Origin of the sequence: Halovenus aranensis (assembly GCF_900100385.1) — an archaeon.
GTDB lineage: Archaea > Halobacteriota > Halobacteria > Halobacteriales > Haloarculaceae > Halovenus > Halovenus aranensis.
The window spans coordinates 57,539-167,805 of record NZ_FNFC01000001.1; the positions used below are offsets into that span (position 1 = coordinate 57,539).

The following is a 110,267-nucleotide window of genomic DNA, read 5'->3' on the forward strand; positions in this document are numbered from 1 at the left end:
GAGTTTTTGATACGCTTACAGACGCTGGCACACAGGAAGCTGTCCCAGCGACCGTCTGTGAGCATCCGACAGTCGCACCCGACACGCTCGACCCGAAATCATGGTGTGCGCTGCTGGGTCTCTCACCCGAGAGCGGCCCAGGTAGTCTGGTCTGGCAGGCAGCACAGGGCGCGGACAGCATAGCGGCCATGAAAGCGGCAGTTCGCGAAACGGACGCCCGAGACAGTGACAGCCGAAGTGCACACAACCACCTCGAACTCGCCGACTCATGGGGCGTCTTCGACACTGACGGGCTCGATGAAGCGACCCTCTCCTCCGGTGCGGTGACCGTACTCGACGTGTCGGGTCTCGACGCTGAGCCGATGAACGCGGTCTGTCGGGGCGTCGCCGATATTCTCTATCACGCCCGACTCACCGACAACATCGACAGGCTCCCGTGGCTGCTCGTCGACGAGGCACACGCGTTTTTTAACGGTGTCGCCGGGAGCGCACTACGGCTGTTACTCACGCGGGGCCGCGCGCCCGGCGTGAGTCTGGTAGCGGCGACACAGCGCCCGAGCGCGATTCCGACCGTCGGCATCTCGCAGGCGGATATTCTCGTCTCACACCGTCTCACGGCCACAGACGACCTCGCAGCGCTCGAAGCCGCGCGACCGACCTACCTCGACGGAGACTTCGCCGATAGGCTCCCGGCGCAACCGGGCGAGGTCCTCATCGTCGACGACGCCACCGAGACGGTCCACGCGGCTCGTATCCGAACCAGGGAGACGCCACACGGCGGCGAAAGCCCACGCGCAAGCGAGCTGGCTACCGATGCGCAACTGATAGAAGAGTAGAGCCCAACCTCCGGATATGCAAGCGTACGCTCGTGAGCACGTTGGCGGGCTGACCGCAGTGTTGTCGGCTGTGTCGCTGGCGCTCGTCTTTGGGGCCGTACTCGGCTACGTCCCCAAGGCGATGCTCCCGCGACTCGACCCGCTCGTCGAACTCGTTCCACATCTCAACGCCGTCATCAGCGCGTTCGCCATCGTGACAATTCTGCGTGGTGTCCGGGCGATTCGACGCCGCGATATCGAGACACACCGGGCGTCGATGCTCGCTAGTGCCGGCCTGTTCGCGCTGTTTCTCGTCTTGTACCTCTACCGCATCTCGCTCGAAGGGCCGAGCGAGTTTGGCGGCCCAGACGTTGTGTATCAGTATCTCTATCTGCCAATGCTAGCAATTCACATTCTCTTTGCTATCGTCGCTGTCCCCGTCGTTTACTACGTCCTGTTACTTGCCACGACGCGACCGACTTCTGCACTCCCCGAGACACGGCATGCCCGGGTCGGCCGCGTAGCCGCGACGCTCTGGCTCGTCTCGTTTGCACTCGGTATCTGTATCTGGCTCATGCTCCACGTGCTGTTCTAGCTATCTCGCCTGTCGCCACCTCGTGAGACCGAACGCACACAACCCACCGATACCGCCGAACACCACCGGGTAGGCAACACCGGCAATTGCCAGCGGTCGGATGAATCCGGGGTCGACCTCGACCAGTGTGCTTCCGAAGACGGTCACCTCGAACGATGAGACAACAGCGACGACCGCGAGACACGGCAGATATCCGACTGCGGCCGTTGCACCCGCCAAGACGGCGTCGAGTGGACTGGTACGTGTACCATACAGTGCCACGAACAAGCCGGCCCCCGCGAGCGATAGCGGCGGGAGAACTTGGAGCGTCGAAGCCGTCGGAAGCAGCGTGTCGACGTATTCGCTTGCGAGTCCACCGCCGAACAGGTCGCCGCCGGCAGCGGAGACGGCGACCTGATGATTTTCGAGAAACTCCCAGCTCAACACGTGATACCACTCCGGGAGGAGTTCAGACAGGGAAACCCCGGGCGGTCCGCCGTCACCGAGCAAGCGCTCGACCGCCTCGCGACTTTCCTGTGCGTCCGAGCGAATCGCCGTTGCGACGAACCCACACACGAATGCCGCCACACCTGCGGCGAAGCCGACAGTCACCTCTCTCACGCGCAGTCGCCTTGCGGTCGCAACTGCCTGGCCACAGTTGGGGCACTGTTTTGCGTCTGTCGTGACGTCCGTGCCACAGGCCGGGCAGTCAGGCATACCTTGCTCTACAGCGGCCACCGTGAAGAGAACACCGTCCGGCAGCGTTTCTCCCGCCGCTTGACTCACATCAAACGTAGCGATGTGGCGAGGGAAAAGAGGAGTCTTAAGTACCTCCACCAAGTATCACCTCGCACTATGGCAAACGGCAAGTACGCCGCGCGCAAGCTGAAGAAGGACCGCCAGAAACACCGGTGGTCCGACTCGGACTACGCGCGACGCGAGCGGGGTCTTCGCGAGAAGGCCGACCCTCTCGAGGGTGCACCGCAGGCACGAGGTATTGTACTCGAAAAGATTGGTATCGAGGCAAAACAGCCAAACTCGGCAATCCGGAAATGCGTTGGCGTCCAGCTCATCAAAAACGGGAAGCAGGTCACTGCCTTCTGTCCTGGAGATGGCGCTATCTCATTTATCGACGAACACGACGAAGTCACCATTGCCGGTATCGGCGGCGCGAAGGGTGGTGCAATGGGTGACATCGGCGGCGTCCGGTACAAAGTCGAGAAGGTAAACGGCGTGTCGCTCATCGAACTCGTTCGTGGCAACGCGGAGAAACCTGTTCGCTAACTATGTCGACAGAACAACCAGACCCCGACGCCCCGGCTGACTCGGAGGACGCGACTGCGAAGCTGTTCGGCCAGTGGGACACCGAGGAAATCGAGTTCCGCGACGTCTCCACGGAACGGTACATCACGGTCACGCCCATCGCGCACACGATGGGCCGTCACGCCGACAAGCAGTTCAAAAAGAGCCAGATTTCCATCGTCGAACGGCTCATCAATCGGCTGATGCAGACCGACGAAAACACCGGCAAGAAACAGCTCGCCACGCAACTCACGCGTGACGCGTTCGAGACCATCCACGACCGGACCGACGAGAACCCCGTTCAGATTCTCGTCCGCGCCGTCGAGAACGCGGCTCCCCGCGAGGAGACGGTTCGCCTGAAATACGGCGGTATCTCAGTCCCGAAGGCGGTCGACGTCGCTCCCCAGCGTCGTGTCGACCAGGCGCTGAAGTTCCTCGCCGAGGGCGTCCAAAACGACTCGTTCAAGACCGAGACCGACGCGGCCGACGCCCTCGCACGCCAGCTGATGGGTGCGGCCAACGACGACGTGGACACGTACGCCGTCTCACAGAAAGAAGAAAAAGAACGCGTCGCGGCGGCTGCCAGATAACTCGTTTCTGCGTCTCTCCCGTCGGTTTTTCTCCCGAGCCGTCCAGTGCTGTCTCTTTGCAATGTCTGTAAACCACAGAGACTATCTTGGTTGACGAGACACAGAGGAGTATGACTGAACAGTACGAGTCCGTCGAACTCGTGGGGGACAACACAGTACAGTACTTTGCGATGGCGGTCGTCGTCGCGGCGCTGACTGCGGCACTCGCCCAGTTCACGGTGCCGTACCCGTTCTCGCCGGCACCGTTTACGCTCCAGACTGTCGGGGTGTATCTGGCAGGATTGTTGCTCGGGCCGCTCTGGGGCGCGCTTTCACTCTTGTTGTACGCGATGGTTGGGGCTGCAGGAGCGCCGGTGTTTGCCGGCTTCGGTGCTGGCTTTGGAGTCATCACGGGACCTACTGGCGGATATATCCTCAGCTTCCCAATTGCGGCCGGGATTATCGGCGCTCTCGTTCACCGGCGGGTCGACCCGCGTGCGCTCGATTCTGTCTCTGTTCCGATACAGGTCGTCGGCATGCTCGTCGGTCTCGCGGTCATCTACGCTATCGGCTCAGTTTGGCTCGCTGCTTCGACCGACCAGTCACTGGTCACCGGTCTCATCGAGGGTGGCGTCGTCTTCGTTCCGGGTGACCTGCTCAAGGCGGTCGCTGTCATCTCGCTTGTCACCGGTGGTCACCTCGCGCGCATCTCCTTTGTCGAGTAATCGATGATTCACATCGAGGGGGTAACCGCGACCTACGAGGACGTGACTGCAGTCGACGACGTGTCCGTGGACATCGACGACGGTCAGTTCGTTCTCATCGTCGGTGCGAACGGCAGCGGCAAGACGACGTTCGTGCGTCATCTCAACGCCTTGCTCGAACCTGATTCGGGTACCGTCGAGGTCGACGGCGTCGACGTAACCGACGACCCAATTGCCGCCCGGGCGAACATCGGAATGGTGTTCCAACAGCCACGCGACCAGTTCGTCGCCGCGACAATCGGCGCTGATGTGGCCTTCGGCCCGGAGAACCTCGGCTTCGACCGTGACGAGGTCGACCGCCGCGTCGAGTCGGCGTTGGAGGCGGTCAATCTCGACGGGCGAGAGAACGACCGCATCGACGAACTCTCCGGGGGCGAACAGGCCCGTGTCGCAATCGCCGGTGCGCTCGCCATGGAGCCGTCGTATCTCGTTCTCGACGAACCGTTTACCGGTCTCGACCAGCCCGCACGGGAGTCCGTCCTCGCCCAGCTCGACGCGCTCACGGCAGACGGCACCGGCATACTCGTGGTCACACACGACCTTCGTGACCTCCACAGCCGGGCCGACCGTCTGCTCGGGATGCACGACGGCCGTATCGTCGTCGACGGACCGCCGCGAGACGTAGCTGACGAACTGCCGGGTATCGACGTTCGCGTCGTTGAGCGCCTCAACAGCCGAGTCTCATGATAGCGTACGAACACGGAACGACACTGTTTCACCGGCTCGACCCACGCTCGAAACTCGTCGCACAGTTTGGCTTCGCGTTTGCCGCTGTGACGACGACGGAGCCATCTGTGGTGGCTGTGCTCTCGCTTGTGGCGCTTGGCACGCTCGCGGTCGCTCGACTCTCGGTGTTCCGTGTCCTCTGGACGTACCGGTTCGTTCTGGTACTTCTGGCCCTTGGCCCGCTGTTTGCGAGTCTCAGGTTCGGTCCGCCGTGGCTCGCTCTCGAACACGCGCCACCTTCCCTCCTTGCGGGCTATCAGGTCGTGCTCGTGTTGTTCGTCTCGGCGGCATACGTCAGGACGACGCCGGTCCGGGAGACGCGTGCCGCTATCCAGCGACACGTCCCTGGCAGAGCCGGCCAGTTGCTCGGCACCGGTGTCGGGCTCGTGTTCCGCTTTTTCCCCGTCGTCCTTCGTGACGTTCGCCGGGCGCGGCTGGCGCTCCGTGCCCGTGGCGGAGACGAACTGTCGACCCGCGAGCGGATACAGCGCCTGTCGCTACTCACCGTCGAGCAGGCGTTTTCGCGGGGAGAACGGCTGGCGCTCGCGCTCCGAGCGCGGTGTTTCTCGTGGAATCCGACCCTGCCACGGCTGGCCTTCGGACGGGCCGATTATCCGCTCGTGGCCGCCGGACTCCTCCTCACTGGATTGGGATTCGTTCAGGTTCTCGGTCTCCCTGCTGCCGGCTCGCTTCCGGTCTGAAAGCAGGCCAGCAAGTCACAGTGACGGCTTCTTCTCGCCGGCCGGCACGACCACGTCGAGCCAGTTCTCCTCGGGCGGAAGCGGGCAGGCGAAGGTCTCGCTGTAGGCACAGAACGGCGAGTACGCCAGATTGAAGTCGAGTTCGACGGTGTCGCCGTCGGCAATGTCGCCCTCGGGTTCGAGTTCGAGATAGCGACCGTCCTTGTAGGTCTGTTGCCCGGTCGTCTTGTCGCGGAATGGGACGAAAATCGCGTCGTCGGGCTGCTGACGATAGCCCGCCAGTGTCTGCGCTTCGCCGCGCATCTCGACGGCGAACTCGAAGACACGCTTGTACGTGACCGTCCGGCCGTCCGAGGTGTCGAGTTCGACCGTCTCGGGGTCGTCGAACCGTGTCACGTTGGCCTCGACCCGATAGGCCGTGTCTGGCTCGAAATACGCCAGACCGTCGAAGTCGTCGCGCTTCTCGGGCGGAATCGGTGACTGTCTGTGTGTGGCAAAGAAGTCGTCTTTCTCTGCGCGTTTCTCTCCCAACGTCCGGGCGTACTCGCTGTCTGCGGTCGAATCGTCCATACGTGACCGTCGGCTGCGAGCCGTATCAGGGTGACGTTGCCACCCCAGTCTACCGGTGCTCGTCGATGGCCGCGTAGATTTCGTCGAGTTCCGGGCGGTCCCAGGTCGAGGACCCCTCGTGTGTGTAGACGATTGTGGGGTCGCCGTCCCGGCAGTCGAGTAGGACCGCCTTCGGCATCCGACCGAGCAGGTCGCTGAACCGGCCCAGCGGCCCGAACCGGACGGGCTGGTCGTACTCCGAGCCGGCGGTCGTCTCGGGGTCGGCACAGAGCGGATAGGGCAGGTCGTACTCCTCTTGCCAGGTCTGAACGCGCTCGCGTGGCTCGGGGACGATGGAGACAACTTCGGTGTTGCGCGCGCGAAACTCGTCGTACCAGTCGGCGAACACCTGCACCTGCTTGCGACAGTTCCCGCAGTGGTGGTCGCGCTGGAGCAACAACAGCACGAACTCGTTGTCTGTGACAAGTCGTGACAGCGACAGCGGGTCCGGTCCGGGGCCGACGTTCGGAAGCTCGAACGGTGGAGCAACTGACATAGCTATCCTTGGTGGCCGAGACTGAAAAACTGTACCGGGGCGACGTGGCACAGTGCGGGTAACACCCAAGTGCTGTCGGTCCAACGTCCCGATGTGACACGCGAGGCAGTTGTCGAGGGGTTCGAGTACTTCCTCGACGAGGCAATCGACGCGACAATGGCTGAGTTCAGCGTCTCGCGGGCGCTCAGAAACGGCTCCCGGGGACCGACCGGACTGGCCGTCGACCGGCTGTTGGGAAACGCCGGGGCACTCCAGCGCCGCGTCGTCGAACCAGAACTCGAAGCCTACCGCCAACAGACACTCGCCCAGTTCGGGGTCGTGCTCGATTACGTCGAAGCAGACGCGAGTTTCGAGACGTACCGAGACGAGATTCTCGAAGCCGGTGCGCTCGCCGACTCGATTCGTCCAGACCTCTCGTCTGAACGCCGTCGTGCAGTCGAGAGCAGTCTCCTCACACATCACCGCGAGCTCGGCGAGGCCGTCGAGCCGCTCGTTCACTCCTCGAGGCGCGACTTCTGGACGGCCGCAGCGACCGAACTAGAGCGGGCGGAGGCAGAGCGGCTCGTAAACGAGCATTTCCCGTTCACCGGACCGTTGCGCGAGCACCGCGACGCCTTCGAGATGGTTGCCGGCTTCGACGCGGCGACGGTCCTCGGGAGCGTGCCGCGCTTTCTCCCGGCCCCCTCCTTCGAGGTGGAGTACACCGACGAGGCAATACGCGCGATGTACCGGGCAGAACAGTCGGTCGTCCGGGCCGCAGAGCGCGATATACAGGAGCGTTTCGACTGACGGCTGTGTCTGAGCGGCGCATTTCGGAAAACCCTGATGTAAGTAGCGGACCTACTGACGCCTGTGACCACAGAGCCAGTCGAGCTCTCCGCACAGTTTTTGCGGGCGATTCGATACGACGAGCTGACCGACGAGTTCGAACGGCGACTCGCGGACTGGGACAGTGACGACCTCGCGGCTCGGCTCGACACCGACGGCGCTCGACTTGCGTTCTGGTGTAACCTCTACAACGGAGCGACACAGCAACTCCTCGACACCCACCGTGAGAAATACGAGAACCGCCGGACGTTCTTCTCGCTACCCGCACTAACGGTCGCGGGCGAGACGCTGAGCCTCGACGACATCGAACACAGCATCCTCCGGCGGTCCTACAGCAAGCTCACCTTCGGATACATCCGCAGTCCGTTCCGCGACGGCTTCGCCGAGGAACACGAACTTAGCGAGCGCGACCCGCGGGTTCACTTCGCGCTCAACTGCGGGGCAGCGAGCTGTCCGCCAATCGCTGCCTACACCCGCGAAGAGATTCACGACCAGCTCGATTTGACTGCTACTGGCTATCTGGACCAGACTGTCGAGTACGACCCCGAGGAGAACACAGTGGCGGTCCCGCGGGTGATGCGCTGGTTCCGTGGCGACTTCAGCGCTGTGGGCGGTCGTATCCCGTTTTTGCGCCGGTTCGACCAGCTTCCAGACGACGTGGAGCCTGGCATTGCCTACCACGACTGGGACTGGTCGCTCGCGCCCGGCAAGTTCAGTGACGACCCGACCTGACCTACGACAGCGTCCAGAGCCAGCCCAAAAGCTGTAATGCCGCGAGTGAGACCATCGCGGCGACTGTCGGCAAGGGAACGTGTCGCCGCGTGTATCCCCATCCACCCCAGACGACCAGCGGAACAACAGGCAGGCTTGCGAGAACGACCGGCCGTGGCAACACGGCAGGCGAGGGAACCGTATGCAGTGCTACCAGCGCAACCCCAGCGGCGACCGCGATACCCACGTAGGAAATACGAAGGATACGCGGCTGCCACCTGACCGCAAGGGTTTGCTTTCCGACGGCGGCGTCGGCGTCTCTGTCGGGCCACTGGGTCGCAAAGAGGTTCAACAACACGACGAGCGCGAACGGAACCGAGGCCAGTATGACCCGCCCGAGCGGACCGCCGACGACTGCAGCCCCATAGGCAGGCAGGGCCACGCCGCCGAGTGCCGCGTTCGTCACTTCGCCGAACCCACGCCAAGCGAGTTTCAGCGGACGAACCGAATACTGCCAGCCAGCAACGACGATGATACCGAGGAGGCTGACCGCCGAGGTCGGTATCCAACCGGTTACCCAGAGACCGACCGCACTCGCCAGCCCAGCCACGAGTGAGACCAGACCAGCGGTCAGCGGGATAGTGCGGCCGAGTCCAGTCTCTGCGAGCGCCCCACTTCCGCCCGAGAACGGCGTCCGGTCGGTCTGTGCGTCAGTGTCGACGTCGGCAAACTCGTTGGCGTAGTGAACACTCGCCGCACAGAACACGAGCGGGGGCAGGCCAGCGACGACTGCCGACTCGTCCGGCGTCACGCCGTTGGCGGCCGCAATTACCACTCCGAGAACGTAGATTCCCACAATCAGGAGCAACTGAGAGGGCCGACTGGTCTGAACGAGGACGTAAGCCACCGCTTTGCCGTCCATTGTTTCATCGTTGTCGCGGACAGGCTTAGGTCCCTTGTGTCCGTGCGCCGCGGGGTCACAGCGGTAACAGCGCGAAAGCCCACGGCTTCAGCCGTCCTCAGAACGCTCCGCGTTCTGACGACGTGGGAGAAAGCGCGTAAGCTCCGCGAAACAATCCACAACTCTCCGGTCAGTCGTCGTCTGCGTGGACGCGGTCGCCGAGGTCGATGTACTCGGACTGGTCGGGGACGTCGGCTTCCTCGTGTGTTCCTACCGGTGGTACATTCGTCTCCGCGGCGGGCGAGGCATCGAGGTCGGTCTCGTCGTCGAGTTCGTCCATGTCACCGGCGTCTCTGGCGTCCTGGTCGATGCGCATCGAGCAGAACTCGACACCGCACATCGAACAGAAGCGAGCATCCTTGTAGTTGTCTCCCGGAAGTGTCTGGTCGTGGTACGCCTGTGCGCGCTCGGGGTCGAGCGCGAGGTCGAACTGGCGACGCCAGTCGAAGTTGTAGCGTGCCTCCGAGAGGGCGTCGTCCCAGTCACGCGCGCCGGGTTGCCCCTGGCCGACATCCGCGGCGTGGGCCGCGATGCGATAGGAGGCCAGTCCGTCACGGACGTCCTCGCGCTCTGGCAGGCCGAGGTGTTCTTTCGGCGTCACATAACAGAGCATCGCCGCACCGGCCTGTGCCGCTATCGCCGCGCCGATTGCCGAGGTGATATGGTCGTAGCCGGGCGCGATATCCGTGACAAGCGGCCCGAGCACGTAGAACGGGGCGCCGTCACAGACCCTCTGCTGACGCTCAACCTGCTCGGCGACCATGTCCATCGGGACGTGACCCGGCCCTTCGACCATCACCTGAACGCCGTAGTCCCAGGCCACCTGTGTCAACTCGCCCAGCGTGTCGAGTTCGGCGTACTGGGCCTCGTCGCCGGCGTCGGCCAGACTCCCCGGGCGGAGGCTGTCGCCGAGGCTGAACGTTACGTCGTGCTCGGCGAAGATGTCACAGATTTCCTCGAATTTCGCGTACAGGGGGTTTTGCATCCCGCGTTCTTCCATCCACTGGGCCATAATCGACCCGCCACGGGAGACGATACCCGTCTTCCGACCGTCGGTTTTGGGGAGGTGTTCCATCAGGATTCCCGCGTGGATAGTCATGTAGTCGACACCCTGCTCGGCCTGCTTCTCGATAACATCGAGGAGGAGTTCGTGGCTCAGGTCGGCCACGTCGTCGACCTGCCTGCGGGCCTCGTAGAGGGGAACTGTCCCGACCGGGACCGGCGAGTGGTCGATGTTAGCCTGTCGAATCCTGTCGAGGTCGCCGCCACCAGTCGAGAGGTCCATCACCGTGTCTGCGCCGTAGTGAACCGCCGTGTGGAGCTTCTCTAGCTCCTCTTCGAGGTCGCTGGTCGTCTCACTGGCCCCGATGTTCGCGTTTACCTTCGTCGAGAACTCGCGGCCGATAATCATCGCGTCGAGGGCGTCGTGGTGGTGGTTGGCCGGAATGACGGCCTGCCCCTCGGCGACCTGCTCGCGGACGAACTCGGGGTCGACGTTCTCGCGCTCGGCGACACGTTCCATCGCCGACGTTACCGTTCCTTCGCGTGCGTGCTGAAGTTGTGTCTCTGCCATAAACACTAGGTTGTATAACCAGGTAATAAAATTTGTGTGCCGCCCGTGCAGTCGGTCTGCCGGCGCGGCGGTGCAAGCGCCAGACATAATTTGAATCGAAACGAATAAACACACTACAGTGATACCAACGGGTAAGCCGAGGTAGCCTAGCCCGGCCAAGGCGCCTGCTTCGAGAGCAGGTCTCCGTAAGGACTCGTGAGTTCAAATCTCACCCTCGGCGCTTCTCCGTTCGAACGGACGTGAGAACGGTGAGCAACGCGTGAGATCTGAATGAGAGCAGACGCGCGAAACGAAGTGAGCACGTCTTCGCGTAGTTCAAATCTCACCCTCGGCGTTTTCGTCTGAACTAACCCTGCAGTGACAACGGCGTGGTCCGCCGGTCACCCGAGCGCGGCGAGCATACTTCGGACGCTCTCGGGGCCGTGTTCGAGCAACGCCGTCGGAAACGAGGAGGGGCCAGCATCGAGTGCCGTCTCCAGTGCTGGGGCCGGTTCTTGAGTGACGGGCTCGCCGTGGCCGACGAGTATGCGCGCTGGCTCCAGACCCCGGAGTTGCGTGGGCGGCCGAAGACGACAGAGCGTCACCAAGCCGAGGCGTTCCCCGCGGATACAGTTTTGTTCGGTCGTCCCGAGTGAGTCGGGCGTGACAAGCGTCTCTGTGGGGTCGTGGTAGAGAAAGACCTCCTGCCAGCCCGGAAAGGGCCGACAAGAGACAGCGTGAAAGCCCGCATTCGTTCCCGGGGCAAGCGTGTACCGCTCTATCGGTGCGTCGACTCTCTTTTCTATGCGGTCCATCCACTCGGGGATGTGGACGGCAACGTCGTGACGACGGGCCAGCGCGCCGGCATCGCGGGCGTGATAACACGAGAGGACGGCGACGCCAGCAACCTCGCCGAGGTCCGCAAGGCGGTCGTCGATGTTCTGTGCGTCGATGGGGTCGAGTACCCAGACTCCGTCGTCGGTGGTGATGGCGTGACTCGCGCGTCTGCCGTCTTCGCCTGGGTGCGCAATCCAGGAGAAACCGTGGTCGTACTCTCCGACGATGTCGGCCGTCTCAGCGGCGGTACGGTCGTAGATTGGCATGTTCTGCTCTCTCCTAGCAACCCAAATATAACCGGTGGCCGTGTTTCTACGCGTGTCATGGGTCGAGACTCGGGGCGAAAGACTGGTCGCGGGCCACTACCGTCTCGGGAGTGAACTCGATGAACGACCAGCGGTCACCGTCGAGGTCGGCAAACCTCGGGTCCCACTCGTCGGTCTCCTCGCCCAGGTATCGCCGGAGCAACCGGAACAGCCGGTCGTCGGTCAGTGGCGTGACCGCTGCGTGTCCGCGCATACCGACGTGTTCGACCCGTCCAGTCTCCACATCGAAATCTACGACCGCGACGGTAGTTTCGGGGTTGTTCACAACGCGTTCCATGTACGACTTACCGACCGTATCCCCGATACACCAGAGACGCTCGTCTTCCCAGAGGTACCACAGCGGGGAGATGCGGGGTTTTCGGTCTGTGACCTGACCGAGAAAGCAAAACAGCGGTCGGTCGAGAAAACACTCCACCGGGACCGAAAGGCTGTCTTCGACTATCTCCATGCTGTCTGTGTAACTGGCCCGACGAGACGTATGTTTCTATCCCCCGACACCGACCTAATACAAATATATTTGTGTTACATCAACCTAATTGGGAAATGCTTAAGTGGGTGTCTCCGCCACCATATGTTGCGGCTCAGAGAGACAGGCCCTATATATAGGGTTATACAGCTGGAGGGTCAACCAGTGACAACTATGGACTGCCCCGACTGCGGAGACGACCGCACACGCGTCGTCGATACCGAGACCAGCGCCGACGGCACTGCCGTCCGACGGCGTCGTGAGTGTCAGCGCTGTTCGTTTCGCTTTACGACGTACGAGCGTCCCGGATGGGACTCACTCCAGGTTAAAAAGCGCGACGGCACTATCGAACCGTTCGACCGCTCGAAGCTCCGCGCAGGCGTCGAACGCGCCGTCGAGAAACGCGATGTGTCCGACCAGCGGGTGACGCGTCTCGTCGACGACATCGAGAGCACACTGCAGGACCGAGAGACGCGTATCGTCGCCTCAAGTCTCATCGGCGAGTACGTCTCTGACCGGCTACGCGACGTGGATAAGGTCGCATACATTCGGTTTGTCTCGGTGTATAAGGCCTTCTCTGAGCCAGCCGAGTTCCTTCGCGAACTCGATGCGGTCCTCGATGCCGAACTCGAGGACTTCGAGCCAGCAACAGACGATTCTCAGACACATGAGCCACCAAGCCACGACAACACCTGACATCCGGTCGGTTATCGACCGAGCACGGACCGACACAGAGACAACGCTTTCACAGGCAGAGTGGGACGACCTCGTTACCGAAATCGACCGCAACCTGTACGACGATGCGTCCACCGACGAGGTGTACCAGGCAGTCATCCAAGCACTGACCGCACGCATCGAGCGTGACCCGACGCTCAAACGCGTTGCTGCCGCAGTTTTCCGACAGCGGTACTACCGGGAGCTACTCGGCGAGGACCTGACCGGGTTCGAACTCGACCGCGCGTACCGCGAGACCTTCGTCACGAACCTCCGGTGTGCCGTCGACCTGGACCTCCTCGATGAGCGCCTCGTCGACAGATTCGACCTGGAGGACCTCGCCGACTACCTCGACCCCGACCGGGACGAGGCATTCGAGTACATGGCGATGGAGACTCTGTACCAGCGGTACTTCCTCAAAACCGAGCAAAACGGGGAGCATCTCGAACTCCCGCAGGCGTTTTGGATGCGGGTCGCGATGGGGCTCGCAATCGAGGAAGACGACCCGCAGTCCCGGGCCAAGGAGTTCTACGACGTACTCTCGAAGCTAGAGTTTACGCCGTCGACGCCGACCCTGTTTCACAGCGGCTCGACACACCCTCAGCTCTCCTCGTGTTATCTCACGACCGTCCAGGACGACCTGGAAGATATTTTCGACGCGTACAAACATCACGCACAACTCTCGAAGTGGAGCGGCGGCCTCGGCAACGACTGGACGGACCTTCGCTCGGCCGGCGCGCTCATCGAGAGTACGGGCGTCGAGTCGACTGGTGTGGTTCCGTTCCTCCGCATCAGCAACGACGTTACCTCCGCCATCAACCGCTCGGGCAAGCGACGCGGTGCGGCGTGTGCTTATCTGGAGTGTTGGCACATGGATTTCCCCGACTTCATCGACCTGAAGCGAAACACCGGCGACGAACGGCGGCGCACGCCGGATATGAACACTGCCGCGTGGATTCCGGACCTGTTCATGAAGCGCGTCAAAGACGGCGGGGAGTGGACGCTGTTCAGCCCAGATGAGGTGCCTGACCTACACGGGCTAACCGGAGCGGACTTCGAGGAACGCTACCAGGAATACGAGACACGGGCTCAACAGGGAGAGCTGCGGCAGTACAAGCGCGTCGACGCCGAAGAACTCTGGCGGACGATGCTCACGCGCCTGTTCGAGACGGGGCACCCGTGGCTTACGTTCAAAGACCCCTGTAACATCCGCTCGCCACAGGACCACGTCGGCACAGTTCACTCCTCGAACCTCTGTACGGAGATTACGCTCAACACGAGCGCAGACGAACACGCCGTCTGTAATCTGGGAAGCGTCAACTTCGCAACCCACGTCTCGGACGGCGAACTCGACCGGGAGTACCTCGCAGACACCATCGAGACGGCGATGCGGATGCTCGACAACGTCGTCGACCTCTGTTTCTACCCGACCGACGAGGCTGAGCGCTCGAACATGCAACACCGGCCGATTGGACTCGGAACCATGGGCTTTCACGACGCACTCATGCAATTAGAGGTTCCGATGGACTCCGACGCGGCCGTCGAGAAGGCGAACCGCTGGCAGGAGTTCGTCTCCTACCAGGCGATTCTCAACTCGTCGAAACTCGCGGCCGAACGCGGCACGTACTCCTCCTACGAGGGGTCGAAGTGGGACCGCGGACTCCTCCCGCAGGATACCGTCGAGCACCTCGAAGAACAGCGGGGCCACGAGATTCCGACCGACCGTGAGGAGACACTCGACTGGTATGTCGTCCGCGAACACATCGACAACCACGGAATGCGCAACTCGAACACGATGGCAATTGCGCCGACGGCGACCATCTCGACTATCAACGGGACGACACCCTCCATCGAGCCGCTCTATTCGAATCTCTACGTCAAGTCGAATATGTCGGGTGATTTCACAATCATCAACGACCACCTCGTCGACGACCTGCAGCAAGCTGACCTCTGGGACGAGGAACTGGTCGACCGCATCAAGTACCACGACGGGTCGATTCAGGAAATCGACGCCATTCCGGATGACCTGAAGCGACTGTACCGGGGTGCCTTCGAGATTGACCCACGCCACCAGCTTCGCCTGACTGCACACCGACAGACGTGGATTGACCAGTCCGTCTCACACAACGTCTTCTTCCCGTCGACCGACGGGTCGCTGCTCACCGATGTCTACGAGACTGCCTGGGAACTGGGACTGAAAACGACCTACTACCTTCGCACGCTCGGCGCGTCACAGATAGAGAAATCCACGCTGGACATGTCCGAGTACGGCAAGACACAGCATCGCGCAGACGACTCCACGGAGACCGTCGAATCCGACGGCGGCCGTCCCGTCGACGAGGACGACCTCTGTACCGTCGAAGACCCGACCTGCGACGCCTGTCAGTAACAATGCCAGTCATCAACAACGACACCGCACACGACCCGAACAAGATACTACCGATCGACTACGACTGGGCCCGCGAGTACTACGAGGCCGGCGTGAACAACAACTGGGTTCCCGAAGAAATTCCGATGCAAGACGACGTGACCCAGTGGAACGGCGACGCCCTGTCAGACGCCGAACGTCAGCTCGTCGAGTGGAACCTCGGCTTTTTCTCGACGGCCGAGTCCCTGACTGCGAACAACATTGTTCTCGCGGTCTATGACTACGTCACCGCGCCCGAATGCCGCCAGTACCTGCTCAGACAGGCCTACGAGGAGGCGATTCATACAGATACGTTTATTTACTGCTGTGACTCGCTCGGATTCGACCCCGAGTACCTCTATGGAATGTACGACCGCGTCCCGTCGATACAGGAAAAAGACGAGTTCGTGGTCGACCTGACACGGGTACTGGATAAAGACGAGTTCACCATCGAGACAGACGCCGACCTGCGTGATTTCCTCCGTGACCTCGTTGGCTTCTATGTCATCATGGAGGGCGTGTTCTTCTATGCCGGATTCGCCATGATGCTCGGCCTGAAACGACAGAACAAGATGGTCGGCGTCGGCCAGCAGTTCGAGTACATCATGCGCGACGAGTCGCTCCACGTTGGGTTCGGGGTCGACCTCATCAACCAGATTCGGTCCGAAAACCCCGGCGTGTGGACCGACGAGTTCGCCGAAGAGGTAACTCACCTGATAACAGAGGCCGTCGAGTTGGAGAAGATATACGCCTACGAGGCCTGTCCAGACGACATTCTCGGGATGAGTGCCGAACAGTTCGCCGAATACGTCGAACACATCGCCGACCGCCGGCTCGGACAACTCGACTTGTCTGAACAGTACGGGACCGACAACCCGTTCCCGTGGATGTCAGAGCAGGTCGACCTGAACAAAGAGAAGAACTTCTTCGAGACGCAGGTGACAGAGTATCAAAGCGGCGGCAGTCTCGACTGGTAACCGACTCGGGAGACCAGACACCTCGGCCGTCGGTCACTCACAGCGTGCGAGGAAGTTTTCGAAGACCTCCTCACCACGTTCTGTGTGAGCGACCTCGGGGTGCCACTGGACGCCATAGAGGTCACGGTCAGTGTCACTCATCGCTTCGACGCCACAGACGTCGCTTTTTGCCGTCCGCTCGAATCCTTCAGGGACTTCTTTGACCTCGTCTGCGTGACTCGCCCAGACCCGTGTCTCGGGCGCGAGCGAGCCGACGAGCGGGTCGTCGTCGTCGGTGATTTCGACGGTCACGTCGGCGTAGCCGCCGTAGTCACCAGAGCCGACGGTGCCGTCGAGTTCGTCGGCGATAATCTGCATGCCGAGACAGATGCCGAACACGGGGATATCCAGGTCGAGGTAGTCGGGACAGTTGCCGATGCGGTCGATGTCCGGCCCGCCCGAGAGGACGAGCCCGTCTGCGTCGATGTCCGCTGGCGGCGTCTCGTTGTCCACGAGGTCAACGTCGACGCCCATGTCACGGAGCGCACGCTGTTCGAGGTGCGTGAACTGCCCGTGGTTGTCGATAACGTCGATGCGTGTCATTGAGTCGGGATAGACCGCCGGGGATTAAATGTTGTCCGTTCCGGACTCGTTAGGTCTACAGAGAAAGCAGGCAGAGTGCCTCGGAGCAGTTCACGGTGACAGTCGAATAACTCCGATGGGCTTAAGCAATCCAGCAAAAAAGATACGACTGCGCCAGGGTGGCAGAGTCTGGCCCAACGCATCCGCCTGCAGAGCGGAACCCCCGCCGGTTCAAATCCGGCCCCTGGCTCTTTTGTCCGAACAAACGTGAGGGCAAAGAGCCGATAGGCCGGATTCGAAGTAGACCACGAGCGACGTGGGCGTAGTTCAAATCCGGCCCCTGGCTTTTTCTATTCGGCCCCGTTTCGGTTGCCCAGACGCTGGCCCCTCCGTGTGACCGTTGAGACTGCGTTCGACTGATACGATGCTTCGCGTCGTCGACCGGACCGAATTATTTATGTTAGAGTGACAATTACGTCTGAATCGCCGCTGTCGCCGTGAGTCTGCCAGCAGTGCTGTGTCAGCCGGAACTACGCCCCGTCTGTCGGTTCCGAGTGCTATATATCGGTATAGCTAGCAACAGATACGTCAGTGACCTCTTATTAATAAATACAAAAAATATAAAACAAAATACCCTCCCTGCCGTTGGTTTCTCCCGTGACATCCGACAATAATCGTGTGTTCGAGCACGTGTCCCGACGGCGTGTGCTCGCTGGCACAACCTCACTCGGCGCACTGGCACTGGCTGGCTGTACAAGTGACAGCAGTGACGGAGACGACGGCAGCGACGGCGATGGAAGCGATGGCAGCGACGGTAGCGACGGTAGCGACAGTGATGGAAGCGATGGCAGTGACGGTAGCGACAGTGATGGAAGCGATAGCAGCGACGGTGGCGACGGGTCCCCGGACCACACCGACCCATCGACGTATCCGGAGTTCGACCCGGCCGACCCGCAGTTCCCACAGCTCGCGAGTACGCTGCTCGAAGCTGGGTTCGAGACTGGAACCATGGCCGACCTCGAACGCATGCGGAAGAATCAGCGAGACGAGCCGCGGTACGGGAACCCGGTGGCTGAGACGCCCGACGACGAGGGTAAGCTGCTTAACCCGGACACCCTCGAGTTCTCGCTGACGCCGACCGAGGACCCGACGGTGTACGAGGACACGCTGCGACCGCTGCTCGACAACATCGAAAAAGAAACCGGCAAGAAAGTGAATTACGCCTCGCTCGATTCCTATGCCGCACAGGTCGAGGCGATGCGCTCGGAGCGGCTCCACCTCGCCGGCTTCTCGACGGGGTCGGTCCCGTACGCGGTCAACATCGCTAACGCGGTTCCGTTCAGCGTCCAGATCGACGGCGAAGGTGGGTCCTTTGGTTACCGCCTTTGGCTAATTACACAGGTCGACAACGAGGAAATCGGCAAGCTGCAGGACCTCTCTGGCAAGCCAAAACAAAACGTCGCACACGCGGACCCCTCCTCGAACTCCGGCAATCTCGCCCCCCGTGCGCTGTTTGCCAATCAGGGAGTCACGCCCGAGGAAGATTACAAGGTGAGTTACTCCGGCGGACACCAGCAGAGTTCCCTCGGCGTCGCAAACGACGACTACGAGGCTGCGCCGGTCTGTTCGACCTGTATCGCTCGCGTCATCCGTGACGGCCAAATTGACCCGGACAAAATCAAGTGCATCTGGGCCTCCGAGCCGTTCCCGACAACCGCCTTCTCGTATGTCAACACGCTGCACCCAGACATTCAGGAGGGCGTACGAGCCGCGTTCCTCGATTACGACTATCAAGACACCGCCATCGCGGAGGAGTTCGAAGGGCGCGGGACCTGGGTCGAAATCGACTACGCGACGGTCTGGGACATCATCCTCCAGATTCAGGAGAGCCTCGATGTCACATACGAGACCGGCAACCTCTCGGAGTAATGTGAGTGTCAGGTTCGTTAGGTGATTTGTAAACAACATATCAGGATTCCATCGTTCATGCTTTCTGTAACAGACCTACGGAAGACCTATTCGTCAGGCGAGGAGGCGTTGACCGGCGTCTCGCTGGATGTGACCGGTAGCGAGACTGTCGCGATGATCGGACCAAGCGGGGCCGGCAAGAGTACGTTCATCCGCTGTGTGAATCGACTGACTGAACCCAGTGAGGGGAGTGTCGTCCTCGACGGCGTCGAGATAACGGACCTCTCGGGCGAGAGCCTCCGGGAGGCACGCCGGGATATCGGTATGATATTCCAGGAGTACAATCTCGTCGAGCGGTTGACCGTCATGGAGAACGTTCTCTCCGGGCGGCTGGGATATACGAGTACCTGGAACGCGTTCCGGCGAAACTTCGCCGACGAGGACATCGAACGGGCCTACGAGGTGCTCGACCGCGTCGGTCTCGGCGGCCACGAGAACAACCGAGCCGACGAGCTATCCGGCGGGCAACGCCAGCGGGTCGGTATCGCACGCGCAATTCTCCAGCGACCGAAGATTCTGCTCGTCGACGAGCCGACCAGCAGTCTCGACCCCGAGACCTCTCGGGCGGTGATGGACTTGCTCACCGAAATCGCCGCCGAAGACGACATCCCGCTGCTCATAAACATCCACGAGGTCGATTTGGCAGAGAAGTACGCCAACCGCATCGCCGGTCTCCGGGAGGGGAGCTTAGTCTTCGAGGGGACACCTGCTGAACTCGACGAGACGGCCAAAGGCCAGATTTACCGCGGCGAGGAAATTCCCGCAGGTGCTGGCCCCGCCGGAAAGGTTGAATCAGACGAACCGCCTGAAACGCCGTCGCAGGCGAGCGAAATCAGGAGAGGCTAATATGGCAACGACAGAACCGGAGCGACGCGAATGGCGGCGGCCGACCGCCTTTTACAACCACTACGTGAAGTGGGCGGTCTATCTCGCCATCGTCGGCTTTCTCCTATGGAGTGCCTGGAGTATGCGCATCTCGTTCGACCGGATGGTCGAGGGGTGGGACGCCGCTGCCGGACTGGTCACGAGTATGGTCCCACCGGAGGTCACGCCGTTTAAACGAGACCTGCTGGTCGAAGGGATGGTCGAGTCGATGGCGATGGCCGTCGTCGCGACGATAGTGGGGGTTTTCATCTCGATTCCCGTCGCCTTCATGGCCGCGGAGAATATCGCACCCAGGCCGGTCTACTGGCTCGGTCGCGGCCTGATTACCGTCTCGCGTGCCTTCCACGAACTCATTGTCGCCATCGTCGCCGTCAAGGCGGTCGGAATCGGCGCGCTCGCGGGTGTCATCGCCCTGTCGTACAAGACGGTCGGCTTCTGGTCGAAACTGCTGGCCGAAGAAATCGAAGACATCGACACCGGCCAGAAGGAAGCAATCGAGGCGACCGGCGCGAACCGGACACAGACGCTGCTGTTTGGCGTCGTTCCGCAGGTACTGCCCCGCGCGATCGGACTGACAATCTATCGCTGGGACATCAACATCCGACACAGCACCATCGTCGGTATCGTCGGCGCCGGCGGCATCGGTTCGACACTACTGAACGCTTTCGACAAGTACGACTACGACTTCTTCCTGACGATTGTTCTCGCAATCGTGGCCGTGGTCGTACTCGGCGAACTCGTCAGTACATACATCAGGAGCAGGATACAATGACCGAAGAGTACGCTTCATGGGAGCGACGAACGCCACGACAGCGACTTGGCAGGTACGTGCTCGTCCTGATAACCCTCGTTGTGGCAGCAGCGTCCTGGCGGGTGCTCGATGTCAACTACAACTACATCGAGTCAGCGCCGACGGAGTTCATGGACCTCGTCACCCGGATGTATCCGCCAGACACGTCCTATACCGGTGACATAATCGGGCCGCTCATCGAGACGGTCCATATCGCGGTCCTTGGGACGGCACTCGCGGTCGTTCTTTCGATTCCGGTGGCGCTGTTGGGAGCCTCGAACACGACGCCGAACAAACTGGGCTTTGCCCTCGGGAAGTTCATCATCTCATTTACCCGGTCGGTGAACGTGATTATCTGGGCCCTGCTCTTTGTCATCATCTTCGGGTCGGGGGTTCTCGCCGGCGTCCTGGCGATTGCTGTCCGCTCGATTGGCTTCTGTTCGAAGCTGATTGCCGAAGCAATCGAGGAAATCGACCCCGGACAGGTGGAGGCGATGAAAGCGACCGGCGCGAACCCGATAGAGGTGGCCATCTACGGCATCGCGCCACAGATTAAGCCCGCGTTTATCGGCGTCTCTACCTACCGGTGGGACATCAACGTCCGCTCCTCGACGATTATCGGCTTCGTCGGTGCCGGCGGTGTCGGCGTCGAACTCAACACGGCAATCAACTTCTTCCAGTGGCAGCGCGTGCTGACGATACTGCTGGCTATTCTCGCAATCGTCATCATCAGCGAGGTCGTCTCGGCATCGCTCCGTCGGAAGGTCCGCTAGCAGGGGGTTCTGGCTCTTTGCTCGGCTCAATCGCTCGTCCCGTGTACGTCGGTGTCTGTCGGATTGGGGCCGCCGTATCTGTCGACGAAGGCATCGAGGCGCTCGGGGTCGTCTGCGCCGCGTAACTGCTTTTCTCCCGTCGTACACGGCTCGTCGACGCCGAGGTACTCGCACACGCGGTCACTCGTCACTGCCGCCATCTTCCGGTAGGTGGTCAGTTTTCCGCCGACGACGCTGTAGAAATTCGAGACACCGTCTTCACCGTGGTCGAGAACCGTGAACCCGCGTGAGATGCCGCGCCGGTCTGTCCCCGTCTCGTCTGGAGCGTACAGTGGACGGACACCCCACCATCGCCGGCGTTCTGTCGCCTCAGCAACCGCAGGCACCATCGCAGCACACTCCTCGATGGTCTGCTCGACTTCCCACTCGGCGGTTTCGTAGTCATCCGGGGTAGAAACCGGTACGCTCGTCGTTCCGGCGACGACCGCTCCGTTGTGGGGGACGAGGATGTCGCCGTCACTTGGTTCTCGACAGCGGTTCAATACGGGGTCGAGCCTGTCGTATTCCAGCGAGACCATCACGCCACGGCTCGGAGCCATCCCGACAGTGACGCCTGCCATCCCCGCAATCTCGCCGGCCCACGCGCCTGCCGCGTTGATAACACAGTCTGGTGTCACACTTTTCTCGGCCGCGCCGCCGAGATGGACCGTTTCGACGCCGCCAGCGCCCACGTCGATTTCGGCAACCGGGGTTTGCGGGCAGATTGTCCCACCGTGTGCCGCGGCGTCGGCCGCGTTTGCCGCGACGAGCCGTGACGGGAAGATGACTCCGTCGGGAACACGGAATGCCTCGGCGACCGAGTCGGCGAGACCCGGGATACGCTCGCGTGCTGTATCGCCGTCGAGGCGGTCGGTCTGGATTCCGATTTTCTCGCACGCGCGTCGTTTCGCGTCGAAGTACTCCGGGTCGTCGCTGTCGAGGCGAACGAACAGACCACCGGTCTCGCGGATGCACTCGCCGGCAATCCCGCGAAGCGTCTGACTCTCGGCGAGACAGTCACTCGCTCCCTGCGCGTCGGAGTCGGCGTAGCGCGCGCCGCTGTGTAACAAGCCGTGTGAGCGCCCTGTCGTTCCGCTTCCCAGGCCGCCACGCTCGACGAGCATCACGTCGACATCGCGCAGTGCGAGGTCGCGTGCGATTCCAGTTCCCGTCGCCCCACCCCCGATTACGAGGACCGTCGGCTCGACACTCATCTGCCCTCACCCAGGTCGCTGTCAGCGTCGGCAATCGGGCTGTGATGCGAAAGCGAGACTGCGTGGCGTGAGCGCTGTCTCTCACTTACGCCGACACACCGACGATTGGCTTGCGCGCCCATACGGCCACTTCCGAACGGAGGTAGTTTGCTGTTCGGATATGACTACGACACCGAGTGTGCCGTGCGATAGAATAAAATCGAGCCGCACACAACTGCTGACAAACGCGATGACAGAGCCAGCAATCTACGAGCACTACCGGCCGGCTGAAGGCACCCTCCCGGCTGGTATTTATCGCGTCGTTGGGACCACAGAAGACGACGTAAAATTGCTTCACGTCGGCGACGCTGACGGGCACCGAATCAACACCGGTAAGCTACACACCGTCTCAGACGAGGCGTTCGATTGCTTCGAGCGCGCCGAGAATCCAGATGGGAACCGCCCACTCGGCGAGACACTCGCTGCGCCAGTCGTCGCGAGCTACTGGGGGCTCCGGGCGTTTCTCGGCCAACTGGTCGCCAACCCCGTTCCATCCGTGGTCGCCCTCTTCCTCATTGGGGCCGGTGTCTTCGGCGAGGGCAGACTATCTGTGCCGGCGCTTCTCATCGACGTGTCGAGCATACTCGGGATACTCTTGCTCGTCTACGCCGGTAGCGGCCGGCTATCGGCACACCCCGACAGCGGTTAGCGCAACCCGTCGAGGAGTCGTGCGATGTGGTCGTCCCCGTCTGCGACGAGCCCACCGTGATAACACAGGACCTGGTCGATATCACGGTCGGCAAGCGCCTGGGCCGAGTCGAGTGCCTCGTCCATCTCCAGGCTGTACCGCTCGCTCGGTCCCCGGAGTCTGCCGTCTGTTGCAGTGAGTGCATCGCCGGCGAGGAGGAACGATTCAGCGGGGAAATACAGCGAGATGTGCCCGGGTGTGTGCCCGGGCGTGAACAGCACCTCCATCGGGCCCGCAACCGTCCGAAACGTCACGCCGTCGACGAGCTCGACGGCTACCTCCGCCGGTGGGTATCGCTCGCAGTCCGGTGATTTGATTTGGTCTTTCCGACCGTCGACGTAGGGGACACAGCGCTCGTGTGCGTAGACGGTTGCGTCGGTCTTCTCGACGACTGTTGCCAGTGAGCCGGCGTGGTCGCCGTCCTGGTGTGTGAGGATGACTCCGGTGACCGCCTCCCAGTCGAACCCGGCGTCGGCCAGCGCCGATTCGAGCTGGCCGGACTGGCCGGGGAAGCCGGTGTCGACCAAGAGGACGCCGTCTCCCGTCTCGACTGCGGCCGGATGGACTGCCGTCGACTGCTCCCCCTGTTCGACCGTCTGCGGAAGGGCGTGTATGCCTGCTGGAAGCGCCATACTCCGAGATAGGACGACGACAAAATAAACCCAAGCTAGAGCGACGCCGGCTCGCCGCGCTCGACACTCTCGTAGAGCGCGTCGACGACGCGCAGCGTCTCGATTGCGTCTTCGCCGTCGGTCCGGGGCGGGTCACCGGATTCGACTGCCTCGATAAACGCCTCGACTTCGAGCTGGTACTGGTCGACCGGGTCGAAGGTCTCCTCGACGGTACGGCCGTCGACGGTGTACCGGAGTGTCGTCTCGCCGTCGGGAACGAACGCCCGGTCAACGTCGAGACGCCCGTCGGTACCGAGGACCGTGTACCGATGGACGGATTCGTCGAACCCGGCGGAGATAGTCGCGGTTCGACCGCCAGCGAACTGGAGGAGTCCAGTCATACTCGTCTCGACGCCACAGTCACGGCGGTCGACGGCCGTCGCGTAGGCCGACTCCGGCTCGCCGAGAAAGAGCCGGGCCGCTGTGACGGCATAACAGCCAACGTCCATCAGACTCCCGCCCGCGAGGTCGGGGTCGAGGCGGACGTTGTACCTGTCTGGAAGCGGGAAGTGAAACTGCGCGTCGACGCGCCGAATCTCTCCCAGATAGGTGTCTGCAATCTCGACGGCTCGTTCGGTTCGGGGATGGTACCGGTACATGAACGCCTCCATGAGCGTCACGCCGCGCCCGGCACAGTACTCGACCATCTCGCGGGCCTGGTCGGCATCGACAGCGAGAGGCTTCTCACAGAGTACGTCCAGGCCGGCATCGGCCGCCCGTTTCGTCCACTCGGCGTGAAGGCTGTTGGGGAGTGGGTTGTAGACCGCGTCGAGGCTGTCGGAGTCGAGCATCTCCTCGTAAGAGCCGTATGCGTCGGGGATGTCGAACTCGTTGGCGACCTCCTCGGCACGAGCCCCGTCGCGCGAAGCAATCGCCCGTACCGTCGCCCCCGTCTTCTGGATAGCTGGGATAACCCGTTTACGGCCGATATTCGCCGTGCTGATGACACCGATATTCATACAGGTGTGCTACGTCCCGGGCGAAAAACTCCTTTTGGTCCGTTATTCTGCTTCACTCCCGGGCTTTCATATCTTCGTACGAACATGTAGCCGGCAGTATCTTTTTTGTCGTCCCACCGTAATTGAGGGCAGACAACGATTTTCATGGACGGTACGATATTGGCGCTCGATGTTCTCGACGACCCACCGGGAGTCGAGGTTATCGACCAACTCGAGCGGCTGCGCTACCAGCTTTGGACCGATAGCTCTGTCTCCCCGACGCCCACAGACTCCGATGCGTTCCACTTCCCTGTCTCGAATGCGTTCGAAATGACGGCCCGGACGCTTTCGGTTCCAGCGACAGTGAGTATCTGTCTGCGGGACGACGCGGGCGGCATGATTGCTGACGTGGGACATCTCGAGGAGGAGTCCGTCGCTGACGGCGAGTATATCATTGAACTTGGTGCACAGATTAAGACGTATATCGAGGTTGAGGGGCCTATAGAGATTACATCCGACTTGCTCGAAAAAGAAATTGCGTTCGGACAGGCGAGAGTCGTGCGCGTCGGCGTCCGGTCGCGACACGAACGGCCGGCGGCGACGGTCACGACGACCGAGGACCCGCGGGACATGATGGCTGCCGTCAGCACGTTCGGGTCGGCGCTCAAGTCACAGAGCCCCGAGCGGTCGTACCCGACGCTCCGTGGGCACCCCCCGAGCATCGAAATCGGGGACACGCTCGATGTTCCCGCGGTTGTCCAACCCCCGGAAACCGACGTTCGAATCGAGATACCGGAGACCTACGAGGCTATCTTCACGGCTGCGCCGCTGGCGTACTATCTCGGTGCCGAACTCCAGCCCGGCACTGCGCCGCGGCTGGTGACCGACGGCGGGTTCGCATACGCGCTCGACCAACCGGACGGCCTGGAGGACGGCGTCGCACGGACGCTCAAACAGCTGTTCACGCTCGACTGCGTCACCCGCGTCGACGGGCTATACAACATCGAACTCCACGAACGAAACGTCATCGAACAACGCGTCGGTCTCGATTTCGCCTCGTTGTACAGCCGTCCTCTCTCTGAACAGGTTGCGGTATATCTCTCGGTCCCGTACGAGAAAATCGACGACTGCATTCCGACGTGGCGGCTGACCACACACGTCCGGCCGGAGCCATCGTCGATCGAACAACTTCCCTACGTTGTCAACGACCTCTCGCTCGTCCGTATCCCCGAGACCCTCGACGCAAGCGAAGGACCCGCCAACGTCTCGGGAGGACAGACTGCCCGAGGTGGGACGCTTACCCGTTCGACGGCGACAGGCACGACTCGGGCGACCACTGAACGGACTGAGGAAAACGAGGAGCGGTACGTCGAGCCGGCGACAACCGACTCGCTCGAACAGGCCTGGATTGGCGATGGCATCCCGATAGGAGCGACAAAGCTGACGAAACAGGCCTTCGAGAACTGGTTCGAACGGGAGAAAGTCGACGGCGATATCTCTATCACTATCCTCGTCAACGACGACCGGATGAACGAAGAAGGCGACATCGCTAACGAAGTGTACGGCGACCGCGACGACCTACCGTTCGATATTTCGGTCCGCAATGACCTTTCTGTTGCTGAACTCCGTGCCACTCTCAGCGACGACCACAGCTTTCTCCACTACGTCGGCCACATCGAAGAAGAGGGTTTCAAGTGCAGCGATGGGATGCTTGATGCAGCGACGCTCGATTCGACCGGCATAGACGCGTTCATGCTGAATGCCTGTAGCTCGTATCGACAGGGACTAAATTTAATTAATGCGGGTGCTGTTGGTGGGATTGTTACACTGAATGATATAATAAATGAAGAAGCAATAAAAATTGGGGAAACGGTCGCCTATCTATTGAACGCCGGCTTTCCGCTTGACACATCCCTCTCTATTGCACGTGAGCAGAGTGCCCTCGGTGGTCAATATATTATTGTCGGAACCGGAGAGATAATGATAACACAACAACCTGGTATGGTTCCATTTCTTGTAGATTTGCATTCAATTGAGAACGATGCTGAAATATCAATAATGTCATATGTTAATAAAGAAGCCAGACTCGGGACTATATTCACTCCCTTTTTGAATACTGTTGATGATTATAGTTTAGCATCCAGAATACTAGAAGACATCACCATTTCGCGCAAAAAATTAAAAGAGTTTGTCACCTTGCAACCCGTTCCAATACAAACGAAAGAAGGGGTATACATTGACCTGAACGAATTAACTGAAACGGCGGCGTCCAGTAAGCAATAGTGGTGATACTACGCTCCGCTGTCGACTGAATAGGACATAGGAGAAAGTGTACCAACTGGATAAAACTGTCTATGGTCCGGTAATGGCGTTTGAATTTGCCGCAACACTACCAACCTGCGTCATCAGGACACTCAGTGTGAACAGTACGCCGAGCATGCGCGGGTGTTCCTTGAGGAACGCCGCGATGGTTGAATCGGACATGATTCATTTCGAATGCCGAGTGGTTGATTATTAATTATTTCTTATGTTTTCTTACTGTAGCGTAATTGTATTAACTTCGACAACATAGATAACATCGCATTCATGGAAGAGAATTGTATATAGTCAAAAACTTGTCACTAGTGGTCGGCTTCGAATCGTCATCGTCCTGTCGGTATGGTGGGATTGTGCAGGGAAATTGTTATAATCGCCCGCATGCGAATAGAGGACAACCCGGTTCCCCGCAATTAGTTCCCATGGTTCAGACAGAGGGTATTGAAATCCCGCGAGCAATGTTGCACGGTCTCTCACAGTCACCGCCCCAGAAAGGGCCAGTCTTACGGGGGGACGTTCCCGACTCCGTCGAAGACGTTATCGAGGTTCCCGTTCCGCTGGCCGGGGCCGACGACGACGATGTCCACATCCTCTATGTGGACGACAACACGGAACTCACCGAGTTGACGAAAACCTATCTCGAAGGCTCAGACGAGGCGTTTTCGGTTATGACAGCCACGAACGCAGTCGAGGCCATCGAGTTACTGCAAAACGAGGAGTTCGACTGTGTTGTCAGCGACTACGACATGCCGAACACCGACGGTATCGAACTCCTCCATATCGTTCGCGAGACGCACGCGAACCTTCCGTTTATCCTCTTTACTGCCAAGGGGGCGGAGGATGTCGCGAGTGAGGCGTTCGCCGCCGGCGCGACTGACTACATGCAGAAGGGCGTCGGAAGCGACCAGTACGAGATACTGGCCGACCGCATCCAGCGTGCTGTCGACCAGTACCGCACCCAACAGCAGGTCTGGAACGCGCTGTCGTGGTACCGAACGCTCGTCGAACAGAACTTTGCCGGCGTGTTTATCGTCCAAGACGGCGAATTTGTGTTTGTCAATCAGCGTCTTGCTGATATACTGGGCTACTGTCGGCGAGAACTCGCCGGGAGAGTCCCGACAGCACTGGCCAGCGGACCCGAAGACGAAGCGCGTCTCCGAGAACTGGCAGAGTTCGACCGGACTCCGGGTAAAACGTTCCACGTCGAGGCGACGGTATCGACCAGTGACGGTGAGACGCTCCCTGTCGAAATCCGGGGCGGCGTCATCCACAACGACGGTGAGTTCGGTTGCATCGGGCTGTTCTGGCGACGACACGAGGTCTGTTAACTATCTAACTTTTCGCTGGTTCTCCTGTTCGTGCCTGTCACTCCCGCTGGCTGTTGATGACGACTGCTGACTGGTCGTCTGAAGCCGTCGTTCCGTTCTGTGCGGTGAGGGCGTCGTGTAGCCGTCCGTAGGTGTCGTCGACGGCCTCGACGATGACGTTCGTCTCGCCGATGACCGGCATGAAGTTGGTGTCACCGGTCCACCGCGGGACGACGTGGGCGTGCAGGTGGTCGTCAATCGAACCGCCTGCGGCGTCTCCGCCGAGATTGTATCCGACGTTGTACCCGTCTGGTGAGAACGCCTCGTCCATCGCGTCCAGCGTCCGCTGGAGCAGCCTGTCGATTTCGAGCAAGACCTCCGGCCCAAGGTCTCGATAGCGCCCGGTATGCTGGTGGGGAATAACCATCGCGTGACCGGGGTTGTAAGGGTGGTTGTTAAGCAGTACGTACACACGGTCACCACGCGCAAGCAGGCGGTTCTCGCGGTCGCCCTCGTAGTCCGGCAGTTCACAGAAAACACAGTCTTCGAACATCTCGTTTTTATCGCTGCGCTCGACCCAGTCGATGCGCCACGGTGCGAAAACCTGCTCCATGTCTCCCGTTCGTGGGCTTCGTTCAAAGTCTTCCCGGGTCGGCGCGCACGCGCCAGTAGCCGGTACCACAGACTCATACCTGCCGATTATAACCGCCGCGCCCGAACGACCGTCGATGTCTGCTATCGAACTCGCACTCGACTGGACGCCCAACACCAACCATACCGGAATCTACGTCGCCGACTCTGAGGGGTACTACGACGACGCCGGACTGGACGTGACAGTTCGGTCCCCCGCTGAGGACGATTACGACCAGACGCCTGCCAAACGGGTTGCGACCGGCGAGTCGACGGTCGCAATTGCGCCGTCAGAGAGCGCACTCAGCTATCACACCCATCCTGACTACGAGTCGCTGACAGCCATCGCCGCCGTCTGCCAGCAAGACACGAGCGCAATCGTCGCACTCGGTGACAGCGACATCGACCGGCCTGCAGACCTCGACGGGCAGACGTACGCCTCGTACGACGCCCGTTTCGAGGACCACATCGTCGAGCAACTCGTCAGAAACGACGGCGGTGACGGCGATATCGAGGTTACGAGGCCGCCGAAGCTTGGCATCTGGAACACGCTGGTCGACGGCGACGCGGACGCCACTTGGGTGTTCATGCCCTGGGAGGGGGTGCTGGCCGAACGCGACGGTATCGACCTGACGCCGTTTTACCTCGACGATTACGGGGTACCCTACGGCTACACGCCGGTAATGCTGGCCCGGCCTGAGATAATCGAGACGCGCGGCGAGGATATCAGCCGATTCCTCGAGGTGACTGGCCGTGGCTACGAGTTCGCCGCCGACCATCCCGAGGAGGCCGCTCAGATTCTCGGTGAAGCCGCCGAAGGACCGGAGACACTCGACGACGAGGACTTCCTCGTCGAGAGTCAGCGTCGGCTCGCCGATAACTACCTCACCGACGACGGCACGTGGGGAGAAATGAACACACAGCGCTGGACGGCATTTGTCGAGTGGCTTGCCGACGAAGAGATTCTGACCACTATCGACGGCGACCACATTCCGGCCAGCGAAGTGACAGTCGCCGACCTCTACACGAACGACCTGTTGTGAGAGTCCTCAGATAAGGGTGGGCTGTCGGCTCACACTGCGCTATCACTGTTGACTTTCGGTAGCAAGCGAGCCCGGTTTCACTCCGACCTGGACGAACTCATTCGAGCGCGAGCCTGGCCGTCGTGCCGTCCTCGCCCGTCTCAAAGGTGAGGGAGGCACCCGCACTCTCGACGACCCAGTCGACGACCCATAGCCCGACACCCCTCCCGTGTTCCAGCGGCGTCTCCTCACCTCGCTCCCGGACGGCCAGCTCCTGGTCAGGGATACCCGGCACGTTGTCCGAAACCGTGATGACGACCGCTTCGTCGGTCGCTGTAACTGTCACCGCGACCTCGGGATTGGGGGACGTATTGTGCTCTGCGGCGTTCTCGACGAGATTTTCGAGTGCCAGCTCCAGTGCCGGTAGCGTCTCGACGCGACAGGCCGACGGGGCGTCGACGCTGAACGACACGGCCGGAAACGCCGTGTGACACTCTTCGACAACCGATTCGACCGTCTCGACGAGATTGACCGTCGTCGGCGTCTGGTCGTGGTCGATGAGTTCCTCGGCCGTCCGTGCCTTCGAGCTGACCGAGAGCAGCCGGTCGGCACTCGATAACGTCCTCTCTGCCATTCTCGCGTGTTCGCCGTCGAGTTCGGCCGCTAATACCTCGTTTTGAGCGGTGATAACGTCGAGTTCGTTCCGGATGTTGTGCCGGAGAACCCGGGACTGAACTCGGCTGAGTAAATCGAGCTGTTGTTCGCGTTCTTTCAACCGCGTCACCTCCCGGAACACGACGACGCGTCCGAGTTCGTGGCCCTGCTCGCGGCTAATCGGCGAGACGGTGAGGCTGAAATCCCGCTGTTTCCCCCGGTGTGTAACGGTGACGGTTCCGCCGGTCTCACTCGACTGAAGCCGCGTGACGAGAGTCGGACACGCCGCGAAAAACGTCGACACAGCCATCCCCTCCCACTCCGAGGTGATACCCGCCAGCTCCTGAGCGGCGGGGTTTGCATCGATGACACGTCCCTCGGTGTCGATTGTCACCACCGGGTCGTTCATATTCTGGAGCGCACGAGCACGACCGACAGGGACGAGGTCGAGGAAGTCGGTCCGTAACACCGCCCACCCTACCCCGAGTGTCGTCAACACGAATCCAAGCGGCGTCAGATTGGCGGCAGTCCCGTCAGCTGCGAATAGAACGTTCAAAAGAAGCGGTGGGAGAAGCGAGAGCAACAGCGCACCGCTCTGTTTGCGCCGCGTTCCCGACGACTGGAGTATGTCGCTGACCAGGACGACACAACCTACGAGTCCGAAGGCGTACAACGTCAGTATATGTAGAAAATTCAACTGAATGGGGAGGTCCAACAGAGGGTCAGCACGGAGCTTGAAACCCGGGTAAATGAACAACTGATGATACGGATTCGTGAGCACGAGCGCCTGGACGACCGCAATATAGCCGCCGACCACCGTGAACAGCCGCCGTGTCAGCGCGAGCGTCTCGGTATGTTCGCCGATGGTGAACAGCCAGCCAAAGGTTACGAGTGTCGCGCCGAGTACACCGGCGTTGTTTGCGATGTATCCCATCCAGCCGGGAATTGATGTCCACCACAGACCGATAGCGATACAGAACAGACTCGCACCCGGCGCAGCCAACAACAGTCCGGTCGCCCCAGGTTTCTCTCTGCTTCTAAAGGCCGGTCTCACGACCGCGAGCGAGACGAGTGCTCCGACAAAACTGAAGACGGGGAGCCCATGCTGGACGGACACCATTACGCTACGATTTTCTCATGGTCTGATAACTGTTGTGAGAGGCAGGTTCGTGGAACCGACGAATCTACCCGGGCTGTCGGGCCGGGCGTCAGCGCGTAATAACCTCACAGCCGTCTTCGGTGATGACGAGCGTGTGTTCTTTCTGGCTGACCAGACTCCCCTTCTGTTCTTTGAGTATCGGATAGCCGTGGACGATGTCTCGCTGTTTGAGCCGTCGGAGCGTCATCTCGGGGCGGTCGACATCGAGCCAGCGAGTCGCGAACGGGAGCGTCCGGAAATCCTCGGTAATCTGGTCGAGTGCCTCCCGTGCCTTGCGGTTCCGAACCGAACTGTCGTTCTCCAGGGCGAAAATCTGCTCGGCGTTACCCTCGCCGACGCGTCCGCGGCCGTCTGTCGCGAAGGGCTCGATAGCGACCACGTCGCCGACTTCCAGCTCGACTCCCTCGGGAATCTTTTTATTTGGAATATTCGGGGAGGTGTGTTGTTCGTAGTGGCCTAGCCCGTGGCCGGTCAGGTTGACGACCGGCTGGTAGCCGTACCCCTCGATAGTTCGGCCGATAACGTCGCCGAGGACGCTGGTATCGATGCCCGGCTCGACCATCTCGATGGCCGCATCGAGCGCCTCCGCGGAGGCCTCTGCGAGTTCGTCGTTGCCCGAGAGGTCGACCGTGATAGCGGCGTCGGCAATCCAGCCGTCGACGTGGACGCCGATGTCGATGTTAATCATCTCCTCGCCGAACGTCGAGTCGTCGTCGATGCTCGGCGTGCCGTGGGCGGCCTCCTCGTCGACACAGACGTTCATCGGGAAAGCCGGCTCGCCACCGAGCTCGCGGATGCGCGATTCGACGTGTTCGACGAGTTCGAGGTGGCTCGCGCCGACCTCGATGCGTTCGACGGCCTCTGCGCGAACGGTCTGGAGTATCTCGCCGGCCTCTCTGTGTTTCTCGTATTGCTCGTCTTCGAGGTCCACGTCGGTGCTCATACTCTATCTTTGGTTGAGGGGGGCATATGCGTACCGTTCCCGCCCGGCCCTACGCGTGGTCTGTCGCGGTCTGCATCGCACTCGAATTGAAGGATTCGCCGGTCTTTCCCTCGGCGTTGACGGCGATGACACCGGCACTCGCCTCTGTCGCTGTGTCGAACGCCTCGATGAGGCGGTCTGTCGCCTCGGCTGGCGTCTCCCCGTCTTCGATAGCATCGGCGACGCGGCGGGCGAGGCCGAATTTCGCAATCTCCTCGCCTGCGCCGGTCGTGCTGACGGCGGCGTGTTCGGTGGCATAAAAGCCCGAGCCCACCTGTGGCACGTCGCCGACCCGACCAGCGAGTGCACACCATCGACCCCCGGTCGAGGTGGCCGCCGCCACGCGCTCGCCGTCGCTTGCGACTGCGCCGACAGTGTCGCTGCCGCCGAACTTCTCCCGGAGCCAGGACAAATGCTCGTGTACGTCGTCGCTCTCAACCGGGTCGAGCTCGTCCCAGCGTGTGCGAGTGCGTTCCGTCCAGAGGTCCCTGTCTGTCGCCACGCCGGATGCCTCTGCCAGCGAGACCGCGTGCTCACCGGAGACCATGATGTGGGGCGTCTCCTCTGTGACGACGCGGGCGACCTCGATAGCGTGTTCGACGCCCGGCATCGAACAGGCACCGCCGGTCGTCCCGTCGCCGGTCATTAGCCCAGCGTCGGTCCGGACCACACCGTCGCTCTGTACCGCCCCGCCGACGCCGGCGTTAAAGCGTGGGCCGGATTCGAGGACGCGCGTCGCCTCGACAACCGCGTCCGTTGGGGTTGCCGCCGCTTTGGCGGTCGCCGCGGCCTCGTCAAGGGTCTCTTGGCGGGGCTCTGGTTCTCGTGGCTCGCTACCTGCGCCGCCGTGGACGATTACGTGCATACGGTGGCTCTCGAAATCGCGACGGTTAACTGCGCTGTTTCCCGTCTGTTCGTGTGCACGGCTCTCATGCCAGAGCGAAAACGGGGGTTACTTTACCGCGGGTAGCGAACCGTTTTCCATATGGAGTTCGACAAAATCGACGTGCCCGACGAAGGCGAACCGATCGAGGTAATCGACGAGGAAGCCGACGAGTTCGAGGTTCCCGAGACGCCTATCATCCCCATTCTGCACGGTGACGGCATCGGGACTGACGTTGGTCCTGCCGCACAGCAGGTGCTCGAAGCCGCGGCCAACGCGACCGGTCGCGACATCGCCTGGATGCGCGTCTACGCCGGCGAAACTGCCCGCGAGATGTACGACGAGAATCTTCCCGATGACACCGTCAACGCCATCGAGGAGTTCCGCGTCGCCATCAAGGGGCCGCTGACGACGCCTGTCGGCGCTGGCTTTCGCTCGCTGAACGTGGCGCTGCGCCAGAAGCTCGACTTCTACGCGAACGTCCGACCGACCTACCACCTCGACGGCGTCCCGTCGCCGGTCTCAGAGCCCGAGCAGATGGATATGGTCACCTTCCGTGAGAACACGGAGGACGTCTACGCCGGCATCGAGTGGGAAGAGGGAACCGACGAGGTCGAACAGGTCCGCGAGTTCGTCGAAGACGAGATGGGCTTCGACGAGACCATCCACAGCGGCCCGGTCGGCATCGGTGTCAAACCAATCACCGAGTACGGCTCCAAGCGACTCATCCGGCGCGCTATCGACTACGCGCTCGAACACGACCGCGACTCGGTGACGCTGGTCCACAAGGGCAACATCATGAAGTTCACCGAGGGCCAGTTCCGCGACTGGGGCTACGAGGTCGCACGAGAGGAATACGGCGACGAGGTCATCACCGAGGACACGCTCTGGGAGGAGCGCGACGGCCAACAGCCTGATGACGCAGTCGTGGTCAACGACCGTATCGCCGACAACATGCTCCAGCAGGTGCTGACCCGGACCGACGAGTACGATGTGCTGGCGACGATGAACCTCAACGGTGACTACATCTCCGACGCCTGTGGCGCACAGATTGGCGGTCTCGGTATCGCCCCTGGCGCGAACTTCGGTGACGCACGCTGTCTCGCCGAGCCGGTCCACGGCTCCGCGCCCAAGTACGCCGGTCAGGACAAGGTCAACCCGACTGCGATGATTCTCTCGGGCGTCCTGATGTTCGATTACATGGGCTGGGGCGACGCCGCCCAGCTCGTCAAAGACGCCGTCGAGGAGACCATCTCCTCGAAGCAGGTCACCTACGACCTCGAACGCCAGATCGAAGGCGGCGACAAGCTCGCCACCTCAGAGTTCGCCGAGGCAGTCGTCGAGAACATCGAGCAGTTGGCATAATCACGACCCGGCCACGGCTCGCGGGAATCGCTGGAAACTGCGAGGCCTCTCACTGACAGTCACTCCGTTCGCCGCTGTTGTTCTCAGTCTCTGGTAACGTGAGCGACGCTTTTCTCAGCTCCGAGCGTATGTCAACGTATGAGCCAATCAGACCTGACCGGCGAGATAGCGGTTGTGACCGGCGGCGCGAGCGGTATCGGGCGCGAAATCTGTCTGCAGTTTGCGGAGGCTGGTGCGGATGTCGTGGTTGCCGACCTGCGAACGGAGCCACGGACTGGCGGAACACCCACACACGAACGCATCACCGAGGAGACTGACGCCGACGCGACGTTTGTCGACTGTGACGTAACCGAGCAAGCAGACCGCGAGACGGTCGCCGAGACGACCGCGGAGATGGGCGGTGCCGATATACTCGTCAACAATGCGGGCATCTTCCGTGGCGAGGAGTTTACCGAGGTGACCGAGGCGGAATTCGACCAGCTAATGGACGTCAACGTCAAAAGCGTCTATTTCCTCTCGCAGGCGCTTATCGACCAGTTGCTCGACGATGGCGGGCGAATCATTAACTTATCGAGCGTGGCCGGACTCGAAGGGTCGGGCGATTTCATCTCGTACTGCACCTCAAAGGGTGCAGTCAGACTAATGACCTACTCGCTGGCTGATAAGTACGGCCCAGAGGGTGTCCGCGTTAATGCGATTCATCCGGGTATTATCGAGACCTCGATGGTTACCGAGGACGTGCCGATTATCGGCGGTGAGAGCGAGGACGCGTTCCTGCAGACGGTACCGTTGCGCGAGTTCGGCCACCCAGAGGATATCGCCGATGCGGCGCTCTATCTGGCCAGTGACCGCAGTGAGTACGTCAACGGTGAATCACTCGTCGTCGACGGCGGGTCGACACATACGTAGCTCACTTCACGACGGTGACAGAGACCGGCGAGCGACGAACAACCGTTTCGGCGACGCTGCCCAGAAGCAGGCGGGTAAGTCCGTCACGTCCTGTCGAGCCAAGGACGACCCGGTCGATGCCTTCCTCGTCTACGAACTCGACGATGGCGTTTGCGGGGGTGCCGTCGATGTTCTGAGTGTCGACCGTTCGGTCGCTGTCGGCGGCGACCGTCTCGGCGGCAGAGAGTATCGATTCGACGTGGGCAGTGCGCTCGTCGTCCCAGTCTTCGAGGGCGTCGAACACGTTGTCGACGGTACCTGCGTCTCCCTTGGCCGGGACGGCGACGTACAGGGCGGTAACAGTCGCATCCTCGAACCGGTCGAGTGTGTACTGCAGCGCGTGTTTCGAGGCGTCTGAACCCTCGAACGGGACGAGGACGTGGTCCGGCGCCTCGTAGCGCTCGGCTGGCTGCCGGACGACTGTTACCGGGACCGGTGAGCGGCGGGCGACAGTCTCGGCGACACTACCAAGGAGTAGTCGTGTCGCCCCGTCGCGGCCGTGGCTCCCGATGACGATTGTGTCGACATCTTCCTCGTCGACAGTCTGGAGAATCTTGTGGACCGGACGGCCGTAGTGGACGAGCGTCTCGATGCGGTCGTCGTCGTAACGGTCACAGACTGTCTCCAGCATGCTTTCGGCGTTCTGTAGTTCCTGTTTGTACCGGGTAGTGTCGTAGCCCCCTGCGCCTGTGTAGTTGGTGAACGGTTCGATGACGTGTTCGAGCAGAATCTCGGCGTCGTCGAACTCGCCGAGTGCGTGTTCGAGCGCGTAGTCTGCCTGTTCTGACGTGTCGTAGGGAACGAGTACGCGAGTGGTCATACGTGACCATTCTCGGGACGTGACTATGAAAACCGGTGGTCACTCTCGCCTTCCGGGAACGGTTACAGCTCTGTCGTCGCCTCCTTGCGGCCGGTGAGTTCGTCGGGCACGAGCCGATAGAACGTGAACTCCACTTCGGCCGGTGGCTCTCCGTGGATGTCGACGTAGGGGATGGTGACACGCTCGAAGCCAGCCAGCGCTTCTGTCGCGGTCTCGTCGTCGGTCGTCGACTCGAGGGTTCCGCTCGCGACGACACTGCTGTACGTCCCGTCATGGTCGTAGGTGACAAACGATGCGGGGCGGCCAGCGAGTTCCCCTTTCTGACTGTCGGCGTCTGCGAGCCGAAAGTAAAAACTCGAGGTCACGCTGTCGTACCCGAACGAGACGGGCAATGTGTGTGGTGGTTCGTCGGCCGCAGTAGTCAGTGAGAGAACGCCCGTCGCTGTCCGGCCGAGCAACGCCTCGCATTCGTCGTCTGTCATCGTCACGGACTCGGTGTCTGTCATAGTGTCCTGTTCACATGCCTCAATAAAAAGTCTCCTGCCCGCATGTTGCCCTGCTTGGATACGAAACACGGGTATTCGCTGTCGCATGCGGTATCGTACCGTCCACGAAACTCGCCACGACTGCAGTCAGAGCTGTGTCAATCGCGGAGGCCGTCTACTGCCTCCCAGAGCTTCCAGTCTCCGGCACTGTTTTGGCGGAATCGGTACTTTAGGCTCCCCTCGTTGCCGGCCACGGCCATGTCTATTTCACCGACAACCCCTCTATCATCGGCTCGAACGGTCTGAAAATCGAGGAAATCTATCTCGAAGGCACCAACCCAGTCGAACTCATCGCCCGTCCACTCGTCGAGTTCACCGTCGTCAGCTATCGTCTGGTTGACGGCTGTCCTGTCGTCTGCGTCGAGTGCCGTCACGAACTCTCGCGCGACTGCACTCGGCGAACTCCGCAGACCATCGACTGCCTCCCAGAGCTTCCAGTCTCCGGCACTGTTTTCGCGGAATCGGTACCGGAGTGTCTCTCTGTTTCCGCCGATTGTCATCGTGACCGCGCCTGTGACTCCCCGACCAGCGTGGTTGACAGTCCGGAAATCGACGAACGCTATCTCGAAGGCGCCCACCCAATTAAACTCGCGGGGCGCCCACTCGTCGAGTTCACTGTCATCGGCTATCGTTCGGTTGACAGCTGTCCTGTCGCCTGCGTCGAGTGCCGTCACGAACTCTCTTGCTACTGCTTCCGGAGAACCCGACTCGGTGTTTGCCGCGCCTGCCGACCCAACGGCCGTCCCCAGAGCGATTGTCCCTGCGCCTGCAAGCACACTCCGCCGATTGAGGTGTGTCTCAGGTCTGGTGGCGCCGGTGTCGCCTGCGGATTGGTCTCTCTCCTGTGCCTGTTTGCTCGTCGGCTGGGAAACAGTCTCCAAGGCCGGCGTCATGGTGGCTATCACTCCACCAACCGGGCAGACGACCAGCGGGTAAAACAGCCCGACAAGCAGAATTCCGTCCAGCCGCGCAGGCCGAACGAGCAGTTCAGTCCCCTCCGCAAACAGCACGGTCCCGGCAGCCGCCGCCACCGTCGTTCCAACTGCGATAGTGCTCGTAGCTAATACAGCCTGGAGGGGCGTTTCAGCGTCCGATACTCGGGCCAGCGAGAACCCAGCGAGCAACAGAACCGCTATAGGAATGCCGAGATAGACTGCTGGAGGGATAACAGTCGACGTGAACATCTCCGAAGGGGTAACGAGTTGTCCAGCGTCGACTACGGACCCCTGTACCTGTTGGAGGAGGTAGTTGAACTGTTGGCCACCGAATACTCCTGCCCACTCACTCCCGCCGACGGCCTCCGTCTCGATGTTGACGAAGTGCGCCTGATAATACGTCCAACCTGCGCCGTTTGTAGTTGTTCCGCCGTTCAACACAGAGACACCGTACGTCAGCAGGAACCCGACGACGAACGTCACCGCCCCGACAACCGGACCGACGAGAGCTGGCGTACCGAACTTCTCTAGTCGCGCCATAATGCTGGCTCAGTACGCCACGCACATAGTATTTTCGCACAGTGTACCGGATGTTAACAGCACAATTCTGCCTTTGAAACATCTGTTAACTGCTATCGAACAGGACTGAACCGTCTGTTAACGGGAAGCAGAAAGACTAAATTACTTGCCCGAGTATGTAACCCCGTGTCACGAAAGCGGCAAATTGGAACTCGTATCGACGACTCGGGCGAGATTGCCGAGGCGTGGGACGAGTACAAGAAAGACTACGAAAACAAGTCCTCGGCGATGCGTCAGCTCATGCGCCAAGGGCTAGGCGTCGACGAGTCCGCTTCCCAGGACCAGGCTATCGAGGCAGACCCAGAGGCCCGAGAAAAAGCACTTCGCTCGATGACTGTCGGAGCGGTCACCACGCTCGTCGGGTGGCTGCTGATAACTGCGGGGGCACTGCTGGATATCCTTCAGGTGACGACGGGAACGCTACTCGTCTCTGGATTGATTGTCGTCGGTATCGCGTCGACGGTCATCCACCTGAAATGGTCGGCAGGACAACTGGACCGACGTGACTCGTCGCAACCGTGAGGTAGCCTCTGTATAGCGGTGGCTGCTCACACTGTGCGTGGGGCTATAGTTTCTGTTTCAGTCCTGTGAATAAGCGTAAAAAAACCGGGAAATACATTACGCCACCACGGGCACGACACCCTATGGGCATCGACTGGCGTGAGCGGAGCGAGGAGATATGGACGGTCCCGAATCTGGTGACCGTCGCCCGACTGCCACTGTTTTTGCTCCTCGTCGCGACCCTCAACACGCTCTGGCAGTATCCCGTGTTCGCTCTCATCGTCGTGACCGACGGTCTCGACGGCTGGCTCGCCCGCCGGCTCGACCAGGCGACTGAACTCGGGGCGGTGCTCGACCCAGCTTTCGACAAACTCATTGCCCTGTTACTCGTTGCTGTGTTGTTCCCTCGAACCGACCTCGCCGTCGAGTATCTCGCCCTGTTTTTCCTTCGTGACGGGTTTATTTTGCTTCTCGGCCTGTCGACGCCGCTGCTGGCGATGGAGTCCGAAGATATCAAAGCGAGTTTCTTCGGCAAGGCCGTCACCAACGTCCAGTTCGTGTCGATGGTAGCGATGCTCGTCTCACATACCGCGGCGACCCAGGTGTCGATGTTCCTCGTTGGCTTCCTCTCGGCGGTTGCCGTCGCGGACTATGTGGTCTATGCGGGCCGGGTGATGACTGTCCGTGGGTTCTTCGAGAGCCGCCGGGCCGCTGTTGGTGTCTACGTCGTCGTCTTCTTGTTATTTGGATTGCTCGTCCGCCTTCTGCTCGTTACACAGCTCCGGTCGACACTCGATTTATTCCTCTGAGTCAGGCCGGCACCAGCCGCACGATTGGGCCGCCGTCGGCGTCAACGGCGACGTAGAGGTGGCCCGTATCGGGAGCGACTGCGACATCTCGAATGCGCCACCCGCGGTCTGTGAGCAACGGGTCGGCCTCCCTAACCACCGGCTCGTCGCCTGGGTCTGTGACGACCAGGCGACCGAGATACTGGCCGGCGAGGTTGCCGACAAACAGGTCGCCCTGCCAGTCCGGAAACGCCTCACCGTCGTAGAAGGCCCCGCCTGCGGGCGGAAACCCGCCGGTGCCACACTCCCAGTAGTACACCGGCGGGACGGTGTCTTCGCGTTCGAAGTGGTCGTCGCCGACCGGGTCGTCGGTGCCGTACTCGCAGGCGGTACTCGCCACCGGCCAGCCGTAGTTGCCGCCGGGCCGAAGGATGTTGATTTCGTCGCCGTCCTCCTCGCCGTGTTCGGTCTCCCAGATGTCGCCGGTGTCGGGGTGGCGCATCAATCCCTGTGGATTTCGGTGGCCGTAGCTGTACAGCGAGTCGACTGCGTCCGCATCGTCTGTGAAGGGGTTGTCACCGGGGACCGACCCGTCTGGTCTGAGCCGGAGGACAGCCCCGAGTTCGTTCGTCTTGTCCTGTGATACGTGGTCGGGGCCGAAGTTCTTGAACTGCCTGTCACCGGTCGTCATGTAAACCGCGCCGTCCCCGCCGAAGACTGCCCGCGAGCCGAAATGCCCCGTCGAGTCGACGTACGGCTCTGCAACGTGTATCTGCTCGAATTCGTCGAAACTGGCCCTGTCGCCTGTCAGGCGTCCTCGTCCCAGTGCTGTCGCAGTCTTGCTTGCCTCGTTTGCGACGCTGTAGGTGAGATACACCCACGCCGGGTCGGGAAACTCCGGGTGCAGTGTCACATCGAGTAACCCGCCTTGGCCGCCGGCGAAAACCGATGGCGTCCCATCGACCGCCGTCAGCGAACCAGTGTCCCGGTTGACAAGCGAGAGTCGGCCGCCGCGCTCGGTCACGAGCAGGTGACGTTTGTCGGGAAGAAACGCCATCCCCCAGGGAGCAGCGACTGCCTCAGTCACCGTCTCGACGCTGAATTCGTGGGTACCTGTCGGCTCCGGCGTCGGTGTCGCGCTGTCACTGTCTGTCCCCGACGGCGTCTCGCTGGCAGGCGTCGAATCGCCGCCAAGACAGCCGGCAACTGCTCCGAATCCACCAACGGCTCCGAGGCATAACACGGTACGACGCGTGGGTCGCCGAGCGCGGTCTCCCATCGATAGCTCACCTGACTGTGCTATGGGCCGCGTGTGAAAAACGCTTGCTCGTGGGACGCCTGCAATCAGCCCGGAGACTACGAACGTCGTCGTACTGGCGCCCGGTACGCTCTCTCGTCAGGTTTTTTATGGCACCGGCGAAAGGAGGGGGTATGCTTACTGTCCGGGCACCGGCCACGAGTGCAAATCTCGGCAGCGGGTACGACGTTTTCGGCATCGCGCTCTCGGGGCCGGCGGATGTCCTCCGCGTCGAGAAAGCTCCCCGGACAACGCTGTCTGTCACCGGTGCAGGCAGCCAGTACATCCCCGAAGACCCCGCACAGAACACCGTCGGCGCGGTCGTCGACGCGCTTGATGCACCTGCTCGTATCCGTATCGACAAGGGAATCCGACCGGCATCGGGGCTTGGCTCGTCGGCAGCCAGCGCGGCGGCGGCGGCGCTTGCACTGAACGAGCTGTACGACCGTGGCTACTCGCGCGAGGAACTGGTTTCGATTGCTGCAAAGGGGGAGGCCGTCGTCGCTGGCGAGGCTCACGACGACAACGTCGCGCCGGCACTACTGGGCGGGTTCACTGTCGCGACACCTGACGGCGTGACGCACGTGCCGGCGGACCTGCAACTGGTGGTCTGTCTGCCCGACATCGTGGTGTCGACCAGCGACGCCCGAGCGGTCGTCCCAGACGGCGTCCGCCTCGACGAGATGGTCGAAACGGTTGGCAACGCGGCGACACTGACTGCAGGGATGGAACGCGACGACCCGTATCTCGTCGGCCGCGGGATGCGAGAATCGGTCGTTACGCCCTCGAGGGCGAAACTCATCGACGGCTACGGGCACGTTCACGACCGGGCGCTGGAGGCTGGTGCGACCGGTGTGACGATAAGCGGTGCCGGTCCGGCGGTTCTCGCGGTCTGTCCCGAGGGGTTCAAGCGTCGGGTGGCTGCTGCGATGGTCGAGGGTTTCGACGACCGTGGGGTCGAGGCGCGGGCCTTCCAGACGACGGTCGGGGAGGGGGCACGGCTTCTCGACACGTAGACCAGGACGGCTCAGAGCAACCCTTCGTGCTCTGCGAGCAGAATTCCCTCGATAGTGGCGTCGTTCGCGGGCTCGGCCCGGGCGCGGTCGAGTGCGTCCTCGACTGGGACCGTCCCGACAGAGAGGAACTCGTTTGTGTCACGCTCGGGGATACCCGGCTTGAGTCCTTCGGCGAAGACGATACCGCGGCGGTGGCGCAACACGCCGGTCGCAACCCAGAACTCCTCCAGAAGCGAGACGCCTGCCGGGTCGAACCCGGTCTCTTCGCGGAGTTCCCGCGCGCCGGCGGTGGTATACGACTCGCCGTCTTCGACGAGGCCCGCCGGCAGTTCGAGACAGTGCTCGCCGATAGCGGGTCGAAACTGCTCGACGACGACCAACTCGTCGTCGGCGACAGCGACGATAACGACTGCCGGCTGAATCTCTGCCCAGTAGTATTTTTTCTGGGTGCCGTCGGGCTGTTCGAGCAGGTCGTACCCACCCTGATACCAGCCGGTCTCGTACTCGACGACCGACTCCAGAACCTCCCAGTCGTCGGTCGTGGGTGCTGAGTCGTCGCTCACGGCGACACCTCCAGTACGTCTGCGTAGAGGCGGCCGAACGCCTGCCGTCTGAGCGTGGCGACGGCGGCCTCTCGCTCCTCCTGAAACGTCGCCGCGACGGCTGTCTCCGCGAAGGGGGCCGCGTGCCACACGACGCGGTCGACGTCCTGGCTCCCGACCTCGACCGGTTCGCACTCGTGGTCGTCACACCACTGGTGGTACTCCTCGCGGTCACCGATTCGGACTTCGAGCAGGGATGCATACAGCGCCTCGCGTGCGGTCTCGATGACTTCACCGGTAACGCGGTCGTCGTACTCGCCAGTGTCGAAAGACATCTCTTTGGCGACGGCGCGGACGACTTCGCTCGCTGCTGGGGCGAGCGTCTCGAACTGTGCGCTGGCCTCGGCGGCCGTTTCCGGGGCGAACAACCCATCTGTTTCCATGCCCAACCGTTCGTCGCTGGTCACTACTGGCTTTCCCTTCTATGCCTCGTCTTCGTCATCATCGTGGCGCTGTCTGGTCAGTTCTCTGGCGCGCTCTATGGCGTCTGCCGCCTCCGCCGAGAGGTCGTCTTGATCTGGCAGGTCGGCTACGGCCACGTCATCCGGGAGGTCCGGTGAGTTCGCTTCGTGGCTGTGGTCGTGGTGTTCTGTCGTGTCTTCGAACACCTGTGGGTACTCCGTTTCGTCGGCCTGGTCGGCAACCTCTGGCGCGAGTCCCTCCTCGTCCATCGACTCCCACTCGGGAACGTGGTCGTCGAGCCACGCCTCGTGGTCGCCCCCGCGAACGAGGGCGGTAAAGGCGAGGTGGTTGGCGAGGTGGCGCGCGTCAGCCTGTGGGTCCCCACAGACCGGACAGCTGTATCCCATACTTCGTGTGTGACGGCGCGGAGACAAAGGCGTTTCACTCGGTGGTGTCGCTCACGCCACCTCGGCGTTCGGGGCGTTGTGTTTGACGCTGTGAATGCCGTCTTCTGCGCCGGTCCGGGAGGCGTAGCCTTCGCCGCTGTTTGCCATGAGGTTGCCGTTACGGTGGCGAAGTTGCCAGCGCCATTCGCCGGCGTTGTCCTCGTAAACCTCGAAGGCCGCGCTGCCGACATCGAGCACGTGTGCGTCTGGTCCGTACTCGCGGATGCGCACTACCGCATTCTCGGCTTCGCTCTCGCTGGCATAGCCTTCACCGCCGTCGGCGATGATGTTGCCGTTGTCGTGGCGGAGTCGCCAGCGGTACTTGCCGCCTTGTCCTCGTAGACCTCGAAGCTGGCCTTGGCGTCGTCACCGACATTCGACTGGACGCTGTCGATACCATTGCGAGCCTTCTGTCGCGAGGTGTACCCCTGGCCGCTGTCGGCGAGGATATTCCCGTTCTTGTGGAGCAGTCGCCAGCGGTACTGGCCAGCACTGTCGCGATAGAGTTCGAACGCCGAGGGGTCGAGTTTGAGGTAGTCTGCCGACTGGACGTACTGCCTGACGCGCTCGACTGCATCGTCTCGGCTACCCGGCGTGGTGTATCTCTCGCCACTGGCCGCGATGATGTTGCCGTTGTCGTGGCGGAGTAGCCAGCGGTATTTGCCCTCGTTGTCCTCGTAGGTCTCGAAGGTCGCTTTGCTCTTGGCTGCCTCGACGAAGCCGGGCGCGTCGTCGCCGTCGATGCCCTCGTCTGGGTCTGTGACTGCAACGTCTGCCTTGTCTAAGTCGACGACACCGGCACCGACGGCGTCGCGCTTGACGGCGCTCAGTCCCTGCTGTGCCTTCTGGCGGGAGGAGTACCCCTGGCCGCTGTCGGCGATGACATTGTGATTGCGGTGACGGAGCCGCCAGCGGTACTTCCCGCCGTTGTCGGTGAACAGCTCGAACTGTGACTGGCTGTCCTCGATACGTCGTAACTCCGTTTCGAGTGCCTCTCGCTCGACTTGCTGCCTGGCGGCCTCGGTCGCTTGCTGGCTCACCTCCTCTACTGCGGCGTCGCGTTCGCGCTCGGCCTCGGCAGCGCGTGCTTCGGCGGCCTCTTGTTCTTCGCGCGGACTCATCAACATCGGTGTAAAGATGCCTCCGGCAGCAATTGCCAGCACGCCAAGTCCGTAGAGGCCGATAATCTGGAGCTCCTGTCCGTCGAACTGCGAGCCGAAGTTTGCGGGATAGGCGACGACAAACCACGAGACGGCAAGCAGACAGAGCACTGCCCCGAGATACGAGAGCAACGTTGCGGCTCGTTGTAGCGGCAGTCTGATTACCGGGCCGATGAGCAACAGGAGTAACGCGACTGCGGCGAGCATTGCTCCCGCTTCTCGCTCGACTGACTCGACCTCGCTGACCAGTACCAGCCCAATCCCGAGAACCCCGGTCAAGACACCGAGGACGAACACCCAGTAGCCCACTGCTTCGTCTGCTGTCGAGGACGTTCCGACGCGTGTTTCGTACCACTGTACGAGTGGATTCGAATCTGTTGTTGCCATCTCTAAAGATATCGAATCACAAATATATAAAAATTTCTGAATATGTACTATAAATATAGTATGTTATCTGTCTTGGTCCTACGTGATTGAATACTACGCCAATAGTTCCTAAAATTGCATATTACCGCCGTCGTTGCTATCTGGGGCTAATATGATTCTGTTTCGAGTCGTTTAGTTATTTATAATTTATAATATATTTATAACGTGGTAACATCCGACAATTCGGGTCACAGACGGGGACGCTCGGCCAGCTCCTGCCTCCGCTCTTCGTCAGACGGCCGTCTGACGCGGCATTGGGCTTTAATACTGCGGAACGCGCGTATCTTAGTGTGCCGTCGTTTCGCTCCGACCCGCTGGACGAACTCGTCGTGCCCGACGAGACCCACGTCCAAGAACACGACCTCGTGACCGACGGAGATGTCATCGTCGGCGGGCAGAGCACCATCGAGTTCGGCGTGCGCGGTGGCAACGTCATCGCCGGCGAGCGAGTCACGTTCGGCGGTCACATCGAGGCCGAGGACGACTGTCGGCTCGATATGTGGTGTGACGTTGCAGACAACGTCCTCGTCGGTGAAGATGCGTATCTCGGTGAACGCGTCCACATCGGCGGGGAGTTACGGGTCGCGGGCAACCTCGACATCGGCGACGACGTAGATATCGAGGACGGCTTCGACGCCAACGGCTGGATTGTCATCCGTAACCCGATGCCGACAATCGTCTTCCTGTTCGTCTACCTCTCGCAGTTGCTCCGCATCGGCGAGGAGGAGAAAGCCGAGACGCTGTTGAGTGCTGTCGTCGAGGAAGAGCGGGCACACGAGCCCGTCGTCGTCCCGCGGGGGAGCCACGTCAGCGACGACGCCTGGCGGGTCTCGACGCCCGGGCGTATCGGCGACGACTGCCGCCTCCACGGCAACATCCGCGCTCAATCGCTGGTGGTCGGCCGCGATAACGAGATTTTCGGCAGTCTGCGCGCCAGAGAGGGGATTACAGTCGGTTCGGGGACCGAAGTGACCGGTAACGTGACGACGCGCAGCGGGACGGTACGCGTAGGTCCCGGGACGGATGTTCGCGGTGACGTGTCCGGCGAGTACGTCGAACTCCATCAGGACGCCGAGGTCGAGGGTGCAATCCGCGCCCGCGAGGAGATGACAATCGTCTCCGAGCCAGTCATCGACGACGCCGTCATCGACGCAGAGACAGAGGACGCAGACGAAAGGCAGCAGGCTGACGACGAAACTGCCGGGGAGACCGAGCTAGACTGCAACGAAGTGGGTCCGCGCCCCGAGACTGCGAGTGACCCACGGTCGGACGGCGGTGCCGGTGATTTGCCGGACACCAGCGACGAGTCGTAAGGGCAGTTTTCTCGGCCCTGAACCGAAAGTGAATTTCTTCTCCCCGGAGTAGGCCGGGTATGCTCTCGCTTGCGCTCGCGGGGAAACCAAACGCGGGGAAATCGACGTTTTACACGGCGGCTACGATGGCCGACGTCGAGGTCGGGAACTATCCGTTTACCACAATCGACGCCAACCGTGGTGTGAGCTACGCCCGGACGGACTGCCCCTGTCAGGACCGTGATAGCCAGTGTGATAGCGACAACTGTCAGGACGGGAAGCGATACGTTCCCGTCGACCTGTTCGACGTTGCCGGACTCGTCCCCGGCGCACACGAGGGACGGGGACTCGGCAACCAGTTTCTCGACCAGTTGACTGACGCCGACGCCATCGTTCACGTGGTCGACGCCGCAGGCGCGACAAACGCCGAAGGCGAGCCGGTCGAGGTCGGCGAGCACGACCCCGTCGAGGACGTGGACTTCATCGAGACGGAGATGGACCAGTGGCTCGCCGCAATCGTCTCCCGGAACTGGGAGTCTATCGAGCGCCAATCCCGTTCCCCGGATTTCGATATCGACGACGCACTCGCCGAGATGCTCACCGGCATCGGCGCGACCGAAACCGACGTTGCGCGCGTCCTTCGTGACCTGGAGTATCCCGACGACCCACGCGAGTGGGCCGACGAACACCGGACGCGCCTCGCATCCGACATCCGCGCAGAGACCAAGCCACAGATTGTCGTCGCCAACAAGGCAGACATCGCCCCCGAGGAGAACATCGAGCGCCTCCGCGAGGCCGCAGAACGTGTGCTGCCCGCGACCGCAGACGGCGAACTCGCGCTCAGACGGGCCGCTGAGGCGGGCGTCATCGACTACGACCCCGGCGACGACGACTTCGATATCGCCGGCGACGTGAGCGACCAGCAACGTGAGGGACTCGAACAGATTCGAACGGTGATGACAGAGTACGCCGGAACGGGAATCCAACAGGCGCTCGACACGGTGGTTTACGACCTGCTCGATCACATCACCGCCTACCCCGTCGAAGACGATACCCACTGGACCGACGCACAGGGCCGGATGCTGCCCGATGCACACCTCCTGCCCGACGGTTCGACGCCTGTCGACCTCGCCTATGCCGTCCACTCCGATATCGGCGACGGCTACATCCACGCTGTCGACGCCCGAGAAGGGCGACGCATCAGCGACGACCACGAACTCGCCGAAGGAGACGTGGTGAAGATTGTGAGCGACGCGAACTGACTCCGGGCATCACCTTCTTGTCGGCCGGCGACAGAACGAGGGATATGGAGCTTGCACTTTTCGGTGACTCCCACATCCCGTCACGAGAGCCACACATTCCCGACCCCTTCGTTTCGGAGATTCGGACCGCAGACCACGTCATCCACACCGGCGACTTCGACTCCAAGGGCGCGCTCACAGACGCTCAGGACCTCGCGCCGGAGCTGACGGCCGTCCACGGCAACATGGACCCCCAGATTGGACTCCCTACCGTCGCCACCGTCGAATGCGGCGGCGTCGAGTTCGTCGTCACACACGGTACGGGCTCGCGGGGCGGCTGGACACAGCGCGTTGCCGATGCCGTCACTGAGCACGCGACTGGCGACATCGCGGTGGGTGTCGCCGGTCACACACACGAGATAACAGACACGACACACGACGGCGTCCGCATCCTGAATCCCGGGAGCGTAACAGGGGCGAACCCGGCCGACAGACCGACGATGATGACCGTCACCGCCGAAGACGGCGACCTCGAGGTAACCGTCCACGAACTGTAATCTGACTCATAGTGATTATTGCGAGTCGTTACCGCCTAACAGCAGACGGAGTTCACAGGATGTGACACGACGATTCCTGTAACGTGGTCACGAAAATTACCGCAATAATCACTATCAGGACGTGATTCGCGAGAGACGCATTGCGTTACCAGTGACGCCGACGGTCATGCCAGCGTCGCCGACTAAAACGGCGACCCAGATGGGGACGTAGCCAAAGGGGACGAGAACGACCAGCAGCGCCTTCACCGCGAGACTCGCCCAGATGTTCTGTCTGATGACGCCGTTTGCCTGCCGTGAGAGCGAGCGCAGGTACCCCAGTTTCGCGATATCGTCGCTCATCAGGGCGATATCTGCCGTCTCCAGGGCTGTATCTGTCCCGGCGGCACCCATCGCGACGCCGACGGTCGCGGTCGCGAGCGCGGGGGCGTCGTTGATGCCGTCGCCGACCATGGCGACCCCGCCGTGTTCGCTGAACTCCCTGACTGCGGCCACCTTATTTTCGGGTAGTAACTCGGCGCGAACCTCGTCGACGCCGACCTGCTCGCCGATTGCGCGGGCGGTCCGCTCGTTGTCGCCGGTGAGCATGACGACCCGCTCGACGCCGAGGTCGTGCAGTCGGTCGACCATCGTCGCCGCGCCGGGCCTCACTTCGTCGGCCACTGCGATGACGCCCGCCAGTGCCTCGCCGGTTCCGACGAGAACGACCGTCTTCCCCTCTCGCTGGAGTTCCGGAATCGTCTCTGCGAGCAGGTCCAGACAGTCGTCGCGCGTACACTCCTCTTTCGGGTGGGTGGCGACGCCGCCGTCGGTCGCCGCGTGGACATGCGAGAGGTCGAACCCGAGGTCTTCGAACAACGCCGGCTTCCCCGCGTAGTGTTTGCGCCCGTCGACAGTCGCCTGGACTCCCTTACCGGTTAGTGCCTCGAAGTCGTCGACCGTCGCCTGGGCTATGTCACGGTCGTTGGCGAACTCGACGATTGCGTTCCCGATGGGGTGTTCGCTCCGGCGTTCGAGCGCCTGTGCACGTCGGAGCAAGTCCGTCTCTGTGGTGTCGTTGAGCGGAACGGTATCGGTGACGCGTAGTTCGCCTCTGGTCAGGGTACCAGTCTTGTCGACTGCGACGGTCTCTACGTCACCCATCGCTTCGAGGTAGGCCCCGCCCTTGATGAGGACGCCGTTGCGGGCGGCGCTGGTGATACCCGAGACGACCGAGACTGGCGTGCTGATGACGAACGCACAGGGGCAAGCCAACACGAGCAGTGTCAGGCCGCGGACGAACCACGTCTGCCAGCCGCCAACCACGAGCGGCGCGCCGACCGCCGCCAGCAACGCCAGGCCGACCACCGCCGGCGTGTAATAGCCCGCGAACTGGTCGACGAACTGCTCGCGGTCGGTGGTCTCGGCCCCTGCGTCCTCGACGAGGTCGACGATGCGTGCGAGGGTGTGCTCGCCCGCGCCGGCCGTCGTCTCGACCTCGAGGTAACCGCCCTCGACGAGCGTGCCCGCATAGACCTCGTCCCCGGCAGTCTTGTCCACCGGGACGCTCTCGCCGGTGACCGGTGACTGGTCGACGGCGCTTTCGCCGTCGAGTACCTCGCCGTCGACGGGGATTTTTTCGCCCGGCTTGACCACGACAGTCTCACCTACTTCGACCTCCGCTGCCGGTACCATCACGTCGTCCCCGTCTCGACGGACACGCGCCTCGTCAGGCGAGAGGTCCATTAGCTCCCGGAGCGAGTTCCGGGCGCGGTCCATCGAGTAGGCTTCGAGTAACTCCGCGATATTAAACAGGAACGCGAGCGTCGCCGCCTCGAAGTAGAGTGCCTCGCCGAAGCCGAGACTCGCCGTCACGGCACCGAGGATAGCGACGCTCATCAGGAAGTCGATGTCGAGTTGACGGTTCCGTGCCGACACGACCCCGTTCCGGAGGATGACTTCACCGCCGACCGCCGCTCCCAGCAAGAAGAGTGCGTCTCCCGTCCGGTGTGGCGTCCCGAGCACGGTCACGAGTTCGATATCGAGTGCCGGGACGACGACCGCGGCCAGCCCTGCGAACAGGAACAGGCCACTCGCCCAGGTCTTGAGTGCGCGGGGGCTCAGCCAGATATCTCCGAAGCCGCGCCCTGCATCCGCTCCCGATGTGTCGGCCACCTCGTAGCCCGCGCTCTCGATGGCCGCGACGATGCCGTCCCGGCCGATGCGCTCGCTGTCGTATTCGACGGTCACCCGCCCGGTCGCTGCCGCCGGCTGGACTGCGACGACACCCCCGCGGCCACCTACCGCGGCCTCGACGGTCCCGGCACACGACGCACAGTCCATCTCGGGAACCGTGAGACGGAGGGTCGTCGTCTCCACAGCATGGTCGCTCATTACCTTGGGCTACGACCCGTGTCTTATTAATTGAACTGCTTTAAGCGCCGCTTCTTATGATAATAGTTGGTAATATACGGTAGATATTTTAATAACACTCTCACGAAAAGTGTCGTCGCGGCCACAGGACAATCTTCATTGCAGAGGGGAGCAACCACCCGGACATGAGCGAGAAGACCATCTTCGAGAAGATAATCGAGGGCGAAATACCGAGTTACACCGTCTACGAGGACGAGACGACCTACGCGTTCCTGGACGCGAACCCGCTCGCGCCCGGGCACACGTTGGTCGTCCCGAAAGAGCCCTACGAGCGGCTGAACGACATGCCGCCGGAGCTGGTCGGCGACGTGTTCTCGACGGCGGGCGAGATTGCCGACGCCGTCGAGGCGGCGACCGACGCTACGGCGACGACGCTCGCGATTAACAACGGCGAGGACGCCGGCCAGGAGGTGCCACACGCGCATCTTCACATCGTCCCACAGACGGCCGAGGACGGCCCCAAGTCGATTCACCGGCTGTTCGACATGGCGGAGTTAGACGACGACGAGATGGCCGATATCGCCGAAGAAATCAAGACACACCAGTAGCCGCTGGTGTCGCCTCGGCGACGAGGTTTCGCCGAGCGCTTATGCCGACTGCCACCAGAGAGATGGATATGGAGTCACGCGAGAGAGTCAGCCGCGCGTCGATGCCCGTACGAGCGACGGGATACGGTCTCGTCGCCGCCTTCTGTACGTACGCGGCAGTCGCGCTCTTTCTCGGGATTCACATCGCTTCGACGGCACACGTGACGGTCACTGGGGTCGGTCTAGAGGCGCTGTTTCTCGGGACGCTCGGGGACTTCCTGAGCGCCCACGCCGGTGTCACCGACGGAGTCGTTATGGGCGTCGCCGGCGTCGGTGTCGTGCCGGGTGTCGTCTACTACCTCGTCCCGCCCGTTTCACTTTGCTGGTGTGCAGTCCGGACGGTCGAGCCGGACGCCCCTCGTCAGAAAGCCGCCGTTCAGGGAGCGGCGATAGTACTCGGGTATGCGCCTGCTGTCGGTCTCGTACTCGCGACGCTTTCGGGGAGTGCCGACTTCGTCTTCGTCGCGCTCGACCCTGCCGAGGCGACGCTCCTGGCCGGTGTCACGTACCCGCTGGTCTTCGGAGGTGTCGGGGGCCTCCTCGCGAATCTACGCCTACAAGACGGTCGGACGTAGCGCCGACGGGTGCTAGAAGCCGCCGTACCGAAGAGAGACCATCACGAAGATGAGCAACAGTTGCACGACTCCCTGAACGCCGCCGAGCATGGCGTTTTGCTTCCCGATGCTGCTGATGATGCCGGCGTCGGGGTTCGCGGATGTCATCTCCCGGTACATCCGTAACTCGCCGGGCAACAGGAAGCCAAACCCCTGTACCGAGAGGATGGTCACCAGCCCGAGGGCGACGGCGATAGCGTGGTTGGTCATCTGGAAGTCGCCGATGGTCAGGCCGACCCAGGTGAGCGAGCCGACGGCCACGACCCCAAAGAGCGCCTGCCAGCGGCGGTCGCCCCACGCGTCGAGTCGCCACCCCAGCAACAGCAGAATCGGAATCAGATTGGCCGCGGTAAACAGCGCCAGCCAGGCCTCGGCGTGTGAGAACAGCCCCAGTCTGTTCGAGAGGGTGATACCCGTCGCGATAGTCACGAAAGCAAGCGACGGGAGAAGAAAGGTCGTCTTGGGTGTGAGTCGCTGAAAGACCGCCGCGCTCTCCTCGTCGTCGAGGCCACCCACGACCGGCCCCAGCACTGCGCCCATGAAGATATCAATACCCGTCCAGAGCAGTCCCGCCATGACGTGAACGTAGGTGTGGTGTTCGAGTGACGCAGCCGTATGCACATACCCCAGCGCGAGGACGGCAACGGCGACGACACCCCCGGCGAATGCGGGATTCGCTCGGCGTGCCAGCCCGTCGACCGTCCCGCGGACCGTGCCTGTCGACATACAGGCACATGGGCTAGAGGCGCACAATTAAACGTTCGGGTATCTCGTCCGTGACTTGGGGAGCAACGCGGTGATAGAAAGGTCTACGTGGGGCGACTCGCAAGGAGCAGACAACAGACCAGCTTCTATGGCACTCACAAAACGCATCATCCCCTGTATCGACGTCGATGTCGACGACGACGGCAACCCGGCGGTGTACACGGGCGTCAACTTCGAGGACCTGGAGTACACGGGTGACCCCGTCGAGATGGCCAAGCGGTACAACGAGGCCGGTGCCGACGAGTTCGTCTTTCTCGATATCACGGCCTCGGCCGAGGGCCGCGAGACGATGCTCGACACGGTCCGGGCGGTCGCCGACGAGGTCTTTATTCCGCTGACCGTCGGCGGCGGCATCCGGACCCGTGAAGATATCAAAGAGACGCTGCGGGCCGGCGCAGACAAGGTGTCGATAAACACCGGCGCGCTGGAGAATCCCGACCTCATCGAGGCGGGCGCGTCGGCGTTTGGCAGCCAGTGTATCGTCATCTCCGTGGACGCACGCCGCCGGTTCGACAGCGAAGGCGAACACTACGTCGAGGCCGACGGCGAATCCTGCTGGTTCGAGTGTACCGTCAAAGGCGGCCGCGAGGGCACCGGCATCGATGCCGTCGAGTGGGCAGGCGAGGCCGAAGCTCGTGGTGCTGGCGAACTCTTCGTCAACTCTATCGATGCTGACGGCACCAAAGACGGCTACGACATCCCGCTGATGAATGCAGTCTGTGACGCCGTGTCGACGCCGGTCATCGCTTCCTCGGGCTGTGGCGGTCCCGAAGACGCCTACGAAGTGTTCACCGAAGCCGACGCCGACGCCGCGCTCGCGGCCTCGATTTTCCACTTTGGGGAGTACTCCATCGGCGAGGTCAAGCGCTACCTCGACGAGCGTGACGTTCCCGTCCGCCTGTAGGCTGTCTCACGTTCTCGGTAACGCTTCTATCGAACGAGAATCTACCACCAGGAACGCCAGCCTTTTAGAGCGAACTTCCCTAGCTCGGCACAATGGAATGGCGGTGTGAGTGGTGTGGCAAACCCCACGACGAAGACGACCCGCCGTGTGACAACTGCGGCCACGGCCAGTTCGAGAAAGCGGTCGTCAGACAGACCGACCTTGCCGACGAGGGAAACCAGGAAGCGACTATCGTCTGGGCCTGTACGGACTGCGGGCGCGAACACCCCAAACACGCACCGCCGTGTAGTCGATGCGGTAATCCGACACTCGAAAAACAGCGCCAGCACGTCGACCAGGCAGAACTGTCCGCGCCGGGGTACCTCGACCTCGTCACCCCGCGGTATATTCTCGCGCTCGGGGTAACGCTCGCCGTCGCGAGCGTCGTCGTGCTCGGCCTCGTCGGCGTGCTCGACGTTCCCGGGTTCGACCAGGGCGGCGTTCCGGGAGTCGACGACGTACCGGGGAACGCGACAGCCACCGGAGGCGTCGCGCTCGCGGACGTGGAAGCCGCCTACGTGGCGGCGCTGAACGAGGAACTCGACCGGGCTGATGGGCCACAACTCGACCGCAGCGACCACCTCGACGAGGTGTCGACGTTCTACAATCAGCGCCTCGTCAAAACCCTACTCGCCGACGGAAACCTGCCCGAAGACCAGCGGGTGAGCGACCTGCTTGGCGAAGAGTGTCGACGCGGGACACCGATAACGTTCAGCGACGAGCAGGTGACTGTCGACGGTAGCGAGACTGCCCCGGAGCTGGGCCAGACACTCGCGACCGCGGTCGTCGAGGCCGGCTTCGAGCCCGTACGGTCGGCCACTGTCGTCGGCGTCGACGTACACGCCGTCGACGGACAGTTGTTCCTCGGGCAGTTCGTCTGTGAGGCGTAACCGCGAAAATCAGACTGCTGCGTCGTAGGCTGCCTGGAAGTCGTTTGCCTTCTCGATGACCTGCTCGGCTCCAGCTTCGAGGGCGTCGAGTGCGTCGACGCCGTCCTCGGTCTTAATTGTCAGAACGGGGTCGGTCTGGCCGCCGGACTGTTCCGGATTCACGTCGTAGGTCGCCGCCTCGATACCGTCGGTCTCCAGCAGCGTCCCCTTCAGGACGTTCATGAACGTGTGGTCCTCGCCGGCAATCTCGATAGAGAGTTCGTTCTCCTGTTTGTCGATAACCCGAAGTTCCATACCCAGATATACCGGTACAGACACTTCTCAAGCTTTCGAATCGTTACCGCGGGCTATCGTAACGCCGGTTACCTCGAACCGGGCACCCGACCCTTCCCCGTCGCCGTCTCCGACGCGCACCGTCCAGCCGTGGCTGTCAGCAATCTCTCGGACGATGGTGAGACCGAGCCCCGTCCCCTTGTCTGCCGTGCTGTACCCTCCCTCGAACAGCCGTTCGCGGTCGGCCTCGTCGATACCCGGCCCGTCGTCGATGACGGCGAATCCGACAGGTCCGCCGTCCTCGACGACCTTTACCTGGACGCTGACGGCGTCGGCTGTCTCGTCATCACTCGGCGCGTTGCGTGCCTCCCCGTTTGACTCGGTCGGCCCACCGTGTTCGATAGCGTTCCGAAAGAGGTTCTCGAAGAGTCTGAGCAGCCGCGTTCGGTGTGCCAGCACCTCGATATCGGTGCTCACCGTCAACGTCGCGGCGTCGGTCGCCACGTTTCCCCAGGCCTCTCTGGCGACTGCTGTCACCTCGACAGGCTCTGTCTCGACGGTTTCCTGAGTCTCTCGTGTCAGCGTCAACACGTCCTGGATGAGTTGCTCCATGTGCGTGAGCGAGTCGTATATCTCTTCGAGATGCTGGCTACTCTCCTCGTCTACATCAGCTATCTCCGGGAGCATCTCTGCCCGCCCGAGCGCGACATCGAGCGGGTTTCGCAGGTCGTGACTGACGACGCTGGCGAATTTCGAGAGGCGCTTTTCACGTGCCTTGTGCGCGGTTATATCGTGGGCAACGACAACGCCATAGGGCTGGTCGCCGGTGACGGTCAACGTACACTCGACCGGAGTCGTCTCACCGTCCCGCGCGCAGAGTGTCGCCTCAACGCTGCGCTGTGGCGTTTCGGATTTTTCGAGGTCACCGGCTGCTGACAGCAGCCGCTGTGCGTCGTCGTCCATCACGAGCGTCAGTGGCTTACCCTCGGCCGTGGCCGCGCTGTATCCCGTTTTCTGCTCGAATGCTGGGTTGACGTAGCCGAACTGACCGCCCGTGTCGAACGTCCAGACGGGGTCTCCGAGCGCCGCCAGAAGCTGCTCGTGGCGGCTGGACGGTCGCCCTGGGTCGTCGCTGTGTTCGTTGTCGACCATCTCGGAGTTTCCCCTGTCGTCTATTGACTGTTGTATGCCTCCCGGTATAAGACTGCGGGCCAACGCGACGCAAGCGGTTTGGGGTCTCGAAGGCAAAGTATCCGATATGAGAGTGCTGGCGCGAACCCTCACAGCGGCGGTCGGAGTCGGGCTGCTTCTCGTCCACGCGGCGGTCGCTGTCGCCTGGTTCGTTGGCCTCCAGTGGCTGCTCGCCAACCCGCCCGGCCCGGCGACGATTGCGGTCGCGTTCCTCGGTGTGGTGGTTGTCGCGGGATACGTTGGCTACCGGACCGGAACTGTCCGTCTCGTCGCTAGCCTCGACGCCGTCACCATACCCGTCGAGCGTGCACCGGCGCTCTATCGCCGACTCGAACGGCTCTGTTCCGAATCGCAGGTAGACCAGCCGACGCTGTTGTTCGCCGACCTGGGTGCGCCAAACGCGCTCTCTATTGGCGGGCCGCGGCGGGGTGTGGTCGTCCTCGACAGGCGGCTGTTCAAGCTGTTGACTATCGACGAACTCGAAGGGATTCTCGCCCACGAACTCGCACACATGGAGCGTCTCGATACGCTCTGGAACACGCTCGCTCTCACCGCCGCCCGGCTTCTGGTCGGGGCCGCGTTCGCGTTGCTGTTCCCCGCAGTCGTCTTGCTCGCTGGCGTCGAACGTGGCGGGGCGTGGATAGCTGGCGAACCGGGGCGGTCACGGCTCGGGCTTGCGGGCTACGTTCGGCAGGTGGTCTTGCTCGGGCTCGGTGCGCTGTTTTCGCTGTTTGCGCTCGGCTTTCTGGCCTACTCGCGCCGCCAAGAGTTCGCCGCAGACCAGCGTGCTGCAGAGCTGACTGGCAACCCGCGCGCACTCGCCGCCGCGCTGGCGAAAATCCACCGTGCGACGACGCCGCGTGAGGGTCTGCTCGCCGTGCTGTACATCCACGACGACCGGACCGAACACCGCGACCGCCGGCTGTCGACACACCCACCTATCGACGAGCGCATCGACCGGCTGCTTGCAAACAGAGAGGTTTCCCCGTCCGAGCGGGTCAGCCGACTCCGGCCGCGATAGCGCCATAGGTCGATGCAGTGAGACTGATAAGCGTCGACTCCTGAGTGCCATTGAGGATGCTCCGTCACGTACGCACGCTCGGTGTCCGGCCGTCGTTGCCGGCCTCGCCAGCGGCCGCGCTCGTCTTGCTCGGGGACCTGCTCGGGTTGCTCTTGTTCATCGCCTGGGGGCTGTACGCTCACAACCTCCGCGCCTGGGAGGTCCCGGTTCACACTGCCGAGACGCTTGCCCCGTTTCTCATCGCCTGGCTCGTGTTTGCACCGCTTCTCGGGTTGTATCAGGGCCGGACACTCCGGAGCTACGGCCAGACCCTTGCGCTACTCGTTCCTGGCTGGGCTGGCATCGCACTGGTCGGTGCACTTATCCGTGCAACGTCGCTGTTCTCCGGCGGCGCTAGTCCCGTCTTCGTCGTCGTGAACGTCGTCTTCGGCCTGCTCGTGCTTGCGCCGTGGCGACTGGCCGTGGTCGCTGGCTTTCGCCGTCTGGGCTTGTGAACAAACTGCTGACCGGACCCGTCGCCTCACCTCGCCGGCCAGTATTGTTAGTATATAAACACTATCTCGCTCATATGGAACTATCAACGTCATTCTTATACGACGCCTTTGCACTAACAGATGTATGGGGCTCATAGAATCGATACAGGGGAAATACAGCAATCGTGTCACTGCCGCAGTGCTGGCTGTGACCCTCGTATCTCTCCTGTTTACCGGGGCATTTGTTGGAATACTGTTACAAGGGGAACCAGACGAGCAGGCAGTCATCTCGGCTGCAGGTGGAACGGCAGTCATTTTCATTCTGCATCTGGGGCTGCTTGGCATCGTCCTCAGCGGGAACCTGCGCGTCGAACTCGGGGACCTTATTGACGCGACCGAGCGGATGGAAAACGGCGAGCTGGACGTCGAACTGTCGTCTGACAGGCCCGACGAAATCGGCACACTCTACGATGCCGTCGACAGCATGCGACTCTCCTTGCGCGATGCAATCGAGGAGTCCGAGCAGGCACTCGAAGATGCACAGCAGGCAGAACAGCGTGCCCGCGAGGCACAGACCGAGGCCGAGGAGCTGAACGCACAGCTCGTCGAGGACGCCGAACAGTTTAACGCCGCAATGCAGCAGTTCGCCGACGGCGACACGACCGTCAGGGTCGAAGCCGAGAGCGACATCGACGCGATGGCAGATATCGCGGCGGCGTTCAACGAGATGACATCCGAGTTCGAGCACACCATCGGTGACCTCATCGAGTTCGCACAGGAGGTCGAATCCGCGAGCACGACAGTCAGCGAGAACGCGAGCGACGTCGAGAACATAAACGAGCGGGTCGCCGAGGCAGTTCTCGAAATGGCCGATAACGCGACCGACCAGGCCGACCAGCTCACCGCGACGACCGACCAGACAAACGAGCTATCGGCGACGATAGAGGAGGTGGCCTCGACGACACAGGACATTGCCCAGTCTGCCGAGGACGCCGCTGATATCGGTCGCGACGGCACACAGCGGGCACAGGAAGCCATTGCGCGGATGGAAGACATCGAAACCACTGTCGAGGAACTGGAGACGCTCGTCGAGAGCCTGGACGCCGAGATGGAGCGCGTCGTCGACTCGACGGCACTCATCGACGAGATTGCCGAGCAGACGAACATGCTCGCGCTCAACGCCAACATCGAGGCCGCGCGGGCAGACGCCGACGGCGAGGGCTTTGCGGTCGTCGCCGACGAGGTGAAATCGCTGGCCGAGGAGTCACAGGAAGTCGTCGCCGAGATAGAGGGCGTCGTCGAGTCGGTCCGTGACGACGTGGGCGAAGTCAGCGACAAGATGGTGTCGACGCGGGAAGCGACTGTCGAGGGGGCCACGACCGTCGAGGAGGCCGCCGAGACGCTCGAAGCGCTGACCGATACCGTTACCGACATCGACACAGCAATGGGCGAGATAGCGCGCGCGACCGACGACGGCGCGAGCGCGACCGAGGAGGTCGCAGCGACAGTGCGCGACGCGTCGAACACCGCGACCGAGGTGTCTCGTGAATCTGACGACCTGGCCGAAACTGCACAGGAAGCCGCCGAGCGGATGAACACGACGGAGTCACGCGCGGACGCGCTCGTCGACCGGACACAGGAACTCAGAGAGATGCTGTCGACCTTCGAGACCTCACGGGAGGTCACGGCGACCACCGGAGGTGGGCACAGATGACCGACCCGATTACGCTGACGTTCGCCGGTGCCTACGCCGTCGCTGTGGTCGCGTTACTCGTCTGGCTCCAGGCAATTCCGACGGAGTTGCGACAGTACTGCTATCCGCTGCTCGGGCTCGTGTTGCTCGCGGCGGTTACGAACACTGCGTCCGGGTTCGCAGTCGGGGCACTCTCTGTGGGTGAGGGAACGCTCGACGTGCCAAATTTGCTCGACGGCGCCGTCGCGTACGGGACGCTGTTCGGGTTGGCGGCGTACCTCGCCGGAGTGAGCCGCCGCAAGCTTGGGGTGGCTATCGCCCTGCCGGTGAGCATGAATCTCGCTTTTCAGGGAACTGCACTGGCCAGCGGACTCGTCGCTATCCTCGGGGCGCTGATTGTCGTCGGCGGGTTCGTCGTGCTCTGTTGGCTCTTTGCCGGCCCGTTCATGCGTACCGTCCAGACGACGCAGGCGGACAGACAGCGGCTCTACCGGAAGTTCCGTAACCTGCTGTTGTTCCTCATCGGCGTCCTCATTATTACCGCGTTCACGACGCTCGATGTGTTCGACGCGGATGTCAGCGCTATTCTCGTCGCCTACATCGACTTCCTGCTGCGTGTCGGCTTCGCTGCCTTCCTCTTTGCGAACGTCGGCGTATTCCGGGAGTTCGGGGCAGCCGTCGCCGCCGGTGACACAGACCATTAAGTTGTCGGCGGTCGTCGCCTGCAGCATGGCACACGTCGAGGTACACACCGAGGTGGAGTTCACAGAACCGATACTCGTCGAGGGACTCCCCGGCGTGGGGCTGGTCGGCAAAATCGCGGCCGACCACCTCGTCGAGACGCTCGATATGACTCACTACGCCTCCTGTCACTGCGAGGGGTTGCCCCGCGTCGCGGTGTACAGCGAGGGTGACCGAACAGTCCGTCCGCCCGTTCGCATCTACGCAGACCAGGAGCGAGACCTGCTGGTCCTCCAGAGTGATGTCCCGGTCTCGCCACAGGCTGCCCCCGAGTTCGCCGGCTGTCTGTCGGCCTGGTTCGGCGAGGAAAACGTGACACCGATTCTGCTGAGCGGTCTCCCCGAGGAGAAAGACGGGCGGCCAGAACTGTACGGGATGGGCTGTGGCGACGGGCTGGCGATGCTCGCGGACACCGAGATTCCGACGCCTACCGAGAACGGAATGATAACCGGGCCGACGGGCGCCCTGTTCGCCGAGGCTTGCCAGCAGGACATGGACGCGGTCGGCCTCGTCGTGCAGGCCAATCGCCAGTTCCCGGACCCCGAGTCTGCACGGGTGATACTCGTCGACGCTATCGAGCCCTTCGCCGACATCGACGTCGACACCGACAAACTGGTCGAACAGGCCGAAGAGATTGCCAGCGCACGCGAGAAACTCGCCAAGCAGATGAACCAGGCCGCCGAGGAGAGCACGCAGGCCCAGCCGCTGGGGATGTACCAGTAATCACTCGCGGTCTGTGAGCAGGTCCTCCGGCGTTTCGGTGTCGGTATCGAGGTTCTCGACCGCGCGTTCGATGCGTTCTGTGTTGTTTTGGCTCACGTCTTCTGCCTCCAAGAGGGCGTCGAGGCGGCGTTCGAGTTCGACCTCGTCGATTTCGCCTCGGGCGTAGCGCTCGCGCAACTCCTCGACGGGGTCTGCCGACGAGTCTTGTTCGTCCATCGCCTCTTTCATGCGCTCCTCGACCAGGTCGTTGACTTCGTCGTCAGCCCACTCCGGGCCCGGTTCTGGCGGCCCGAACAGGATAGCCGAGGCGGGCGTGAGCAACAGCCACCCGACGACGAAGACAGCGGCCGCGGCCGGCAGGCTGACAAACAGTGCCGCGAGAATACCAAGCGGGAGCGTCACGACTGCAAACAGCGGCGTGAGCCGGGCCGACAGCGTTCCAGACGGCATATTGTGTGTGTTACGTCGTCGGTAAAAAATACTGTCGGCAACGCTGAACCCTCTCGAAAAGCGTTTGGGCGAGGGGAGAAAAGAGCGGGTATGCTCAGACTCATCGGGTTGTTGCTGCTGATTCCGTTGCTCGATGCGCTGTTTCTCGTCGTCCTGACCGGCATTCTCGGCTGGCAACTCGTCGTCTTGCTGGTCGTGTTGACTGCTCTGCTCGGTGTCTTCCTCGTCCGACTGGAGGGACGACACACGCTCGCGAAGATTCAGCGCAAAGCTGCCCGCGGCGAAGCCCCCACGAACGAACTGCTCGACGGCGCGCTGCTCTTGATTGCTGGTGCCTTCCTCCTGACACCGGGACTGGTCACCGACGCCATCGGATTCGTGCTGGTGCTCCCACTGACGCGGTACCCTGTTCGCCTCGCGCTCAAAAGGTGGGTCGTCGTCCCTTACGTCGACGACAAGACCGGTGGCTTCGCTACCGGGAACGTCTACGTCGGCGGCTTCCCCGGCGGCAACGACGGCCCAACCGAGCCAGACGGCCCCGACTCCGGCGAAAACGGCTTCGAGGCGACTAGTGACGTAGATTTCGAAGATGTCGACGACTCTCGGTGAGAAAAGTAACGTTTAACAGTGCCTGCCGGATACCTGTTGATGCACTCAGTTGGGCCGATAGCTCAGTTAGGTTGAGCGCTCGGCTGATAACCGGGAGGTCCGCGGTTCAAATCCGCGTCGGCCCACTTCGATTCCTCCTCGTTCCTGGGTTTTTCAGATTCGTCTCTATACCGTTTGACGGCCCGAAATTCGGACGATAAGGATTTTTCAGAAAACCATCATTCTGAGCAATTCACAAGCCATGCTTGCGCCGCCCTCTGCCGTCTGCCGGTTTTTAGAGCCAAGACTTCCCTCGCGGAGGGTTCGATGACGGACCGGACTCAGGTCGTCGCGTACATCTGTCGGCACTCATCCTGTAGCGACGACTGACCCAATCACGGGACGAAATCGCCACTCTGGAGGGGGCACATCCGCGTAACGTGACGGCAAAAAGAAGCAGTGGCACTCATAGTGATTATTGCGGTAATTTTTGTGACCACGTTACAGGAATCGTCGTGTCACATCCTGTGAACCCCGTCTGCTGTTACCACGGCGGTAACGACTCGCAATAATCACTATCAATCGGCCTTCGAACTACTGGCCCGTGAGAGCAACGCGATTGTCGTGGCACCGAAGACGATGTTGAGCGCGATAAGCACGGCCAGCGCAGGAGCAAGTGTGTCGTAGATGCCGCCGAATGCGGAGATCTCAAGGACGGTCATCACGTCGCGGTCCAGCACGAGCGCGCGGACCGCGTCGACCGCGTAGGTCACCGGATTGAGTTTGGCGATTATCTGTGTGGTCCCCGACAGCGAGGAGACGGGCAGGAACGCCGAGGAGATGAAAAGCAACGGGAACAGCAAGGCGTACGCGGCCGCGTCGAGCGCCTCCTGGTCCCGGGTCACGAGAGCAAGAATATTCGAGAGCGACATGTACCACGTCCCGAACAGGAGACAGACGAAGACGATGCCAACTACGCCGGGGAGCCCGGTCTCGATGCGCCCGCCAATAGCCAGGGCGAGGCCAAGGACGACCAGCACCTGGAGGACGATGCGAAGGAGTTCGGCGGCGGCCTTGCCGGCGAAGACGGCGGTCCAACTCATCGGTGTGACGACGACCTTCTCGAACATGCCGGTCTGGAGGTCCTCGACGAGACCAATCCCCGAAGAGACCGAAGAGGCCATCGACACCTGAACCAAGACGGCAGGCACGAGGAAGGACACGTACCCGACATCCCCGAAACCGCTCTGTTCGAGGGCGAGTGCGCCGGCCTCGCCGAAGACTGCAGTGAACATCAACAGCGAGAGAACGGCCATGACGACATCGAGGAAGACGGGGGTCGGGTTCCGAATTGCCTTGCGGTTCCAGCGTTTGAAGTTCACCCAGATGTCTCCGACCACGCCGTTGCCGGACGGCACACGCGAGGATTCGGAGCCGAAGTCGGGCGTACTCACGCTGACCCCTCCCCTGGCTGTTCGAGATTGTCGGCCTGGTCGTCTGCGATGGCGAGGAAGACGTCGTCCAGCGAGGCCTCTTCGATGTCGAACCCGCTTACGGAGATTCCCGCGTCGCGCAACGCGACCAGAAGTTCCGTCCCGTGGTCGCTGGCAAACTGTGTGGTGACCCTGAGACCGTCCTCGGTGGTATCGACGGCCACGTCGGGCTCGAAGAGGGCGCTGTTGCGAGCGATGTCTGTGGCCTCCGTGACGGCTGCCGGGCCACCGTCGACGTCGATTTCGAGTCTCGCTCCGCCGACGCGCCGTTTCAGTTCGTCGGGAGAGCCGTCTTCGACGAGAGTTCCGTCGCGGATGACTGCGAGACGGTCACAGAGCTGGTCGGCCTCCTCGAGGTACTGGGTCGTGAGGAAAATCGTCGTCCCGTTTTCGTTGATACGCTCGAAGTAAGCCCACAGTCGGTTGCGTGCCTTGGGGTCGAGACCGGTCGTGGGCTCGTCCAAGAAGACGAGTTCCGGGTCGTGGACGAGCGCCGTGGCGGCGTCGAGGCGCTTTTTCATCCCCCCGGAGAACTGTTCGGCAGGGGTGTCGCTGACGTCCGCGAGGTCGACCAAATCGAGGAGTTCGTCGATTCGACCCTCCCGCTGGGCCCGGGCGACGCCGTAGGCTTCACACGCAAACCGGAGGTTCTCCTTGGCGGTCAGTTCCTCGTCGACGCTTGTCTCTTGGGCCATGTATCCGATTGTCCCCCTGACGGCGGTCCGTTCGGAGGTGGCGTCGTAGCCGTTGATTCGCACCGTCCCGTCGGTTGGTTCCAGCAGCGTCGCCAGCATCTTGATTGTCGTCGTCTTGCCCGCCCCGTTCGGCCCGAGAAAGCCGAAGAACTCGCCTTTCGGAATCGACAGCGAGATGCCTTTGACTGCCTCTGTCCCGTCCGAGTAGGTGAGCGATAGGTTCTCCACTGCCACCGAAGGTTTCCGGTCGGCGGATTCGTTCCTCGTGTCGTCTGCGTTGTGAGCGCGCCTCGATTGTACCATGTGTTTGCACTCCTTTTTCGCACTGCTCCGAGAGGATTCTGTGAGGTATGGACGTGGGTTTTATAACTGCGGTAGCTGAGATACGGCTGATGAAATACATTCGGGCCACCGTTCAGGTCGACTCTGAGGAGGCACCGACGTTTTTCAATCTGCTTGCGAACTCGCCAAAGATAGAGGAAGCGCGGGTGCTCGACGTGAACACGACGCTTGAAGGCATCGACAACTATCTGTTTGCAATTATGGGTGACCCCACCACCTTCGCCGCGGAGGCCACCGACACGCCAGGCGTCGCGTCGGTCGACCTCTCCGAGACTCGCAACCGAATCACCTACGCTGTCGTCGTTGTCGATTCCCTGGAAACGCCAATGTACGACGCCATCCAGCGGGCGAGTTCCCAGGGTGGACTCGTGATACGGACGCCGCTAATCTACCGTGACGGGAAACTGTACGGTCGCGGCGTCGGCAATCCGGAACCGCTGCAACAGGCACTCGAAGACACGCCGGACCCGCTCGACGTGCAGATCGACGAGATCGGCCGCTTCCGTGGCGGGCTGGACGACCCGGTGTCGACGCTGAGCGACCGCCAGCAGGAGGCGCTCGAAACCGCGCAGAAACTCGGCTACTACGACCAGCCCCGCGGCGCGACCCACGAGGACGTGGCCAAAGAACTGGGGTGTGCACCCGTGACGGCGAGCGATCACCTCCAGAAGGCGGAAGGAAAGGTCGTCAACGCCGTGCTCGATAAGTTCGGACCGTCAATCTGAGGCGAAGTTGGCCGTCTGCGTTTCGTTCCATTGCCCGTCCTCGTTCTGACTGTGGCGTTTAACACACAAGCACCAACGCTTAGTCACCCCTCCACCAACAGGAGTGTATGCACGTTGCACTGCTAGGTGGCACGGGCGATATCGGCGAGGGACTGGCGCTCAGACTGTCTCGGGACACCGACCACGCGGTGACAGTCGGCTCCCGAGACGCCGAGAAGGCCCGAGACGCCGCCGCCGAGTACGAAGCGACGCTTGCCGACCACGGCGTCGAGGCGACCGTTGAGGGGGCAGCGAACGCCGACGCCGCGGGGGCGGCCGACGTGGCGGTCTGTTGTGTCCCAGCGTATCACCTCACGGACACCATCGAGGCAGTTGCCGACGACCTCGGCGATGCAGTCCTCGTGTCGCCCGCGGTCGGGATGACCAGCGACGAGTCGGGGATGCACTACAATCCGCCGGGGGTCGGGAGCGTCACCGAACTCGCCGCGACCGCCGCACCCGACGGTACGCCCATCGCTGGCGCGTTCCACAACCTCGCGGCCGGCCGACTCGGGGCACTTGAGGCCGACCTCGACTGGGACGTTCCGATTGTCGCCAGCGGCGACACCGCACGAGAGGCCGTCGTCACGCTGGTCGAGGATATGGCGGGACTCCGGCCACTCGTTGCAGGCGACCTCAGCAACGCAGCGGAAATAGAGGGGCTGACGCCGCTGCTCATCAACCTCGCACGGAACAACGACGGGATGCACGACCTGGGCGTCAAGTTTTGGTAGCCTGCACGGCCGTGTTCATAGCGGCTGACCGGCTCCTGACACCGGGCACAACGCCGCCGTTATGCCAGAGCCGAATGGTTAATAGCCGGGCACGCCAACACTCCGGTAACCGCCCACAGCGATGAAAGAGGGTGAAACGAAACTCGCCGACGCGAAAGGGAAGTTCGCCCAGGTCGTCAAAGACGGCCGGAAAGTGCCTGATATCGAGTGGGTGCCAGGGCGCGTCCTCCTCTCGAACAGACGGCTGATTCTGGCGAGCAAACAGGGCAAACGGACCATTCCACTCGCCGACGTTAGCAGCATCAAGAGCCAGGAAGACGCCGAGAACCCCCTCGCGAAGGTGTCTAACTACATCTCTCTGCAGGTCGAGGCCGACGTGACGCTCATCTCTCCAAAAAACCACCAGAAGTTCGAGCACGCGCTGTACGACGCCGTTCTCGACCAGCAGGTCGTCGCGGTCAAACACCCGGCAGTCAAAGGCGGCGTGGTTCAGGATACTACCTGGGAGAAAGGCCGGCTAACGACCGAGTTGGCGGACGGAAACATTGCGCTGGCGCTGGCGAGCGGGCAGTTCGTCGAAATCGAACTCGACGACATCGGCATCGTCGAGGAAAACGAGGGCCAGGTACTCGGCGACGAGCGGTTTTTCATCGAGGTCGAACACACCGAAGAGGAGGCTGCCGTCCAGACGTACATCTCCGGCCCGAGGCGCAAGACGAACATCCTGGCCGAACTCTTTCGAAAAAGCGAACAGCAGCATACGACCGACGTGGAGCTTTCAGAGGAGGAAAATGCCGTCGTGATGGCGCTGTATTCGGGCGTCTCGCCGTTCCAGATTCCAGATTTTGTCGGCCTCGATGTCGAAACCGTCGAGGAGATTTACGATAACCTCATCGAGGCCGGCATCCTCCAGGAGCAACGGGTTCGGCGTGACGTGCAACTCAAGGCTCGCGGTCGCAACATCGCAAGCGAGGCGATGGGTGAGGAGTGAGTCAGGCGTTGATGTCTTCGAGGTGTCGGTTCACGAGCACCTGCCCTTTTGGCGTGAGCTTGGTGCCGTCGCTCGCGTCGACGACGAGTTCTTCATCTTCGAGGTCGTTGAGGAGCATCGTCACCTCTGTCGGGTCTTTCCCGATAATCTGGGGGAGTGACATCCCCTTGTTGCCCGCCCCGGAGTAGACAGCGACCAGCAACTCCTTCTCGTCTTCGGTGAGCGTGAGGTCTTTCAACTCGGCCATCAGGTCGGAGTACTCAAGCCGGAGGTATCGGCCCAGCAGTGACATCTTTCGCGGCGAGTCTGTCGTCACCTGGGTCAACATCGCGTCTCCACGGGGCATGTGTTTCACGTCGAGAACGGGCCGTTTCGTCCCGGCGATTCGACGCTTGGTTTGGTCGAACTCGGTGACCGCCGCGAGCCTGATTGCGACGGTTTCCTCGTCGTTTCTGAACTCGACCTGTTTCGGCTTCAGGAACAGTTTCGCGGCACTGAACTCGGCATCGGTCACCCGGCCACCGACCCGCGCTGGATGTTTGACCGTCATGTCGGTGCCGTTCAGCAACGCCTTGAACAGCACGTTCGAGAACTTCTCTATCTTGTCGTCGGGGGCCTCGATGGCAGCGACGAACCGCTTGTCGTTTTTGCGAAACGCAACCGTGACCGTCGCGTCGAAAAAGCCGTCGAGTTCGTCGGGTACCTGCCCGACAGCAACGTCGAAAATCGACGTGAGCGGGACGGGGAGCTTGTCGTTGTCACCGACTGCGAGAACCAGTCGCTTCTCGCTCAGCAGCACCCGGCCTTTGACCGGGTCCGTCGTGCGCAACACGTTCGAGTCGAACGTGGCGACAAAATCGGCGATGACTGATTCCGACATCCCTTACTGGTACATACCCCCGGCCGAGTAATGAGCATTTCGTGCCAGTATCATCCGGAATAACGACTGCCGCTCAGGTATCGAGGTCTCGCGCAATATCGGCGAGACTCGAATCGGGCTGTTCCGGCGGCGAGTAGACGATTCGCTCACCCGGGCGACGAAGCCCGTAGGCATAGCCGGTCCGGAGTACGTCGAACACCAGGGCGTCGCCGTCCTGCAGATCGTGGTCGGCGAGCCACGCGCGCAATTCGTCGTCGCCGTCGCCCGTGCGGGCTAGCTGGCGAGTCCCGAACGCACCCTGGATAGTCGCCTCGCCGTCGAGACTCGCGGTTAGCTGTGTCCAGACCTGGTCCCCTTCGAGTGACAGTGAGACCACATCGTCGAGCGTACAGTCGAGACTATCGGGTAAAACGAGCTGTTTGCGTCGCGTCCGACCGACAGTCGAGAGGTGGACACGGTGTGAGACGACGGTCTCGTGGTCGGACGGTACGCGGTCGTGCACGCGTTACTCGTCGGCCAGCAGCTCGTCGACCGGCTGGTCGCCCCGACCGGCGATGCGGGCGTTAATCTGGCGCGTGTCGTCGCTGATTTCGCGGCCCCGGACGGTGACTCGTTTGCGCTCGCCGTCGCGCGAGGGGTTGTACCCCGTACCGCCTTCGAGCATGACGGATTTGAGGTTCGGGCCGCGCACGTCGTCGCGCATCGGCCGCCCGGCGTTGTCGGAGCCACCGGTCAGCTCCAGCGTGTAGCCGTTCAGGCCAACGGCACTGCCGTCGACCTCTTCGCCGAGGTCGCGCCCGATGAAGCGATTTGCGTCCTGGTCCGATACGTCAATCTGATAGGTCATGCCATCTTCCGGGTCGGAGACGGCGACTGTGAATTCGGCCATATGTGTGACAAAATCGAGCCGCCATCAAAAGCCCGTCGAACCGCCCCGAGACCCGTGGGGGCGTTGCCAGGCGGTCTCGGACGTGCGTGTCACACGGAGTCTCACCCATCCGTGGGTCACCAGGGCGGCATTGATAGGGGCCTAGTCCGTATCTCGGGTATGAGCGATACCGTTCCGGTCACGGTCGTCGACGGCGACGGCGAGACCACAATCGCGGTCGAGCGCGGTCGGACACTCCGGGACGCGCTCCTCGAACGCGACTTCGCTGTGTATGGCACCGTCTCCCAGTATGCGAACTGTGGCGGCCGCGGCCTGTGTGCGACCTGTACGGTCGAAGTCGACCCCGCGCCCGAGCCGTCACACTGGCACGACGCGGCCGCGGTCCGATTCGGCTATCCGCGACTCTCCTGTTGTCTCGCGGTCGAGGAGCCGATGCGGGTTCGCCTGTTAGACAAACACGTCTGGGGGCAGGTCCTCCCCCGGCCGGAGTGAGCCATCGACCGGAACTCACCCCGAGAATTATACCCAGTGGCTCCGTACACGTTGTATGGGTTCGACAACGAAACACGTCATCAACGGAATCATCTCGCTCGTCATCAGCGTCGTCGTCACGGTCGTCATGGCCGACGATGACGACGGGCCGTGGGACCTCGAGGAGGTTGCTATGGCCGTCGGCATCTCGGCGTTTCTCTCGGGCTTTTTCACCAGTTACTTCGCCGAGTAACTCAGTAGAACGTCTCGCCGCGTTTTGCCTTCTCGACGAGCAGTGAACACGGCAGCGTTTCGGCCATCTTGTCCGTGTTCTCGTGGCGACTGGCGACCTCGGTCAACCGCGAGAGAATCGCGTCGGCTCCGACCTCGTCGGCCTTCTCGAAGGGTCCTTTCGGCCAGTTGCCCCCGAGTTTCGCGCCAGTATCGACGTCCTCGACGGTCGCCACGCCGTGTTGAACCATCTTCGCGGCCTCGTTGACAATCGGTGCCCAGACCAACAGCGGGTCGAATCCCTGGCCGGCGTCGACGGGGATGTCGGGCTCGTCGCGGTCGCTGTAGTCGTAGTACCCCGCGTCTGTCTTCCGGCCGTAGCGGCCTTTCTCGTAGAGCTGATAGAGCAGCGGGCAGACATCCGTGTCGTAGGCCAGCGGTCGGTCATCTTTGAGGTGGTCCTCTGCTCCTTCGACGCGGAGCTGAATCGCGCCAGTGTAGTCGGCGAGTTCGAAGGGACCCATCGGGAACTCCTCGCCGTATTTCATCGCCGAATCGATTTCCCGCAGCGAGTGTTCGCCGCGGTGGACCATCCACGCCGGCTCCTCGCCGTAAGGTCGCATCAGCCGGTTGACGATGAACGACGGCACGTCCTTCCTGCAGCGAATCGGCGTCTTGTCGAAGTCCTCGACGAGTGTCTCTGCGGTCTCGACGACGGCGTCGGGGGTGTGTTCGGTCATGATGACCTCGACTAGGTCCATCAACATCGGCGGATTGAACCAGTGTGTCCCGAGCACCTGGCCGGGTCTCTCGGTCACTTCTGCGAGCTGTGTGATGTTCAACCCGGAGGTGTTCGTAGCGAGAATCGCCTCCGGTGGCGCGGCTGTGTCGAGGTCCTCGAAGATGTCCTCTTTGACCGACTGCTGTTCGACTGCGGCCTCGGTGACGAAATCGGCGTCAGCGACCGCCCCCTCCAGGTTGGTCATAAATGAAAGACGTTCCATGGCCGCGTCGACCTCGTCTTGGGTTGCGGCGTCGTTCTCGACGCTCTTTCCGTAGGACCATTTGATGTCTTCTCGGGCCTCCTCCAGTTGTGCTTCGTCGATGTCGTTGACGACGACCTCGTAGCCCGCGAGGGCGGCGACAGCAGCGATTCCGCGACCCATCTGTCCAGCCCCGATAACCGTGACGCGCTCGATGTCGTCGATTGCTACGACCATACCACCGGTTCGAAGCGACCAGTCAAAAACGTACAGGACTGCGCCGTCGGCACAGCGCCGTGGCCGTGTCGCGGTCAGTACTCTTCGCGCATTCGCTCGATAATGGATTCGAGCTCGGCCTGCCGTTTCTCGACTGCCTCCTGGCGAAGCTGTGTTTCGGCGTCGGTCTCACAGACGACGTCAGGAACCGTCGTCGGATTGCCGTCGCTGTCGATGGCAACGAACGTCAGAAACGACGTGGTCGTCTCCTGTTTCTCGCCGGTCCGAGGGTCCTCGGAGTGGACATCGACTTTCACGTCGACACTCGTTCGTCCGGTATTGAACGCGTAGGCCTTGATGACGGCAATCTCCCCCAGGTCGATTGGCGCGATGAAATCGACGTGGTCCATCGAGGCGGTCACACACTGCCGGTTGGCAAACCGCATCGCCGAAATCGCCCCACAGATGTCCATCCAGTGGAGGACGACACCCCCCAGCGCACGCCCCAGGTCGTTCGTGCTGTCGGGCAGGAGCATCTCGGTCATCTCCGTCTGTGACTCGCTTAGCGGCACGGGTTCTCTTGTCTCGTCCATGTCTGAGGCGAATACCGGCTGGCAAAAGGACCCGTCGATTGGCCGTATGCCCCTTTCATGCCGTGTCCTCACCCTCGGTTCACTTTCACTCCCCTTGCCGAGGTTTTTAACCCGTGGGGAGTCAAGCGTCGTATGTCTCCCACAGAAACACAAGCGGAGACAGTGAGCAACCGATGACTGAGACAGATTTGCGTACACACGCGACAGAGATACACGAACAGTTTTCGGACCGCCTCGACCTCACCGTCGAAGAGGTCGAAGAGCGTCTGAACACGCTCGTCAACGAGTACCAGGTCCCGACCAGCGAGGCCCGCCGTAGCGTCGTCAACACGTACCTCGACGAAGCGGGGATGGAGCGGGACGACCTCGCGGGCGGTGACGGCAACGACCAGAAGGAGATTGCCGACATCGACAAGGCCGAGGAGTGGGTCGATATCACCGCGAAGGTCGTCGACCTCTGGGACGCCAGTAGCGACGCCGTCGCACAGGTCGGCCTGCTCGGTGACGAGACCGGGACGATAAAGTTCACCAAGTGGTCGAAATCCGACCTCACGGACCTCGAGGAGGGAGCGGTCTACGACCTACGAAACGTCGTCACAGACGAGTATCAGGGTCGTTTCTCGGTGAAGCTCAACCGTACCACGACTATCGAAGAGCGCGAGGAGGATATCGAGGTGGGCGACGACTCAACCGAAATCGAGGGAGCACTCGTCGATATCCAGTCTGGCTCGGGGCTTATCAAGCGCTGTCCGCAGGAGGACTGTACCCGCGTTCTTCAGAACGGACGCTGTTCGGAACACGGTGAAGTTGAGGGCGAATTCGACCTCCGCATCAAGGGCGTCATCGACGACGGCAACGGTGTCCACGAGGTCATTTTCGACCGCGAGGCCACCGAAGAACTGACAGGAATCTCGCTGGACACCGCCCAGGAGATGGCGATGGACGCACTCGACACTTCTGTCGTGGCCGACGAGATGCACGAGAAGATACTCGGCCGGTACTACCAAGTCCGCGGCCCAACGCTGGGTCGGTACGTTCTGGCAAACGAGTTCGAGGAACTGGACGCACCAGCCGACCCTGACGCCGCTCTCATCAAAGCGAGGTCGATATAGATGTCGAGTACACCGACCCGAGAAATCGCCCGCCGCGTTTTCGCAGCAGAGTTCAACGACGCCGCGTACACGTTCAAAGAGAGCGACGATGACCGCGCTCCAGTGTACGTCCTCCTGCCGACCGGCCAGCGCGCCAACCGTATCTTCGTCGTCGGCACGCTCACTGAGACCGAGGATGTCGGCGAGGACTCCGAATACTGGCAGGGTCGTATCGTCGACCCCAACGGTGACACCTTCTTCACCTATGCGGGACAGTACCAGCCCGATGCCGCCTCGATGCTCCGGGAACTGGATGCGCCGGAGTACGTCGCCGTCGTCGGCAAACCACGGACCTACGAGACCGACGAAGGAGAAGTGAACGTCTCTATCCGGCCGGAATCCATCTCGACGGTCGACGAGGCGACGCGGGACCGCTGGGTCGTCGAGGCCGCCGAACGGACGGTCGAACGCATCCAGGCCTTCGAGGACGACAGCCCTGACGAGTACGTCCAGATGGCCCACGAGGAGTACGACCTGCCGGTCGAGAACTATCGGCGAGCAGCTGTCTCAGCGCTCGAAAGCCTGCAAGAATCCGAGACGAGCGCGAACTAAAGCCTCCCAGCCGCCCGGGACTGGCGCACACAGTGTCCTCATTTCGTGTCCGGAAACTGCCGCCCGGGCTTTTGTATCTGTAACTCCTATACTGAGGCGTGAGTGACGCGCTCGTCCTCGCCGTGGTCGGGCTTGTGGTTCTCGTACCGAGTACGGCTATCTTCGGGGGCCGGACCGAGTTGCTGGCACAGTATCCCGACGGGACAGCCCCACCGCGAGTCCAGTACGGTGCCGGCGGAGTACTGGTCGGCTACAGTCTTGTCACAATCGGCACTGCGTTTGCACTCGGGTACATCGACGAGGCCGGACTGCTCTGGGCCGGGTGGACCGTCCTGACGGTCGTCGTCGCAGCCGGTGTTGCTGGCTTCTCCGCGGCTATCGACGCCTCACAGCAGTCGTGACGTGTCTCAAAACCGCGCCGCGTCACCGCGCGTCATGCGTGCGTCTGACAAACGGTTAAATACGAGGAGTTACGACTACTCAGTTGAGCGATGGGAAATAAAAACAAGACCATCTCCTTTCGCGTGAGCCAGGAGAAATTCGAGACCCTGCGCGACATCGCGGAGGAGCGTGATATCTCCCTTTCGGCTGTCTTCCGGGATTACGTCGATATGTTGGTCGCCCACGACGGGCAGGTCGAGGTCGTCCCAGAGCACGAACTCCAGGGCTCTTCTGAAAGCGACGAGATGAGCCAGAGCTTTCCGCCGAAAGTGGAGGTCCCGAAGAGCTTCGTCCGCGAACACGAGCGCCTCGAACTCGAAGCGGAACACCTGCGCGAACAACTCGAAGAGCACAAGCGCTACGTGACGAAACTCCGGCAGGAACTCGACGAACACGACCAGGAAGACGTGGTCGATCTCGACGAACTCGACGGCGAGGAAGAGGAAGAGTCGCCGTACCGTATCGGTAACGAGTTCGAAGAGTCGTTCTGATACCGGGGCGGCCGACGGCTCTCAGTTATTCGCGTCTGGCTCGTAGGTCTCGCGGTGGATGACGATTTCTCTGTCCTCGAAGCGGATCGTGACGACGATTTCGTCACCCTCTGGGTCGAAGGGAGAAGTAACGACTGCCGCCGATGGGAGAGTCTCGGACTCTTTGGACCAGGCCCGGCTGCTGTCTCCAAGACTTGTGGAGTAGACGACGAGCTCCTTGGCCTCGATGTCTCCAACATCCGAGAAGTTGACTTCCACCCGTTCGGTTTCGGTATCGAACTCGACGCTGTCGACGACGCGATACTGGTCGTTATCGACGGGTTCACCCTGCGGAACCGCGATACGCCGGTCGTAGGTGACGAACACGCGCCAGTCGCCGTCGTCGGTCAGCAGGATAATCTGCTCTGTTCGCTCGACGGTAGTGCCGTTTTCGGAGTCCGTGTACGTTATTCCCCCGAGGACAGCTTCCTCGCCCGCAAGGACTTCCTCCGGCGTGGCGTCTATCTGATTGAACCAGAATTTACTCGCGTCCCACTCCCGGATGTCGTCGGTACCGAACGCCTCGTCGATAATTGTGGTCTCGGGGTCAGTGTACCCGGACCCAAACGAGGCATTTTCTCGTTCCTCCTCGCTGAGATTGTCGGGATGGGCCGGATGACTGGAGTGCATCGCGTCGGCTACCGCGTCGAAGTCTTCGTTGTTTATCCCCGCAACGTACGATTCGAGCACACGCAGCGCGTCGTTCTCGTCGGCCGACTCCTGCGGGTACGATTCGCGGTGGACGACGATTTCGCGGTCTTCGAAACGGATAGTGACGACGATTTCGTCGCCCTCGGGGTCGAAGGGCGTAACGAGGTAGTTCAGCGACGGGAGTGTCTCGGCCTCTTGTGACCAGGCTTTACTGTTCTTTTTGAGGCTCGCCGAGTAGACGACAAGCTCTTTTGCCTCGATGTCGCCGACGCCCGAGACATTTACTGTTGCCCGCTCGCTCGCGGTGTCGAACTCGACGCCGTCGACGACGCGATACTGGTCGTCATCGACGGGCTCACCCTGCGGAACCTCGACCGGCTCCTGATACGGGAAAAAGACCTGCCACTCCCCGTCCTCTGTCAGGAGCGTTAGCTGTTCGGTTTTCTCGACAGTACTCCCGTCTTCCGTGGTTTCGTAGGTCACCTCGGCGAGGGCTGCCTTCTCACCGTCGAGGACATCCGCCAACGTAACGTCCATCTGTTCGAACCAGCGGCCGATAGTGGGCATCTCCTCGATGTCGTCGGTACTGAACTCGTCGTCGACGAGTTCGCGCTCGTAGTTCTCGTAGCTTCCAAACTCGAACGACGCGTTTTCCATCTCGGACTCGCTGAGGTTGTCGGGGTTGAACGGGTGACGCGAGTGCATCGCGTCGCCAAGTGCATCGACGTCTTCCTCGCGTGCTGCCTCGATATACGAATCGAGGACGGCCAGCGGCCCGCCTTCGGTGTCTCCGCCCCCGTCTGGCGTCGCAGAACCGTTGGGTGTTTCGGTAGGGGTATCGCTGTTATCGGGGCGTGGCGTGTCTGTCCCGTCGCCGCCGTCGTCTGAATCGTCGTTCCCGGTACAGCCTGCGAGCAGACTGGCACCGGCTGTCCCAACTGCCGCAATATACTGCCGTCGTTTCATGCCTACTTCTCGTGCTTCTCGACATTTCAACCCCACCAGCTGTTTCACGCAGAGAAATGCACAGAGACACCGTCTGCCCGTTGGCTGTGGTTTTCGTGGCTTTATGCCCGTGTAGCTTCTCAACGGGAATATGGACCTGGTAGACTTGTTCAATCAGACACCGTTTGTCGAACATCTCGGCATCGAGTTGACCGAGGCCGAAGACGGCTACGCGGAGGGGCGTCTCCCGTTCAGCGACGAGATGCGCTCGAACAACCACGGCTCGGTCGCTCACGGCGGCGCGACGTACGCGCTGGCGGATACGGTCGGCGGCGCCGCGGCAATCTCGCTCGCCGGGGACGTGACGCCCACGGTCGACATGCGAATCGACTACCTCGCCCCGGCTACCACGGAGTTGACTGCGACCGCCGAGGTCATCCGGTTCGGGTCGAGCCTCGCGATGGTGCAGGTCGACATTCACGACACCGACGACGAGCGGGTCGCCACCGCACAGGGCACCTACAAGACAGGCGGGCAGGGGAACGCGACGCCTTGGAAGGGTGACGACGCTCCCTGGGAAGGCAACGAGGAGTAGCGCTACTCGCGCTGGTCGAGCGCGTGCAAGACGCCACGGACGTTCATCCGCTCTTCCTCGCTGGCGTGGGCCTCGCCCCAGGCGTCTGCCGAGTCGGCACGGGCTGCGAAGTAGTCGGCGACGGCCTCGTCGTCTTCGAGTTCTGCGCGCTTTGCCCGCACCCGCTCGACCCAGTCGGTCAGCACAGTTTCGTACTTCTCAAGCAGGTCGCCGGTCTCTCTGTCCCCGAAGTGAGCGTAGTACAGTGCCGCTGGGTCGAGGTCTCTGAGGGTCTCGATATCCGAGAGACAGCCGTCCAGGTCGAATCCGGGCGGCGGCGACGTGTGCGTGACGCCGTCGATATGCGGTGAGTTGATGCCCGCGGCGTCGCCGGTGAACACGCCGTCGTTGGCAGGGTCGTAGAACACCGCCTGGTGGAAGGCATGTCCCGGCGCGTGATGGACCTCCAGCGCGTGGTCGCCGAGGTCGACCGTCTCGCCGTCTTCCAGCTCGACGAGACGCTCTTCTGGAATCGGCTCCGGCTCGACGTAGTAGCCGATGCGGTCGCCGATGACCTCTTTGGTCCCTTCCCAGATGGCCGTCGGGTCGGCCAGAAACTGCGCGCCGGCCTCGTAGAGACAGACCTCGGCGTCGGGGCAGGCCTCAGCGAGCAGGTGTGCCCCGCCCGCGTGGTCGAGGTGGACGTGTGTCGGCGCGATAACATCGAGGTCTTCGGGCGCGATGCCGACGGTCTCCATCGCTTCGAGTACCGTCTCGTACCTGTAGCCGGTTCCGGTGTCGATGAGCGCCGGCCGCTCGGCGTCGAGGATGTACACTAGACCGTACCCCGGTGTCCCGTACATCTCGACGTCGACGTAATAGAGGTCGGTCGTCCCTACGGCCGTCGCCTCGTGAATCTCACCAAGTGCCATACTATACCCGGATGGCGCTCTCACAAGAGCGTTTCTGTCAGCTAACACGCACCAATTGTCAGACCTCGTCCGTAGCGCTATCGTCCGGGATGGCGGCTGATATCTGCAAACGCGGACTCGATATCGTCGAGACCATCGAGTGCCTCTTCTAACTCCTCGCGGAGCGTCTCGACCTGTTGTTGGAGTGCTTCGAGTTCTTCGTTGTCCTCGGCTTCCTCGTCCGAGAGTTCGCTTTCGAGCAAGGCGAGTTTCGACGTGAGTTCGAAGTACTCCGAGAGCGTGTCGTCGTGGCGGATGACCTCGAGCTGTTGTTCGATTGCCTCGACTAGGTCGTCTTTCTCGACTGGCTTACAGAGATAGTCGTCGAAGGGCATGTCGACGATATCGATGCCCGGGTCGACCGCCGTCAGCATGATGACCCGGCAGTCGTACCCCTTCTCGCGTATCTGTTCGAGCACCTCGTCGCCAGAGATATCGGGCATGCGGCGGTCGAGCAGGACAACGTCTACGTCGACATCCATCGACTCCAGTGCGCCGTTGCCACTGTACGCGACTCGGGTGTCGAAGGCATCCCGCAGTCGAAGCGCGTACACGTCTGCCACTTCCTGCTCGTCGTCGACGACTAACACGGTGGCGTTCTCGACGGACACACTCTAAGTTCGTTGCCCCGGGTGTAATAAGTGTATGTGTCGCTGTCGGCCCGACTCCGACATTCGACGAGGTTCGATGCCGCAGGATTATATAGACTGGCCTCGACACGCGTGGTATGCGTGGACTTGACACGAAAACCGCACTCGTCACGGGAGGCGGTGGCGGGTTCGGGACGGCAATTGCCCGCCGGCTGGCGACAGAAGGAGCAACCGTCGCAGTCAACGACCTCGACGAGCAGCGCACGGCCGACACCGTCGAGGCGATACGAGAGGCCGGCGGAGAGGCGTTTCCCGCCGTCGCCGACGTGACTGACCTTGCGGCCGTTCAGTCGATGGTCGCCGAGGTTGAGGACCGCGCCGGGCTGGATATACTGGTGAACAACGCCGGCTGGGACCGCATCTCCTGGTTTCTCGACCAAGAGCCCGAGGCGTGGGACCGGATTCTCGATGTCAATCTCCGTGGGCAGATTAACTGCGCCCGTGCTGCCGGCGAACTCTTTTCGGCACAGGAACACGGCACAATTGTCGCAATCTCCTCGGACGCGGGACGGGTCGGCTCGTCTGGCGAGGCGGTTTACGCCGGAACGAAAGGCGGCGTGATTGCCTTTACCAAGACACTCGCCCGGGAACTGGCACGGGACGGCGTCACCTGTAACGTCGTCTGTCCGGGGCCAGCAGACACCCCGATGACCCGCGAGATGCGCGCCGAGTCTGACCTTGCGGCGTCGATTTTCGATGCTATGGAGGACCAGACGCCGCTGGGCCGGATGACCGACCCCGACGACGTGGCCGGCGCTGTTGCCTTCCTCGCGAGCGACGACGCCGCCTTCGTCACCGGTCAGGTACTCAGCGTCTCTGGCGGGCTCACGATGGTCGGCTGAGCCCAGCCAGACGGGGTTTTAAGTGCCGAATCTTCGTACAAGACGCTCATGTACGATAGTACCGTGCTAGCAGACCTCGGGGAGCAACTCGAACGGGCCAGTGAGTACGAGCTATACGAGCAGGCCTTCGAGGACGCCGGTATCGCGCCAGCGGACATCGATAGCTGGGAGGCGTTTCAGGAGGTCCCGTTCACCGAGCCGGGGGACCTGAAAGCAGATTTCGACGAACACGGCCCGGAAGGGTCGCTGTACACGCCGGGGGCGATGATTTCGTTCTCGCCGCTGGGTGACGACCTCGCGCCGATGTTCGACACCGAGGCCGACCTCGAATACGAGGCCGAGGTCAACGCAAGCGTACTCGCCGAAGCCGGCATCGCGGAGGGCGACCGCGTCGCAAACACCTTTGGCTACCAGCTCTTTGGCACGGGCTACCTGTTGCATCGCGGCCTCGAGGCCCTGGGGGCGGAGGTACTCCCACTCGGGCCGGGTGACTCCGAGCAGGCCGCCGACACTATCGAACAGTTCGACGTAGATGCCCTCGTGGGTAATCCAAGCTTCGCGTTAAAAATCGCCGAGGCAGGGGCGACCGTCGACACGTTCGTCGGTGCGGGCGAGCCGTTCACGTCGGTACCGGGTTACCGCGAGGAAGTCAAATCGGCACTGGGTGCCGACACCGCAGTCGACTACTTCGGCAGTCGCCAGGTGTTGCCAATCGCCAGCGAGACGGCCGAGGAAGACGGCCTGCACGTCACAGACGAGTACGCAATCGTCGAAATCGTCGACCCCGACACCGGCGACCCGCTCGGTGTCGGTGAGCGTGGGGAAGTCGTCGTCACACACCGGCGCAAAGAGGGGTTCCCGCTGGTCAGGTACCGGACCGGTGACCTCGCGGAACTCGAACGTCGGGGCGACGACCTGGTTCTCCCTAACGGTGTCATCGGTCGGACCGACGACCGCCTGAAGGTCAAAGGCGTCAAACTCTATCCCGAGGCAGTGCCGACGGTGTTGGCCGGATTCGACGGCCTCACCGGCGAGTACGCAATCCGTGTCACTCGGCCCGACGCGACAGACCACCTCGACGTTCGATGTGAGGGCGAGGCAGACGCGGACGCGCTCGCCGCCGCGCTCTCCGAGCGACTGCTCATCTCGCCCGACGAGGTGACCGTCGTCTCCGAGCTGGAAGCGACGGGAGTTCTCGACGAGCGGTACTGAGCCGTGGTCCGACGTCCGCGCGAGGGAGAGAGGCACACGTACGAGCGGACATTTGCCACCGAGGAGGTCGAGCAGTTCGCGGCCCTGTCCGGCGACGCCCAGCCCCGGCATACCGAACCCGACGAGGACGGCAGGCTGCTGGTTCAGGGGTTACTGACTGCGACACTCCCGACGAAAATCGGCGGTGACCTCGCGATGCTCGCACACACGATGGACATCGAGTTCACTCGACCGGTTTACACCGGCCAGACGATTGCCTGTACTTGGACGAACGAGCGCGTCGAGGAACGCGAGGGCCGGTACGTCATCACGGCCGATATCGTCTGTACGCGAGAGGAGACGACAGTGCTTCGTGCCACCATCGAGGGTCACGTCGGGAAAGAGACGGCTACCTGACTGCCGTGCTCGCTTTGAGCCGCTGTATTTCTTCGGCTCCGTAGCCGGCCTCCCGGAGAACGTCGCCGGTGTGTTCGCCGTGTTCGGGGACCGATTCGTCGGTTTCGGGGAGCGCCACGCCACAGCCGGGGAACCCGACACGGGGCGGGGCCGTCTCCGGCCGTTCGGGAAGTCGGTCGGCAATCTGTGGGTGGTTGAGGGCCTCTGCCGGCGTGAGAACCGGGGCGACTGGCACCTCCTCGCTCAGCCTCTCGACCCACTCCTCGCGTCGCCGACGCTCGAACAACTCGACCAGTTCCGCCCGGAGGGCTGCCCGCTCTGTGGCGTCGTCCGTGCCGTGGACCGGCACGAGGTCCGGCCGGTCGACCTCGCGACAGAACTGCTCCCAGAATGTCGATTCGAGGGCTCCCAGTGTGACGTAGTTTCCGTCGGCTGTCTCGTAGACATCGTACCACGGCGCGCCACCAGTCAGCATCGTCTCGCCGGGACGCGGGTCGCCGTCGCATAGTGCCGCCCCGGCCAGCGTGTGTGAAAACGATGCGACCACGTCTGTCATCGACACGTCGAGGTAGCCGCCGCCGTTGCCCAGTTCACGCGAGAGGATGCCACCGACCAGCGAGAACGCAGCGAACAGCCCGCCGGCCATATCGGCGACCTGATAGCCCGGGACCTGTGGCTTTGCCTCCTCGTCTTCCCGGGTCACATCGAGCAGTCCAGCGAGACCGACGTAGTTGATGTCGTGACCGGCCCGGTCAGCATAGGGGCCAGTCTGCCCGTACCCCGACAGCGAGCAATACACCAAGTCGTCGTTGTACTCTCTAAGGCGCTCGTAGTCGACGCCCAACCGGTCGACCACCCCTGGCCGGAACCCTTCGACAACGGCATCCACACCGCCGACAAGCTCGTAGAACACCGCCCTCCCGGCGTCAGACTTCAGGTCGAGTGCCAGGCTCCGTTTCCCGCGGTTGACCGCCTCGAACAGCGTCCGGTCGTCGGTAAACGACAGCTCCCGTGCAGGGTCGCCGGCCGCCGGCTCTTCGACCGTAATCACATCTGCCCCCATATCGGCGAGTAGCTGTGTCGCGTACGGTCCCGGGAGAATTCCGGAGAGGTCGAGTACCCTGACGCCGTCGAGATGCATGCACCTCAAATCGACCGTCAGGATGTTATAGCTTCTCATGGCTACTATTTCCCCAACAGAAACCTCGAGTCGCCTTTTTAGTTATTCTCGTGATAGGTAGTCGTACAATGAGTCAGTCCATCTCCAGTAACACGTCCGACGGGTCGGTACTCGGGGACGTTTTCGGCGTCGTCGTAGATACACAGAGTTACAAGAATCTCGCGTACCTGCTGCTCGCGTTTCCACTGGGACTGTTCTATTTCGTGTTTCTCTCGGTCGGACTATCCCTCGGAATCGGTCTCTCGGTGCTGTTTGTTGGTCTTTTCATCCTGTTTGCAACCGTTTCGGGGCTTCGGGTCGTCGCCGCCTTCGAGCGCACCCTTGCGAACAGCCTGCTCGATGTCGATATCGCCAGTCCCGACGATGTTCGACCACAGGGCGACGGTCTCGTTGCGACCGGGAAAGCCTACCTCCGCGCCCCGTCGACGTGGCGTGGCCTCGGATTCGTCTTTTTGAAGTTCTGGGTCGGTATCCTCTCGTTCGTGTTGCTCGTGTCGTCTCTCGGTATCGCAGTCGAACTCATCCTGGCTCCGGTCTCGGATGTCGCCATCGAGGTACAGATCGGGGACTGGCAGCCTGCCAGTAGCATCGAGACGCCGGTCGAGCAGGCCGCTGGCGTCCTCGCCGGGGCCGCCCTCGCCCTCGTCTCCTTGCACATCCTGAACGCCTTCGCGCGGGTCAACGCACAGATTGCCGCCGCACTGCTCGGAGCGGATTCCCCAGACGGTCGCGGCGAACAGACACGCCGTTGAGACCGCCGAGGCTCTCGCACAGTGCGGTCTGTCGTACTCTGTATCAGGCTTCTAGCCCAAGATACTCCTTGGCTGTCCCGAAAAAGAGGTCCCGATAGGTCTCTTTGGGGAGGTCACGCCCGAGTAGCTCTGCCCGTTCCTCACGGTAGGGATAAGGGATATTCGGCAGGTCACTGCCGTACATAATCGACGCCGAGAGTTCGACGAACGTCTCGTCGGGAATCGAGCCGGGGTCGAACCCCATCGTCTGCTCGGCCCGTGTCGACATCGCGAAGGTAGTATCGAGATAGGCGTTGTCGTATTCCCGGGCGAACGCGAGGAATGCTTCGGTCTCGTAGGTGCCCATATGGGCACAGCAGACCCGCAACTCCGGGTAGGAGTCGAGCAGTTCCGCGAACAGGTCGGCCCCGACGTAGTCGTTGTCCTCGAACATCGGGGCGGTGCCGCCGTGGTAGGTGATTGGCGCGTCGTATTCGGCGGCGACCGAAAGCGCCGGCTCGATACGCGGGTCAGCGGGTGCTACCTCCTGGACCGGACAGTGGAACTTCAGCCCCCGAGCGCCCGCCTCGAATGCATCCCGGACGATGCCGGCTACGTCCTCGTCCTCGGGGTGGACCGTCGCAAACGGGACCAGCATCTCCGAGGCCGCGGCCTGTTCACAGAGCCAGCTGTTCAGCTCCGTCGCCATCCCCGGGCGGTGAACGTAGGGTAGTCCGACGTACGTTTCGACGCCAGCGTCGGCCAGTATCGCCTCGATGGCCGAGCGAGCGACGGGGTGGTCGAACTCCCAGCCGGCCTCGTCGGTCAGTACGTCCCGGATAGCCGACATGAGCCGCTCTGGGAACAGGTGTGTGTGTGGGTCTATCGCCGGTGTGAAGGTGTCGTGGTCGGAGTGCATCGGTGCCGTGTCGGCTCTTTTCGTTTCACGCGGGACAGAACCACGTCCCGCCGACGAGTCGAAAATCGATGCCTACGTCTTAGTAGGCGTATGGCCACTTGCGTAAATACTCCTTTAACTGCCCGAGTGCGGCCATGAGGCCTTTGGGTTCGACGATGAGCACCACGATGATTATGACACCGAAGAACATCGGCTCCAGGGAGGTCCCCTCGGGGAAGATGTCGATGAGGGTCTGCAGGATGTAGTGATTGAGGAGTTCGACCGTCGTAACGCCGAGAATGACTCCCCAGACGCGGCCCATCCCGCCCAGCAACAACATCATGTAGTGCAACAGCGTGATGTCTATCGAGAAGAACTCCGGCGTGATGAAGCCGATATAAATCGTGTAGAGTGCGCCAGCCACGCCGACCATGAAGCCGCCGATGGCGTAGGCGAGCAGCTTGTTCCGGAAGCGGTTGACGCCGAGCACCTGTGCCGAGAGGTCGTTTTCGTGTAGCGCACGGAACATCCGCGCGATACCGGTCCGGCTGAGGTTCATCGTGAGCAGCGCGAACACGACCAGCATCAACAGCGCGAAGAAGTACTCCTCGTTGGCCGACCCGATGGCCAGGGCGTCTCCGACGAGCCCGATTTCGCCGGGCATCGACTGCTGCGTGCCGCCGTGGATGGCCTCGAACTCGCCGCGCCGGAAGAAAAACTGGACGGCGATAAACTGCAACGCGAGCGTCGAGATGGCGACATAGAAGCCCTTGACGCGGCCGGCCGGCAGCCCGAACGCCGTCGCGACCGACGCGGTCATCAGCCCGGCAATCAACATTGCAGGCAAGAGCCCGAGTCCGGCTTCGTTGACGATACGAGACGCTGTGTAGGCACCGATTGCCATGAACGCCCCCTGCGCGAGGACGATTTCGCCGGCGTAGCTGAGCATGACGTGCAGTCCGAGGACTGCGATGCCGAAGATGAAAACCAGCGTGAACACCGAGACGAGTTCGCCGGTCAACACGAACGGCGCAATCAGTGGAATCGGCAGCCCCAGCACGAGCGCGACCCGTTCGATACGCCAGCGAATCAGCCCCATCCGCTCCTCGTAGGAGGTGAAATACTCACCGCAGGGCATCGTACTCACCTCCCCGTCGGGCGACGATAGTCGACGACCAATTCCGCCAGTGGTGTGGGTGTGCTCTCATTGTTATAACCTCTCTATCCGTTCGGTTCCGAACAGTCCGTAAGGCATTACGACGATGACGACGAGGAGGAACACCATCGGAAGGACGGATTCCAGCCCCGGCATCAGAAACTCTTCGAGGTAGACACCAAACTCCTGGAGAATGCCGACGACGATACCGCCGATGAACGCCCCTGGGATGCTGTCGAGGCCGCCGAAGACGACGGCGGCGAAGACGAGAATCGTGATGTCGCCGATGGTAAAGCCCGCTCCGCCCGAGGACATCGCGAGCAGGATACCGCCGATTGACGTGATAGCGATAGACAGCGCCCACGCGACGACGATAGTCCGCTCGATCGAGACACCAAGGACCATCGCCGCCTGCTGGTCGCTCGCGCTCGCACGGAGAATCGACCCCAGCACGGTGTACCGGAAGAAGGCCATCAGCCCGGCGACGGTCAACAGCGCCAGAATCACACCGATGACGAAGGGAGCCTGGACCGAGGTGTCGTACGGTAACGTGATGCTCCAGCTTGGCTGGAGTGCCTCGGGGTAGGCCCGGTACTGCGAGCTGATGAAAAACCTGATGCCACCGTCGACAATGCCGATGAACGCGAGTGTGACGATGACGACTGACAGCACCGGCTCGCCGATGAAATACCGGAAGACGAGCCGTTCGAGGGCGACCCCGAGCAACGCACCGATGACGACGGTGAGTCCCAACGCCGCGAACACCGGGACTTGCACGTCGAACATCCAGAACGGCACCGAGGTCGACAGGACGACGACGAGGAACGCACCCAGCAGTGCGAACTGTCCCTGTGCGAAGTTCAACACGCCCGTAATCTTGTAGATGAGCGCGAATCCGATGGCAACAAGCGCGTACAGCGCGCCGATGCCGATGCCAGTCACGAGCACGCTGAACAGGCCGGCGGCGTCAACCATCGACACCACCTCCACTGACCATTGCTTCCTCGTCCATTGGCACGTCGACGACTTCCATCTCGCCGTGTTCGACAGACTCCCTGCCGTCTTGGTAGGTGATTGTAACGTCCATCTCGACTGTCTCCTCGCCAGCGTAGACGCCGTCGATGAGGTCCTGATACCGATTTGTCACGATTTCGCGCCGAATCTTGCCGGTTCTGGTCATCTCGCCGTCGTCGGCGTCGAACTCCTTGAACAGCACGACGAACCGCTCGATTTTGTGTTCGTCTAGCTCCTCGTTCGTCTCTCCGACGACGCCGCGAATCAACTCCAGTACCGGCTCTTTCTGTGTCAGGTCCTGATAGCCCGCGTACTGGATGTCGCGCTGGTCGGCCCATTCGGCCACGTTGTCGAATCGGATGTTGAGAATCGCCGACAGCGACTCACGCCCGTCGCCGACGACGAGTGCCTCCTTGATGTAGGGATTGAACTTGAGCTTCGTCTCGACGCTTATCGGCGCAATTGCCGACCCGTCTTCGAGTTCGAGCACGTCGTCCATCCGGTCGAACACCTTGACGTGACCGTCCTCGGTGATGGCCCCGAAGTCGTCGGTGTGGAGCCAGTCGCCTTCGAGGGCCTCCTCGGTCTTCTCGGGTTGGTTGTAGTACCCTGAGGTGACGACGGGACCGCTGACCAGAAGTTCGCCCTCCGGTGTGATACCGACCGTGACGTTGGGGAACACCTCGCCGACGGTATCGACCTGGATGTCGTCGTCGCGGTGCATGGTCACGAACCCACAGACTTCGGACTGGCCCCAAATTTGCTTCAGCGGGACACCGAGCGCGTGGTAGTACTGGAAGTGTTCTTCACCCAGCGGTCCGCCGCCGGTGTAGACGTTTTTCGCCCGCTTGAGGCCAACTTTGTCGAGAATCGGCCGGTAGACCGTCCAGTACCCCAGCCAGTGTTTGAGTCGGAGCGACGCCGGCGGCTCCTCGTCACGTTTGTCGCCGCTGACGTACTCGGCGTAGCGCTGGCCGATATCCATCGCCTTCTCGTAGAACTTGCGTTTCAGCCAGGAGGTGTTCTCTATCTGGGCCTTGATCTCGGCGACCCAGCTCTCGTAGGTGCCCGGCGACGAGAAGATGATTTCGGGACCGATTTCGCGCAGGTCCTCGCTCTCTGTCTCGGGCTCTTCGGGGAAATTCGCCGTCCAGCCGCCGAGAAACGCAGCCGCCATCAGTATCATCTGCTCGCCAATCCAGGCCATCGGCAGATAGGAGAAGTAATCCGACCCCTCCGGCAGTGGGTCGATTTCGATTGCCGCGTTGGCGAGGTTGACGAAGTTGAAATGCGACAGTTTCACGCGCTTTGGCATCCCCGTCGTGCCCGAAGTCGGGGGCAACATCGCCGGCGACTGCGGGTCTAGGTTCCGGATGCGCTCCTCGAACTCCGGGGTCGACACCTCGTTGGCCTCGGCACGGTCCTTGCCGCGCTGTTCGACCTCGTCGTAGCTTATCACCGGGACTGCCGTGTCGTCGTACCGGAACATCCCCTTCTCGTCGCGGTAAATAATCGCTTCGAGCGAGGGCGAACGGTCGGCGACCTGCAACAGCTTGTCGACCATCTCCTGGTCCTCGGCGTATGCCACCTTCGGCGACAGCAGTTCGAGCTGGTCGCCGATACCCTCCGGGAGCGTGTCCTCGTAGTTCGGCGCGGCCATCCCGCCGAGAATCTGGGACGCGAGCCACGCCCAGAGCTGGTGGGGACGGTTGTAGCCGATGGTAAAGAGGATGTCATCCTCCTCGAAGCCAAACGTCTCCAGCCCGAGGGTGATGTGTCTGACGCGGTCGTAGTACTCTCCCCAGTCGTACTCTTCCCAGACGCCGTAGCGCTTCCAGCGCAGGGCCACCTCGTCCCCGTGCTCCTGGACGTGGTTGAGCATGATTTCGGGGAGCGTTGTATCCTCGATAATCTCCGTGTCGCCTTCGGGTGCCGTCTCGATTCGCTCGACGGTGACTCCCTCCTCGACGCCGAGTTCTTCGTCTGCCTTTGCCATCTTACTCCACCCCCGTATAGATGCGCTGGACCTCGGGGTCGTCGACGACCGCTTCCGGACGGCCCCGTGCGATGATAGCGCCTTGGTCGAGGACAACCATCCGCTCGGAAACGTCGGTGACGACTTCGAGGTCGTGTTCTATCATGACCATCGTCATCCCCTCTTTCTCGTGGAGGTCTGCGAGAAAACGGACCATGTCGTACTTCTCGTCGAAGGTCAGGCCGCTCATCGCCTCATCGAGCAGGAGTACGTCCGGTTCGAGCGCGAGCGAGCGCGCGAGGTCGACCCGCCGCTGGATGCCGAGGGGCAGGCTGCCGATGGTGCTGTGTCGGTACTCCCAGAGTTCGAGGTAGTCGAGAATCTCTTCGACCCGGCGCATGTTCTCGACCTCGACTTTCCGGCCGCCGGCGACGTAGAACAACAGCGCCGACAACAGGTTCGGTCGCTCTTTGACCGCTCTGACTGTCATCACGTTCTCTAGGACATCCTCTTCTTCGAACAGCTCCAGTCCCTGGAACGTCCGCCCGAGTCCCTTCCGTGCCCGCTTGTAGGAGGGGTCACTCGTGACGTTCTCGCCGTTGAGGAATATCTCGCCGCCCGTGTCGGGGTCGTAGAACCCGTTCAAGACGTTCAGCAGCGTCGTCTTGCCCGCGCCGTTCGGGCCGACGATAGAGACCCACTCGCCCTCGTCGATGGCGAGGCTCACGTCGTCGACGGCGGTGATAGCCCCGAAGGTCTTCGTCACGTTCCGACAGCCGAGTACCGCCTCCTCGGGGGGGAACTGCGGGCCGCCCCGGATGCCGGCGCTCGACTGCGAGACGCTCTGTCCGCTCATCTATTTCCACCTCTTGCGTATCTTGTAGTGTTGAATCTCCGAATACCGGCTCTCCTCGGAGCTCGTGCCCAGATAGAACTCCTTGATTTCCTCCCGGTCCATCAGCACGTCTGCCGGGTCGTGGAGTTCGACCTGACCGTTCTCCAGGACGTAGCCGTAGTCGGCGACTTCCAGCGTCTCCTTTGCGTTCTGGTCAGCAATTATCATCGTGATGTCCTCCTCGCGGTTGATTTCCCGCAGCGTCTCGTAGATGTCGACGACCAGCTTCGGCGCGAGACCCAGCGACGGCTCGTCGAGCAACAGCAGATTGGGGCGGTGAATCAGCGCCCGCGCGATGACGAGCATCTGCTGTTCGCCGCCGCTACAGTAGCCCGCCTCCACATCGAGTAACTCCTCTAGCTTGGGGAAGTATTCGAAGGCGATGTCGTAGTCGGACTTACTGTAGCGGATGCGCCGACCGCCTCTGTAGAGGCCACACCGGAGGTTCTCCTCGACGGTGAGGTCCTCGAAGACGCGCCGGCCTTCGAGGATGTGGGTCACGTTCCGGTCGACCATCTCGTTGGTCTTCGCGTTGGTGACCTCGTCGCCCTCGTAGTAAACCGAGCCACGGGTCACTTCGCCGCGCTCGCTCCGACCGATGCCGGATATCATCTTCAGTATCGTCGACTTGCCCGCCCCGTTTGGGCCGAGCAAGGCGACGATATCGCCGCGGTCCGCGCTCATCGACACGCCCTGGACTGCCAGGAAGGTCCGGTCGTAGACGATTTCGGCGTTATCGAGTTCGACAACCGGCGGCTCGTCGGCTTGTCCCGAACTCATGTTATGGCAGCCATTCCTCGCGGCGGGGCAGTTCGATTTCCTGGTCGGGCACCATTTCGCCGTCACTGACTTCGTAGGTCTGGCCGAACATGGTCGCCCGGCGGTCGCCGTCCTGGTAGTCGAGCGTGACCGGCAACAGCCCGCGCGCGTCGAAGTCGTCCATTTCGATCAGCTTCTCACGGACGGCCGACCCCGACTGGATATCGCCGCCGTCGTCGTCGACGCGTTTGAGCGCCTCCACGGCAAGCAGTGCGTGTGCCACCCCGCGGACGTAGTTGATGTTCGCGATTTCGGGGTTACTCATGTCGTGGCCCTCTCGCTCGAAGGAGTCCTCGATGATTTGCCAGCCTTCCGGCGATTCTGACTCGACCTGATTCCAGGATTTGTTCGTGTTGACGTACCGGACGCCCTCGAAGGCGTCGGCTACGGATTGGGCGCGGAACTCGTCGACGGTCCAGGTCAGTCCCATCACCGTGATGTCGGCACCCAGGTCGCTGATGGAACTCATCAACACCTGCATCGGTGCTGCGGTGTTCTGGTGGATGAGGTAATCGACGTCGTTGTCCATCGCCCGCTTGACCTGCGTGTCCGCGGTGTTCGCTCCCAACCCGAGCGTGATGTTGTCTGCTACGTCGAGTCCGAGTTCTTCGGCGTAGGCCTCCGTCCCATCGACCGGCGACTCGCCGAACGGCGTCGTGTTGTGAATCATCGCGACAGTCGCGCCCGAGTCGTTGTTTGCAATCCACTCCGCGTGAGCGCGGCCCTGGCTCGTGTAATCGAGGTTGACGAAGAAGTTGTACGGCGTCTCCTCGGCCAGTAGCTTGTCCGAGTACGAGGCTGAGATGTACACGATCTCGTCGCGTGCGACCTCCGAGGCGAGCGCCTCGGTGTCGGCCGTTCCCCAGCCGATAATGACCGGGGGATTATCGCCCGAGGTAAGGCTGTTGTAGTGGTTTTGTGCGTTTGGCACGTCGTAGGCGTAGTCGACCCAGTCGTGGTTGATTTCGAAACCGAGGTCTTCGTTCTCGTTCGCCCATGCGAGGGCGTCACGGGTGCCCCGGCCCGTCGGCTGGCCAACGTCAGAGGTCGCGCCGCTCAGGTCGTGGATACCACCGACCAGCGCCGTATTGTCGCCGCTGCCGCCCCCACCGATACAGCCAGCGAGACCGGCCATCCCTGTCGCAGCGACAACGCCCGTCCCCCGCGCGAGAAATTGTCGCCGACTATGCGTATTGCTCCCATTTCTATTGTCACCATCTCTCATGGTCTAGTACCACAATGCAAGGAGACTTATTTATATCATTCGGTAAGACGGACCCGTCGTCCATCGCTTTTGATAGCTGTGGGTAGGTCACTTGTCCGCTGTCAGCACCCCTTCCGTGTCGTCTCACGCTCGTATCTCCGGAGCCCACTGCCAGATACGAGACAGCGTGGGCGCAGGTTAGCGGAGCTCCGCGTAACAGTTGCCACTGGAGACGTAGCTGTCTGTGACCGCGAGTCCGCTCTCGTCGAGGTCGCGCTCGAACTCGGTCGGGGCGTAGATATAATAGAATCGTGGCACCGTCTCGCCATCCGGGAGCGTCCAATCGACTGTCGTCTCGAAGCCAGTTTCGGCGTCGGCCGGGGCCTCGAACCGGTCGTGGGCCGTGCTCCAAGTGCTTACGAGTGCCCGCCCGTCCGGGGCGAGTACGCGGTCGAGTTCTCGCAGACTTTCGAGGCGACTCTCGCGGTCAGGGAGGTGATGCAGTGTCGCCACGTACACCGCCACATCTACGCTACCCGACGCGAGTGGTATCGCCGCTGCATCGCCTTGTACCAGCGCACCCGTCCAGTCGTCGTCGTGCATTTTGGTCTGAGCCTCCCCGAGGAGCCCGCGGCTGACATCGACGCCGACTGCTGTCTTGGTCACCTCGGTGAGCAACGCGGTGTGGCGGCCGTTGCCACAGCCCAGGTCGAGACCCAGGTCACCTGTGGCCGATGCCAGGAACTCCTCGACCTCCGGCCAGGGGTATGCTCGTGTCTCCGAGAAGTGGCCCGCAATCTCGTCGTAGACCGACTGTATTTCGCCGCGGCGGCCGCTTCCCCTCTCGTCGGTCATCGTCGGCTACTCGTAGCTCTCGGGGTAGGCCTCGGCCAGCAGCTCCGGCCGGTCTGTCAGGCGCTCGCGAACCGGGTCGATGACATCTGAGATGTACTCGCCGGTCGCGTTCTTGAGGTCTGCCGGGTGGAGCTCTTCGCTCTCGAAGTCGGCCTCGAGTTGCTGGTAGTCTTCGTAGACAAGGTCACCGCCGTACTCGTCGGGGCGCTCGATGACGAAGGACTCGTCGCGTTCGTCGAGTACCGGGAAGACGAGATACTGGACGTACTCCAACACGCCGTTGTCTTCGACATCGCCCATCGGGCAGTAGGCGTCGTCAATTTTGTCTCGGACCACAGCAGGCGAGTCGGTGAGGTTGACCTTCGACCCGTCCTCAGAGGAACTCATCTTGTCGCCGGTCAGGCCGGCAAGCAGCGGCGCGAACAGACAGACCGGCTTGTCGTGGTCGTGCTCGGGGAGCAACTCGCGGCTGAGCATGTAAATGCCGCGCTGGTCGATGCCGCCGTAGGCGATGTCGGCGTCGAGCGCCTTCACGTCCAGCGACTGCATCAACGGATAGATGAGCCCGCCAAGATTGGGGCTGTCGCTCTCGCGGACGACCTCGCTTGCGGCCCGCTGTGTGCGGGCAATCGTCGTCTCGGCGGCCATTCGATACATCTCCAGGGAATATTCCTCGTCGAGCTGGTAGTCCATCCCCCGGACGAACGTGATGTCGCTGGGGTCGGCACCCGCGGCCTCGACCATTCCCTCGATGGCCTCTTGGTAGTACTTGACGCGCGCGTCGAGCAACTCGAACGGGCTTTTCTCGTCGTCGAGGTGGGCGTGCAGGTCCGCGACCAACACCGTCACGTCGAGGTCAGCCCGCAGGAAATCCGCGAGCTTCCTGATGGTGGTGAAGTGACCGATATGCATCTCTCCGGTCGGAGCGTACCCGATGTACACGGACGGGTTGCCTTCGGCGAGCAGTGTCTCTAGCTCCTCGGTTTCGACGACCTCGTCGGTGTATCGCGTGACGAGGTCCAGACGCTCGGCTGTGTCCATACAGTCGCTTTCACGCTGGCTCGAATAAATGGTTTGATACGCCGGGCCGGCTCACTCGGCCACCTCGATGTCGTCGATAGTGAAGTCGATGCCCGAACCGATGCCGCCGAAGTCGGGGCCGCCAGGCAGTGCTCCGTCTAGCTCGTCGACATACACCTGTACGATATCTGACTCGCCCTCAGACTCGACGGTCAGTTGCCAGTGGTCGTCGTCCCAGCCGGCACCTGTCGTATCCCAGACGAGTGTGGCCGTTGTCGTGTTTTCGGGTGCGAGCGTGCCGATGTTGAGCACGGTGAAGTTTGCCGGTGACTGCTCGATACTCTTGGGACTCAGTACTGCATCGAGGGAGACGAACAGGTCTTCTGTGATGTCGGTACTACCGCCGTTTGTTATTTCGACGGGCACCGAAATCGGCTCTCCTGCCTCCACTGCCTGTGCCTGGTCGGTTGCCGCGATTGCGTCCTCGTCGATGTCTATGTTGACCTGCGTGTCGTCTGTCGGCTCGATATCGACGGTTTGCATACCGCTGAAATCGTCCTCGCTCTCGACGATTATTTTGTCGGTCTCTGCGGAGAAATCACTGGGCGAGAGACTCACCGTCACCGTCTCCGTACTGTCCTCGGGAATCGTACCGGTGTCGACGGTCGTTACGTCAGTCCGCTCTCCCTGCCCGCTGTCGTTGCGCCTGACTATCAGCGTCTGACTGCCGGCTCCGTCGCCGTCGTTTTTCACGTCGATATCGACCGTCAGCGTCTCGTCCTCGGTAATCGAGTCGACGCCGTCATCGGCGTTTGTGGCGACGTCGGAAATCTTGAAAGTCTCTTCTTTGTTGTCGACGTCGTCGACTGTCACCTCCTCGCTGGAGCTGTTCTCGCCGCCGTCTGTCGCTGCGCGGACCTCGACATCGATACTGTCGCCGGTATCGTCTGTCCACCATGTGAACGTCTCGGTCGTCGACTCGCCATCACTGAGTGCGACGATTTTGCTGTCTTTTTCGACACTGCCGACGGTCAAGACCACCTGTCCGGGGTACGTCTCGTCGGTTCCGTTGACGTTCTCGATTTCGGCCGTGACATCGAGCTGGTCGCCGATTGTGACCGGGCTCGCTGTCGTGGTGATATCGACCGCGAACTCTGCCTCTGTGACCTCTTTGCGCTTGACATCGACTGGTATTGCCTCCATGTCGTTTTCGGAGTGAACCGTGATGCTCTCGATGTCGCCGTCGCCGATACCGGTCTGCCAGTCGATAGACGTGCTGGTGTTCTCGCCGCCGTCGAGTTCGACCGGGGCGCTAGTCGCAAGCGTCTGATTGTTCCCGCTTTCGTCCTGATACTCCAGCCAGAGCGTCTGTGTATCGGGCGCGTTGTCGGTGTTTTCGACGCTGACGTTGACGGTCACGGTTTCGCCCTCCTCGACGCCGTCGTCGACGCTCTGGATGCCAACATCGAAGAACGCAGACTTGTCCTCGACGGTCACTGCCGTCGGGTTCTCGTTACCTGACGCCACCACAGTCACGTTGTCGGTGTTGATATCGCCGTCTAGCACGCCGGTCGTATCCCACGATAGCTGTACTGTCTTGCTCTCTCCGCTGGCGAGACCGGCACTGGAGACGTTCACCAGCGTGCTGTCGACTGGGTTCCCCTCCCAGTCGAGCAGCGTGACCGGTACGTCGCCGACACCCTCCCCCGCGTTCTCGATTTCGGCCTCTATTGTCACTGTTTCGCCTTCTGCAATATCTTCGGAACCGTTAATCTCGGCGGAGTTGATGGCTACCTCAGGCTCTTTCTCCTCGGTAATCTCTTTGATGAGTCCCTCGAAGATGCCGGCGAGTTCCTCGGGGTTGTCGGCCTTGGTGTAGTTCCCGTCACCGTTTCCGGCGTATCTCGCAACGTCTTTGAGAACCTCTTCGTCTGCATTCCCGAACCCGACGGTGTAGACGGAGAAATCGAGCGGCTGTGAGCCGTGGCTCATGTTCGTCTCGTTTGCGACGCTGACCGGATCTGCACCGGAATTATCAATCCCATCTGTGAGCAGAATCACGGTCTGGTACCGGTCAGAGTCCGGGTTCCCGTAGTCGAGGTCCGTTTCGCTGACGAGTTTGTTCTCAGCAGCCGAGATGGCGCCGGCAATATCCGTGTTGCCGCCGGGAGCGACTCTGAGCGACTCGTTCACCTCGGCGATATCACCCAGCCCAGTCAGGAAGTTCTGTGAGGTATCGTACTGCATGGCGGCGGCCCTGTCGAGCGTCTTGTTCATCGCGCTCAGTGCGGTCCATACCGCCGGCACACGCTCGATATTCTTGTCAGAGCCAGTGCTGGGATAGTCGTATTTCTCTATCTCCCAGTTGGTCCAGTCGTCGTAGTTGTACGCAGAGAAGTTGATTGTCTGGCCGGTGACGAAATAGCCGTCGTTGAACACGTCACAAAAGAATCCGGGACAACTCGACTCATCTGCGGTGACGAGCCACATCTCGTCTTCTGGAACTGTTAGCGTTCCCGACTTTGGCGGGTCGGTATCTACCTTTTCGGGGAAGTAGTCAGGGTCTCCCATCGACCCCGTCTCGTCGATGGCGAACACCACATCTGCCGGTAGCCGTGTCGCGTTTCGTGGCTTGACGGTGACGCTGGCCGTATCCGTAGCGTTCTGGCCGTCTGCATCGACGGTAATCTCGTCGGTCACGGACGCGTCGCCCTCGACCAACCCGACGAGAGTGTACCACGTCAGCGTTACCTGTTTCGACTCACCCTCGGCAAAAGAGAGTTCCTCAGAGGTAACGTTCACGAACTTGTCGTCGAAGTCCTTGAGCGCAACGACGGTCGCACCCGGCGCAGTCCCGGTGTTCGTCACGTTGATATCGACCGCCAGCGGCTCCCCTTCGGTGACGGGTGTCGTCGTCGACTCGATGCTGACGTCAAATTCTGCCTCGCCGAGGTCTCGCGGCTCGACACTGACGTTCTCGGCCGTGTCCCTGTCGTCGTCTGCGAGCACAGTCACATTGTGTGTCCCGACATCTCCGCTGCCAGTCTCCCAACTCATGTTGAACGGCTTCGTCTCCCCGGTATCGACCGCGACACTTTGCTGGTCTGGAATACCGACCGTTTTCAGGTAGAGCGTCTGCGTGTCGTCCTCGCCTGTGTTCGTGACGGTCCCGTTGACGAACATCGTGTCGCCGGCGAGAACAGGGTCAGATACCGAGGCGATGTTGACATCGAACTCGGAGCCGTCTGTCCGCTGGAGGACCGTCAACTCGAAGGTAAATTCGTCATCGTCGGTCTGCAACTTCAGTGTGTAGGGGTCGCCCGAGGCATCGCCCGGAATCGTCTTCCATTCGAGGGCGACCTGTTTCGGGCTGTCACCGGGCGCGAGTTCGAGTGTGGTGCTGTTCGTCCGGGCGCTGTCGTCGTCGTCGATGCCGTCCCGGTCGAGTGTCACCTGCTGGATGCCTTCTTTGCCGCCGGTGTTGTTCACGTTCAGAATGACCACTGCATCTTCTCCCTCTTCGACTGTACCGGCGAAGTCTCCGTCGCTGAGTGCCGTGCCGTTGAACGAGACGGACTCGATGGTGAACTCCGCCGGGTCGCTGCTAGCGGGGTCGACGCTGATGTTGGCCGCTGCCTTCGTCCCGGAAACCGGGGCTTTCACGGTCACGTTTTCCCAATCTGACTCCCGGCCTTCCTGTGTCGTCCACGTGAACGTCTCTGTGGTGGTGTTGTTCGGTGGGTCGGGGGGTAGCGTCAGTTCCGTCGAGTTTATCAGGTGTTTCTCCTCGTCTGTCGGTGTACTTCCCCAGAGGAATACCGTCTGGCTGTCCCCGGTACTGCCGGTATTGTTGATATCGACGCTCACCTCAACCTCGTCGCCTTCGACGGCACCCGCGTCGTCGACGCTGATATCGGATGGCTCGAACGTACTAGGCGTATCGACCTGTACCTCCCAGGTGGCCGACGGTTCGACGCCGTCGTGTTTCGTCCCGGCTCCGACCCAGAACTCGTAGACAGAGTCTGCGTTCTCGACCGGGAAGCTGAACGTCCTGCTGTCGTTTTCGCCTTTGTCGGTGCCGACCCGCTCACCCCAGACAATCCACGGGTCCGACGGGAGAGTGATGCTAGTCTCGCTTTTGTTCTTTTCGTCGTAGACGAACGCGACTGGTGACTCGCCGGCAGTTGCGTTGCGATACCCTTCGTTCGTCCAGTTGAGCGTCATCTCTACCTCGTAGCCGGGTTCCAGCGCGTCCGTGTTCGGGTCGAGAGTCGGCCCGCCCGAACTGTCGTGGACGAGGACGCCGCTTCCGTTGTAGATTTTCGTTCGAAAGTCGTCGATGACGAAATCGGTCTCGAAGTCGCCAACGTAGTCCTTCCAGTTTTCGCTCGTGTTGACTCCGACCGGTGACTCCAGACAGCCGTTCGAACTACTCGCTGTGTACTCTGTCGCATTCGGTACGAACGCACGGAAATCGTCGGGGTCGTGTGCGTCGCCAGTCGCGACAACACAGCCCCACGTGTCGGCTGCGACCCCGAACTTGTCCTCACCGGGGTCCGTCTGTGACGCGTCGACGACGCTCTCGGGAATCATGCTCGTATTCAGCGGCGCTGCGTGGGGGTCTTCGACGTTCCACCACCGGCCGTCTGTCCCGTTGTACGCCCACCACTCCGGTCCGTTGCCCCGAGTGTCGTTGTTGTAGAGGATACCGACGGTGTACTTTTTCGTATCCCACCCGGGAGCTGTGACGTTGAACGCGGCGTTGCTCTGGTTCGCGATGTCTGCGGTCCAGGCGTCGTCGGTCCCGTTGTCGTAGAGGTCCTGCGCGAACTCTCCCAGTCCGGTGTACGTGACGTTCTCGGCGTACTCCCGGGACTGATTGATTGTGTTCTGTTCGCCGTAGGTCCCGAGGTCAATCTCGGCTACGGGCCTGTCTCCGTCTACCTCACTCGCCTCGTGTACGTCTGTGTCAGCTCCCAGATTCGACTCGGCGTACTCCGCCCAGCCCTCCGCAAACGCGCTCGTAATATTGAGGGACACCGTCGCGTTTGCGACGTACCGGCCGTCGGGATACTGGCTCCGCATCTGCTGTTCGACGAGTTCGGTTATGTTCTCGGCTGCGCTCCCCGCTCCTGGCTGCTTGCGAAGGGAAATTTCGTTACCGTCTTGAACGAGGTCGATTGAGGAAATATCGACAAAGGAGAGTTCGAGCGTCTGGTTGTCGGCGTACAGGTCTGGCGGGGAAACAAGCGACACGTCACCGCTTTGTTTCTCCCAGACCGCACCGCCTTGATAGGCGGTAATCTTGCCGTCGTTGTTCTCATAGACTAAGCTTCCCAGCGTAACGCTATAACTCGCTGTTTGATTGTCGGCGTCTTCGAGTAACGCTCCGGGTGAATCTGTCGCATCCCAGTACGCCTCGTGTGTTTTGATCGTAATATTCACGTTCCCGTGACCGGACTGGGCGTTGATGTCGCTCGCGGTCCCGTCAGGAAACTCTATGCTGGTCGAACCCTCAACGTCTTGAGCTGTGAGTTCGCTTACCCGCTCGTCGAACTCTAGAATCGACTGCTGGACTACCTCGTTGTCCGCGTCCTCAGTGATGTCCTCGAACGCGAACATCCCGACCCCCACGAGGACGAGAGCCATGAGGAAAACGACCGCAATAATTAGAAACGTCCCGTATATCTCTGAGACGGCACGCTCGCCGCCTGGAGCCCCCTCTCTCATCATGGTATTATGTACGTGTGTCTCTCACGTATTTAATACTATTGAGGGAGCCATCTCTGCTCTAGGGTGGTTGCCGTCGCTATCTCGCTCTTAGCTGCCCGTTTTATCGCGTCCTCGCGTTAACAGATATTGTAAATTTTTCATCAATACGGAGTGTCTCCGGGCGTGAGATGGGGGCTGTTATCCTGCCGCGTTAGCTCGAAAACCGTGGCTCGACGATGTCGAGTTCGATTGTCACGACACGGACGAGCGCCCGGTCTGCCGCGCAGGTGTAGACGTGGTCGCTCGGATTCGACCACGTTTCTTTGCTGTCGAAGAACATATCCCACTGTGCTGGCCCGGCCGTCTGTGATGTGTTGACGAACACTGTGGTAGAACTGTCGACGAGTGAGCGCTCGGTGGACACTGTTCTCGCCTCGAAGGTCAGTGCCTCGTCGGTACTCGTGACCGGTGAGTCACCCCCGGCAGCGAACTGGTCGAGTCCTATGTCGGGGTTGTAGCCGTTCGAGACGTACAGCCCCTCCCGGTCGGCCAACGTAAGATTGACGACCGTGATGAGCGCTGTCGTGCCGTCGCGACACTCGAAGCTCGGGTCGAACGCTGGGATGGCGTTCGTCCTGAACACGCCGCCGGCCTCGTACCGAACTGTCACGTCGTCGCCCGAGCGGTCGAACCGCTGTTGGAGTGCGTTCACGGCGAGGTCTGGGTAGGCCACATCACCGTCCGTCGTGACGTTGAGTACCGTCTCGTTTATCCAGACGTTGCTGTTCGAGAACGCAATACTGAAGCTGCGTCGACTGTCGCCCCGGGTCGCCATCGGTTGGAGTGTCGCCGCCGCCGATTCCATCCCGCGCTCGGCGCTTTGTACCTCTTCGACGTTACTGAACGTCTCGAGCTGGGTGCCACCGGTGAACGAAATTAGCCCGGCGCCGACGATTATTATCGCGAACATCAGCGTGAAGCCGATGGCATCGGAGACGGCGCGACTGCTGTCTGTCGTGGGGCTGTCGCAGCTGTGCTCGGGCGGTCGTCTCACTCACACTCACCTATGGTTATTGTTCCGGCACACAGGCTGAGAACCGGCGTATCGCTGTTGTCGGGTGACCCGTAATCGATACGCGTCTCGTTGCCGACGGGATACTCAGCAGTCCGTTCGTAGTGGGGGGATTCGATTTGAATCACGCTCGGCGTATCGTATGTGTCACTCTCGCTTCCGGGGACGACCTCGAAGCTCCAAGAGCGTCCGGCGACACTGCCGGGGTACTCCGGCTCGACGCTGACGTTGACTGTACTTCCTGTCTCGTTGAGCCGGTCGAGTGTGTTGAGTTGTGCCGTGAGGTCGCTCCCGATTTCGTCGAACTGCGACTCGGCGGCCCGTTTTTCTTGTCCGTCGAGCACCGTCCCGGCACCTAAGAGCAGCCCAGAGACGAGTACCGTCGTAATCGCAAGCGTCAGTGCGTGTGTGACGGCAATCGAGACAGCTCGTCGGTTCATCACGACCCACCTCCGTAGGCTGTGACGTTGGTCTCGTAGCTCACCTGTGGGTCCTCGTAGGTTATCTCGAACGTCGGATTGAGTGTGACATCACTCGCGGTGTAGAGTTTCTCATTCTTCTTGTCTGTGGGGAAGTTGGAGTTACCTTCGGCTACGATTCTGAATGTCCCTTCGACGGTTCCGCCATCGTCAAAGACGACGTGCTTGTTCGAACTGTAGTACGTCGAGCCGAGTGCGAGGCTTGCACAGGTGGTGTCGCCGACACTGATTTGTCCTGTGCCGTGAGAGAGCGTTAGCTTGAGCGGCGTCTCCGCTGTCGCGGTGAACCCATCACATTTTGTCGCGCCGTCGACGTTCACTTCACCGCTGTCTATCTCGATGGTGAGCGGACTACTCCTTCCCAGGTCGATTGTGAAACTCCCGCTGATATCTTCGAACGTGTAGGACATGTAAGTGAGATTTGCCGGATCACCCTGGACAATCGGCCCGTCTGGGAACGTATCGGTCACGTTCTGCCAGATAACACCTCCGCCGTTCTGTTTGGCGTCGATGAGTGTCACGTTCACGAACTGAGCGCTCCCCCGGGTCGAGAGGTTCAGATACTGCTCGGTGTACTCCTTGACCGCTGCCGCAAACGCGTCTTCTTCACCTGGTTCGATGTACGGCAACCGCTGTTGGGAGCCGTTGACCATGAACAGCTCTTCGAGGCTGTCCTGTAGCTGCTCGATGTCTCGCTCGGTCTGTTCGAGGCTCTGTCGCTCCTGTTGGGCTTTGACATCTGCCGAGGCGTGGATATCGTTCAACAGCACGGCCGAGGCGACAATCGTCAGCGACACCAGGATTGCTGCCGTCAACAGCAACTGGCCGCGTCTGTTCACCATGCCACCACCCGAACCTGGATAACTGCGTAGATATCACTGCTCTCGTTTTGGTTGTAGAGATATATATCCTCGTCTGGCACGTCGCCGAGATTCTCGTACTGTGTGTCTTCGACACATGCCTGTGCTGACCTGTTGAACTCGAATACCGGGTCGCTGTCGAACAGCACCACTTCACGAGTCACCGTCACGGCCGGACCGGTCGGCGTCAACTCGGGACCCAGCACAATCTCGTCGACTGCCCCTGTCTCGTTCGGGTAACCGACGTACACGTTGTAGTTGGCGGTCTGCCGAAGCGTCCGGTTCAGCACTGCGCCTACCGGCTCGACTGCCGGGTCGGTCGACACCACGCCGTCGTGGGGTGTCGTTTCGTTGTCCCCGCCCAGACAGAGTGCGCCCGTTTCGAGTGCGTTCTGGTCGGCCAGAATATCGACGGTGTCTTGCGCCTGCCCCTGTACCTCGATGCCCTGTTGGGGGCCGCCGTCGGTCCAGGGAACGATGCTGACAGCCTGTAGCCCGAAGACCAGGGCGCTCGCGATGACGATTGTCCCGATGACCCCTTCGAGTGAGTATGCCTGTCCTCTCTCAGTCATTGTCACCACACCCGTACTACCAGACGGCAACCGTTTTCACAGACGGTCGGAATCCGGACAAACCGGACTGTCGACGCTGTCTGTCGGTCGTTCCAGACGCTCCCGTTTTGCAGCGCGACACCGTCGTCTGTGACGACGCCGCTCGCGTTGTGAACGGTCGCGTTCCAGCGCAGCCACTCGGGTACCCCGACCCGTGCCGAGTCGTCGACCAGCGCGTCGATGCTCCGGTTCAACGACCTGAAGCTTACGGTCTGGTCCGTCCCCGGGACGGTGCTGTTCTCGACGAGCTCTGTTGCGAGGTTGTCGGCCATCACCCGCTGTTCGTCGTCGACCTCCTCCTCGAAGGGCTGGAACAGCCCCGGAAAGTATCCGAAGACGATGACAATCGCGAGCAACAACAAGACGATGCCCAACAGGTAGTCGTTCACCGTCTGTCCGCGCGCCGTCATCGCCTGTTCGTCCCCCCTGTTCTGTCGTCGGAGTAACCCGTACGCGGGTCAAGCGAATCGCTGATAGACCACCCGGCCGGTCCGGCCACAAGCAACAGCATCTGTGCCGTCTCTTCGCCGCCGCCACCCGTTATCTGCTCGACGATAATCCACGTGATGAGCGCGATGGTCGAGAGAATCACGGCGTATTTCGCGCCCGAGAGTACCTCGACGTTGCGGATATAGCCCGCGATAAACGACGAGATAAGGGCCTGTAGCGTGACCGCGTGGAAGAACAGCATCGAGAGAAACTCCGTGTCGAGGCCGCCGGCGAACTCTGTCGTCTGCTGTGCTGCTTCTTCGCCAGCCTCCTCGCCTGCGGCGGCCAACCCGCCCATCGTCTCGAGGAACTGGACTTTCAACAGCGCCATCACGGCCAACAGCGTCAGGTAGGTCATGATGATGATGACCGTCTGCATCAGCGTCCGAGCCTTGCGCTCACGCTCGATTTCGTCTTGGTTTTCAGAGGCAGTCGCAGCCGTCGACAGCACGTCCTGAATCTGGCTGGAGGCCTCCTGGGCCTCGCTGATGAGCTTGACGGTCCGTGCGAGCCGGGGGACGTGATACTTGTTGTTGAACTCTCGCATCGCGTCTTTCAGGCTCGTCCCGAAGTTGACCTTCGAGTGCATCGACTCGAACTCGGCCGAGAGTTTCCCACTCGATGTTTCCGAGACGACCTTGATGGAATCGAGCAGCGTCATCCCGGTGTCGTTTGCACTCGCGAGCTTTCGGAGGTTCTCCGAGAGGTCGTTTAGAATCGCCTTCCGGGAGCGGACGTTCCACTCGTAGAACACTGCGAGCGGGAGGAGGTTGAGATAGATGGGGACATACACCCAGACAAGCGTCCCGACGATTGGGTCTGACTTCATCGCATCCACCGACAGCGGCATATTCCCGGTCGCCAGTGCGCCGATGAGAACCAGCAGCGTCAGCGGCAGTGTCAACACCAGAACGAGCGTCGGGTGGTCTCTGAAGAAGAGATGTGGCGCTTTCACTATCTCCATCAGTTCGTGGGTCCCCTCCTGGCGCTTTATTTTCTCGAAGAGGTCACGGTCGCCGGTGTACTCCTCGACGAGGCCGGGATTGAAGACGCCGATACCTTCGTCGACGGTGAAGTCCTCGCCGGCATCTGGCCGAAGGTAGCCGTCGCCGACCTCGTCGTGGGTGACAGTCGACACCATCACCAGAAAGCCCGCGCCGATGAGCGGGATGAGTCCGTAGACCGTGCCATACAGCAGTGTTGTCTGGTCGCCGCTCCCCATCATACTCATGATGACGAGAATGATAATGAGCAGGAGCGGAAACAGCGACAGCGTCATGTACATCTCACCGAACAGCTCCAGCGTGTCCAACAGCTTGCGCTGTTCCTGTTTAGCCGTCCGGAGGTGTTTGTCTTTCTGGTCTTCGAGGAAATCGGTCATGTCTCCACCAGAATCGAGAATCGACAGCATATCTGTCAGGAACTGCGCCAACTCGTCGCTCGGTGTCGTCAGCGCCTGATTCTGGACCGCTGTCCGGTAGTCCGTATCGAAATACTCCGTCTCCAGCACGATAGACTGGAACTCCCGGGAGAGTTCGCCGTAGGTGTCGTCGGCCTTGGCCATCGCCTTCAGGATTTCGAGCTGGTTCATGCCACCGACCGACAGCGCGTACATGAACGCGATACCGTCGGGCATTAGCGTGTTTATCTCGCGTTCGCGCCCGCCTGCCCGGAAGTACGGTATCGACACGACCGAGCCAAAGCCGATGCCGAACCCGATAGAGCCGAAAATAAGGCCAGATGTCAGCAATATAAGCGGCGTCCGGAGAACGCGCAACGGCTCCAGCGGGCCGAGCTGGATGCCGACCAACACGTCGCCGACGAATATCTGGACGAACAGCCAGCCGACGAACACGCCGAGCAGCCACAGCCCCATCCCGGCGATGAGGCCGACTGCGAGCGCCCGTGAGAGAAACATCTCGACGTTGTCGGCCATCCGCGACTGCGCGAGTTTCTCTTCGACATCGTTGACGAAATCGCTGTCTTCGCTGAACAGCCACTGGTACAGCGGATAGAACGCGCCCCCCAGCGAGCGGTCCCCACCTTCGAGTTGTCGTCCACGGCGTTTGTCAAGACTCATTGTCAGCTATCGCCGTCCGCCCCCGCCTTGGGAACGAACTGTCCGAAGTTGATATCGTCGTCGTCGGCGTCGACAGAGTCGTCATCCTGCCCTTCCAGGGCCGCGACGAGGTCGCTCGTCTCCATCTCTCGGTAGCCATCGAGCATCGGCTCGGCGCTTTGTAGAATCTCGTCTGTCTCCTCGATGACCTCCTCTGGTGGGTCGGGGCGAGGAACCAACTCCTCTTTCTCGGGGTCGACCTCAATCTGAACCGACTCCATCTCCCGGAGGTCTTCGAGTGAGCGTTCGAGACTCTTCTTTGCGATGATAGCGAGTATCGTCTCCGGGTCGTTGATAAAGGCCTGGACCGTCGCCGCCACCTCGGTGTAGGTGTTCAGACCGTTCTCGATGAGGTACGCGAGGACGATTTTCCGCTTGAACAGCTCTTTGTCCAGACGCTCTTGTGACCAGCCGCGGTCGAACTTGATTTCTTCGAGCGTGCTCGATGAACCCATCTGGAGGAACTGGTCGGTCTCGGCGCGCCACTCGTAGACGTCTCGAACGTTAATCTCGTCGTTCTCTGGCGAGTATTCGTTGATTTCTGTCAGCTTCTTGTTCCGGCGAACCTTGCGTCCGCCGACCCGTGTCTGGGTCTGAATCGACACCAAATCCAGCGCGGTAAACAGCGTCTTCGAGACGTTGATAGGGTCTGTGGTGAACCGCTTGATGACTTCGCCGACCGTGTCGGCGTGGAAGGTCGTGTAGGTGGTGTGACCGGTCGACATGACCTGGAACAGCGTTCGCCCCTCTTCGCCACGAATCTCACCCATGACGATGTAATCTGGACGCTGACGCAGCGCCGCCTCCAGCAGGTCGAACTCGTCGACGTCGCCTTTGTCGTCTTCGCCGAAGGAGGGACGAGTGACACTCGCCACCCAGTTACGCTGTGGCAGTTCCACCTCGCGGGTGTCTTCGATAGAGACGATTTTCGCACTCGAGGGGATAAACAGCGACACCGCATTGAGGCTCGTCGTCTTTCCTGAGGCAGTACCACCGGCGAAAATCAGTGATTTGTGGTTCTCGATACAGAGCCACAGGAACGCCATCTCGTCTAAGTTGAACGTGTTCCAGTTGATCAGGTCGACCGGCGTGAACGGCACGTCCTTGAACTGACGGATAGTGTAGTTTGTGCCGTGGTCAGAGACTTCGGCTCCCAGCGTCAACTGGGCACGCGAGCCGTCTGGCAGCGTCGCGTCGACCTGTGGCTGGCGCTTCGAGATACCCTTCCCGGAGCGCTGGGCGAGCTTGACGACGAAGTCGTCGAGTTCGGTCTCACCGTGTTCGACGTTCGTGATAATCTGCTCGTAGTCAGTGTGATAAACGAACACGCGGCTGTTGTAGCCGTCACAGGAGATGTCCTCGACGTTGATGTCGTGTTTGATTGGGTCGATGCGGGCGTACCCGATGAAGTCCCGCTTGAGCATGTACAGCATCTTCTCGACTTGGTACTCGGTCAGCGTATCGGGGTCGTCCTCGATTATCGCGGGCTCGGGACGCGCCTCGACGCCGTCGAGTTCCGGAAGCTCTTCCCAGTCCTGTTCGTCCTCATCAGCGAGGCCAACAGCCTCCTTGATATCGCCGAGCAGGCCGCTGTCAGCGTTGTTCTCCTTAACAGCCCGCTTGCCGGTGAAGATGTTATACCGCTTGAGGAGTCGCTCCGACTCGCGCTCGATGACATCGGCGCGGTCCTGTTCGCTCCCCTGGACGATAACGTCGTCCTCAGAGTACTTGATAGCGGTTTTGAGCTTTCGCGAGAGGAAACTCCGAAGCTCCGCCTCGATTTCGTTGAGATGTGGCTCGATAACGTAGTACTTGATTTCGTTTTCCTTCTGGGATTTGAAGACGACGACACAGGCGTAGGGCTTGTTGACCCAGTACCGGTGTTGTTCGATGAAGTGGGTCTTTTTTTCCATGGGAACAGCCTTTTCGAGGTCGTACCGATTGACGACGGTCTGTGTCCCATCGCGTGTCGAGAAGAATTCGTCTTCGTCGAGGTTCTCGTTCACGTCGATTGTCCGCTCGTCGACGACCTGCTTGAGCTTCTCGGCGGCACCGTTGCCGTAACTGAGCCGTTGCTCGGTTTCGGCTGGGTCGAACCCGAGGTATTCGGCTGGGTCGAACGGACCAGCCTCCTCTGGTGGCATGCCGTCCTCGTCGTAGTAGTATTCCTGTTTGAAGTGCTCCCAGGTATAGTGACCGACGACGACCCCGCGTTGCTCGGGGTCCCGGTAGCGCTCGACCACCCGGTCGAGCGTCTTGGCTGCGCTCGCGCCTCGCTCTAGCCGGTGGTCGGTTTCCATCGGGTCGAATCCGAGATATCGACTACGGTCGAACCGACCCTCGTCGTGTTCCTCGCGTCGAAAATCGCTCCACGAGTACTCGCCGACGACTACGCCGTCACCGAAGCGCATGACACCACCCGTCCCGGCGTCATCGTCGCTCCCCCCGGTGTCATCGATTGCCATTACGGCCCTACTACTATGAACACAGGAAAAAAGTTTGTGCTGCAAATCCCATATTTATTGTCATTGACGCAACAAAAACAATCAAATATCGGGAGTAGCGGCCTTTTACGTACTAATTCTTATGTGTCGTGGAGTATCTCTGTTCTGACTGGCACGGCCCGTCGCTGTGTCTTGGCACGTTCGTCTGATACGGCGTCTCTGTTGCAGTTCTCGTCGGCGCCGAACCCACTGACTTATCTGCCGCGATTCCAAATATCGGAGCAATGACGGACACGCGCGTACAATCTGGCTGGGAGCTGGTGGCCGCCGAAGACGAGGCAGCGGCCGTTATCGCCGGACTGCTCGCTGTCGAGCCAGAGCGGGAGTACACCCGCTCGGAACTCGCGGACGCCGCCGGAGTCCCGCTGAAGACACTGTATCTCGTCGATATTTTCGAAGAGCTTGCTACCCTCGGGATGCTCGACCGTGTCGACGACCCCGGCGCCGAGTCTGAGGTGTGTTACAGAATCAACGAAGAGAGCGATGTCTACCAAGCCGCCCATCAGTTCGACGAGGTTGTGAACGACAACCGCTGAGTCGGAGCCAAACGGGTAAGACAGTGGCACCCGAATCCGGACGTATGGTCGAACTCGAATCAACAGATGTCCTGACCGTCGGCGACGAAGCACCGGAGTTCGAGCTACGAGGAACCGACGAGAGAACCTACTCACTCGCGGATTTTGCCGACGCCGAGGCGTTGCTCGTCGTGTTTACCTGCAACCACTGTCCGTATGCAAAAGCCAAATTCGAGGAAATGAACCGTCTAGCCGAGGCGTACGACGAGGTGGCTGTCGTCGGTATCAATCCAAACGACGCCGAGGAGTACCCCGAGGACAACTTCGAAACGATGGTCGACCGCGTCGAGGAGGGTACAATCGACTGGGACGCATACCTCCGCGACGAGTCACAGTCGGTCGCGGCGGCCTACGGCGCGATGTGTACCCCTGACCCCTTCCTGTTCGAGCGCAACGAGGACGCGTTCCAGCTCGTCTATCACGGCCGTCTCGACGACGCCCCCAATCCCGACGATACGGCCAGCCAGCGCGAGATGGCCGGCCATATCGAGGACGTACTCGCCGGTGAACCGGTGACCGCGGAGTTCGAGCCCTCTCGTGGCTGTTCGATCAAGTGGAAGGCGGGCAACGAACCCGACTACTGGGAGTAGCGCGGATGGACCCACGCGACCTGTTCGCTGCGAGTACGCCGCTCGTCGGGATGGCCCACCTCCCAGCGCTTCCGGGTGCACCTCGACACGAGCAGAGCCGCGATAAACTCCGCGCGCGTGCTCTCGCAGACGCACACACGTTAACCGAGAACGGTGTCGACGGCGTCCTCGTCGAGAACTTCGGCGACGCGCCGTTTTACCCCGACGAGGTGCCAGCCCACGTTGTCGCCGAAATGACCGCCACGGCCCGGGAACTCTCTCTCGCTGTCGACACGCCACTCGGGGTCAACGTCCTCAGAAACGACGCCGAAGCCGCACTAGCGGTTGCGGCGGCGGCCGGTGGTTCGTTCATACGGGTCAACGTCCACACGGGAGCGGCGGTGACTGACCAGGGGCTACTCGAAGGGCAAGCCCACGAGACCGTACGGCTCCGGGAGCGACTCGACGCTGAGGTGGCGGTGTTCGCGGACATCGACGTGAAACACGCGACACAGCTTGGAACGCGCGACCGGGCCACTCTGGTCCGGGAAACAATCGACCGCGGGCTTGCGGACGCCGTCGTCGTCTCAGGGCCTGAAACCGGCGAACCGGCCGACGACGAGGACCTGCTGGTCACCCTCGACGGGCGTGACGAGGCGACGCGGGACGTTCCGGTGTTCATCGGCAGCGGCGTGACACCAGAGACCGCGCCGGCGTTACTCGACCGCGCCGACGGTGCGATTGTCGGCACTGCGCTCAAAGACGGCGAGCAGACGACCAACCGTGTCGACGCTGACCGGGTGAGAGCACTCGTCGAGGCTGTGCGCTCTACGTAGCGCTCCAGACGGCTACTGGTTGCCTTGTCGGAAATACTGGCTGTTTGTTTTATTTCTGTACTTCCGAGCGTACGCGGAGCACAGAAGTGGACGGTCGTCGGCTGCTGAGTGACCACGGGAGGGTTTTCCTCTCGGTACCGGCTAATATGTGTATGGCTGCCGACCCACAAGACCCGCGGCGAGCGCTTTACCGACATCTGAACACACTGCTGGCGGTCACTATCCTCGTGACCGTGCTCGCCGTCGTGGTCGGCGCGCCGGTCTTTGGTGGGGCGCTGGCGAACCCTGCCCTCATCGTCGGTCTCCTCGTACTCGGCTTAGCCGTGGTGACCGTCGCTTCGAGCGTGACGATTGTCGAGGCATACGATAAAGAGGCGCTGACGATATTCGGCAAGTTCCAGCGGCTACTCGACCCGGGTATCCACTTTGTGGCTCCGTTCGTCAACCGGACCTACCGGTTCGACATGCGGACACAGACGCTCGACGTCCCCCATCAAGAGGCGATTACGCGGGACAACTCGCCGGTAACCGCGGACGCTGTCGTCTACATTAAGGTGATGGATGCAGAGAAAGCGTTCCTCGAAGTTGACGACTACAAGCGTGCGGTGTCGAATCTGGCACAGACGACGTTGCGGGCCGTGCTGGGTGACATGGAACTCGACGACACGCTCAGCAAACGACAGCAGATCAACTCGAAAATCCGGACGGAGCTGGACGAGCCGACCGACGAGTGGGGGATTCGCGTCGAGTCAGTCGAGGTCCGCGAGGTCAATCCCTCGAAGGATGTCCAGCAAGCGATGGAAGAACAGACCTCCGCAGAGCGCCGTCGCCGCGCGATGATTCTGGAAGCCCAGGGTGAACGCCGCAGCGCCATCGAGACCGCACAGGGCGAGAAACAGTCGAACATTATTCGTGCCCAGGGAGCAAAGCAGAGCCAGATTCTGGAGGCACAGGGCGATGCCGTCTCGACGGTCCTGCGAGCGAAAGCGGCCGACTCGATGGGCGAGCGGGCGATTATCGACAAGGGGATGGAGACCCTGGAAGGCATCGGTCAGGGCGAGTCGAACACGTTCGTCCTGCCCCAGGAACTCACGTCGCTGGTCTCGCGGTACGGCCGCCACCTTCAGGGCGGCGACCTCAAGCAGAACGGAAACGTCCTCGAAGGACTGGAGTTCGACGAGGAGACCCGTGAGATGCTCGGTCTCGACGATATCGAGGAGATTCTGGCACAGTTCGACGAGACCGATATCGGGGGCCCCGAGTCCGAACAGCCCGAGCCAGACATCAGGGACGCCGAGGAAGTCGTCACGGACATCGAGGAGGAAGCCGACGACTGACACCCACCGGGTGCCGGCCACCTGTGGCGAACCGAGTCGCTAAAATACGAGGCAGAAATCTCACCGAGTAGATGACCGGAGCCGCGCTGTTACTCGACAACGATGGTGTCTTGCTCGAACGAACTGGTGACGACCACGACGCGTTCGAGGCGGCGGTTCGCCGCGCCTTCCGTGACCACGGTGTCGACAACCCCGCGCCGGGCCACGTTCGGAATCTGGTGTACGATGTCACTGTTCCGTACGTCACTGCGGTCTGCAAACAGTACGGTCTCGACCGTGAGGCGTTCTGGCGGAGCAGAGACGAGGCTTGCTCGGCGGTCCAGCGCGAGGCAATCCGCAACGGTGAGAAGGGTCTCTACCCCGACGTGGAAGTGCTGGCCGACCTGTCGAGGCAGATGGGTGTCGTCAGTACGAACCAACAGCCCACGCTCGCGTTCGCGTTCGACCACCTTCGTGCGCCCGCATTCGACGTAGTTCAGGGTCGCCCAATGACTATCGAGAGCCTGCGGCGTAAGAAACCAGAACCTCACTACGTCGAGGAGGCGCTCACAGAACTCGACGCCGAGACGGCACTGTATGTCGGCGACTCCGAACACGATATCGTCGCCGCACACAACGCCGGTATCGAAGCGGCATTTCTCCGACGCGAGCACAACCGGGAGACCGTACTCTCTGCCTCCCCGGAGTACGAACTCGACAGCCTTCGAGAACTGCCGGCAATCCTCGTCTGATACCGATTAGCACGAGTCGTTCTTGATAAGGACAACTGCTTGTCATCTGCCGTGACGCGGTAGTATCTGCGGCTCAGAACCGAGCAGAGCCGTAGTATCACGACGAGTGCCTACTCGGTGTCAGGTTCGGCTACGTCCATGTGCTCGCGTGCCCACGCGTCGAACTCCGCGAAAACCGACTCCAGTGCCTCCCCTTTTTCGGTAAGGCTGTAATAAACTGCAATCGGGTCGGCACGCTCGCTTCGCTCTGTCACCAATCCGTAATCGGCGAGTGTATCGAGAGTCTGTGAGAGG

114 protein-coding genes, 3 tRNA genes and 1 pseudogene (2 of these 118 running past the window's edge) are annotated in these 110,267 nt (G+C 61.6%); 60 read left to right on the plus strand and 58 right to left on the minus strand.

The features are described 5' to 3' along the window. Positions 1–836, plus strand: partial view of an ATP-binding protein gene (locus BLR34_RS00275; protein ID WP_092698242.1) — the 3' portion only. It extends 238 nt beyond the left edge of the window; only the last 836 of its 1,074 coding nucleotides appear in the window; the start codon falls outside the window, past its left edge; the stop codon is at positions 834–836. A gap of 16 nt (positions 837–852) precedes the next feature. Continuing rightward, entirely contained in the window at positions 853–1,410 is a 558-nt protein-coding gene (locus BLR34_RS00280) for a DUF420 domain-containing protein (RefSeq protein ID WP_092698244.1), read from the plus strand. On the opposite strand, the gene BLR34_RS00285 is transcribed toward BLR34_RS00280, so the two are convergent. Beyond that, positions 1,411–2,106: a zinc ribbon domain-containing protein gene (locus tag BLR34_RS00285; protein ID WP_143414096.1), complete on the minus strand. Its 696-nt coding sequence runs from the start codon at positions 2,104–2,106 to the stop codon at positions 1,411–1,413. A gap of 138 nt (positions 2,107–2,244) precedes the next feature. On the opposite strand from BLR34_RS00285, the gene BLR34_RS00290 reads away from it, so the two are divergent. The 5 genes from BLR34_RS00290 to BLR34_RS00310 all read left to right on the plus strand — a co-directional run bounded on the left by BLR34_RS00290 (position 2,245) and on the right by BLR34_RS00310 (position 5,451). Further along, positions 2,245–2,673 (plus strand): 30S ribosomal protein S12, encoded by a 429-nt coding sequence (locus tag BLR34_RS00290; protein WP_092698248.1) that lies wholly within the window; start codon positions 2,245–2,247, stop codon positions 2,671–2,673. Between the two features lie 2 nt (positions 2,674–2,675). Beyond that, positions 2,676–3,281, plus strand: coding sequence for a 30S ribosomal protein S7 (locus BLR34_RS00295; RefSeq protein WP_092698250.1), 606 nt, complete (start codon positions 2,676–2,678; stop codon positions 3,279–3,281). A 110-nt stretch (positions 3,282–3,391) separates the two neighbouring features. Then, a complete protein-coding gene (locus BLR34_RS00300) occupies positions 3,392–3,985 on the plus strand; it encodes a biotin transporter BioY (RefSeq protein ID WP_092698252.1) in 594 nt (197 codons plus the stop codon). 3 nt (positions 3,986–3,988) lie between these two features. After that, on the plus strand, positions 3,989–4,711 hold the full coding sequence (locus tag BLR34_RS00305) for an energy-coupling factor ABC transporter ATP-binding protein (RefSeq protein WP_092698254.1): 723 nt from the start codon (positions 3,989–3,991) through the stop codon (positions 4,709–4,711). After that, positions 4,708–5,451, plus strand: coding sequence for an energy-coupling factor transporter transmembrane component T family protein (locus tag BLR34_RS00310; protein ID WP_092698256.1), 744 nt, complete (start codon positions 4,708–4,710; stop codon positions 5,449–5,451). Before BLR34_RS00305 ends, BLR34_RS00310 begins: the two co-directional genes overlap by 4 nt. Positions 5,452–5,466: 15 nt before the next feature. On the opposite strand, the gene BLR34_RS00315 is transcribed toward BLR34_RS00310, so the two are convergent. Together BLR34_RS00315 and BLR34_RS00320 are read right to left on the minus strand one after the other, a co-directional pair. Further along, positions 5,467–6,021 carry a DUF1684 domain-containing protein gene (locus BLR34_RS00315; RefSeq protein WP_092698258.1) on the minus strand — a complete coding sequence of 185 codons (555 nt, stop codon included), beginning with the start codon at positions 6,019–6,021 and terminating at the stop codon, positions 5,467–5,469. A gap of 49 nt (positions 6,022–6,070) precedes the next feature. After that, positions 6,071–6,556, minus strand: coding sequence for a peroxiredoxin family protein (locus tag BLR34_RS00320; RefSeq protein ID WP_092698260.1), 486 nt, complete (start codon positions 6,554–6,556; stop codon positions 6,071–6,073). A 93-nt stretch (positions 6,557–6,649) separates the two neighbouring features. On the opposite strand from BLR34_RS00320, the gene BLR34_RS00325 reads away from it, so the two are divergent. Together BLR34_RS00325 and BLR34_RS00330 are read left to right on the plus strand one after the other, a co-directional pair. Then, positions 6,650–7,345 carry a hypothetical protein gene (locus tag BLR34_RS00325; protein ID WP_092698262.1) on the plus strand — a complete coding sequence of 232 codons (696 nt, stop codon included), beginning with the start codon at positions 6,650–6,652 and terminating at the stop codon, positions 7,343–7,345. Between the two features lie 63 nt (positions 7,346–7,408). After that, the gene (locus tag BLR34_RS00330) at positions 7,409–8,116 is read left to right on the plus strand and encodes a DUF547 domain-containing protein (RefSeq protein WP_092698264.1); all 708 of its coding nucleotides are present in this window, start codon (positions 7,409–7,411) and stop codon (positions 8,114–8,116) included. A gap of 1 nt (position 8,117) precedes the next feature. Here BLR34_RS00330 and BLR34_RS00335 read toward each other — a convergent pair whose 3' ends face one another. After that, the gene (locus BLR34_RS00335) at positions 8,118–9,017 is read right to left on the minus strand and encodes a prenyltransferase (protein WP_092698266.1); all 900 of its coding nucleotides are present in this window, start codon (positions 9,015–9,017) and stop codon (positions 8,118–8,120) included. 169 nt (positions 9,018–9,186) lie between these two features. After that, positions 9,187–10,629 carry a phosphomethylpyrimidine synthase ThiC gene (gene thiC / locus BLR34_RS00340; RefSeq protein WP_092698268.1) on the minus strand — a complete coding sequence of 481 codons (1,443 nt, stop codon included), beginning with the start codon at positions 10,627–10,629 and terminating at the stop codon, positions 9,187–9,189. Between the two features lie 135 nt (positions 10,630–10,764). On the opposite strand from thiC, the gene BLR34_RS00345 reads away from it, so the two are divergent. Beyond that, positions 10,765–10,849, plus strand: a tRNA-Ser gene (locus BLR34_RS00345). 160 nt (positions 10,850–11,009) lie between these two features. Here BLR34_RS00345 and BLR34_RS00350 read toward each other — a convergent pair. Continuing rightward, entirely contained in the window at positions 11,010–11,711 is a 702-nt protein-coding gene (locus tag BLR34_RS00350; RefSeq protein ID WP_092698270.1) for a hypothetical protein, read from the minus strand. Positions 11,712–11,766: 55 nt separating this feature from the next. Beyond that, on the minus strand, positions 11,767–12,219 hold the full coding sequence (locus BLR34_RS00355; RefSeq protein WP_092698272.1) for a pyridoxamine 5-phosphate oxidase: 453 nt from the start codon (positions 12,217–12,219) through the stop codon (positions 11,767–11,769). 192 nt (positions 12,220–12,411) lie between these two features. On the opposite strand from BLR34_RS00355, the gene nrdR reads away from it, so the two are divergent. From nrdR to BLR34_RS00370, 3 genes are read left to right on the plus strand one after another with little or no spacing between them, the layout of a single operon-like run. After that, positions 12,412–12,933, plus strand: coding sequence for a transcriptional regulator NrdR (nrdR, locus tag BLR34_RS00360; protein ID WP_092698274.1), 522 nt, complete (start codon positions 12,412–12,414; stop codon positions 12,931–12,933). Further along, positions 12,905–15,340 carry a ribonucleoside-diphosphate reductase subunit alpha gene (locus BLR34_RS00365; protein WP_245683160.1) on the plus strand — a complete coding sequence of 812 codons (2,436 nt, stop codon included), beginning with the start codon at positions 12,905–12,907 and terminating at the stop codon, positions 15,338–15,340. The genes nrdR and BLR34_RS00365 overlap by 29 nt, the downstream gene beginning before the upstream one ends. A 2-nt stretch (positions 15,341–15,342) precedes the next feature. Further along, entirely contained in the window at positions 15,343–16,335 is a 993-nt protein-coding gene (locus BLR34_RS00370) for a ribonucleotide-diphosphate reductase subunit beta (RefSeq protein WP_092698277.1), read from the plus strand. Positions 16,336–16,368: 33 nt separating this feature from the next. Here the strand turns inward: BLR34_RS00370 and BLR34_RS00375 are convergent, their stop codons facing one another. Then, entirely contained in the window at positions 16,369–16,917 is a 549-nt protein-coding gene (locus BLR34_RS00375) for a GMP synthase subunit A (RefSeq protein WP_092698279.1), read from the minus strand. A gap of 152 nt (positions 16,918–17,069) precedes the next feature. Between BLR34_RS00375 and BLR34_RS00380 the strand changes: the two genes are divergently transcribed. The 5 genes from BLR34_RS00380 (at position 17,070) to phnE (BLR34_RS00400) (ending at position 21,312) form a co-directional block, all read left to right on the plus strand. Next, positions 17,070–17,146: transfer RNA gene (locus BLR34_RS00380), tRNA-Cys, on the plus strand. 428 nt (positions 17,147–17,574) lie between these two features. Further along, positions 17,575–18,825 carry a phosphate/phosphite/phosphonate ABC transporter substrate-binding protein gene (gene phnD, locus BLR34_RS00385; RefSeq protein WP_218120823.1) on the plus strand — a complete coding sequence of 417 codons (1,251 nt, stop codon included), beginning with the start codon at positions 17,575–17,577 and terminating at the stop codon, positions 18,823–18,825. Positions 18,826–18,882: 57 nt separating this feature from the next. Next, positions 18,883–19,710 carry a phosphonate ABC transporter ATP-binding protein gene (phnC, locus tag BLR34_RS00390; protein WP_092698281.1) on the plus strand — a complete coding sequence of 276 codons (828 nt, stop codon included), beginning with the start codon at positions 18,883–18,885 and terminating at the stop codon, positions 19,708–19,710. Between the two features lies 1 nt (position 19,711). Continuing rightward, complete coding sequence (phnE, locus tag BLR34_RS00395; protein WP_092698283.1) at positions 19,712–20,521, plus strand: phosphonate ABC transporter, permease protein PhnE; 810 nt, start codon at positions 19,712–19,714, stop codon at positions 20,519–20,521. Beyond that, positions 20,518–21,312: a phosphonate ABC transporter, permease protein PhnE gene (gene phnE / locus BLR34_RS00400; protein WP_092698285.1), complete on the plus strand. Its 795-nt coding sequence runs from the start codon at positions 20,518–20,520 to the stop codon at positions 21,310–21,312. The genes phnE (BLR34_RS00395) and phnE (BLR34_RS00400) overlap by 4 nt, the downstream gene beginning before the upstream one ends. Before the next feature lie 26 nt (positions 21,313–21,338). On the opposite strand, the gene BLR34_RS00405 is transcribed toward phnE (BLR34_RS00400), so the two are convergent. Then, the gene (locus tag BLR34_RS00405) at positions 21,339–22,565 is read right to left on the minus strand and encodes an FAD-dependent oxidoreductase (RefSeq protein ID WP_092698287.1); all 1,227 of its coding nucleotides are present in this window, start codon (positions 22,563–22,565) and stop codon (positions 21,339–21,341) included. A 229-nt stretch (positions 22,566–22,794) separates the two neighbouring features. Here BLR34_RS00405 and BLR34_RS00410 point away from each other — a divergent pair, with 229 nt between their 5' ends. Further along, positions 22,795–23,253, plus strand: coding sequence for a hypothetical protein (locus BLR34_RS00410; protein ID WP_176765186.1), 459 nt, complete (start codon positions 22,795–22,797; stop codon positions 23,251–23,253). Here BLR34_RS00410 and BLR34_RS00415 read toward each other — a convergent pair. Both BLR34_RS00415 and BLR34_RS00420 read right to left on the minus strand, forming a co-directional pair. Further along, a complete protein-coding gene (locus tag BLR34_RS00415) occupies positions 23,250–23,924 on the minus strand; it encodes an MBL fold metallo-hydrolase (RefSeq protein WP_092698289.1) in 675 nt (224 codons plus the stop codon). The genes BLR34_RS00410 and BLR34_RS00415 overlap by 4 nt on opposite strands. Positions 23,925–23,959: 35 nt before the next feature. Then, a complete protein-coding gene (locus BLR34_RS00420; RefSeq protein WP_092698292.1) occupies positions 23,960–24,922 on the minus strand; it encodes a Gfo/Idh/MocA family protein in 963 nt (320 codons plus the stop codon). A gap of 144 nt (positions 24,923–25,066) precedes the next feature. Here BLR34_RS00420 and BLR34_RS00425 point away from each other — a divergent pair, with 144 nt between their 5' ends. Then, the gene (locus tag BLR34_RS00425) at positions 25,067–27,184 is read left to right on the plus strand and encodes a hypothetical protein (RefSeq protein ID WP_092698294.1); all 2,118 of its coding nucleotides are present in this window, start codon (positions 25,067–25,069) and stop codon (positions 27,182–27,184) included. A 69-nt stretch (positions 27,185–27,253) separates the two neighbouring features. Here BLR34_RS00425 and BLR34_RS17465 read toward each other — a convergent pair whose 3' ends face one another. Next, a complete protein-coding gene (locus tag BLR34_RS17465) occupies positions 27,254–27,385 on the minus strand; it encodes a DUF7503 family protein (RefSeq protein ID WP_281240895.1) in 132 nt (43 codons plus the stop codon). A 254-nt stretch (positions 27,386–27,639) separates the two neighbouring features. On the opposite strand from BLR34_RS17465, the gene BLR34_RS00430 reads away from it, so the two are divergent. Then, positions 27,640–28,545 carry a response regulator gene (locus BLR34_RS00430; RefSeq protein ID WP_092698296.1) on the plus strand — a complete coding sequence of 302 codons (906 nt, stop codon included), beginning with the start codon at positions 27,640–27,642 and terminating at the stop codon, positions 28,543–28,545. A 37-nt stretch (positions 28,546–28,582) separates the two neighbouring features. On the opposite strand, the gene BLR34_RS00435 is transcribed toward BLR34_RS00430, so the two are convergent. Further along, on the minus strand, positions 28,583–29,137 hold the full coding sequence (locus BLR34_RS00435; RefSeq protein ID WP_092698298.1) for an HIT family protein: 555 nt from the start codon (positions 29,135–29,137) through the stop codon (positions 28,583–28,585). 115 nt (positions 29,138–29,252) lie between these two features. Between BLR34_RS00435 and BLR34_RS00440 the strand changes: the two genes are divergently transcribed. Then, a complete protein-coding gene (locus BLR34_RS00440; protein WP_092698300.1) occupies positions 29,253–30,197 on the plus strand; it encodes an ABC transporter substrate-binding protein in 945 nt (314 codons plus the stop codon). 97 nt (positions 30,198–30,294) lie between these two features. On the opposite strand, the gene BLR34_RS00445 is transcribed toward BLR34_RS00440, so the two are convergent. From BLR34_RS00445 to BLR34_RS00455, 3 genes are all read right to left on the minus strand, one after another. Then, the gene (locus BLR34_RS00445) at positions 30,295–31,950 is read right to left on the minus strand and encodes a histidine kinase N-terminal 7TM domain-containing protein (RefSeq protein WP_092698302.1); all 1,656 of its coding nucleotides are present in this window, start codon (positions 31,948–31,950) and stop codon (positions 30,295–30,297) included. An 88-nt stretch (positions 31,951–32,038) separates the two neighbouring features. Then, positions 32,039–32,932 carry a type II methionyl aminopeptidase gene (map, locus tag BLR34_RS00450; protein WP_092698305.1) on the minus strand — a complete coding sequence of 298 codons (894 nt, stop codon included), beginning with the start codon at positions 32,930–32,932 and terminating at the stop codon, positions 32,039–32,041. A gap of 49 nt (positions 32,933–32,981) precedes the next feature. Continuing rightward, complete coding sequence (locus BLR34_RS00455; protein WP_092698307.1) at positions 32,982–33,836, minus strand: isoaspartyl peptidase/L-asparaginase; 855 nt, start codon at positions 33,834–33,836, stop codon at positions 32,982–32,984. A 120-nt stretch (positions 33,837–33,956) separates the two neighbouring features. On the opposite strand from BLR34_RS00455, the gene icd reads away from it, so the two are divergent. Then, positions 33,957–35,219: an isocitrate dehydrogenase (NADP(+)) gene (gene icd / locus BLR34_RS00460; RefSeq protein WP_092698309.1), complete on the plus strand. Its 1,263-nt coding sequence runs from the start codon at positions 33,957–33,959 to the stop codon at positions 35,217–35,219. A 138-nt stretch (positions 35,220–35,357) separates the two neighbouring features. After that, the gene (locus BLR34_RS00465) at positions 35,358–36,128 is read left to right on the plus strand and encodes an SDR family oxidoreductase (protein WP_092698311.1); all 771 of its coding nucleotides are present in this window, start codon (positions 35,358–35,360) and stop codon (positions 36,126–36,128) included. Between the two features lies 1 nt (position 36,129). On the opposite strand, the gene BLR34_RS00470 is transcribed toward BLR34_RS00465, so the two are convergent. The 3 genes from BLR34_RS00470 to BLR34_RS00480 all read right to left on the minus strand — a co-directional run bounded on the left by BLR34_RS00470 (position 36,130) and on the right by BLR34_RS00480 (position 39,007). Further along, entirely contained in the window at positions 36,130–36,987 is an 858-nt protein-coding gene (locus BLR34_RS00470; RefSeq protein WP_092698313.1) for a universal stress protein, read from the minus strand. Positions 36,988–37,049: 62 nt separating this feature from the next. After that, positions 37,050–37,493: a pyridoxamine 5'-phosphate oxidase family protein gene (locus BLR34_RS00475; RefSeq protein WP_092698315.1), complete on the minus strand. Its 444-nt coding sequence runs from the start codon at positions 37,491–37,493 to the stop codon at positions 37,050–37,052. A gap of 137 nt (positions 37,494–37,630) precedes the next feature. Then, positions 37,631–39,007: a DUF7978 family protein gene (locus BLR34_RS00480; RefSeq protein WP_092698317.1), complete on the minus strand. Its 1,377-nt coding sequence runs from the start codon at positions 39,005–39,007 to the stop codon at positions 37,631–37,633. 165 nt (positions 39,008–39,172) lie between these two features. Between BLR34_RS00480 and BLR34_RS00485 the strand changes: the two genes are divergently transcribed. Continuing rightward, positions 39,173–39,568: a hypothetical protein gene (locus BLR34_RS00485; RefSeq protein ID WP_092698319.1), complete on the plus strand. Its 396-nt coding sequence runs from the start codon at positions 39,173–39,175 to the stop codon at positions 39,566–39,568. A gap of 122 nt (positions 39,569–39,690) precedes the next feature. Then, positions 39,691–40,356 carry a CDP-alcohol phosphatidyltransferase family protein gene (locus BLR34_RS00490; RefSeq protein WP_092698322.1) on the plus strand — a complete coding sequence of 222 codons (666 nt, stop codon included), beginning with the start codon at positions 39,691–39,693 and terminating at the stop codon, positions 40,354–40,356. 1 nt (position 40,357) lies between these two features. Here the strand turns inward: BLR34_RS00490 and BLR34_RS00495 are convergent, their stop codons facing one another. Next, entirely contained in the window at positions 40,358–41,614 is a 1,257-nt protein-coding gene (locus tag BLR34_RS00495) for a PQQ-dependent sugar dehydrogenase (RefSeq protein ID WP_092698324.1), read from the minus strand. Between the two features lie 152 nt (positions 41,615–41,766). Between BLR34_RS00495 and BLR34_RS00500 the strand changes: the two genes are divergently transcribed. Beyond that, a complete protein-coding gene (locus BLR34_RS00500) occupies positions 41,767–42,648 on the plus strand; it encodes a homoserine kinase (RefSeq protein WP_092698326.1) in 882 nt (293 codons plus the stop codon). A gap of 11 nt (positions 42,649–42,659) precedes the next feature. Here BLR34_RS00500 and BLR34_RS00505 read toward each other — a convergent pair whose 3' ends face one another. From BLR34_RS00505 to BLR34_RS00520, 4 genes and pseudogenes are all read right to left on the minus strand, one after another. Then, on the minus strand, positions 42,660–43,211 hold the full coding sequence (locus tag BLR34_RS00505; RefSeq protein WP_092698328.1) for an NUDIX hydrolase: 552 nt from the start codon (positions 43,209–43,211) through the stop codon (positions 42,660–42,662). Further along, on the minus strand, positions 43,208–43,633 hold the full coding sequence (locus tag BLR34_RS00510) for a DUF5809 family protein (protein ID WP_092698330.1): 426 nt from the start codon (positions 43,631–43,633) through the stop codon (positions 43,208–43,210). The genes BLR34_RS00505 and BLR34_RS00510 overlap by 4 nt, the downstream gene beginning before the upstream one ends. A gap of 39 nt (positions 43,634–43,672) precedes the next feature. Next, the gene (locus BLR34_RS00515) at positions 43,673–44,059 is read right to left on the minus strand and encodes a DUF5810 domain-containing protein (RefSeq protein ID WP_092698332.1); all 387 of its coding nucleotides are present in this window, start codon (positions 44,057–44,059) and stop codon (positions 43,673–43,675) included. A 51-nt stretch (positions 44,060–44,110) separates the two neighbouring features. Continuing rightward, positions 44,111–45,645 (minus strand): annotated as a pseudogene (locus BLR34_RS00520) (HVO_2922 family protein). Between the two features lie 329 nt (positions 45,646–45,974). On the opposite strand from BLR34_RS00520, the gene BLR34_RS00525 reads away from it, so the two are divergent. The 3 genes from BLR34_RS00525 to BLR34_RS00535 are packed head-to-tail and all read left to right on the plus strand — an operon-like array spanning position 45,975 to position 48,774. After that, the gene (locus BLR34_RS00525) at positions 45,975–46,997 is read left to right on the plus strand and encodes a polymer-forming cytoskeletal protein (protein ID WP_092698335.1); all 1,023 of its coding nucleotides are present in this window, start codon (positions 45,975–45,977) and stop codon (positions 46,995–46,997) included. Between the two features lie 59 nt (positions 46,998–47,056). Next, positions 47,057–48,238 (plus strand): redox-regulated ATPase YchF, encoded by a 1,182-nt coding sequence (locus tag BLR34_RS00530; RefSeq protein WP_092698337.1) that lies wholly within the window; start codon positions 47,057–47,059, stop codon positions 48,236–48,238. A 44-nt stretch (positions 48,239–48,282) separates the two neighbouring features. Further along, complete coding sequence (locus tag BLR34_RS00535; protein ID WP_092698339.1) at positions 48,283–48,774, plus strand: metallophosphoesterase family protein; 492 nt, start codon at positions 48,283–48,285, stop codon at positions 48,772–48,774. A gap of 114 nt (positions 48,775–48,888) precedes the next feature. Here the strand turns inward: BLR34_RS00535 and BLR34_RS00540 are convergent, their stop codons facing one another. Next, positions 48,889–51,144, minus strand: coding sequence for a heavy metal translocating P-type ATPase (locus BLR34_RS00540; RefSeq protein ID WP_092698341.1), 2,256 nt, complete (start codon positions 51,142–51,144; stop codon positions 48,889–48,891). A gap of 164 nt (positions 51,145–51,308) precedes the next feature. On the opposite strand from BLR34_RS00540, the gene BLR34_RS00545 reads away from it, so the two are divergent. Then, positions 51,309–51,731, plus strand: a complete 423-nt coding sequence (locus tag BLR34_RS00545) for an HIT family protein (protein ID WP_092698343.1) — start codon at positions 51,309–51,311, stop codon at positions 51,729–51,731. A 68-nt stretch (positions 51,732–51,799) separates the two neighbouring features. Continuing rightward, positions 51,800–52,345: a DUF7978 family protein gene (locus tag BLR34_RS00550; protein WP_092698345.1), complete on the plus strand. Its 546-nt coding sequence runs from the start codon at positions 51,800–51,802 to the stop codon at positions 52,343–52,345. A gap of 12 nt (positions 52,346–52,357) precedes the next feature. On the opposite strand, the gene BLR34_RS00555 is transcribed toward BLR34_RS00550, so the two are convergent. Then, positions 52,358–53,074, minus strand: a complete 717-nt coding sequence (locus tag BLR34_RS00555; RefSeq protein ID WP_176765204.1) for a hypothetical protein — start codon at positions 53,072–53,074, stop codon at positions 52,358–52,360. Positions 53,075–53,237: 163 nt separating this feature from the next. On the opposite strand from BLR34_RS00555, the gene hisF reads away from it, so the two are divergent. Next, positions 53,238–54,053 carry an imidazole glycerol phosphate synthase subunit HisF gene (hisF, locus tag BLR34_RS00560; protein WP_092698349.1) on the plus strand — a complete coding sequence of 272 codons (816 nt, stop codon included), beginning with the start codon at positions 53,238–53,240 and terminating at the stop codon, positions 54,051–54,053. 92 nt (positions 54,054–54,145) lie between these two features. After that, entirely contained in the window at positions 54,146–54,982 is an 837-nt protein-coding gene (locus BLR34_RS00565; RefSeq protein WP_092698351.1) for a hypothetical protein, read from the plus strand. A 9-nt stretch (positions 54,983–54,991) separates the two neighbouring features. On the opposite strand, the gene BLR34_RS00570 is transcribed toward BLR34_RS00565, so the two are convergent. Together BLR34_RS00570 and BLR34_RS00575 are read right to left on the minus strand one after the other, a co-directional pair. Beyond that, entirely contained in the window at positions 54,992–55,276 is a 285-nt protein-coding gene (locus BLR34_RS00570; protein ID WP_092698353.1) for a DNA-directed RNA polymerase subunit L, read from the minus strand. A gap of 27 nt (positions 55,277–55,303) precedes the next feature. Then, positions 55,304–56,407: a two-component system sensor histidine kinase NtrB gene (locus tag BLR34_RS00575; RefSeq protein ID WP_092698355.1), complete on the minus strand. Its 1,104-nt coding sequence runs from the start codon at positions 56,405–56,407 to the stop codon at positions 55,304–55,306. Positions 56,408–56,513: 106 nt separating this feature from the next. Between BLR34_RS00575 and BLR34_RS00580 the strand changes: the two genes are divergently transcribed. From BLR34_RS00580 to BLR34_RS00600, 5 genes are all read left to right on the plus strand, one after another. After that, positions 56,514–57,467 carry a M48 family metallopeptidase gene (locus tag BLR34_RS00580; protein ID WP_176765188.1) on the plus strand — a complete coding sequence of 318 codons (954 nt, stop codon included), beginning with the start codon at positions 56,514–56,516 and terminating at the stop codon, positions 57,465–57,467. A 56-nt stretch (positions 57,468–57,523) separates the two neighbouring features. Further along, entirely contained in the window at positions 57,524–57,961 is a 438-nt protein-coding gene (locus BLR34_RS00585) for a DUF3054 domain-containing protein (RefSeq protein WP_092698359.1), read from the plus strand. Between the two features lie 124 nt (positions 57,962–58,085). Then, positions 58,086–59,654, plus strand: coding sequence for a methyl-accepting chemotaxis protein (locus tag BLR34_RS00590; RefSeq protein ID WP_092698361.1), 1,569 nt, complete (start codon positions 58,086–58,088; stop codon positions 59,652–59,654). Then, positions 59,651–60,337, plus strand: coding sequence for a G protein-coupled receptor family protein (locus BLR34_RS00595; protein ID WP_092698363.1), 687 nt, complete (start codon positions 59,651–59,653; stop codon positions 60,335–60,337). Before BLR34_RS00590 ends, BLR34_RS00595 begins: the two co-directional genes overlap by 4 nt. A gap of 25 nt (positions 60,338–60,362) precedes the next feature. After that, the gene (locus BLR34_RS00600) at positions 60,363–61,097 is read left to right on the plus strand and encodes a proteasome assembly chaperone family protein (RefSeq protein WP_092698365.1); all 735 of its coding nucleotides are present in this window, start codon (positions 60,363–60,365) and stop codon (positions 61,095–61,097) included. Here the strand turns inward: BLR34_RS00600 and BLR34_RS17220 are convergent, their stop codons facing one another. Beyond that, entirely contained in the window at positions 61,098–61,547 is a 450-nt protein-coding gene (locus BLR34_RS17220) for an SHOCT domain-containing protein (RefSeq protein WP_092698367.1), read from the minus strand. Positions 61,548–61,637: 90 nt separating this feature from the next. Between BLR34_RS17220 and BLR34_RS00610 the strand changes: the two genes are divergently transcribed. Together BLR34_RS00610 and BLR34_RS00615 are read left to right on the plus strand one after the other, a co-directional pair. Further along, positions 61,638–62,156, plus strand: a complete 519-nt coding sequence (locus BLR34_RS00610) for an FxsA family protein (RefSeq protein WP_092698369.1) — start codon at positions 61,638–61,640, stop codon at positions 62,154–62,156. A gap of 51 nt (positions 62,157–62,207) precedes the next feature. Then, positions 62,208–62,281 (plus strand) — tRNA-Ile (locus BLR34_RS00615). A gap of 432 nt (positions 62,282–62,713) precedes the next feature. Here BLR34_RS00615 and BLR34_RS00620 read toward each other — a convergent pair. After that, complete coding sequence (locus tag BLR34_RS00620; RefSeq protein ID WP_245683162.1) at positions 62,714–63,589, minus strand: ABC transporter permease; 876 nt, start codon at positions 63,587–63,589, stop codon at positions 62,714–62,716. Next, complete coding sequence (locus BLR34_RS00625; RefSeq protein WP_092698371.1) at positions 63,586–64,626, minus strand: ABC transporter ATP-binding protein; 1,041 nt, start codon at positions 64,624–64,626, stop codon at positions 63,586–63,588. Before BLR34_RS00625 ends, BLR34_RS00620 begins: the two co-directional genes overlap by 4 nt. A gap of 89 nt (positions 64,627–64,715) precedes the next feature. Between BLR34_RS00625 and BLR34_RS00630 the strand changes: the two genes are divergently transcribed. The 3 genes from BLR34_RS00630 (at position 64,716) to BLR34_RS00640 (ending at position 67,154) form a co-directional block, all read left to right on the plus strand. Further along, positions 64,716–65,390, plus strand: coding sequence for a helix-turn-helix domain-containing protein (locus tag BLR34_RS00630; RefSeq protein WP_092698373.1), 675 nt, complete (start codon positions 64,716–64,718; stop codon positions 65,388–65,390). Positions 65,391–65,497: 107 nt separating this feature from the next. Next, positions 65,498–66,163 (plus strand): NADPH-dependent F420 reductase, encoded by a 666-nt coding sequence (gene npdG / locus BLR34_RS00635; RefSeq protein ID WP_092698375.1) that lies wholly within the window; start codon positions 65,498–65,500, stop codon positions 66,161–66,163. Between the two features lie 121 nt (positions 66,164–66,284). After that, entirely contained in the window at positions 66,285–67,154 is an 870-nt protein-coding gene (locus BLR34_RS00640) for a CheF family chemotaxis protein (RefSeq protein ID WP_092698377.1), read from the plus strand. Between the two features lies 1 nt (position 67,155). Here the strand turns inward: BLR34_RS00640 and BLR34_RS00645 are convergent, their stop codons facing one another. The 3 genes from BLR34_RS00645 to BLR34_RS00655 form a co-directional block, all read right to left on the minus strand. Next, the gene (locus tag BLR34_RS00645; RefSeq protein ID WP_092698379.1) at positions 67,156–68,034 is read right to left on the minus strand and encodes a CheF family chemotaxis protein; all 879 of its coding nucleotides are present in this window, start codon (positions 68,032–68,034) and stop codon (positions 67,156–67,158) included. 73 nt (positions 68,035–68,107) lie between these two features. Further along, positions 68,108–68,536, minus strand: a complete 429-nt coding sequence (locus BLR34_RS00650) for a DUF7112 family protein (RefSeq protein ID WP_092698381.1) — start codon at positions 68,534–68,536, stop codon at positions 68,108–68,110. Between the two features lie 3 nt (positions 68,537–68,539). Then, on the minus strand, positions 68,540–68,923 hold the full coding sequence (locus BLR34_RS00655) for a 30S ribosomal protein S6e (protein ID WP_092698383.1): 384 nt from the start codon (positions 68,921–68,923) through the stop codon (positions 68,540–68,542). A gap of 159 nt (positions 68,924–69,082) precedes the next feature. Here BLR34_RS00655 and BLR34_RS00660 point away from each other — a divergent pair, with 159 nt between their 5' ends. Next, positions 69,083–69,415 (plus strand): 2Fe-2S iron-sulfur cluster-binding protein, encoded by a 333-nt coding sequence (locus tag BLR34_RS00660; RefSeq protein ID WP_092698385.1) that lies wholly within the window; start codon positions 69,083–69,085, stop codon positions 69,413–69,415. Between the two features lie 55 nt (positions 69,416–69,470). After that, complete coding sequence (locus BLR34_RS16790; RefSeq protein WP_176765189.1) at positions 69,471–69,647, plus strand: hypothetical protein; 177 nt, start codon at positions 69,471–69,473, stop codon at positions 69,645–69,647. A gap of 1 nt (position 69,648) precedes the next feature. On the opposite strand, the gene BLR34_RS00665 is transcribed toward BLR34_RS16790, so the two are convergent. Further along, positions 69,649–70,845 carry a 3-hydroxyacyl-CoA dehydrogenase gene (locus BLR34_RS00665; RefSeq protein WP_092698387.1) on the minus strand — a complete coding sequence of 399 codons (1,197 nt, stop codon included), beginning with the start codon at positions 70,843–70,845 and terminating at the stop codon, positions 69,649–69,651. Positions 70,846–70,919: 74 nt separating this feature from the next. Next, complete coding sequence (locus BLR34_RS00670) at positions 70,920–71,417, minus strand: acyl-CoA thioesterase (protein WP_092698389.1); 498 nt, start codon at positions 71,415–71,417, stop codon at positions 70,920–70,922. A gap of 173 nt (positions 71,418–71,590) precedes the next feature. Between BLR34_RS00670 and BLR34_RS00675 the strand changes: the two genes are divergently transcribed. The 4 genes from BLR34_RS00675 (at position 71,591) to BLR34_RS00690 (ending at position 74,052) form a co-directional block, all read left to right on the plus strand. Continuing rightward, positions 71,591–72,529: a replication factor A gene (locus tag BLR34_RS00675; RefSeq protein ID WP_092698391.1), complete on the plus strand. Its 939-nt coding sequence runs from the start codon at positions 71,591–71,593 to the stop codon at positions 72,527–72,529. Continuing rightward, positions 72,530–73,120, plus strand: coding sequence for an RPA family protein (locus BLR34_RS00680; protein ID WP_092698393.1), 591 nt, complete (start codon positions 72,530–72,532; stop codon positions 73,118–73,120). Positions 73,121–73,218: 98 nt separating this feature from the next. After that, positions 73,219–73,521, plus strand: coding sequence for a hypothetical protein (locus BLR34_RS00685; RefSeq protein WP_092698395.1), 303 nt, complete (start codon positions 73,219–73,221; stop codon positions 73,519–73,521). A gap of 90 nt (positions 73,522–73,611) precedes the next feature. Further along, positions 73,612–74,052, plus strand: coding sequence for a DUF8146 domain-containing protein (locus BLR34_RS00690; protein WP_092698397.1), 441 nt, complete (start codon positions 73,612–73,614; stop codon positions 74,050–74,052). A 21-nt stretch (positions 74,053–74,073) separates the two neighbouring features. On the opposite strand, the gene BLR34_RS00695 is transcribed toward BLR34_RS00690, so the two are convergent. Further along, the gene (locus tag BLR34_RS00695) at positions 74,074–75,708 is read right to left on the minus strand and encodes a hypothetical protein (RefSeq protein ID WP_092698399.1); all 1,635 of its coding nucleotides are present in this window, start codon (positions 75,706–75,708) and stop codon (positions 74,074–74,076) included. Between the two features lie 130 nt (positions 75,709–75,838). Here BLR34_RS00695 and BLR34_RS00700 point away from each other — a divergent pair, with 130 nt between their 5' ends. After that, the gene (locus BLR34_RS00700; protein ID WP_092698401.1) at positions 75,839–76,282 is read left to right on the plus strand and encodes a PaaI family thioesterase; all 444 of its coding nucleotides are present in this window, start codon (positions 75,839–75,841) and stop codon (positions 76,280–76,282) included. A gap of 2 nt (positions 76,283–76,284) precedes the next feature. On the opposite strand, the gene BLR34_RS00705 is transcribed toward BLR34_RS00700, so the two are convergent. Then, positions 76,285–77,193, minus strand: a complete 909-nt coding sequence (locus BLR34_RS00705) for an MBL fold metallo-hydrolase (RefSeq protein ID WP_092698403.1) — start codon at positions 77,191–77,193, stop codon at positions 76,285–76,287. Positions 77,194–77,270: 77 nt separating this feature from the next. Then, positions 77,271–77,843, minus strand: a complete 573-nt coding sequence (locus BLR34_RS00710; protein WP_092698405.1) for a response regulator transcription factor — start codon at positions 77,841–77,843, stop codon at positions 77,271–77,273. A 116-nt stretch (positions 77,844–77,959) separates the two neighbouring features. On the opposite strand from BLR34_RS00710, the gene BLR34_RS00715 reads away from it, so the two are divergent. From BLR34_RS00715 to BLR34_RS00725, 3 genes are read left to right on the plus strand one after another with little or no spacing between them, the layout of a single operon-like run. Beyond that, positions 77,960–78,724, plus strand: a complete 765-nt coding sequence (locus tag BLR34_RS00715; protein ID WP_092698407.1) for an SDR family NAD(P)-dependent oxidoreductase — start codon at positions 77,960–77,962, stop codon at positions 78,722–78,724. Positions 78,725–78,772: 48 nt separating this feature from the next. Beyond that, on the plus strand, positions 78,773–79,936 hold the full coding sequence (locus BLR34_RS00720; protein ID WP_092698409.1) for a phenylacetate--CoA ligase family protein: 1,164 nt from the start codon (positions 78,773–78,775) through the stop codon (positions 79,934–79,936). Between the two features lie 3 nt (positions 79,937–79,939). After that, entirely contained in the window at positions 79,940–80,332 is a 393-nt protein-coding gene (locus tag BLR34_RS00725) for a MaoC/PaaZ C-terminal domain-containing protein (protein ID WP_092698411.1), read from the plus strand. On the opposite strand, the gene BLR34_RS00730 is transcribed toward BLR34_RS00725, so the two are convergent. Continuing rightward, the gene (locus BLR34_RS00730) at positions 80,325–81,473 is read right to left on the minus strand and encodes a CaiB/BaiF CoA transferase family protein (protein ID WP_092698413.1); all 1,149 of its coding nucleotides are present in this window, start codon (positions 81,471–81,473) and stop codon (positions 80,325–80,327) included. The two genes, BLR34_RS00725 and BLR34_RS00730, sit on opposite strands and share 8 nt — an antisense overlap. A 107-nt stretch (positions 81,474–81,580) precedes the next feature. Between BLR34_RS00730 and BLR34_RS00735 the strand changes: the two genes are divergently transcribed. Then, on the plus strand, positions 81,581–82,264 hold the full coding sequence (locus BLR34_RS00735; protein ID WP_092698415.1) for a sensor domain-containing protein: 684 nt from the start codon (positions 81,581–81,583) through the stop codon (positions 82,262–82,264). Positions 82,265–82,307: 43 nt separating this feature from the next. Here the strand turns inward: BLR34_RS00735 and BLR34_RS00740 are convergent, their stop codons facing one another. The 17 genes from BLR34_RS00740 to BLR34_RS00820 form a co-directional block, all read right to left on the minus strand. Beyond that, the gene (locus BLR34_RS00740) at positions 82,308–83,162 is read right to left on the minus strand and encodes an amidohydrolase family protein (protein ID WP_092698417.1); all 855 of its coding nucleotides are present in this window, start codon (positions 83,160–83,162) and stop codon (positions 82,308–82,310) included. A 79-nt stretch (positions 83,163–83,241) separates the two neighbouring features. After that, entirely contained in the window at positions 83,242–84,279 is a 1,038-nt protein-coding gene (locus tag BLR34_RS00745) for a branched-chain amino acid ABC transporter permease (protein ID WP_092698419.1), read from the minus strand. A gap of 72 nt (positions 84,280–84,351) precedes the next feature. Beyond that, complete coding sequence (locus BLR34_RS00750) at positions 84,352–85,272, minus strand: branched-chain amino acid ABC transporter permease (protein WP_092698421.1); 921 nt, start codon at positions 85,270–85,272, stop codon at positions 84,352–84,354. Then, positions 85,265–87,307 (minus strand): AMP-binding protein, encoded by a 2,043-nt coding sequence (locus tag BLR34_RS00755; RefSeq protein ID WP_092698423.1) that lies wholly within the window; start codon positions 87,305–87,307, stop codon positions 85,265–85,267. The genes BLR34_RS00750 and BLR34_RS00755 overlap by 8 nt, the downstream gene beginning before the upstream one ends. Before the next feature lies 1 nt (position 87,308). Next, the gene (locus tag BLR34_RS00760) at positions 87,309–88,142 is read right to left on the minus strand and encodes an ABC transporter ATP-binding protein (RefSeq protein ID WP_092698425.1); all 834 of its coding nucleotides are present in this window, start codon (positions 88,140–88,142) and stop codon (positions 87,309–87,311) included. Continuing rightward, positions 88,143–88,961 (minus strand): ABC transporter ATP-binding protein, encoded by an 819-nt coding sequence (locus BLR34_RS00765; RefSeq protein WP_092698427.1) that lies wholly within the window; start codon positions 88,959–88,961, stop codon positions 88,143–88,145. It abuts the gene before it with no gap. Position 88,962: 1 nt separating this feature from the next. Then, positions 88,963–90,225: an ABC transporter substrate-binding protein gene (locus tag BLR34_RS00770; protein ID WP_092698429.1), complete on the minus strand. Its 1,263-nt coding sequence runs from the start codon at positions 90,223–90,225 to the stop codon at positions 88,963–88,965. Positions 90,226–90,402: 177 nt separating this feature from the next. Further along, entirely contained in the window at positions 90,403–91,059 is a 657-nt protein-coding gene (locus BLR34_RS00775; protein WP_092698431.1) for a class I SAM-dependent methyltransferase, read from the minus strand. A 6-nt stretch (positions 91,060–91,065) separates the two neighbouring features. Then, on the minus strand, positions 91,066–92,100 hold the full coding sequence (locus tag BLR34_RS00780) for a tyrosine--tRNA ligase (RefSeq protein ID WP_092698433.1): 1,035 nt from the start codon (positions 92,098–92,100) through the stop codon (positions 91,066–91,068). 51 nt (positions 92,101–92,151) lie between these two features. Next, the gene (locus tag BLR34_RS00785) at positions 92,152–97,809 is read right to left on the minus strand and encodes a CARDB domain-containing protein (RefSeq protein ID WP_176765190.1); all 5,658 of its coding nucleotides are present in this window, start codon (positions 97,807–97,809) and stop codon (positions 92,152–92,154) included. Between the two features lie 193 nt (positions 97,810–98,002). Then, positions 98,003–98,845 (minus strand): DUF7289 family protein, encoded by an 843-nt coding sequence (locus BLR34_RS00790; RefSeq protein WP_092698437.1) that lies wholly within the window; start codon positions 98,843–98,845, stop codon positions 98,003–98,005. Beyond that, entirely contained in the window at positions 98,842–99,303 is a 462-nt protein-coding gene (locus BLR34_RS00795) for a DUF7266 family protein (protein ID WP_092698439.1), read from the minus strand. The genes BLR34_RS00790 and BLR34_RS00795 overlap by 4 nt, the downstream gene beginning before the upstream one ends. Continuing rightward, complete coding sequence (locus BLR34_RS00800) at positions 99,303–100,184, minus strand: hypothetical protein (protein WP_092698441.1); 882 nt, start codon at positions 100,182–100,184, stop codon at positions 99,303–99,305. Before BLR34_RS00800 ends, BLR34_RS00795 begins: the two co-directional genes overlap by 1 nt. Then, entirely contained in the window at positions 100,178–100,774 is a 597-nt protein-coding gene (locus BLR34_RS00805; RefSeq protein ID WP_092698443.1) for a DUF7288 family protein, read from the minus strand. Before BLR34_RS00805 ends, BLR34_RS00800 begins: the two co-directional genes overlap by 7 nt. 2 nt (positions 100,775–100,776) lie before the next feature. Next, positions 100,777–101,223 carry a DUF7287 family protein gene (locus BLR34_RS00810; protein ID WP_092698445.1) on the minus strand — a complete coding sequence of 149 codons (447 nt, stop codon included), beginning with the start codon at positions 101,221–101,223 and terminating at the stop codon, positions 100,777–100,779. Next, on the minus strand, positions 101,220–103,382 hold the full coding sequence (locus tag BLR34_RS00815; RefSeq protein WP_092698447.1) for a type II secretion system F family protein: 2,163 nt from the start codon (positions 103,380–103,382) through the stop codon (positions 101,220–101,222). The genes BLR34_RS00810 and BLR34_RS00815 overlap by 4 nt, the downstream gene beginning before the upstream one ends. A gap of 2 nt (positions 103,383–103,384) precedes the next feature. Continuing rightward, positions 103,385–105,886: a type II/IV secretion system ATPase subunit gene (locus tag BLR34_RS00820; RefSeq protein ID WP_092698449.1), complete on the minus strand. Its 2,502-nt coding sequence runs from the start codon at positions 105,884–105,886 to the stop codon at positions 103,385–103,387. Positions 105,887–106,149: 263 nt separating this feature from the next. On the opposite strand from BLR34_RS00820, the gene BLR34_RS00825 reads away from it, so the two are divergent. The 5 genes from BLR34_RS00825 to BLR34_RS00845 all read left to right on the plus strand — a co-directional run bounded on the left by BLR34_RS00825 (position 106,150) and on the right by BLR34_RS00845 (position 109,973). Next, the gene (locus BLR34_RS00825; RefSeq protein ID WP_092698451.1) at positions 106,150–106,461 is read left to right on the plus strand and encodes a hypothetical protein; all 312 of its coding nucleotides are present in this window, start codon (positions 106,150–106,152) and stop codon (positions 106,459–106,461) included. Positions 106,462–106,505: 44 nt separating this feature from the next. Beyond that, a complete protein-coding gene (locus tag BLR34_RS00830) occupies positions 106,506–107,090 on the plus strand; it encodes a thioredoxin family protein (protein ID WP_092698453.1) in 585 nt (194 codons plus the stop codon). A 5-nt stretch (positions 107,091–107,095) separates the two neighbouring features. Then, positions 107,096–107,905 carry a BtpA/SgcQ family protein gene (locus tag BLR34_RS00835; RefSeq protein WP_092698455.1) on the plus strand — a complete coding sequence of 270 codons (810 nt, stop codon included), beginning with the start codon at positions 107,096–107,098 and terminating at the stop codon, positions 107,903–107,905. 245 nt (positions 107,906–108,150) lie between these two features. Beyond that, the gene (locus BLR34_RS00840; RefSeq protein WP_394327676.1) at positions 108,151–109,242 is read left to right on the plus strand and encodes an SPFH domain-containing protein; all 1,092 of its coding nucleotides are present in this window, start codon (positions 108,151–108,153) and stop codon (positions 109,240–109,242) included. A 71-nt stretch (positions 109,243–109,313) separates the two neighbouring features. Further along, positions 109,314–109,973, plus strand: a complete 660-nt coding sequence (locus BLR34_RS00845; protein WP_092698459.1) for an HAD family hydrolase — start codon at positions 109,314–109,316, stop codon at positions 109,971–109,973. A gap of 110 nt (positions 109,974–110,083) precedes the next feature. Here the strand turns inward: BLR34_RS00845 and BLR34_RS00850 are convergent, their stop codons facing one another. After that, on the minus strand, positions 110,084–110,267 hold the 3' portion of the coding sequence (locus tag BLR34_RS00850) for a winged helix-turn-helix transcriptional regulator (RefSeq protein ID WP_092698462.1). It continues 167 nt past the right edge of the window; the window shows 184 of its 351 coding nt (coding positions 168–351); its start codon lies beyond the right edge, outside the window — the gene reads right to left on this strand; it ends in the stop codon at positions 110,084–110,086.

Excerpts from the sequence above, each read along its gene's own strand:
- BLR34_RS00695 (WP_092698399.1), bottom strand. The coding sequence starts at position 75,708 with ATGAAACGACGGCAGTATATTGCGGCAGTTGGGACAGCCGGTGCCAGT.
- BLR34_RS00300 (WP_092698252.1), top strand. The coding sequence starts at position 3,392 with ATGACTGAACAGTACGAGTCCGTCGAACTCGTGGGGGACAACACAGTA.
- BLR34_RS00645 (WP_092698379.1), bottom strand. The coding sequence starts at position 68,034 with ATGTCGGAATCAGTCATCGCCGATTTTGTCGCCACGTTCGACTCGAAC.
- BLR34_RS00350 (WP_092698270.1), bottom strand. The coding sequence starts at position 11,711 with ATGCCAATCTACGACCGTACCGCCGCTGAGACGGCCGACATCGTCGGA.
- BLR34_RS00655 (WP_092698383.1), bottom strand. The coding sequence starts at position 68,923 with ATGGCCGAATTCACAGTCGCCGTCTCCGACCCGGAAGATGGCATGACC.
- BLR34_RS00365 (WP_245683160.1), top strand. The coding sequence starts at position 12,905 with ATGAGCCACCAAGCCACGACAACACCTGACATCCGGTCGGTTATCGAC.
- BLR34_RS00775 (WP_092698431.1), bottom strand. The coding sequence starts at position 91,059 with ATGACCGACGAGAGGGGAAGCGGCCGCCGCGGCGAAATACAGTCGGTC.
- hisF (WP_092698349.1), top strand. The coding sequence starts at position 53,238 with ATGGCACTCACAAAACGCATCATCCCCTGTATCGACGTCGATGTCGAC.
- BLR34_RS00355 (WP_092698272.1), bottom strand. The coding sequence starts at position 12,219 with ATGGAGATAGTCGAAGACAGCCTTTCGGTCCCGGTGGAGTGTTTTCTC.
- BLR34_RS00785 (WP_176765190.1), bottom strand. The coding sequence starts at position 97,809 with ATGAGAGAGGGGGCTCCAGGCGGCGAGCGTGCCGTCTCAGAGATATAC.
- BLR34_RS00550 (WP_092698345.1), top strand. The coding sequence starts at position 51,800 with ATGGAGTCACGCGAGAGAGTCAGCCGCGCGTCGATGCCCGTACGAGCG.
- BLR34_RS17465 (WP_281240895.1), bottom strand. The coding sequence starts at position 27,385 with ATGTCCGATTCAACCATCGCGGCGTTCCTCAAGGAACACCCGCGCATG.
- BLR34_RS00465 (WP_092698311.1), top strand. The coding sequence starts at position 35,358 with ATGAGCCAATCAGACCTGACCGGCGAGATAGCGGTTGTGACCGGCGGC.
- BLR34_RS00570 (WP_092698353.1), bottom strand. The coding sequence starts at position 55,276 with ATGGAACTTCGGGTTATCGACAAACAGGAGAACGAACTCTCTATCGAG.
- BLR34_RS00295 (WP_092698250.1), top strand. The coding sequence starts at position 2,676 with ATGTCGACAGAACAACCAGACCCCGACGCCCCGGCTGACTCGGAGGAC.
- BLR34_RS00830 (WP_092698453.1), top strand. The coding sequence starts at position 106,506 with ATGGTCGAACTCGAATCAACAGATGTCCTGACCGTCGGCGACGAAGCA.
- BLR34_RS00430 (WP_092698296.1), top strand. The coding sequence starts at position 27,640 with ATGGTTCAGACAGAGGGTATTGAAATCCCGCGAGCAATGTTGCACGGT.
- BLR34_RS00510 (WP_092698330.1), bottom strand. The coding sequence starts at position 43,633 with ATGGAAACAGATGGGTTGTTCGCCCCGGAAACGGCCGCCGAGGCCAGC.
- BLR34_RS00440 (WP_092698300.1), top strand. The coding sequence starts at position 29,253 with ATGTCTGCTATCGAACTCGCACTCGACTGGACGCCCAACACCAACCAT.
- BLR34_RS00420 (WP_092698292.1), bottom strand. The coding sequence starts at position 24,922 with ATGAATATCGGTGTCATCAGCACGGCGAATATCGGCCGTAAACGGGTT.
- BLR34_RS00760 (WP_092698425.1), bottom strand. The coding sequence starts at position 88,142 with ATGAGCGGACAGAGCGTCTCGCAGTCGAGCGCCGGCATCCGGGGCGGC.
- BLR34_RS00800 (WP_092698441.1), bottom strand. The coding sequence starts at position 100,184 with ATGGTGAACAGACGCGGCCAGTTGCTGTTGACGGCAGCAATCCTGGTG.
- BLR34_RS00745 (WP_092698419.1), bottom strand. The coding sequence starts at position 84,279 with ATGCCCTGCGGTGAGTATTTCACCTCCTACGAGGAGCGGATGGGGCTG.
- BLR34_RS00435 (WP_092698298.1), bottom strand. The coding sequence starts at position 29,137 with ATGGAGCAGGTTTTCGCACCGTGGCGCATCGACTGGGTCGAGCGCAGC.
- BLR34_RS00735 (WP_092698415.1), top strand. The coding sequence starts at position 81,581 with ATGAGTCAGTCCATCTCCAGTAACACGTCCGACGGGTCGGTACTCGGG.
- BLR34_RS00810 (WP_092698445.1), bottom strand. The coding sequence starts at position 101,223 with ATGACGGCGCGCGGACAGACGGTGAACGACTACCTGTTGGGCATCGTC.
- BLR34_RS00640 (WP_092698377.1), top strand. The coding sequence starts at position 66,285 with ATGAAAGAGGGTGAAACGAAACTCGCCGACGCGAAAGGGAAGTTCGCC.
- icd (WP_092698309.1), top strand. The coding sequence starts at position 33,957 with ATGGAGTTCGACAAAATCGACGTGCCCGACGAAGGCGAACCGATCGAG.
- BLR34_RS00835 (WP_092698455.1), top strand. The coding sequence starts at position 107,096 with ATGGACCCACGCGACCTGTTCGCTGCGAGTACGCCGCTCGTCGGGATG.
- map (WP_092698305.1), bottom strand. The coding sequence starts at position 32,932 with ATGAGCACCGACGTGGACCTCGAAGACGAGCAATACGAGAAACACAGA.
- BLR34_RS00495 (WP_092698324.1), bottom strand. The coding sequence starts at position 41,614 with ATGGGAGACCGCGCTCGGCGACCCACGCGTCGTACCGTGTTATGCCTC.
- npdG (WP_092698375.1), top strand. The coding sequence starts at position 65,498 with ATGCACGTTGCACTGCTAGGTGGCACGGGCGATATCGGCGAGGGACTG.
- BLR34_RS00815 (WP_092698447.1), bottom strand. The coding sequence starts at position 103,382 with ATGAGTCTTGACAAACGCCGTGGACGACAACTCGAAGGTGGGGACCGC.
- BLR34_RS00820 (WP_092698449.1), bottom strand. The coding sequence starts at position 105,886 with ATGGCAATCGATGACACCGGGGGGAGCGACGATGACGCCGGGACGGGT.
- BLR34_RS00315 (WP_092698258.1), bottom strand. The coding sequence starts at position 6,021 with ATGGACGATTCGACCGCAGACAGCGAGTACGCCCGGACGTTGGGAGAG.
- BLR34_RS00765 (WP_092698427.1), bottom strand. The coding sequence starts at position 88,961 with ATGAGTTCGGGACAAGCCGACGAGCCGCCGGTTGTCGAACTCGATAAC.
- BLR34_RS00405 (WP_092698287.1), bottom strand. The coding sequence starts at position 22,565 with ATGAGTGTCGAGCCGACGGTCCTCGTAATCGGGGGTGGGGCGACGGGA.
- BLR34_RS00715 (WP_092698407.1), top strand. The coding sequence starts at position 77,960 with ATGCGTGGACTTGACACGAAAACCGCACTCGTCACGGGAGGCGGTGGC.
- BLR34_RS00750 (WP_092698421.1), bottom strand. The coding sequence starts at position 85,272 with ATGGTTGACGCCGCCGGCCTGTTCAGCGTGCTCGTGACTGGCATCGGC.
- BLR34_RS00455 (WP_092698307.1), bottom strand. The coding sequence starts at position 33,836 with ATGCACGTAATCGTCCACGGCGGCGCAGGTAGCGAGCCACGAGAACCA.
- BLR34_RS00680 (WP_092698393.1), top strand. The coding sequence starts at position 72,530 with ATGTCGAGTACACCGACCCGAGAAATCGCCCGCCGCGTTTTCGCAGCA.
- phnE (WP_092698283.1), top strand. The coding sequence starts at position 19,712 with ATGGCAACGACAGAACCGGAGCGACGCGAATGGCGGCGGCCGACCGCC.
- BLR34_RS00335 (WP_092698266.1), bottom strand. The coding sequence starts at position 9,017 with ATGGACGGCAAAGCGGTGGCTTACGTCCTCGTTCAGACCAGTCGGCCC.
- BLR34_RS00795 (WP_092698439.1), bottom strand. The coding sequence starts at position 99,303 with ATGAACCGACGAGCTGTCTCGATTGCCGTCACACACGCACTGACGCTT.
- BLR34_RS00625 (WP_092698371.1), bottom strand. The coding sequence starts at position 64,626 with ATGGTACAATCGAGGCGCGCTCACAACGCAGACGACACGAGGAACGAA.
- BLR34_RS00490 (WP_092698322.1), top strand. The coding sequence starts at position 39,691 with ATGGGCATCGACTGGCGTGAGCGGAGCGAGGAGATATGGACGGTCCCG.
- BLR34_RS00305 (WP_092698254.1), top strand. The coding sequence starts at position 3,989 with ATGATTCACATCGAGGGGGTAACCGCGACCTACGAGGACGTGACTGCA.
- BLR34_RS00415 (WP_092698289.1), bottom strand. The coding sequence starts at position 23,924 with ATGGCGCTTCCAGCAGGCATACACGCCCTTCCGCAGACGGTCGAACAG.
- BLR34_RS00720 (WP_092698409.1), top strand. The coding sequence starts at position 78,773 with ATGTACGATAGTACCGTGCTAGCAGACCTCGGGGAGCAACTCGAACGG.
- BLR34_RS00700 (WP_092698401.1), top strand. The coding sequence starts at position 75,839 with ATGGACCTGGTAGACTTGTTCAATCAGACACCGTTTGTCGAACATCTC.
- BLR34_RS00480 (WP_092698317.1), bottom strand. The coding sequence starts at position 39,007 with ATGGCGCGACTAGAGAAGTTCGGTACGCCAGCTCTCGTCGGTCCGGTT.
- BLR34_RS00445 (WP_092698302.1), bottom strand. The coding sequence starts at position 31,950 with ATGGTGTCCGTCCAGCATGGGCTCCCCGTCTTCAGTTTTGTCGGAGCA.
- BLR34_RS00610 (WP_092698369.1), top strand. The coding sequence starts at position 61,638 with ATGCTCAGACTCATCGGGTTGTTGCTGCTGATTCCGTTGCTCGATGCG.
- BLR34_RS00705 (WP_092698403.1), bottom strand. The coding sequence starts at position 77,193 with ATGGCACTTGGTGAGATTCACGAGGCGACGGCCGTAGGGACGACCGAC.
- BLR34_RS00410 (WP_176765186.1), top strand. The coding sequence starts at position 22,795 with ATGACAGAGCCAGCAATCTACGAGCACTACCGGCCGGCTGAAGGCACC.
- BLR34_RS00805 (WP_092698443.1), bottom strand. The coding sequence starts at position 100,774 with ATGACTGAGAGAGGACAGGCATACTCACTCGAAGGGGTCATCGGGACA.
- BLR34_RS00730 (WP_092698413.1), bottom strand. The coding sequence starts at position 81,473 with ATGCATCTCGACGGCGTCAGGGTACTCGACCTCTCCGGAATTCTCCCG.
- BLR34_RS00825 (WP_092698451.1), top strand. The coding sequence starts at position 106,150 with ATGACGGACACGCGCGTACAATCTGGCTGGGAGCTGGTGGCCGCCGAA.
- phnC (WP_092698281.1), top strand. The coding sequence starts at position 18,883 with ATGCTTTCTGTAACAGACCTACGGAAGACCTATTCGTCAGGCGAGGAG.
- BLR34_RS00755 (WP_092698423.1), bottom strand. The coding sequence starts at position 87,307 with ATGGCAAAGGCAGACGAAGAACTCGGCGTCGAGGAGGGAGTCACCGTC.
- BLR34_RS00515 (WP_092698332.1), bottom strand. The coding sequence starts at position 44,059 with ATGGGATACAGCTGTCCGGTCTGTGGGGACCCACAGGCTGACGCGCGC.
- BLR34_RS00285 (WP_143414096.1), bottom strand. The coding sequence starts at position 2,106 with ATGCCTGACTGCCCGGCCTGTGGCACGGACGTCACGACAGACGCAAAA.
- BLR34_RS00280 (WP_092698244.1), top strand. The coding sequence starts at position 853 with ATGCAAGCGTACGCTCGTGAGCACGTTGGCGGGCTGACCGCAGTGTTG.
- BLR34_RS00630 (WP_092698373.1), top strand. The coding sequence starts at position 64,716 with ATGAAATACATTCGGGCCACCGTTCAGGTCGACTCTGAGGAGGCACCG.
- BLR34_RS00475 (WP_092698315.1), bottom strand. The coding sequence starts at position 37,493 with ATGACAGACACCGAGTCCGTGACGATGACAGACGACGAATGCGAGGCG.
- BLR34_RS00660 (WP_092698385.1), top strand. The coding sequence starts at position 69,083 with ATGAGCGATACCGTTCCGGTCACGGTCGTCGACGGCGACGGCGAGACC.
- BLR34_RS00310 (WP_092698256.1), top strand. The coding sequence starts at position 4,708 with ATGATAGCGTACGAACACGGAACGACACTGTTTCACCGGCTCGACCCA.
- BLR34_RS00575 (WP_092698355.1), bottom strand. The coding sequence starts at position 56,407 with ATGGTCGACAACGAACACAGCGACGACCCAGGGCGACCGTCCAGCCGC.
- BLR34_RS00780 (WP_092698433.1), bottom strand. The coding sequence starts at position 92,100 with ATGGACACAGCCGAGCGTCTGGACCTCGTCACGCGATACACCGACGAG.
- BLR34_RS00770 (WP_092698429.1), bottom strand. The coding sequence starts at position 90,225 with ATGAGAGATGGTGACAATAGAAATGGGAGCAATACGCATAGTCGGCGA.
- BLR34_RS00600 (WP_092698365.1), top strand. The coding sequence starts at position 60,363 with ATGGCACACGTCGAGGTACACACCGAGGTGGAGTTCACAGAACCGATA.
- BLR34_RS00370 (WP_092698277.1), top strand. The coding sequence starts at position 15,343 with ATGCCAGTCATCAACAACGACACCGCACACGACCCGAACAAGATACTA.
- BLR34_RS00565 (WP_092698351.1), top strand. The coding sequence starts at position 54,146 with ATGGAATGGCGGTGTGAGTGGTGTGGCAAACCCCACGACGAAGACGAC.
- BLR34_RS00470 (WP_092698313.1), bottom strand. The coding sequence starts at position 36,987 with ATGACCACTCGCGTACTCGTTCCCTACGACACGTCAGAACAGGCAGAC.
- BLR34_RS00740 (WP_092698417.1), bottom strand. The coding sequence starts at position 83,162 with ATGCACTCCGACCACGACACCTTCACACCGGCGATAGACCCACACACA.
- BLR34_RS00670 (WP_092698389.1), bottom strand. The coding sequence starts at position 71,417 with ATGGACGAGACAAGAGAACCCGTGCCGCTAAGCGAGTCACAGACGGAG.
- thiC (WP_092698268.1), bottom strand. The coding sequence starts at position 10,629 with ATGGCAGAGACACAACTTCAGCACGCACGCGAAGGAACGGTAACGTCG.
- BLR34_RS00425 (WP_092698294.1), top strand. The coding sequence starts at position 25,067 with ATGGACGGTACGATATTGGCGCTCGATGTTCTCGACGACCCACCGGGA.
- BLR34_RS00845 (WP_092698459.1), top strand. The coding sequence starts at position 109,314 with ATGACCGGAGCCGCGCTGTTACTCGACAACGATGGTGTCTTGCTCGAA.
- BLR34_RS00500 (WP_092698326.1), top strand. The coding sequence starts at position 41,767 with ATGCTTACTGTCCGGGCACCGGCCACGAGTGCAAATCTCGGCAGCGGG.
- BLR34_RS00290 (WP_092698248.1), top strand. The coding sequence starts at position 2,245 with ATGGCAAACGGCAAGTACGCCGCGCGCAAGCTGAAGAAGGACCGCCAG.
- BLR34_RS00595 (WP_092698363.1), top strand. The coding sequence starts at position 59,651 with ATGACCGACCCGATTACGCTGACGTTCGCCGGTGCCTACGCCGTCGCT.
- BLR34_RS00540 (WP_092698341.1), bottom strand. The coding sequence starts at position 51,144 with ATGAGCGACCATGCTGTGGAGACGACGACCCTCCGTCTCACGGTTCCC.
- BLR34_RS00320 (WP_092698260.1), bottom strand. The coding sequence starts at position 6,556 with ATGTCAGTTGCTCCACCGTTCGAGCTTCCGAACGTCGGCCCCGGACCG.
- BLR34_RS00675 (WP_092698391.1), top strand. The coding sequence starts at position 71,591 with ATGACTGAGACAGATTTGCGTACACACGCGACAGAGATACACGAACAG.
- nrdR (WP_092698274.1), top strand. The coding sequence starts at position 12,412 with ATGGACTGCCCCGACTGCGGAGACGACCGCACACGCGTCGTCGATACC.
- BLR34_RS17220 (WP_092698367.1), bottom strand. The coding sequence starts at position 61,547 with ATGCCGTCTGGAACGCTGTCGGCCCGGCTCACGCCGCTGTTTGCAGTC.
- BLR34_RS00535 (WP_092698339.1), top strand. The coding sequence starts at position 48,283 with ATGGAGCTTGCACTTTTCGGTGACTCCCACATCCCGTCACGAGAGCCA.
- BLR34_RS00545 (WP_092698343.1), top strand. The coding sequence starts at position 51,309 with ATGAGCGAGAAGACCATCTTCGAGAAGATAATCGAGGGCGAAATACCG.
- phnE (WP_092698285.1), top strand. The coding sequence starts at position 20,518 with ATGACCGAAGAGTACGCTTCATGGGAGCGACGAACGCCACGACAGCGA.
- BLR34_RS00690 (WP_092698397.1), top strand. The coding sequence starts at position 73,612 with ATGGGAAATAAAAACAAGACCATCTCCTTTCGCGTGAGCCAGGAGAAA.
- BLR34_RS00530 (WP_092698337.1), top strand. The coding sequence starts at position 47,057 with ATGCTCTCGCTTGCGCTCGCGGGGAAACCAAACGCGGGGAAATCGACG.
- BLR34_RS00375 (WP_092698279.1), bottom strand. The coding sequence starts at position 16,917 with ATGACACGCATCGACGTTATCGACAACCACGGGCAGTTCACGCACCTC.
- BLR34_RS00580 (WP_176765188.1), top strand. The coding sequence starts at position 56,514 with ATGAGAGTGCTGGCGCGAACCCTCACAGCGGCGGTCGGAGTCGGGCTG.
- BLR34_RS00590 (WP_092698361.1), top strand. The coding sequence starts at position 58,086 with ATGGGGCTCATAGAATCGATACAGGGGAAATACAGCAATCGTGTCACT.
- BLR34_RS00665 (WP_092698387.1), bottom strand. The coding sequence starts at position 70,845 with ATGGTCGTAGCAATCGACGACATCGAGCGCGTCACGGTTATCGGGGCT.
- BLR34_RS16790 (WP_176765189.1), top strand. The coding sequence starts at position 69,471 with ATGGGTTCGACAACGAAACACGTCATCAACGGAATCATCTCGCTCGTC.
- BLR34_RS00585 (WP_092698359.1), top strand. The coding sequence starts at position 57,524 with ATGCTCCGTCACGTACGCACGCTCGGTGTCCGGCCGTCGTTGCCGGCC.